We start from the raw sequence: 114226 nt of genomic DNA on the forward strand, positions 1-114226 counted from the left end.
GTCGTTTGTAGAGCCAGTTGTTCAGCTCTCCCGCCTGGGCATAGGTCTTGGTCTCCGGAGTAACGGAGTGGAGCATCAGGTATTCGGACAGCACCTCGAAGTACAGGTAGCCGAGGAACGGCACGTGGGCCACGGCGTCGGACAACTGGTCGATGAACTCGGGTGCCGGAGTGGCACGGCCGGCGGCGTTGCGCAGGGCGACGTCCAGGAACACGGCCGCGGCACGCAGCCCGGTCAGCACGGCGTGGTCGAGCTGGTCGTTCTCGGCCGGGGTGAGGAAGCTCTGGTAGCGCTCGTAGGTACGCAGATGGATGGCACCGAGATGCAGGTAGTCGACGCCCTTGGGCCGGATCGGGGCGTCCGGGATGACCTCGAAGACCATGGGCCTGGTGGAAGGCTTCGTCCGCATCAGGTAGGCGCCGAGGTTGTGTGGGCGCAGTCCCTCACGCTGATTGACGAGAGGCGAGCAGTACAGGGCCCCGACCAGGCATCCGGTGGAGACGTGCAACTGCCGGCTGATGCGGATGGCGTCGATGTCCTTGGTGGTGTGCAGCAGGTACATCGGCTTTCCGCTGACGAGCGCTTCGGTCATGGCGTTGTTCTGTATCAGCCAGCCGTTGGGGGTTGAGCATTCCAGGTAGTGGCGCCAGTCACTCTCGCTTTCGGCCAGCGAGGCAGGAAGGCGACGCTGCACGGGCATGGTGTAGTCCGTGTGAGCGTGTTCCCATTCGTCGCGCAAGAAAACTCCCGGGAATGGAGGACTGGCAGCGGGGCCGGGGACCATTTCGAGCTAAAGAGTCTCGATGTTCACTCCGGAAAGGCGGTTCCGGCAGTCGAGAACATAGGTTGCGCATTTCTCGATCATCGGGAGGTCGAATCGTGGGTGATCCATGAGAAGAACCACTGCATCAGCAGCGGCTACTTCGTCCGGGGTCGCATCGACCCGGGGCACGTTCAGCTTGGTGTCGTCGCCGTCCGGGATGTTGGGTTCGGCGCCGCGGACCTCGGCGCCGAGGTCGATGAGAAGTTCGGCGACACGTGCCGAAGGGGAATTGCGAAGGTCGGTGGCGTTGTACTTGTAGGTCAGGCCGAGCAGCAGAATCCGAGATCCCCTGACGGGCATGCCGCGCTTGTCGAGTGCTTCCACGAGACGCCGGACGACGTAGTCGGGCATGTGCCGGTTCACGTCGTCGGCGAGTTCCGCGAATCGGAAAGGGACGCCAAGCTCCTGCTGGACCTTCCACGAGAGGAACATCGGGTCAACGGGCAGGCAGTGCCCGCCGACACCCGGTCCGGGGGTGAACCGCGTGAATCCGAAGGGCTTGGTCGCGGCGGCGTCGATCGCCTCCCAGATGTTCACGCCGAGGGAAGCGGCCAGCATCGCCAGCTCGTTGACCATGGAGATGTTGACGAACCGGAAGGTGTTCTCGATCAGCTTGGCCAGCTCGGCGACCTTGGTCCCGGACACCGGAACCGTGGTCTGAAAGATGCCATCGTAGAAACCCTTGATCACATCGAGTGATTTGGCGTCGATTCCGGACACCAACTTCGGCGTCCCGTCGAACGACCACTTCTTGTTCCCCGGGGCGATGCGTTCGGGACTGAATCCGGCCAGGAAGTCCACCCCGCTTTTGAGGCCCGATACCTCTTCCAGGATCGGCAGCAGCAGCTCCTCGGTGGTGCCGGGATAGGACGTGGACTCCAGGACCACCGTCGCACCGGGGCGAAGGTGCTCGCCCAGCGTCCGGGCGCAGGACTCGATGTAAGTCAGGTCGGGCACGCCGTCCCGCAGCGGGGTCGGCACGGTGATCACCGCGACGTCGAAGCCGGCCAGCGCGGCAGCGTCGGCGGTCGCGGAGTAGACCCCGGAGCCCAGCACTGCGCGCAGCCGCGAGGAGTCCACGTCCGCCACGTAGGACTGGCCGGCGGCGAGCTGCTGAACGCGGTGCGGGTCCACGTCGTAGCCGACGACACGGTGACCCACCTCTGCGGCGCGTACGGCCAGCGGAAGCCCTACGTAGCCCTGACCAGCGACAACTATCTGCATGGCAGCTCCTACTCGATCGCGGTGCTTGAATGGACCGTCGTTCCTGGTCTGGCAAGGAGAAGCGCTGTGCCCCTGGTGTCTGTCGTGATGCCCGTGTACAACTCGGCAGCCACCCTCGGCGCAGCCGTCCGATCGGTGCTCACGCAGACCCACAGCGACCTGGAGCTGCTGGTCACCGACGATCAGTCCTCCGATGGCTCCATGGACCTGCTCCGCGAGTTCGCCGAGCAGGACGCGCGCGTCCTGCCGGAGTCGGCACCCGAACGGGGCGGTGCGGGCCGGGCCCGCAACCTCGCGATCGAGCGGGCCCGCGGGGACTACATCGCCTTTCTCGACAGCGACGACATGTGGCTTCCGGAGAAGACCGAGAAGCAGCTCGCCTTCGCCGCGGAGGGCACTGCGCCATTGACGTTCACCTCGTACTTCAAGATGGACGCCGACTACAACGGCGAGAGCACCGACTGGGTCCCGAACGGGCGGGTGATCCGTGCGCGGGACCACGTGGACTACCGCGCGATGCTGGTCCAGGACCACATCGGTGCTCTCACCGCCATGTACGACCGCGATGTCCTGGGCACGAGGCTGATGCCGGAGATGCGCAAGCGCCAGGACTACGCCCTCTGGCTGTCGATCATGCGGGACGGCGCTGACGCCCGGGGCCTGCCCGAGCCGCTTGCGGTGTACAGGGCCCACCAGGCGGGATCGCTGTCCTCCAACAAGCTGTCGCTCGTGCAGTACAACTGGGCCCTGTACCGCGAGCACGAGCATCTGTCGGTCCCGCGGGCGACGCGGGCGCTGGCCGGCGCTGTGTGGCAGTCGCTGCGCAACTCGCGCATCTGACTCCGTGCACAGGCCCGGGGAGTCCGGTGCACGACCGTTTCCGGGGGTGCCCGACCGGGCCCCGCCCCGTGGCCGTGCCGCGTGCTCGGGAGCTGGACCCGGGGACGGGACTCGGTGGGTCATGGTGCCGTCGGCCGACTACTCGGCCGAGCCGTCGCCGGTCCCCGCGCGCAGGAACAACTGGAGGAGCAGCCGCCGGTCGGAGACCGGGACGTTCTCCTGACCGCTGTGGAGCGCCTCCCGACCGTGCAGGAAGCGGCGCTGGTTCACGATGAGGTAGTCCCCGGGCTGGAGCATGAAGGAGACCTGCCCCCGGACCAGCTCCTCGGCGAGCTCCCTGGCGGCGTCGGCGTGCGCCTGACCAAGCTCGGACCTCGCCAGCATCTTGGCCGTGAACCGGACGAACCCCTCGCCCGGCTCGCCGTCCAGGATCGGGAACGGCTTGTACTCCTCGCCCACGCCGAACAGGTCGAAGAAGGTCCCGTAGTGGTAGGCCGACTCGGCCAGCAGGGCGCGGCAGTTCTCCGACAGCCGCGCCACCGCCGCGTGGGCGTCGGAGAGGATGCTGGGGCCGCCGCCGAGCGGGTCGGGTCGAACGCACAGGAGCGTGGTGTAGTCCGGGGGCAGGCCGGCGTTCACCAGGTCCATGTGGAAGGCGTTGTACCCGATGCCGCTGGACTTGCCGGGGTCCTTGTCGACCTTGACCCCGATGTCCTTCCACAGGGGCCACCGCGGGAAGGGCGAGAAGGGGACCGCCACCCCGGCCGCGAAGCCCGTCGCCAGCCGCAGGAACCGGTCGTCACTCCCCAGCGCCTTCGCGAGGTTCCCCAGGCGCAGCACGGCGTATCCGCCGCCCTTCCCGGTCAGCGCGTGGCGCAGCGTCGCAGTGGTCTCCTCGAACCGCGGGGTGGCCGCCAGCTCGATCCGGTACCGCTCCATGGTGGCCTTCGCCACGAACGAACCGTCCAGCTCCCACGTCGGGAGAGGAAGGCCGATCAGAGCGGCTTCGAGTTCGCTCGGGATGTCGATGAACACGTGGAACTTCCTTTCCATCTGCGATTCGGTACGGGAGATCTGCGATTCGGTGCGGGAGTCGGGCGCCTTGGGCCTGCGCGGGCCGGGGCGCGCGACACCTCACGGTGGCCTTGGCTAAGACGGAGGAGCCCGTCTGAGGTCACCTCCCGGCGCGGCGGGGTTGGGCGCGCCGGGAGGTGACCGGTCAGGGGCGGTGGGAAGGCGGTTCAGATGCGGGCGGGTGTCGATGCCAGCGTCAGGGTGACGACGCCGAGCGCGATGAGGACGACCAGGGCGATCACGGCCAGGCGTTCGCTCACGGGTGGCCCTTCCACAGTGGGCGGGCCCGGTCGAGGGTCTGCTCGGTGGTCTCGGGCACCACGCCGTTCTCGGGGGTGGTGGTGTGGTGTTGGCGGGGCGGCAGGCCCGGCGGGGGCAACCCACACCCGCCCCCGCCCCCGCACCCGCCCCCGCACCCGCCCCCGCACCCGCCCCCGCACCCGCCCCCGCACCCGCCCCCGCACCCGCTCCGGCTCTCCGGGGTGCGGCGCGGCCTCGGGCGGCGGTGAGAGCGCGCCCGGTTCGCGCCGAGGCGTCGGCAGCTTCGCGTGATTCATACCGGCACGTCCATCTGATGCAGGAGGTGGACGGTGCAGACGACGAGGTGGTGAAGGTGCGCGGCCGGCCTCGTCCAGGTCTGGTCGTCCAGGCAGTGACGGGCGCTGCTGATCGCCGTCGCGAAGAGGGACCACTCCTGACTGCCACGGTTGAGGCGGTCGGCGCGCTGCTCGGAGACAGGAAGCACGTCACCGCGCAGCGTCTCCTCGACCATGTGGATCAGCGTCTGCGCCTCGTCGTCCCACACCTGACCGCTCTTGCCGCGCACCCGGGCGAGGTGCACGGTACGGGCGGCCACGGAGAGGTCGACGCTCACGTCGGCGCTCACCGCACACCCTCCTGCGGGTCATCCGCGGTCGAGGTGCCGGCCTTGCTGTCGTCGGTGAGGTACTCGGTGCTCGCTCCTACCGATACGGCCCACGCGGCGAACTCCCCCTGCTCGCCGGGCGTCGCGGCGATGTGCGCGACGGACGGAGCCACGACCCCGTCGGCGCCGTCCTTGCGCAGGATCTCGGAGACCGTGAACCACCCCGGGCGCTGCCGACGGTGGCGGCCGACGGGGCCGACGTCGTGGATGGACCGGACGACGGTCCACAGCCGCGCCGTGGCGTACTCGCGCAACTCACCCATGACCGGCGGCGCCTGGTCGGCTTCGGCGACATTCGCGTAGAGGACGACCCGCTTGCGGCGTACCGTCTCCGGGGAGCGGTCCACCGCGGGCTCGCCAACGACGGGCGTTGGCGGCGCTACCACCGTGGCAGTCACGATCACATCGTTCCGGGTGACGTGCATGGAGGGCATGGCACATCTCCTGCTTCTATGGAATGGGCCTCGCGTTCGTGGGACGCAACAATCGCTGTCATAGAGGGTTCGCTCAACCGACGCTTCAGTTAGAACCGACGTTTGTGGCCTTCCAGTTGATGACCGCGTGCAAGAAACCGACGGAAAGCGTCGGTTGATGCGGTCGCCTGCTGTCCCATCCACCGGTGTGCGGCCATCATCGGCCTCAGGAGGTACTCGACGTGGCTGAAGAATTAGATGTACACAGCCCTTCTTGTGCTCGACGTATCCGCGAGCGAGGCATAGGTCAGGGATGCCCTGTGGTGCAGATCGCTGCGGATATTCACTCGTGCTGTGCCGTCAGCCGGTTGCGGGCCCATCGGCTCGCGCGGGGCCTGACGCTGAAGCGGGCTGGCGAGGATCTACGAAAACTTGGAGCACGCCACGACCCAGACCGCCTTCGTGCCGAAGCGAACCAGCTCAGGTTGTGGGAAAAGGGCACCCGGGTGCCACGCACTGCGATGGTCGCGCTTCTGTGCGAGTACTACATGTGCGCACCCAGCGACCTGGGCCTGGCAGAAGCCGGTGTGCCCCGCAGCGCGGCTTCAGTAGCCCGGCCGGACCATGCCCCGCCACTTCTTGACGACATCGCAGGAGTCGGCCACTCCTCCGACCAAGTCGATTCCGTGCGTCGCTGCGTGGACCGGACCCTGGCAGCCGGAAGCGTCAGTCACGGGCAGTTGGACCTCATGGAGGAGCGCCTCTTGCTGACTCGGCAGAAATATGTCCACTCGGCGCCCGCACCCATGCTCAAACAGTTGCTGTTCGATATCCAAGAAGTGGAGGACTTGGCTCAAGAACGGCAGCCGGCGTCGGTCCAAGTGCGTCTGGCAGCGATGACTGCCGTGCTGGCCACCCTCATTGCCGATTCTTTGATGAAACTCGGAGACCTAAGGCGTTCGCGCTCGTGGTACAGCACTGCCAAACATGCCTCAGATGAGAGCGGCAACCTTGATCTGCGGGCACGTGTACGTGCGCAGGCCGCGATGCTGCCGTACTACTACGGCCCTTTGGAATCGGCCATCACCCTCACCCGGGAAGCCCGCATAATGACCCGAAGCAAGCCGTCGCCCACCGCGGCCTTCGCTGCTATGGCGGAAGCACGCGCTCTCGCCCAGCAAGGGAATTCAGCTGTCGCCGACGCACGCATCCGAGACGCCTGTGCGCTCTTCGAAAAGCTCCCCGCCGACTCGGCGAACGACGCGTTCGCCTTCCCGCAACGGCGCTTCCTGCTCTATCTCAGCGGCACGTTCACAGCCATGGGCCGAAGCTCCCAAGCACGCAAGATCCAGGACGAGGCACTCGCGCTCTACCCCAAACACACGGGTATTGATCCGGCCCTGCTCCAACTGGAAGCCGCACTCTGCCTTGCCCACGATCGCAGCGCGACCGAAGCGTGCCAGCTCGCCGCCACGACGTACCTGTGCGTGCCTGAAGCACACCGCACACCCATCCTGGGAGCCCGAGCACGACGCGTCATCGAGGAACTTCCCGGCGCGAACAAGGCCACGCCTGCCGCGAAAGAATTACGCGAGATCCTGGAGCTGCCCCCGAGCTCACCGTGAACTCGGCTGCACGTCCGTAGCCTTGACAACATGACTGCACCCGCACCTACGCACGGTGGGTTCGAAATCGCCGAACTGCACCACGTCCTCAACCGCGCATGTTCCGCCGTTGAGCTGGACGCAACCGGCGCACAGCTTCTGCGCGGCCACACCAATGCTGTCGTACGCCTCGCAACTGCCCCCGTAGTGATCAAGGTTGCCCGCCGGGGCTCGAAGTTCGAGAACGTGCAGCGCACGGTCGCCTTCGTCCGGTGGATCATGGACCGCGGATTCCCCACCGTCCCCCTCCACCCAGTCACAGAACAGCCAGTGGAGATCTCCGGCACGCCGTGACCTACTGGACCTACCTGCCACAACCAGAGCGCAACGTTTCCGCTGCTCAGATCGCCAAACCGCTCTTCGCTCTCCACTCGCTGCCCACCCCGCCACTCGCCCTCCCCGCCCTGGACAACCTGGCAGCCATCCGAGCCTCGATCCGGCGCATCACGGCCCTGCCGGAGGCGACGAAGCACTTCCTCTCGGAACGGGCAGACCTCCTGGAGCAAGCACTCAGCACCGTCGATTACGTGCTACCTCGCGCAGTACTCCAGGGCGACCCGCAGCATCGGAACGCCCTGTTCAACGGTGACGACACCGTGCTCTGCGACTGGGACACCGTTGCCGTGGGTCAGCCCGAGTGGGACCTGGTGACACTCGAAATCCATTGTCGGCGCTTCGGATACAGCCATGCCCATTACAAGCAGTTTGCCGACACCTACGGCTTTGACGTCACCAGATGGTCTGGCTTTCCGGTATTGCGGGACATACGCGAACTACGCATGATCACCACGAACGCCCGGAAGATCAACCATGCACCGTCGAGCGCAGCAGAGATCGACCGACGGATTGCAGGACTTCACTGCGAGGATTCATCCCTCGCGTGGAACATCTTGTGAATGCTCAGCCGGATGCCAGGACAGTGGCCGACAGCCATTCGCCGAATCCCCGGCGTACGCCAAGATGGTGCGCTGGCTCCGCCGACCAGCGGTAATGTCTTGAGGCATAACGAAACGCCCCGCCGCCTGCCGAAGCAGGAGGCGGGGCGCAGTCGTACTGGCCGGATAGCCATCAGGCCAGGGGACAACCCCGCGTGCGCGGGGACCACGTCAGCGAGTACGGCCTGTTCGGCGGGGGCGTCGGACCATCCCCGCGTGCGCGGGGACCACCGTGCCTTCTCCAGGTCAATCCGCTTGCCGCCGGGACCATCCCCGCGTGCGCGGGGACCACGTAGTTCCACTGGCCGCCGATCTGCGCAGCGAGGGACCATCCCCGCGTGCGCGGGGACCACCCAGTGCAGTCGGCCAGGAAGTCGCGGATCTGGGGACCATCCCCGCGTGCGCGGGGACCACCCAGTGCAGTCGGCCAGGAAGTCGCGGATCTGGGGACCATCCCCGCGTGCGCGGGGACCACAAGGCGCGACCTGCGGTTTTACCGTGGGCCGACGCGATTTTTGAGCACTTTCACGGAATCCGGCCAACGGGACATAGGGGATACGTGCGTGCGCTCCTCCGCTCGCCCCGACCAGCAGAGTGGGTGCGGTCGAACCAACCGAATATCCATGCACTGACCCTATCCTCGTCCCTTCCAGAGCGACGTCCGTAGGAAGGCACCCGCCAACGACGCGTGCCATCGGCTGCCCAGGGGCGGCGGGGGTTCCAAACTCGGCTCTGCCAGCGGATCCATCCACCCGCCGTCGTCGACGAGAGTGCCAACGTCCCCAGCTGTCTCGTCCACCCGCGGTGTCACCGGCCGAGCCTCGGGAAGCTCTTGCATCTCCACCATCCCTATCAGGGTTCATCAGCCTTTACTTGGCGACCACGACCCACGCGGAGATCGCCGCCGCGAGAAGTCCCATCAGTACCGGCACGACCATCTGGTAGAGGCGGGCCTGCCGCTCGCGCTCGTGCCGGTCCCGATCCGCCAGCTGGTGCGCCTCGAACTCCCGCTCCAGGACACCGCGGGCATCCCGCTCCTTCTGCACCTCCTGACTCAGATCGCTGATCCGCTGATCGGTGTATGCAGACTGTCGGTATACGCAGACTGGAGGGAATAGACCTCGGTCGACACCATCTTGTCCAGCCGGGTGTTGATGCCCTGCCCCATCGCCTGAACCTCTTGGCGCAGCGTGACGACGGTGCGCCCGATCTCACCCACCGACAGCTCATCAGGCACAACCGCCTTCACTCGCAACGCTGTTCAGTTCGGCCCGAGGTCAGACGCCCTTGGCGGGGGATGCACTATGGCGCATGTCGGCGAGCCGGGCCACGAGGTCCTTGACGAGGGCCAGGGCCGCGCCAACACCGTCCGCCAGCGCGGCGTACACATGCTGCCGTCCAGGGATGTGGCGACCGCGATGCCGCCGATGAATGCCTGAAGGAAGGTGCTGAGGATCCGCTCGGCGAGGTCCCGGACGAACGTGCCCGGGGCCTTCAGGACGGTGTCGGCAGAAGGCAGAAGGCAGAAGGCAGACGGCAGGGAAAGGGGATCGCTCATGGGGTGTGCCCATCTCAAGAGGTGGCAGTGAAGCCATGCGCTGTGCCCAGACGCCCAGACGCCCAGACGCCCAGACGGGTCAGTGACGTCATGCCGGGGATGCTGTCGGCGTCGCGACCGCTGTAGCCGTACCGGCGCTGGAGCGCCGCGAAGGCGGCCACGGTCTTCGTGCCGAACGAGCCGTCGTCGGCCCCGCGCCTGCGGGGATGGTCCGTGACCAGTCGTCGTGTAGGCCACCACGCCAAAGTCGCCCCCGCCCCCGCGGGGACGGTCCGATGCTCGGCATGTCCGGGTCTCGGGCCCCGGAGTCGGCCCCGCGTCTACGGACGCTCCAGAGTCACCGTTCTGGAGTGATGGGCCATGGCGGCAGCGGGCGCGGCGGTTTTCGGTGTCCGGCGTGTGGGCAAGGGGCGGGCCGGGGCCGTGCGTTGTTGCCTGGTGGCGCAGCACGGCCCTGCCGGCCGATGAACCATGCGAGGGCGGGGAGCGCGGAGAGGACGGCGGTGAGGACAGTTCCGGGGAGGGTGCGGGGGATGCTTCGTACGGTCAAATGCAGGCCCCGGTAGCGGAGTTCGAGTTCGGGGGTGCTGGGTTCGTTTCCTTCGTTCTGCATGGGTTCATCGCAGCGTGGGGGAAGGGCGGCGGCAACGGGGCTCGGCGTGAACTTCGTGAATCCTGAGGGCTCTCTGTGAGAATCCGTGAATCAGGAGCTTTTCTGTCCGCTGTGCCTGCATCTCGATGTATGGGGACGCGCCCCTTGTTTCCGGGGTGGGGTGCCCCCTGCCCTCTTCCCGTTTTGTTTTCGGGCCGGGGGCCAACAGCCGCGCCGTTCGGCGCTGGGGCGCAGGTGCCGGGGTGCAGCCTTGTGCGGGATGCGGCTGCCGGGGGAGAGGTACGGGGAATCACTCTGTGGCGACGTGTGCGGGCTCTGCCCGTTCCCATAGCTCGTCAATGTGCTCGGCGAAACGGTCGAACATGCCCCCGGATTCGTGACGGTGGAGATGCAGGAGGGGGGAATCATGGCCGACCAGGCGCGCGAGATGAGGCGTGACGAGTGCGTTGTCATCGAAGCGGAAGACGGACAGACTTACGTGGTTCGCTGCATCCAACGGAGCGGAAAACCTTGTCTCCAGCCCTTGGAGCGGTCCGAGTCGGTCCAGGTTCTCAAGGGTGATCTTGATCCGAGTGGAGACCGAAAGTGCCACGTTCTCAACCGTTTCACGCTGGTGTGTGATCTCGCCGCTCGGGTCCCCCAGCAGAAACCGTACTCGGCATCCGCTCTCAACTTTTCGACGGAGAGTGTCGGCAAAATGTGGCACCTGGGACCAGAAGAAGTAGTTCGTGTATCCCGCGAGAAAAATGTCCGTGCCGGCTGATTCAATCAACTCGGCCCACACCGGAGACGGGCAAGCGGATCGGCAGGGGTAGCTGCGCACCAACTCGCGATCATTCCCGGTTTTTATGCGTCCCTGCACGGCTTTTGGCCACAACATCTCTTCGTCCACTCCCAGCGCACTCGCGGTCGTCGCGCGGTTCCCTGCGTGCGGTGTCAGGTCGGCGTCCTCAAGCCATCGTTGCACCTGCTTCATGGATACCCCCACCCGGTGTGCGAGCTGGCGGGGTGAGAGGCGCGCGTTCTTCATTGCAGACCGTAAGGCGGTGTTCAAGTCAACCCCCTGAGCTTGCCCTTTTGGACTTCTCCGACGCTACCGGCCGACGTCCCAACTGTCCGTTCCACGGCAGAGATACGTCCACCAGAGTGCGTCACGATCAGTTGCACGAAACGAGCGAGCGGCGGCAGGGGCGGCGGGCGACCGTCTGATCGGTTCAGCCCTCCCGTTCCGAAAGAAATCAGCCCTCCCGTTCCGAAAGAAAGGGGCATCGTCGGCCGTCGTAGCTCTGAGGGGGCACCCGCCGCCCGGCCCGGACCTGTGCAGCGTCTGCCGCGTGAAAGGGCGTCGGCAGTGACCGAGCGATCCCACCGCTTGACGGAGGTAACCCCATGCTGACGGAAGAGCCGCAGAGCAGAGACGACTGGCGGCAGGTCGCCAAGGAAGCCCAGGAGGCACGCGACGGCCTCGCCGCCGCACTCCGGGACGCCGGCATCACCCTGCCGTCCCTCAGCCCCGACATCGCGACCTGCGCCGGTGGGACGGTCGCGCTCGTGGACCTCGGCCGGTGCGACGTCGCGACAGCGCGCCGCCTGGCGAGCGCCTTGCGGGAGGTGTCCCGGCATGGCGCCCCCTAGAAATCCGGGATCCGACGGGGACAGTGCACGCGCCCCGGCGCGCGGTTCCATGACCGCGCCCCGACGGGCGACTTCCTACGCCTCCGTTTTCGGCAGAGCGGAGGACGTTCCCGTCCAGTCCATCGTCTACGACCAGGACTTCGGCGTACCCGCCGTCGCGGTCGCCGTGCGGGGTTCGGACGTTCTTCTTGAACGTCCCTCCGGGTGGCGGTGGCGCCGGAAGTACACGCGTCTCAGGCTGGCGACCGTCCGAGAGAAGCGGCAGTTCGTCGCGGTACGGAAGCTCCACAAGCAGGCAGGCGTGTACGGGAAGCCGCGCTGGCCCTTGGTCACTTCACGGCCGGTCGGTCGATCGGAATCCTGGCCGTGAGGTCCCCTTCCCCCGGGGGGGGGAGGGGGACGGGGAAAGGGAGGCCGTCCGGCTGGTGGTCCGAAAACCGTTCCGCCGGACGGCGGTCGCGGCGGCGATGACGGTCGCGCCGAAAAGAGAAGTGCACTTGTGGCTGACGGCCGGGCGCGTCAGATCGCCACCGGCGGCCGGCGGGCCAGCCAGACCGTCCGCTCGGTGCGGACGGTGAGGTCGTCGCGCCGCAGCACACTCTCCGGCCCGTCGTTGTCGATGAGCAGGTCGAGTACGGACAGGTCGTCGGTGCCCATCAGGCCGTCGAGACCGGCGCGCATGCGGCGCAGGACTGCCTGGGCGTAACGGCCGGCGGACTCGGGGAGCGGGGGTTCCAGCGCGATGGTGACGGGCCGTTCGGTCTCGACGGTGAAACCGGCGCGGGACAGGTGCGGCCCCCAGTCGGCGCCCAGCTGCGGAAGCGTCTCGGCGTGCCGGTGAGCCAGCGTGGCGCGGCAGCGTGCTTCCAGTCCCGGGCGCCCGAGACCGAGTTCGTCGGGCAGGAAACGCGGGAGGCCGTCCAGCTCGGTCACGGCCAGGAGTCCGCCGGGGCGCAGCGCGGTGAACACCCCGCGCAGTGCGCGATCGGGATCGGCCAGGTGGTGCAGGGACGCCGACGCCCACACCAGGTCCACGTCGTCGAGGGCCGGCCACGCCGCGTCCAGATCCGCTTCGACGGTGCGCACCCGGTCCGCCACGCCGAGCTCGCGGGCCCGGCCCCGCAGGTGGTGCAGCAACTGCGGGGAGGCGTCCACGGCGATCGCCTCGGCGTCCTCGAAGCGCCGGAGCAGGGTGAAGGTGCCGGCGCCGGTGCCACAGCCCAGGTCGAGGATCCGCCGCACGGGCACGCCCCCGGTCAGGTCCGCCAGCCAGGTGGCCACCTCGGACAGGTGCGCGTGCAGGACGTCCGCATCGAGGTCGAGCAGTGCGGCCATGTCCGGTCCGCCGGGGCCGGATGCGCTGTGGTGATGCCGGTGTGATCGATGTGCCATGCCTCGACCCTACGAGGCGCTTGCGCCCATCGCATAGCATCTTGCGTATGACGCAAGAAGACGGGGATCTCGACGCACTGGTACGCAAACGGATCAGGGGACTGCGGATGGCCATGGGCTGGTCACTCGACGAGCTGGCCACCCGCTGCCACCTCAGCCCGTCCACCCTGAGCCGCATCGAGACGGGCCACCGGCGGATCGGCCTGGACCAGCTGACCTCGATCGCCCGAGCCCTGGGCACCACACTGGACCAGCTGGTGGAGTCCGCCTCCGACGACGACGTGGTCATCCGGCCCCGGCACGATGCGGCGCGGGGGCTCACCATGTGGCGGCTCGGCCGCGAGCCCGGCGCCACCGTGGCCAAGATGCGCGTCACCGAGCCGGCGCCGACCGGTGGCGCGGGGCTGCGGGCCCATCCCGGCAAGGAATGGTTCACCGTCTTGTCCGGAACCCTCGTACTGCTGCTCGGCGACCGGAGAATTCTCGTCGAGGCCGGCCAGGCCGCGGAGTTCTCCACCATGATCCCGCACGCCATCGGCGCCCACGGCGGCCCGGCGGAGATCCTGGGCATCTTCGACCACGACGGACAGCGCACCCATCTCCGGTCGGCCCACTGAACCGCCCGGTCCGGCCCACCGAGCCGCCTGCCGCCAGCTGCCCGTTGCTCGCCGCCTGCCGCCTGCCGCCTGCCGCCTGCCGCCTGCCGCCTGCCGCTCGTCGCCCGTCGAGCTCCTCGCTCCGTGCTCCGGCCGGAGCGGCGGCGGGCAGGACCGGTCAGCAGGCCGCGCCGGGACGTGGCGGCCCGATCGCCCGGTCGGGGAACCCCGCCCCGCATCCCCCCGTCATGATCAACAGCAAGGACACGCGGCCACCGGGCCGCGCGCTGTGCCCTGAGGGGATCACATGTTCACGTTCAACCGGCGTACCGCAGCTTCCGTACTCACCGCCTGCGTGCTCGCCACGGCCGGCCTCGCGGCCACCACGACACCGGCCGCCGCCATCCACCGCGGACAGAACACCACCGTGGTGGACCACCCGTACGCCATGCTCATCGAGACACCGGAGGGCAAGCAGTACTGCGGCGGCACGCTCGTGGCTCCCACCAAGGTGCTCACCGCCGCGCACTGCATCAAGGACGCCGCCGCGCCCCTCGACCTGCTGGTCATAGGCGGGCGCACCGACGTGGGCAGCACCAAGGGGACGGTCCGGCACGTCGCCTCGGTCAAGGTCCATCCGAAGTTCGTCCAGCGCACGTTCACCTACGACGCGGCGGTCATCACCCTCTCCGCGCCGATGCCGTACGCCCCGCTGCCGGTGGCGGGCCCGAAGGACTCGGCCCTCTACACCTTCGGGAAGACCGCGAAGACCGTGGGCTGGGGCACGACCGCCCCGAACACCCCCGGAACGCGGCTGAAGTCGGCCGTGCTCACCCTGGCGCCGCTCAAGAGCTGTGAGCCCTTCACCGACCCCAGCGAGTCCGACGCGCAGAAGGTGTGCGGAGTCTCCGCCCCCGGTGCCCACGACAGCACCTGCCCCGGCGACTCCGGCGGTCCCCTGGTCGCCGGCGGAAAGGTGATCGGAGTCGTCTCCGCCGGCAACAAGTACTGCGACGACCAGTACCCGGTCTCCGTCTACACCCGGGCCAGCGTGGTCGCCGCGGGGCTGGGCCTCCCCGTCACGTAGCAGAGGCGGCCGGTCCCCGGTGACACGCCGGGCCGGCCACGGCCGGTACGCCGAGGGCTACCGCCCCTTGAAGCGGACATCCGGATGCTGGTACCGCCGACGAAGCGGACATCCGGGTGCTGGTGCTGCCGGCGCCGGTGGACCTGATGATCACGGCGGCGCTCGCGCCTCGCCGACGCAGCGCTCACTGACGGGCAGCCGGACGGGAACCGGCAGCCGGACGCCCCCGTCTCCACACCACGGAGACGGGGGCGTCCGCGTCCCGGATCTCCTGCGCCGTCCCTTCTGACGCACGCGACGCCCTACGGACCTGACCACCACCCCCGTGACCGCCGGCCCGTGACGGTGACGCAGCCGGGAGCTGCCGGCGGCCCGCTGCCGCTGCCGCGGCGGCCGGCCCGGCGAAGGCCCGGCATTGCCTCCCCATGGCCAGGGCATTCATACCGGCCCGAAACGCCGTACATATGGCTCGGCTTGCGGGCACGTCGCACCCGAGGTTTTTCGTTGCGTACTCACGCGCCGTGCGGCGACGCGGGCCTTGACGGACCGTATCGCCTGCCTCCGGGTATGTGAAAGATGTTTTACGGTCGAAGAGGAGTACCATCCGCAATGAATTAACTCGTTGCCGAGCGGGCGTGGCAGGAGGCCAGGCCGCTACGGGCTCCAGGAGGCCACGATGGCTAATACCACGCGGGTCATGACGCTGGGTATCAAGAAATTCTGGTGCCGGACCGGCCTCTCTCATGGCATTCGGATCCCGCGACTGCGGTGGCGCACCCCGTCTTTAACCGGCCTTTAGCAGACTTCCCGTACCGGTGAGTTCCGCGCGAAGCCTGCCGGTGGCCGGCACCGGCCCCACGGTGAGAGCCGGCAGCGGGTTCGTCCGCAGTGCCGACCGGTGAAGCCGGGCGATCCCGGGTGACACCGGAAAATTCACGGGAGCATCCAGGCAGGAATTCCCCACGCCATTGTCCTGCACATAACACGGAAGTTCGGCACAGCCGAGGTCCTGTTCCAGCGGAAAGAAAAGGCCGTTCCGCAGCGGTGCGTGGTGCTCCGTCCACGAAGAGCGGCGACCGGCCGCGCCGGTCAACCAGGTGAAAGGTCCGAGAACGATGTACTACAGCAGTGGCAACTACGAAGCGTTTGCGCGGCCGCGTAAACCCGAGGGCGTCGACGACAAGACCGCCTGGTTCGTCGGGTCGGGCCTGGCCGCACTGGCCGGCGCCGCTTTCCTGATCCGCGACGGACAGCTGCCGGGTAACAAGATCACGATCCTGGAGCGGCTGGAGATTCCGGGCGGCGCCCTGGACGGCATCGACGACCCCGAGAAGGGCTTCATCATCCGCGGCGGCCGGGAGATGGAGGACCACTTCGAATGCCTGTGGGACCTCTACCGGTCGATTCCCTCACTGGAGGTCGAGGGCGCGAGCGTGCTGGACGAGTTCTACTGGCTGGACAAGGACGACCCGAACTTCTCGCTCCAGCGCGCCACCGTCAAACGCGGCCAGGACGCACACACCGGCGGCCTGTTCGCCCTGAGCGAGAAGGCCCAGAAGGAAATCGTCAAAGTCTTCCTCGCCTCGCGGGAGGAGATGGAGGGCAAGCGCATCAACGAGGTGTTCGGAAAGGAATTCTTCGCGAGCAACTTCTGGATGTACTGGCGCACCATGTTCGCCTTCGAGGAGTGGCACTCCGCCCTGGAGATGAAGCTGTACCTGCACCGCTTCATCCACCACATCGGCGGCCTGCCCGACTTCTCCGCCCTCAAGTTCACCAAGTACAACCAGTACGAGTCCCTCGTGCTGCCGCTGCGCACGTGGCTGCTCGACCACGGCGTGGTGTTCCAGTTCTCGACCGAGGTCACCGACGTCGACTTCGACATCAGCACCGGCCGCAAGCAGGCCACCCGCATCCACTGGGAACGGGACGGCGTCAAAGGCGGCGTCGACCTCGGGCCGGACGACCTGCTGTTCGTCACCATCGGCTCGCTCACCGAGAACTCGCACAGCGGCAGCCACCGCACCCCCGCCGTGCTGGACGAGGGCCTGCCCCGGCCTGGGACCTGTGGCGGAGCATCGCGGCGAAGGACCCGTCGTTCGGTCACCCCGACGTGTTCGGCTCGCACATCCCCGAAACCAAATGGGAGTCGGCCACCGTCACGACACTCGACAAGCGCATTCCGGGATACATCCAGAAGATCTGCAAACGTGACCCGTTCAGCGGCAAGGTCGTCACCGGCGGCATCGTCACCGTCAAGGACTCCAGCTGGCTGATGAGCTGGACGGTCAACCGGCAGCCGCACTTCAAGCAGCAGCCCAAGGACCAGATCGTCGCCTGGGTCTACGCCCTGTTCGTCGAAAAGCCCGGCGACTACGTAAAGAAGCCCATGCAGGAATGCACCGGTGAGGAGATCACCCAGGAATGGCTCTACCACCTGGGCGTGCCGGTCAAGGAGATCCCGGAAATCGCCGCGACCGGCGCGAAGACGGTGCCGGTGATGATGCCCTACGTCACCTCGTTCTTCATGCCACGGAAGGCCGGTGACCGTCCCGACGTCGTACCCGCCGGATCGGTGAACTTCGCGTTCATCGGCCAGTTCGCCGAATCGGGCCGCGACTGCATCTTCACCACCGAATACTCGGTACGTACGCCCATGGAAGCGGTCTACACCCTGCTCGGCATCGAACGCGGCGTCCCGGAGGTGTTCAACTCCACCTACGACGTCCGCAAACTGCTGGCCGCGACCAGCCGCCTCCGCGACGGAGAAGAAATCCATCTGCCCGGACCGCCGCTGCTGCGCAAGCTGCTGCTGAAGAAGATCGACGACACCCAGATCGACGAGCTCTTCAGGGAGTACCAACTCCTCCAGTAACACCTCCGTGACCCGGTCCCGGTCCCGGCGCCGTGGCCGGCGGGCCGGTGCGACGCCCCGGGCGGACGGACCATCGCTGAGTGCTGCCGGCCGGGCGCCGGGCTGCCCGGCTCCGCGCACGGGGCCGGGCCCGCTCTGCCGCCCGTCGTGACGACGGGCGGCGCCGCTCGCCGCCGTGCGCGGTTCGCCGCCATCCGGCAGGCACTGGCATGATCGGGGGATGTCTGATCGCATCATCGCCGCCTGCGACGGCGCGTCCAAGGGGAACCCGGGCCGAGCCGGCTGGGCCTGGGTCGCCGCCGACGCCGAGGGACGTCCGCAGCGCTGGGAGGCGGGCCCGCTGGGTACGGCGACCAACAACGTCGCCGAGCTGACCGCCCTGGCCGAACTGCTGGCGGCCACCGACCCGGCGGCCCGCCTCGAAGTCCGGATGGACAGCCAGTACGCGATGAACGCGGTGACCAAGTGGATCGCCGGATGGAAACGCAACGGCTGGCTGACCGCGGCCAGAAAACCCGTCGCCAACCGCGAACTCGTGGTCCGTATCGACGCCCTGCTGGCGGGCCGCGAGGTGGAGTTCCGCTATGTGCCGGCGCACCGCGTGGACGGCGACCCGCTCAACGCGATCGCCGACCGGGCGGCCGGCGACGCCGCCGTGACCCAGCAGCCGGCAGGCACCTCCCACGGCACGCCGGCGATCCCCGAGCCGCGTCCCGAGTCGCAGGAGCGGTCCGCCGCCGGGAAGCGGAAGCCGGACAAGAAGCCGGTCCGCACGCGGCCGGGCGGCGCCACCATCAAGGCCAAGTTCCCCGGCCGGTGCGGTGGCTGCGGCAGCCCCTACGAGGCGGGAGTCCAGGTGGCCAAAGGCACGCAAGGGTGGGGCCACCCGGAGTGCCGCGAGCACTGACCCAGCACCCTCCCCGCCGGCCCCACCGCGGGCCGGCACCCGCCGCCGCCCGGCCAACGGAAGACCGCCGGCCCGCACGCCGCGCACCGGACCACCCGGCCACTACGGACGGACCTCAACCCCGCCACCTCCGCCTCCGGGAGTGCCAGGCGTCCAAAACCGTCCTCGACCGGGACAGCAACGCGGCGGTCAGCACCGCCGAGGCCGCCGCACCGGCGGTGCCGGCCTGTGGAGCGCAGGCAGGACCGGTACGCGTACCGGCACAGCGCGGTGCGGCAGGAACCCACCGGGACGGCCGGACGACCGTGGCAGAATCCCCGCTCCTTCAGAGCGGGGAGCGCAAGTCACACGAGCCACCAGGCGGCGGAGTCCGTGGGCTGCTTGCCGGCCGACGGCTCCGGGTCGGAGGACAGCAGCAGGACCGCCGCCTCGGGGACCGGGACGGGAGCCGGACCGCAGTTGACCGTGCACAGGAGACGCCCCCGGCGGAAGGACAGGACACCGTCCGCGGCGTCCGGCGCGCCGGTCCAGGTGAGGCCGGAGTCCCGCAGACCGGGGAGCGCCGAACGCAGCGCGAGGGCGGCCCGGTACAGGTGCAGCGTGGAGTCACCCCGGTGCTCCTGCCCGGCGGCCCCGTAGGCGGCGAACCAGTCCGGCTGGGGCAGCCAGGGGGCGGCGGCGGTGGTGAAGCCGTACGAAGGCTCGGCGCCGTGCCACGGGAGCGGGACGCGGCAGCCGTCACGGCCCCGCCGGGCGCCGCCCGAGCGGTGGAACATGGGGTCCTGGAGCGCACCGGCCGGCAGGTCGACCACCTCGGGCAGACCCAGCTCCTCACCCTGGTACAGATAGACGGAGCCGGGCAGCGCCAGCATCATCAGCAGGGCCGCGCGGGCACGGCGCTCGCCGAGGGCGGTGTCGCCGGGGCGGCCGCCGGGCTCACCCCCCGCGTAACGGGTCACCGCGCGCGGCATGTCGTGGTTGTTGAGGACCCAGCTCACCCCGGAGCCGGAGGCCGCGATCGCCGCCAGACCGCGGCCGATGACATCGCGGAAGGCCGCCGCGTCCCAGTCGGTGCGCAGGAACTCGAAGAAGAAGCTCTGATGGAGCTCGTCGGGACGCTGGTAGCGGGCGAGCTGACGCGGATCGAGGACACCGATCTCGCCGACCAGGACGCGGGCGCGCCCGTCCCGCCTCTCGTACGCATCGGTCAGGGCACGCCAGCGGCGCCACACGTCGTGGACCTCGGGGCGGTTCCAGGCGGCGGAGTTGACCGGGTCGCCGGTGGTCTCGTCGAGGGCCGCGTGCGGGTCGTCGGGCAGACCGTGCTGCTTGTGCAGACCGTGGGCGACGTCGATACGGAAGCCGTCGACACCCAGGTCCAGCCAGAACCGCAGGACCGAGTCGAAGTAGTCGCCGACGCGCGGGTCGGCCCAGTTGAAGTCGGCCTGCTCGGGCGCGAAGGAGTGCAGATACCACTGGCCGGGGGTGCCGTCGGCGGCCGTGGTGCGCGCCCAGGAGGAACCGCCGAAGATGGAGCGCCAGTTGTTGGGCGGCTCCGCGCCGTCGGGGCCGCGGCCGTCGGCGAAGTGGAAGAGGGCACGCTCACGGCTGCCCGGGGCGGCGGCGAGGGCCGCCGCGAACCAGGGGTGCTCGGTGGAGCAGTGGTTGGGGACGATGTCGACGACGATGCGCAGCCCCAGACCGTGGGCGCGGTCGATGACGCGGCGCATCAGGTCCAGATCGCCGAAGCGGGGGTCCACACCGTGGTAGTCGGCGACGTCGTAGCCGTGGTCGTGCTGGGGCGAAGGGTAGAACGGGCTCAGCCAGACGGCGTCCACACCGAGGCGGCGCAGATAGGGGAGGCGTTCGAGGACGCCGCCCAGATCACCGGTGCCGCTCCCGGTGGAGTCGCTGAAGCTGCGGACGTAGATCTGGTAGACCACCGCCGTACGCCACCAGGCAGCCCGGTCAACAGACACAGGCACAGGGGCAGGGGCGGTGGCAGCGACGGCGGCGTCGTCGGCCGCGGTGCGGGTCATACGGTGCGGGGACCTTCCGGGAAAGGGCGTTGCGGGACATCGGTACAAGGCGGGGTGACGGGACCGGAAGCCCCGCCACCCCGGCCGGGGCGCTCACTCCTTGAGCGCCCCCGCGTTGCCGCCCCGTACGAAGTGGCGCTGGAAGACGAAGAAGACGACGGCGACCGGGATGGTGGCCAGCAGCGCCGCGGTCAGCTTGAGCGGGTACTGCGTGCCCGCGCCCAGACCGCCGGCGACGAACTGCGCGAGACCGGTGGTCAAGGTGGCGTGGTCGGAGGACTGCGTGGTGACCACGAAATGAGTGAACTCGTTCCACGACCCCTGGAAGGACAGGATCGTCAGGGTGATCAGCGCCGGCTTCGCCATGGGCAGGACCACCGACCAGTAGGTCCGCAGCACCCCGGCGCCGTCGACCCGGGTCGCCTCCTCGATCTCCCGCGGCACCGACTCGAAGAACTGCTTCATGATGAAGATCCCGACCGCGTCCACCAGCAGCGGCACGATCATCGCCGTATAGGTGTCGTAGATACCGAGGTACTGGACCACCAGGAACTTGGGGATCATCAGCACCACGCCCGGCACGGACATCACCGAGATCAGCAGCACGGACAGCAGCCCCCGCCCCCGAAAACGCAGACGGGCCAGGGCATAGCCGGCCAGCGAGTCGAAGAAGACACGCCCCGCCGTGACCACCACGGCGACCAGGACGGAGTTGCCCAGCCATGTCGGGAACGGCACCCCCTCCTCGCCCCCGCCGAACAACTGGCGGTAGGTGGCCGACGAGAACGGGCTCGGCACCAGACCGAGCGGCGAGGCGGCGGCCTGCGCGTCGGTCTTGAACGTCGTCACCACCTGGAGGACGAACGGCATCAGATAGACCAGCGCCACCAGCGCCATCACCAGCGTCCCGGCCAGCCGCAGCCTCGCGTACCGCCCCCGCCGCACCGGGCGGACGGCGGCGCCCGCGTGCACCGGGTTCTTCACCGCGGGAGAAGTCATCGCGCCGACCTCCCCGGGCGCAGCCGCCGCCGGCCGTCACGCTCCCGCAGCACCAGGCGCTGGACGCCCGTCATCAGCAGGATGATCGCCAGCAGCACGAAGGAGATCGCCGCCCCCGTCCCGTACTGCGCGTCCTTGAAACTCAGGCTGTAGGAGAGGAACGCCGGGGTCAGGGTCGTGTTCGCGGGCTGCCCCTGGCTCATCACATACACCTGGTCGAAGACCTGCCAGGTGCCGATCAGCCCGAGCGTGAGCACCAGGAAGAGAACGGGCCGCAGCGCCGGGAGGATGACATGACGCAGCGTCTGCCAGCGGCCCGCACCATCGATCCGGGCCGACTCCAGCTGCGCCTCCGGAATGTCCTGGAGCGCGGCCAGGAACATCAGCATGAAGGTCCCGGACGTCGTCCACACCACCAGGAAGATGATCGTGCACATCGCGACGGAGGGACCCGAGAGCCACTCCCACCAGGAGAGCCCGAGCACACCGTGACCGGCCAGCGCGGCGGGCGGCGAACCCGGATCGACCAGGCCGACCCAGCCCAGCACCACCCACACCAGCCCCCGCGCGTCCGTGAACCAGCTCGGCCCCTGGATACCCACCCACTTCAGCAGGCTGTTGACCGCACCGCTGCTCTGGAAGAGAAAGAGGAAAACGGTCGAGACGGCGATGGAGCTGGTGACCGAAGGGAAGTAGAACGCCGTACGGAAGACGCCCTTGCCCCGCAGCCGGCGCCGGTTGACGGCCAGCGCCAGCCCCAGGGCCAGCGCGGTCTGGAGGGGGACGACCAGCAGCACGTAGTAGAGGTTGTTGCGCAGCGACGTCATGAACAGCGTCCGGGTCAGACCGCCGTCGGCGAACAGGTGCCGGTAGTTGTCCAGCCCGACGAAGTCCGCCGCGCCCGAGAACGGATTCGACTGGCCGTCCCAGTTCAGCAGGCTCACCCACAGCGCCATGCCGACCGGCAGCGCCAGGAACAGACCGAGCACCAGCACCATCGGGCTGACGAAGACCCAGCCCCACAGCCCCTGCTTGCCCGCGCGGCGCGCCCCCCGGCCCCGCCCCGCCCGGCCCGGACCGCGCCGCCCGGCGGCATCGCGGCCGGACCCGGACCCCGGCTCGGTCCCGGACCCGGATACGCTCCCGGGCCCGGACGTGGTCGTGGTGCTCATCGCCCGCTACCGCCCAGGACGCTCGCACCGTTCTTCTGGAGATCGGCCAGCAGCTTCGCCGGGTCGCTGCTCGCGAGCTGCGCCAGGGAGGTGTTGAACTGGGCCATCACCTGCCGCATACCGGGCGCGTTCACCGGCAGCTGGGCGGCCGTGGTGCCGTCCGCCCAGGCCGCCGAGTCCGGGTTCTGCTGCTTGTACGTGTCCAGCAGCGTCTTCTTCGACGGCATCACGCCGACCGTCTTGGCGAACTTCAGCTGGTTGCCGTCACTGGTCAGCTCGTTGACCAGGTCCACGGCGGCGGCCTGGTGCGTGCTCTTGGCGGCGATCCCCCAGCAGTTGGTGAAGGCCATCGTGCCCTTGCCGCCGGGGCCCGCGGGCAGCGGGACGACCTTGTACGCGGTGTCGGGGAAGTCCTTGCGCATCGCACCGGCCAGCCAGTTGCCCTCGATGGTCAGCGCGGCCCTGCCCTTGCCGAACGCCTCACCGCCCCACCCGGAATCCAGGTCCTTCGGGAACTTGAGCACGCCCTCCGTAAGGAGCTTCTTGACGTACGTCAGCGCCGCGACGTTGCCCTTGTCGTCTGCGGTCATCTTCTTCTGGTCGGGGCTGGTCAGCCAGGAGCCGGACTGCTTGAAGAAGGCGCCGAGCTGGTTGTAGTCGGCGTTGACGGACAGACCGGTGACCCCGTCCCTGGTGAGCTTCCTGGCCACCGCTTCGAGGTCGTCCCAGGTCTTGGGGTAGTCGGCGTCGGTGAGCCCGGCCTTCTTCCACAGCGCGGTGTTGACGGCCAGCCCCAGCGTCGACTGGTCCTTGGGCGCGCAGTACAGCTTGTCGTCGTAGGTGAAGGCCCGGGTCAGCGCGGGACTGTAGGCGTCGCGGTCCTTGAGCTTGCCGCCGTACGCGTACAGCGAGCCGCCCTTGGCGTACGTCGAGAACTGGTCGGCCGACGTGTAGAACACGTCCGGCGGGTTGCTGCCCGCGAAGGACTGGCCGAGCTGCTGGTCGATGTTCTGCGCGATGTCCACCGTGACGGAGTTGCCCGTCGCCTTCGCCCACGCGGCGGCCGCCGCCTTGACCGCGCTGGTCTCGGTGTTGCCGGAGGTGGCTATGAGCATCTTGAGCTGCTGCTTGCCCGAACTGTCCTGACCCGGGCCCGCGTTCTTGTCGAACCCCGACGAGCAGGCCGTGGCCAGCAGGCAGAGCGACAGTCCGCAGACGGCGAGGGGAAGTGTGGTGCGACGCATGATCGTTCCTTTGCGCTGGTGCGAGTGCGGTGTTGCGTGCGTGGGGGACCCCGGGCGTACCGGGCCCCAGCCGGTTCAGAGGCAGGGAAGTGCGGTCCAGAGGAGAGAAGGCGCGGTGCGGAAGAGAGAAGGTGCGAAAAGGACTGGTGCTGCTGGTGAGTTGGCAGGAGAGATCCCGTGAATGGGGGGAGGTGTCACGCGGTGCGTGCCGGGCGGGCGGCGGTCACCTCACCCCTGAGCGACGGCCCCCGGCGGCCGTGAGCTGTCCCGGGCCACCAGCCGGGGCGCCAGCAGCCGGTGCTGATAGGAGTGCCGGGGCTCGGTGATCCGGGCCAGAAGCATCCGCACGCACTCCTTGGCGGCCTGCTCCAGGGGCTGTTCCACGGAGGTCAGGGCCGGATCGAGGAGCGCCGCGATGGGCGAGTCGTCGAACCCGGTGACCGCCACATCGGCGCCGGGCCGCAGCCCGCGCTCGCGCAGCACGTCGTAGCAGCCGAGCGCCAGGGTGTCGCTCAGGGCCACGACCGCGGTCACCTCGCGGTCCAGCAGCACCCGGGCGGCCTGCCGCGCCTCCTCGGTGGAGTTCGCGGTGGCGGCGCGCAGCCCGCGCACCGGCAGACCGTGACGTTCCATCGTGCGGCGCCAGCCCTCGGCCCGGTCCTCACCGGTGCCGCTCCCGCGGGGCCAGCCCAGCAGACCGATCCGCCGGTGTCCCGCCGCGGCCAGATGCTCCGTCGCCGCCTCGGTGCCCGCCGCACCGTCCACGTCCACCCAGTCCCCGTAGCTCTGCTCGCCCCAGGAACGGCCGAAGGCGGCGAACGGCACGGACTTGCCGTGCAGCCAGCGGTGGCGGGGGTCGGCCTCACGGGTGTGGGCCAGGACGAACGCGTCGACGGCCTGCTCGCGCAGCAGCTGGTCGTAGCGCTCGATCTCCTGCTCATGGCTGTCGACGGGGAACACCAGCAGCCGGTGCCCGGCCGCGTCGGCGGCATCCGCCAGCGCGTGCAGAAAGCGGTCGTGCACCGCGTTGGAACGGCCGGCCGCACTGTGCTCCAGGGCGTGGCCGATGGTCCGCGACTCCCGGCGCCGCAAGGAGCGGGCGGCGGCGTGCGGCCGGTAGCCGAGCTCCTCGATGGCGGCCGTCACCCGGGCCAGGGTCTCCGGGCGGAGCAGCTCCGGACTGTTGAGCGCGTTGGAGACCGTCTGTCTGCCGACCTGGGCACGACGGGCGACATCAGCCATCGTCGCGGGCCGCGATCCGGGGTGGGAAACCCCGCCGGGGGGGACGTCTTCGTCCATGTCAACGCCATCCGATGTGTCGGGTACGGTGTCGATCCAAGGGGATTGGATCGATCCAATCGCTTATTGGATCGATCCAACCGCTCAATCGTCGCCGACTGTACACGCCGTCCCCGGAAACAAAGAAGGCCGAAGGTCCCGCCCCAGATGACGCAGCAGACGCAGACTTCTCAGCAGACGCAGACCTCGCCGCAGTCGCAGAACGTGCGGCAGACGCCCGACCGCCCGCACGACTGCCCGCCGCCCGATCCCGCCCCGGAGCCCGCCGGCCAGCCCTTCGTCCACGACGCCGTCCTCGCGATGTGGGCGCCGTCCTTCGTGGCCTCGCGCCCCGACGGTGACCTCGGCGCGGCGGTCGACGGCTTCTACCACGGCGACCGGCGTTGTCTGCGCGCCCTGCGGGTCACCGTCGACGGCGTGCGCCTCGCCGCGACGAACGCCGCCACCGAGTCCGCGAACCGCGCCGCGTTCGATGCCGTCCTGCGCGGTGTGGCACAGCGGACCCCCGACCCGGCGGTGACGCTGCGCCGGGAACGCACGGTCTTCCCGGGCCGTTTCACCGAGACCGTACGCCTGACCAACTACGGTTCCCTGCCCGCCCGGTTGACGGTCCGCATCGAGGCGGAGAGCGACTTCGCCGCCATGGAAACCGTCAAGGCGGGCGCCGTGGTGCCGCCCGTCGCGCCGGCCGCCGACGCGGGCCGCCTGGTGTGGACCTCGGGCACCGAACGGATGTCACTGTCGGCCCACACCACCGCCACCGATGCGGATGCGCACACGGCCGTCTCGGTGTCGGGCACCCGGGGCACGTTCGCCTACGACGTCCCGCTCGCCCCCGGCGAGAGCTGGCACTGCGAGCTGACCGGCCGCGCCGACGCCGACTCCGCCACGCCCTTCCTGCCGGTGACCGAGGACGCCCGGCCCTGGCGCGACCTCCAACTCTCCTGTGCCGACGCCGACTTCAGCCGCCTGCTGACCCGCTCCGAGCAGGACCTCGCCCGCCTGCTGCTCGCCGACCCGCAGGCCCCCGGCGACCTCTTCGCCGGTGCGGGCGCCCCGTGGTACCTCACCCTCTTCGGCCGCGACTCCCTGTGGGCCGCCCGGATGCTGCTGCCGCTGGGCACCGGCCTCGCGGCGGGCACCCTGCGCGCCCTGGCCCGCCGCCAGGGCCGCGCCACAGTACCCGCCACCGAGGAGCAGCCCGGCAAGATCCTGCACGAAGTACGCGCCGAGACACGTGAGCTGGCGGACGGCAAGCGGCTTCCGGCGCAGTACTACGGCACCATCGACGCCACGCCCCTGTGGATCTCACTGCTGCACGACGCGTGGCGCTGGGGCATGCCGCGCGAGGAGGTCGCCGAACTGCTGCCGAACCTCGAAGCGGCCCTCAACTGGCTGGTGGAGTACGGAGATCCGGACGGCGACGGCCTCCTGGAGTACGTCGACTCCACCGGCACGGGCCTGGCCAACCAGGGCTGGAAGGACTCCGGCGACTCGGTCCGCTTCCGCGACGGCTCCCTGGCCACCGCCCCGATCGCACTGTGCGAGGTGCAGGCGTACGCGTACGAGGCGGCGACGGCCGGAGCCGCGCTGCTCGACGCCTTCGGACGCCCGGGGGCCGACCGCTACCGGACCTGGGCCGCACGGGTGCGCGAGGCGTTCCGGCGCGGCTTCTGGGTGTCCGACGAGCGCGGCCCGTACACGGCCATCGCACTCGACGCCGACAAACGCCCCGTCGACGCCGTCACCTCGGGCATGGGCCATCTGCTGGGCACCGGCCTGCTCGACGCCGAGGAGGAACGGCTGCTCGCCGACCGGCTGCTCGCCCCCGAGATGGCCGACGCCTACGGGCTGCGCACCTACGCGTCCGACAACGGCGGCTACAACCCGGTCGGTTACCACGTCGGCAGCGTGTGGCCGCACGACACGGCCATCGCCGTACACGGCCTGGCCCGCGCCGGATACCCCGAGCACGCCCGCCGGCTCGCCGAGAACCTGATCGCGGCCGGGCCCGCGTTCGGCTCCCGCCTCCCCGAACTGTTCGCGGGCACCGCCCGCTCCGCCTCCTCCCGCCCCGCGCCCTACCCCGCCTCGTGCCGCCCGCAGGCATGGGCCGCCGCCGCGTCGGTGACCTTGCTCCAGGCACTGCTCGGCATCGAGGCGGACGTGCCCGCCGGACGCCTGACGGTCCGTCCGGCGGCTGGCGGGCTGCTGCCGCTGACCGTGTCGGGGCTGAGCGTGGCCGGACAGCCGCTGTCCCTCTCGGTTGACGCGGACGGCGCGGTGAGCACGCAAACGCCGGCGCCGCTGGAGGTCGTCACACAGACCCCGGGCGCTTCCGCCACCAGGGTCCCTGCCGCCGAGGCCCCCGCCCCCGGCGCCGCCTGAGCGACGGCCCCTCAGCAGGCACGAGGCACGCCGTCATCCACACCCCGCCAATCGGCGTGCCTCGTGCCGTATATCCGCCCGGTCCGCGCCGGTTCCGTCCCGCGGCCGGTCCCGTCCCGTCCCCGTCCCGCGCCACGGGACCGGGGCGGGGCGACGTCCTTGCGGCCGCCGCACCCGGCCCGGTACCCCCCCGGCACCCATCGTGGCGGCGCCGGTGACCACGGCCGGGGCCGGGGCCGGGACGGTCATGCCTCCCACCGCTCGCCCAGAAACCAACTCACCCTCTACGCACGCCACTTGGTGCCACGGAGCCGGTACCGACAGCGGCCGTCCATGCGGCTTTGGCGCGATTCCCGCCCGGAGCAACGGCGTACGCGCGCCGCACACGGAGAACGGGGGAGCGGCCCGGCGGTGCGTCCCGCGCCGCGAATCGAAGCCGCTTCGCCGCTGCGGCCGGCACGGCGCCGGCCGCGCCCGCCGACGGCGCCACGCACCTCACCCGGCCCGGAGACAACCGCTCGTGACTGTCCCACCAGGGCTGTTACACAACTGAGGGAATGCCCGTACGAGCCGGGCACGCGATGGAGATCAGCCGCGAGAACGCCGGGCCCAGGATGCGGGGCCGGAGGGGACGGCGGGGTGCCGCCCCCCGCACGAGCCCGCCGGGCCGCGCCCGGCGGCGGACGAAAGTGAGCGCCCTCTTGCGTGAGTCAACAAGCCGACGGACCATCGCCGCCCTCGCGAGCGCCGGTGCGTTCGCCATCGTGTTCACCACCGCGCCCGCCGCCTCGGCGATAGTGGGCGGAGCGCCGGTCGCGGACGGCGAGCGGCCCTACGTCGTGCAGATCGAACAACAGGAGGACGACGGGAAATGGTCGCACTACTGCGGCGCGGCGCTCATCGACAGTCGGGTCGTCGCCACGGCGGCGCACTGCTCCAAGTTCATCCAGCAGGGCAAGGTCAAGGCCCGGCTCGTCATCGGGCGGGCCGACTCGACCACCTCCGGCGGGACGGTGGTGACCGATGACCACTTCTCCGTCTACAGCCACCCCGAGTTCTCGACCCTGACCAACACGGACCTGGGTCTCCTCGTGCTCGACAGTCCCGTCGACCAGCCGAGCGCGGCCCTGCCCCCGCTGCGGACGGCGTTGCAGCCGGGACGTCTGCTGCGCGCCGACGGCTGGGGGCGTACCGACATCAACGACGAGAAGAAGCCCGCACGGCTGCAAGAAGCGACGCTTCCGGTCAACGCGTTCGACACCGAAGGCGGCACCTGGGACAAGGAGTTCATCTGCGCGGGCACCGCGGACAAGTACGCCGCGCCCGGCGACAGCGGAGGGCCGCTGTTCGATCCGGAAGCCTCGGACAAGGCTGTGGTGTACGGCCTGGTGACCGGCTCGACGAACACCTGCACGGGGCTCTTCACGAACCTGGCCGACCCGGCCATCTGGAAGCCGTTCCGCGAACCGCTCGCCTCCCACGGCCTCTCACACGTCATCCCGGCCGACGCCCCGGCCCCATCCCCGACCCCGCCGCAGCGGCCCGGAACTGCGCGCCATGCGCTCGCGGGGGCTACCGGGTGACCTGTTTCCGACAGAGCCGGTGAACGAGTGGGGCCGGTAGAGACGACAACGGTCCGGGTTGCCATGCGGCACCCCTTGCGGGGCTTGCGCGGCTCTCCGGCACCCCTGGTAGTGCCTCGGCGGCCCCGAGCGCGCCAACTACCGTGCGCAGGGGCCGCCATGAGGCCACCGTCCCACGCCGCACAGAGCGCCCCCGCCGGGAGAGATCCCAGCGGGGGCGCCTTCCTGCGTGGGTCAGGTCAGTTTCGTGTGCCACTTGCCGCGGGCGAGGACGGTGCGGCCGTCGGGTTTGATGAACACCCGGGCGCCACGTACCGGTAGTTCACCGGTGGCGAGCCAGTAGGACCGGACCTGGTCGAGCAGGTCCCACAGGCGCCGCGGGCCGCCCTGGTGCACAGTGGGCCGGTGGTCGCCGGCCGCTGCGGCGCGGGCCCATGATCCGTCGGCGTGCGCCATGAGCGCGATGCGCTTCTCGCCGTCCTCGTGGTACCGGTGCACGATGCCGGGCGCCGTGACGCTCAGCATCGAATCGAGGTCCCACGCCTGCCCGACGTCGACGACGGGATACGGGCCCGTTGTCACGTCCTCGCCGTCCTGGGTGCGTGCGGTGTCGAGCAGGGTGTCGAGGCCGGGCGGGTAGTCCTCGCCGTGCCGGGCCACCATGAATCCCGCGCGGTCCCATTCCACGCGGCCGGTCGCGCCCCCGTCCTGGTCTTTCTCCGCGGTGACGAGCAGGGAGGTGCCGGCGATGGTGGTGACCAGCCGGCCTCCGGTGCACAGGGCGTCGAGCCAGCTCTGCGGGACGGTGCGGACCGAGACCATGGCGACGACGCGGTCGACGGATCCGGGCTCGACGGGAAGGGGCCCGGTCGCGTCGACGGTCTCGACACGGGGGCGCAGGCCGATGTCGTCGAGGCGGTCGCGCGCGGCCGCTACGAGGTAGGGGTCGACGTCCACGCTGGTCACCTGTTCCGGGTGGGCCAGGTAGCGGGCGGCGAGGGCGGTGCCGTACCCCGATCCGGTTCCGACGTAGAGCAGCGAGTCGCCCTCGTCGATGAGGGCGTGCCGGTGCATGTCGATGACGAGACGCGGCAGGGTGGCGGAGGATGTCGGCCGGCCGGCCTGGCGGTTGCCGGGGGTGGCGTGGTCGGCGTGCAGTGCTCCGACCCGGGTCACGAGGGACCTGTCGCGGTAGGTGGCCTCGAACCACTCGGCGTCATCCTCGGGCCGGTGTAAGGCCCATCCGTCGTCGGTGGCTTCCCACCATTGCGGGATGAACAGGTGTCGCGGTGTGTGGGCGACGGGCCCATGCCATCGGGATGTCCGGTGGGTGACGTGGGCGGCGAGGGCGGCGGCATGCGGCTGCCAGGTCACGCGAGGGCCTCCAAAGAGGGGACGGGGGCGGGCAACAGCTGTTCGTGGGCGGGGAGGCAGGCGGGAGTCGATGCCGGGTCGCAGTCGTTGGAGTCGTGCGGCGTGCACGCTGCTCGGGGCATGGGCATGGGCATGGGCACGGTAGCGGTGATCTCTGCCCATCGGCCGCTGTTGAGGATGTCTGCGAGGCGCCGCTCGCGGACGTTTCCGGCGACCAGGTCCCGCGACAGGATGCACCCGGAGACGTTCCCGTCGGGGTCGATGGATACGCGGTGCCGGAAGCAGTGTCCGCACAACTCGGCCGTGGTCGGGCCGGTTCCGTTGGGTTCTGCTGCGCGGCCGATCTTGCGGGCGCGGTCGACCTGTACCCGCGTGACGCCGAGCCGGAGCAGTTCGGCCTTGCCTTCCTCGATCCGCTGGCCTTCGATCACCTCGACCATGCCGACGCGCAGCGGGATGCCGCGTTCGAGGGCATTGACGATGTTGGCGCGGGTGCGGGCGTGGCTGCCCCTGCCGTTGGTGATCTGCTCGTGCTGTGCGGCGTCGTCGGAGTAGTACGACGTGGCGAGGGCGATACCGGGGCGGCCGAGGGCGGCCCAGACGGCGGGGCGCACATGGGCCAGGTTGCTGTAGACCTCGACGGACAGGCCCGCGTCGGCGGCCTGCGCGATGTAGTGCGGGAGGTAGGGCGACAGAGTCGGCTCGCCGCCGATCAACTGGACGGCAGGGATGCCGAGTTCAGCCACGTCCGCGATGACGTGCTGCCAGTCGTCGCGAGTCATGGCACCGGGGCCGGCCTTCGGGCCCGAGTCGGTGCAGCAGTGCGTACAGGCGAGCTGGCAAGTGCCGGTGATCTCCAGCTCAACGGACCGGATGCCGGCCACGGGGGTAACTGTGCTCATGTACCTCTCCTGTGTTCAGCGGGTGCGACCCTGCCCTGCGGTCGCCTGGGTGGTGCACCGCCCCGCGCCGAACGTCCCACGGGCGCGGGGCGGGGGTCAGGGGGCGGCGCGCCGGTGGCGTCCCGCCCCCGCCGGGGAAGGGGAATGACACCCGACGGGGGCGGGATTCTGTGAGGGGTGGCCCATAGGCAGGGGGTGGGCCGTGATCGAGTACCGCGCGTCGTAGTCGGTGACGGCGAGCAGGAAGGCGTCGCCGGCGGCGAGGGCGCGTAGTGATCGCTCGTACTCGGTGGTGTCGCGGGCCCATGCGCGCAGGTCGTCGCCGGGGTGCGGGGCGGCGGCCGCGACCAGGAGCAGGGGCGCGTCTTGTAGAGCGGCCGGGTTCGGGTCGAGTAGGTCGGCGAGGTGCTCGGCCTGGCTCCACAGCCAGCGCACGGCGAGGCGTGGTGTGCTGGCCCGGTAGGTGGCGAGGACGACCTCGCGGGTGCTGTCGAGGGCCGTGGCGGTCGTCTCGCATCGGTAGGCCAGAGCGGGCTGCGTTGTGGTGCGAGTGGTGGCCGGTGGGGCGAAGCTCAGCATGCGCGGCCACCCGCGTGGGGCCGGGGGCGGTGCTGCGGCGCATTCAGCCGGCCGCGTGCGGGGGCGATCGTGCGCGTGACTTTGATCCGCGCCCCGTCGCCGAGGACGTACGCGTTGCCGTCGGCGAACTGGAGCCGGCGGCGGCCCCCGGCGAGGATCGCGCGCACGTCGACGACGCGGTGCAGGTTGCCGCCGACATCGATTAAGTCGTTGATGCGGACCTCACCGCCGAGGAGGGTGAGCGCGCGGGTGATCGTGTTCGTCATGCGGGTTTCTCCGAGGTTTCCGCACCGCTGCCAGGTGAAGTCGGGCCGGTGGGACGGAGCCTCGACGGTTCGACCGGGAAGGGGGTGGGGTCTATGGGTGGTAGCTGTGCAGTGCGACCAGACGTGACGTCACTTGAGAGCATCGCCGCGCAGTATCGCGAGGTGCTTGTCGATCTCTGCGGCCAACGCCTCTTGCCTACTGGCGAGGTCGTCCACTTTCGGCTGCTCGCTGGGGGTGGGCTGCTTGGGCGGTTCCTGCTGCGTCGGCATACGTACGCCCCTCTGTAGCCGATCCGACGTATCGCCAAGGCCGCCCGCAAGAAGCTGAGTTGCCACGCGCGGCGACCGCTATTTCAGAGTGCCCACCGAGTCCTTGCTGTGCAAGACTTCACAGCGGTGTTCTGCTGCAATACCTTCGAACTGGTGCCTTGCATTGCGTGACGGGTGCCTGATTGCTTTCATCGTGAATGACAGGTGTCCGTCATACTGGGCTGTAGAAGGGGTGGAGAATGGCAGAAGGGCCTACGGGATCAACCGTGCCGCGTCGCCAACTCGGGCGAAACTTACGGGACCTGCGTAACCGTGCACGGCTGACGGTTCGCGCCGCGGCGCGCAAGTTGGAGTGGTCCGAGGCGAAGATGTGGCGCATCGAGACGGGGCAGACTCCGTTGCGCAGCCTCGATGTTCAAGCCATGTGCACGGTCTACGGCGCACCCCCAGACCTCACTGAGGCGCTGATGGGGCTTGCGAAGGAGACCAAGGCACGCGGCTGGTGGCATGCCTACGGCGATGTGATTCCCGAGGGCTTCGATGTGTACGTCGGACTGGAAGAGGCCGCGGCGAGCCTGTCCTCGTACGAGAGTGACATTGTCCCGGGGTTGCTTCAGACCGAGGGTTACGCACGTGCGGTCACACGCACCCACATTCGTGGCATCGGTGACGAGGACCTCGACGGACGCGTGCGACTTCGCATTGAGCGTCAGACGCTCCTCACTCGGGCTGCCGATCCGCCTACGCTGCGCGTTGCGCTGAGTGAGGCGGTACTGCGGCGCCCCATTGGCGGGCGCGATGTGATGGTGGAGCAGCTTGGGCACCTCGTCTACGTGTCCGAGTTGCCGAACGTCGTGATTCGCGTCGTCCCCTTCGCCGCTGGTATGCACTCTGGTGTCGTCACCGGGCCGTTCGTGATCCTGCGATTCCCGCTCAACGTTGACGGGAACGAAACGGAGCCGCCGACGGTCTACGCGGACGGGTATACGGGGGGTTTGTACCTGGACAAGCCGAAAGAAGTGGAGCACTACGACGCGGCTTTTCAGGGAATCTGGGACACATCGCTCGATGAGCAGGCGTCTCGACGTCTGATCGCTGAGGTGGCAGGGAGCCATGAACAAGGTTGATCTACAAAACGCACAGTGGTTCAAGTCGAGCTACAGCAACGGTAACGGTAACTGTGTCGAGGTGGCCTACCTCGGTGGCCCAGTCGCTGTCCGGGACAGCAAGCGGCAGGCGGGCCCGGTGCTGACCAGTACCACCGAAAGGTGGCAGGCATTCATCGCGAGTGTGGTCAACGGCGAGTTCGGCGAGCTGTAAGACTGCCTGGTACGACCGATATCAACGGTCAAGGCGCCTCCGTGCCGGGGTTGTTCCTGGCGCACCAGGGCGCTCTTGCCTACTGCTTACGCGCTGAGTACGCAGAATGCGCCCTCGCCGCTGGCGCACAGCCGGTGGCGAGGGCGTGGCGTTCGACGGGCGGTAGTGGCGAGGGCGGTGAAGAGAGCAGGCTGATGACGGCCACGGAGCGGCGATGCACGGTAGCCAGTGCCCTCGGTGCGCGTACCCGCCCGCTATTTGCGAACCGGCGAAAGTTGCTGAAATCCATGGTCTGCGGCGATAAAGTCGCAGGTCACGTAGTCTGCTCCCCGCGCACGCGGGGATGATCCCTCGACGTTCGTGGTCATGCCGGGCAGCGTCTTCTGCTCCCCGCGCACGTGGGGATGATCCCTCCCGCTTGACGTTCTCGGCATCAGGCGAATACTGCTCCCCGCTGCTTGCGGCCGGGCCGGCCGACGCGGAACTGCGGGGCGTCTCCTGCGGCGGTGTACGGGACCGCCGTCCCTGTCCCCTTGATCAGGGTGGCCACGTAATAGCTCCCGACGGGGAGACGGGCGGACGCGGAGAGGCTGAACACCGCCATCTGTCCACCGGCGTTGTGTGTCTCGCGACGCCGCCGGCCTTGCCGCCGGGGGAGACCCCCTTTACCGCATGACACCCCCGCCGCCGAGGCCGCGGCATCCGCGCTGAACCTCGTCCGTCCTCATTCCACAGAGGTGAAAAGGGGCTGGCCGGAGCGGGAGCGTGCGGTGCCGCGGCAGAGCCCCCGCCGGCGGGTGGTGATCTCGCTTATCACCCCGCCGCCCGGGGCCCTGCCGATTCCGTGCGCCGTCGGCCTTGCCGTTCCCCACGCGCCGGTCGCAAACCGGCGGAGAGCTGGGGGGAAACGAGAGTGGCTGCCCGTGCGACCGGTCCAGCTGCTGGCGCAAGGACACCGGCCTCGTCGGCCCGCAAGGTCCGAACGGCGCCTACCCCGGGAGCTCCGTGCGCTCCCACCACTCGTAGACCGGCAAGTGGCCCTCGGCGGTTTCCCGGTGGCGTGTCGTGGCCCGGAAATGCTCGTACCCACCACGGAACGGGATCTTCACGTCGAGCCCTGGTGTGGTGACGGAAACGATCCGGTCAGGAAGATCTTCGGGGCCGCCCTCAAGAACTGCTCTCGTCTCCTTCGTCATGGCGAAAGTGTCCCGGGCGGTGATCACGCTCTTCACATGACGCGCCGAAGAGCCCACCGGTTCGACGGGCCGGCGGGCGCGACCCGCATCTGATTCGTCCCTCGCGGTCACGTCAGCCCCACCTGACGAACGCGGTCGCCTCTTCCGGCCCGCAGGCAAACCACCGACGCCCCGTCACCACGCCTCCGGGCACGCCGCGCCCCCGGCATCCGATCGCCCGGATGTCCAGGCGAATGCGCGACGTTCGAACACCCTCGAAACAGTTGTGGTCCGACGAGTCGGAGGAGAAGTATCACGGGAGAGGCGGGCACCCGGCCGTCAGCCCAAGTCCAAGACCTAGTCCAAGACCTAGTCCAAGACCATGGCCAAGACCATGGCCGTGCCTGACCGGGTGACAAGCGTCGTGCACGGCACGGATAGGGGGATTTCGGATGTATGTGTCAGTTCGTCACGGGTTATCGCTCGTCATGGGGTGGGCCGTCCTTGTGGCGGTCCTTCTCGGCTCGGCGGGCTCCGCGCGCGCCGCCGTGGCGGGGGCCGCGGCGGCGGACGTACCGGCCGGTGTGACCGCGGGGGTCGCGGTCTTCGACCGGCAGACCGGTACGTTCACCGAGCAGCTCCATCCGGACATGCGGTTCCGCTCGGCCTCGGTCGTCAAGCTGCTGATCGCGCTGGACCACCTGTGGGACCGCAGCCCTGGCGGTCTGCCGGCGGACGACCGCACCCGGCTCGACTCGATGCTGCGCAGCAGCGACGACGACGCGGCCTCCTTCTACTGGTCGCAGAACGGTGGCAGCGCGCTCGTCGACCGGATGGTCTCGCGCCTGGGCCTGGCCGACACCGCGGGACCGCCCGCGGGCTATCCGGGGTACTGGGGCTACACCGCGCTGTCGGCGGCCGACACCGTGCGGATCTACCGCTACCTCCTGGACAGCGCCCCGGCGGCCGTCCGCGACCTGGTCATGGGTGACCTGCGGGCCTCCACCCGCTGCGGCAAGGACGGCTTCGATCAGCGCTTCGGCATCCCCGCGACGTTCCAGCGGCCCTGGGCCGTCAAACAGGGCTGGTCCGGCTTCGGCAGCTCCGGCGACTGCACCAACACCACCACCGCGCCGGCGCAGCACGCGAGCCCGACCGGCGTGGACCTCGCGCAGAAGGCGCTGCACACCACCGGCACGGTCGGGGCCGGCGACCGCGCGATCGTCGCCGTCTTCACCCTCCAGTCGCAGAGCACCACCTTCGGCGCCGCGTACACCAATCTGGGCCGGCTGGTGCGGTCCCTGAACGTACCCGGTGCCACCCGCCCGCCCGGAGCCTGGTTCAGCACCTGGGGATCCGGCGTGCACGTCCGCGCGGACACGACCACTCACTCGGCCGCGCTGACCGCGCTGCCCGCCGGAGTGGAAGTCCAGGTCTCCTGCCAGAAGCAGGGCGAGACGGTGACCGACGGCCCCTACACCAACGACTGGTGGGCCTATCTGCCCCTGTACGGCGGCTACGTCACCAACATCTACATGAAGAGCCCGGACAACAAACTCCCGGGCGTGCCGACCTGCTGAGCCGTCAGCCGCAGTGACGGGAGTGGTTCCGGACAAGCACCTCATCAGCGAGACCGACTCGCTGCCCCGCCTGCGGAACCTCCTGGACGTGAGCGCGCCCGGGGCCCGTTGGCGCCACCGGCGGCTGACTGCTCTGGTTCCCGGCCCGCCGACCTGAGCGGCGGTGCCTTCCGGACCGACGCGGCGTTGCCGGGCGGCGACAGTTCCCGGCAACGCCCGTCCGCCGCACCCGCCCCGTCCCGTGAAGATCACGGCCGCACCACGGCCGCACCACGGCCATATCCACGACCGCACCCATGACCGCATCGTGCCGCTGTCGTACGACGGCAGCGGGCACCGGAACGAAAGGAAACGGCATGCGCCTTTCCCGAAAGCTCGCACCGTTCGCGGCCACCGCCCTGGCCGCCGCCGCACTGGCACTGCTGCCGCCCGCAGCTGCGCATGCGACGGCCCGCCCCGCCGCCGCGGAGGGGAACAACGCCGCGCCGGCCTGCTCGGACGCCGGGTTCACCAGGACCAGCCCGTACGGCAGGACCTTCGAGGTGTACTGGTGCGACAACGTCGCTCCGACCCCGGTGCACGCCGATGAGGGCGACGGTTCGACCATCGTGGGAACGCTGAAGACGAGCCACAGCTGGTTCGCCTGCCGGGTCGACGACGGCCCCGACAACGGGAGTTCGGCCCATCCGCACAGGTGGCTGATGACCGAGGCGGACGATACGCACGCCTGGGGAATGGTCCCCGACAAGCACATCTACAGCGAAACCGATCCCGTACCGAGCTGCTGACAGCAAGGACCGGCCGGCGGCAAGGGCGCCACCGCGGACCCCGCCACCCGCGGCCGGCGGCCGCCGGCTGGGCGGCTGGGCGGCCGGGCCGCTCCGGTCGCGGGGAGCAGGTCAGGGGATGAGGACGAGTTTCCCGCGGGTACCGGCTTCGAAGAGCCGGTGGTGGGCGGTGGGTGCGGCACCGGACGCCCGGTAAATCGAGGGCGCAAAACGCATGATTCGCGTACGGTCGCGGCAGAGGTGATAACTCTTCCCGGGTGTGTCGCTGACCTGTGCCGGCACGACCTCGAACCCGAGCGTGATCACCACCTTTTGGCCGTATCGAGCGGAAGGCGCCGCCTTGTTCTCCCCCGTGTTCACCGACCTCTGGCTCTCTCCCTACGCTCAGGGAGAGGTCCTCCACAGTGATGACGCGTTCGTCCTCACCGTGAACCCCGACCTGAGCGAGGACACCCCCGTCATGGTGCTGGAGACGCTCGACGGGAAGGTCTCCGTCGCCCTGACGCCCGAGATGGCCGCCGCGGCCGGTCTCAAACCGGGCGAGAGCCTGAGCGAGGCGTCGTTCCGCCGGCATCTTGAGCAAGCCGGGATCGCGCTGCACGGGGCCGACTACCTCTTCGCCTACCTGGACGAGGACAAGAGCGCACTGCTGCGGGAGACGACGGCTGACGGCGTCCGGCAGCTGACCGCGCAGGACGAGGAGGTCTTCGCCGCCTTCGAAGCTTCGGCGTCGGAACAGGACCGGGACGACGCGTCCGTGGAACTGGACCACTGGCTGGTGTTCGGAGCCTTCGAGGACGGGCGCCTCGTCTGCGCCGCGAGCATGTATCCGTGGGACGACTCGACCGTCGCGGACCTCGGTGTGCTGACCCTGCCGTCCTCCCGGGGGAAGGGGCACGCCCGCCGCGTCGTACGTGCCATCTGCCGCCATGCCGCCGGGCAAGGCTATGAGTCCCAGTACCGCTGCCAGCTCGACAACGACGCGTCCACGGCGCTGGCCAAGTCGGCCGGACTGACCTTGTTCGGGAAGTGGGACGTCGTCTCCACCGAGTCCGAGTCCGAGTCCGAGGACTGAGCCGGGCGGCCGTCCCGCACCGCGAACCGCCGAAAGCCTCCGGAAGGCCCACCTCCGCAGCCGGTCAGCCGGTCAGTCGGCCGGCCGGGCCGACAGCGGCCACCTGCCCTCCGGGCACGGTGGCCGCAGCGGTATCACCCGAGTATCACCCGAGCGGGCCTTCCCCTCCGACGCCGGCGGGCGGGAGAGCCCGCGCGGCGGCGTGGCCCGACGCGCCGATCGCCCCCGCCTCCGGACGCGTGGACAACGATCCGCGCGCCATCGGCCTCAAGCGCCCAGCACACGCGAACCTGCCCGATACCCCGATACCCCGATACCCCGATACCCCGATACCCCGATACCCCGATACCCCGATATCCCGGGACCCGGGACCTGGGACCTGGGACCTGGCCGGAGTTTCACCGAGCCAGCGCCCGCGAACCGAGCCATGGGTGTTCGGGGGCAGGGGCAGGGGCAGGGGCAGGGGCAGGGGCGGGGACTTGGGCGGGCACGCCGCCGGGGGAGTGGGGCACCGGCTTCCCGCGGTCGGCGCACCACAGGGGTCCGGCGGTGGGTGCCTGCCCAGGCCGGCGGAGGCGGCCGTCGGCGAGGGCGGGCCCGCCCCACCCTCGTCGTCCGGCGATACTTTCCGGCTACCGGCTACCGGCTACCGGCTACCGGCTACCGGCTACCGGCTCCCGTACCGCGGCCCCCGCCGTCGGCAGCTCAAGTGACCGCCGGCTAGAAGGTCTTGATCAGGCTGACCGAGCGCCGGACCGTGCGGAAGCCGAGGCGTTCGTAGAGGCCGACGGCTCCGGTGAGGCTCTCGGAGTCGACGTCGAGGAGCGCCTTGTCGAAGCCCGCGTCCCGGTATGCGCGCAGGACCCGGGTGAAGAGGGCGCGGGCGAGCCCCCGTCCTCGCCACTCGGGGCGCACGCCCACGGTATCCACGTAGCCGAAGGAGTATCCGTGCGCCTCCCAGTCCTCCTTGGGGACCGAGCTGGTGACGAGCGCGACGACCTGGTCGACCCCGTCCGCGTCGGGAGCGACCGCGACGAGCGAGAGGTCGGGCCGGAAGTTCTCCAGTGTTTCGCCCTCCGCCCACTCCCTGGCGGTGCTGGGCTGGGACCCCCAGTGGTCGCGGAACGCGGCGTTGCACGCCAGCCGTGCCGGCTCCGTCCACCGCTGCCCATAGCTCTCCAGCCGCACCGCGGGGTCGAGGGGAATCTCGGGAATCGGGTCGGCGAGGTCGCGTTCGAGCTCCAGCCACCACCGCGCCGTCTCGTATCCGTGGGCGTGCAGCAGGTGGATGGTCGCGGTGGTGCTCTCCTCGGCGCCGGAGACCAGCCAGCCGGGGAGCGTCTCTTCGCAAGCCGCGAGGTGTTGCAGCCCGCGGGCTTCCTGCCAGGCGAGGAGCGCCGTACCGATGCCCTCGCCGCGCCGCCCCGGATGCACGCAGCCGTCGAGCGAGACCTGCACCAGAGTCTCCCGCACCTCGTCCAGGGTCGCGGCACCGTAGGCGACGGCGCGACCGGACGGGTCGAGCGCGAGCAGCATGTCGCGATCCGGTGTGAAGTTCGGTGCGTTGAATGCCAGCTCGACCTCTTGGCGGGTGGTGCTGCTCGTGGGGTGATCGACCGCATCCGTGGCACACATCAGTTCATGGAGGATCGGGATGTCGGCGTGACCGGCCGTGCGCCAGTGCAGATCGGCGCCGGCCGTGGGAAGCGGGAGCTCGCGCGGCGCGCTGATCCGTTCGCTGAGCGGGGCGAGCTGAGCCGGCTCGGCCGCGGCCGAGCCGAAAACGGCCTCCGACATAGAGGGTCTCCTTTGAATAACGATCGATGTTGCAACGACCATAGTCGATCCAATAGGTCGGAGGCCGGGGAATTTCCGCGGCGACAGTCCCGCATCCGGCATGCGGCATCCCGCCGACGCCAAGGGCGCCAAGGGCGGCGCCGGTCAGGCCCGCAGCGATACGGAGGAAGAGGTGGCCGCGCATCCCGAACACGCGGCGGGCCGGTTCCCCGAACAGGCCGGACGCCCACCCGCCGAGCCGGCCGGAGGTACAGAGTGAACACCTGAGGCCGGGGCGAGTTGACCTGTGGCTCCGGGGTCGCCGCGTGCGTACTGGCGCTCGGCGCGTACCTGGCCGGCTACCGCGAACTGGCCGTGTACGACGGCTCGTGGACCGAGTGGGGCCTGCCCTCGGACCTGCCGGTGGCGACCGGCGAGGGCGGGGACACTTCGTCATGCCCCACGCGCTGACCGCCCCGTGACGGACCTTCACCGGCGGCCGGAACAACGAAGGGGCGGCGGGGACCGAGAAGGGGCGGCGGGAGCTGAGAAAAGGCGGCGGGAACGGCGAAGGTCCCCGCACTCGCTGAGTGCGGGGACCTTCTTCGTGGAGCGCCCGGCAGGCCTTGCACCTGCATTTCCCGCCGGCAGGCGGACGTCTTTCCTTGGACCACAGACGCGTGACTCCCGTGCTGTGCACCGAAGTTACACATGATCATACAGGACCCGAAGGGCGCCGGTGCCCACCCGCGGCCCCGGACGGACGGCCCTAGCTTCAGCCCCGGGCCCGGCCCGGTGAGGCGAGGCGCCGGAGCCCCGAGCGCGGCCGCTGCCGGATGCCGGTCGCGCGCAGCCAAATTGCTGGACTTCCGCAGCCTGCCCCTGATAGATCTGCTGGCCAAGTCGGTCCGCGGGTCCGCCGGTCCGCAGGGACCGGTTCGGACGCTTTTCCCCTCTCCGCACCCTCTCCGCACCCGCTCCGGGACGCTCCCGGACACCGACCGGCTCCGACCGCGCGACCACGCCGGTGAACGCCACACCGCCGGGCCGCGGATCACCGCCGTCGACGCGGCGGCCCGGCGCGCACCGGCCCCTGCCCCGTCCCACCGCCGCTATGAGGTACACCCGTGCAGGTCCTGACCACGATGCGCAGACGGATACCGGCCCTGACCGTTCTCCTGCTGCTGCTTTTCACCGGTATCGCGACCATGCTGCCGTTGCATACCGCCGAACCCCGGCCGGCCTCCGCCGCCACCGGCGACTTCTCGGCGGCCCGCGCGGTCGCCCGGCTCGGCGGTATCGCGAAGGTCCCGCACCCGGTGGGTTCGGCCGCACAGGCGGACGTACGGAAGTACCTCGTCGGTGAGCTGCGCAAGCTGGGGCTGCGGCCCGAGATCCAGAACCGGGTCGTCCCCTCCCGCACCGACGACAGCCCGGCCGTCCTCGGGTCCGTCTCCAACATCCACGCCACGATCCCCGGCGGGAATTCCACCGGCCGGGTCCTGCTCGTCGCCCACTACGACTCCGTGCCCATCGCCCCGGGCGCCGCCGACGACGGCTCCGGCGTCGCCACGATCCTCGAACTCGCCCGCGTCCTCAAGGCCGGACCGCAGCACCGCAACGACATCGAACTCCTCTTCACCGACGGCGAGGAGCAAGGGCTGCTCGGCACGAAGGCTTTCGTCGAGGCGGAGGCCGGTACGCACCGGGCCGCCGACCCCGAGCGGACCGTCGTGGTGAACCTGGAGAGCCGGGGCCCCTCCGGACCCGCCGTGATGTTCCAGATGACGGGCACCGGCCTCACCCCCGCCGTACGGGCCTCCGGCGCGCTCACCACGTCGTTCTCCGCCGCGTTCTACGAGCACCTGCCCAACGACACCGACCTGACCGCCCTCGGCGAGGCCGGTATGCGAGGCATCAACTTCGCCTTCATGGACGGCTCCGGGCACTACCACACCGGCCACGACAGCATCGCCCGGCTCGACGCCGCGAGCGTGCAGGACATGGGAGAAGCAGCACTCGGCGCGGTCCGCCGGCTCGGCGGGGCGGACCTCGCCGAGAGCGGCTCGGATGCCACGTACTTCTCCCTGTTCGGCACGGTCGTGTCGTACCCGGCATGGCTGAACCTGCCGCTCGCCGTGGTGGCCGCCCTGGGCGTGCCCCTGCTGCTGTGGCTCGGCCGGCGCCGCGGACTGTCCCCCGGCGGGGCCGGGCGGGCCGCCGCGACCTTCCCGCTCACGCTGCTCGGCGCGGCGGTGACCGGCCTGGCCGGATGGTGGGTACTGAGCCTGGCCCGGCCGGACTTCGAGCTCAGCGCGGGCAGCGTCTACCACCTCGACCGGTACGCGTGGGGCGAGGCGTTGCTGCTCCTGGTGCTCCTCGTCGCCTGGTACCGCTGGACCCGCCGCACGGCGTCACCGCTGGACATCGTGGTGGGGGTGCTCGGCTGGTTCGCGCTGCTCGCGGTGGTCTGCGCGGTGCTGCTGCCCGGGGGCGCCTACCTCTTCACCTGGCCGGCGCTGACCGGACTGGCGGTCGTCGCCGTGACACTGCGGCTCACGCCCGCCGACTCCCCGTGGCGGGCGGTGGCCGGAGCGGTGACCGCCGTACCGGCCGTGCCACTCCTCCTGCCGGTCGTCCTCCTGCTGCTGCCCGCCCTGGGACTGACACTCACCGCCGCCCCGCTGCTCCTCGCCGCGCTGCTCACCGCCGTACTGCTGAGCCTCCTGGAGCCGCTTCCCACGCGCCGGGCACTCACCGCCGGGATGCTCGCGGTGGCGCTGGCAGGGGCGGGCACCCTGGGCGTGGGGACAGCCCTCGACGACTACAGCGCCGACGAACCCCGGCCGGTCAGCCTCGGATACGCCCTGGAGACGGACACGGGCAAGGCCACCTGGCTCGGCGCCGGCGACACCTCCCAGCCCGCTGTCGGCAAGCTGCTCACCGGCGAGCCGGCACCCTACGACGACCGCATCCCTGACCTGGGCGGCGAAGCGCTCGCCAACGGACCGGCCAAGGCCACCCCCCTGGACGCCCCGCGCACCGAGAACACCTCGACCACCGAGGCCGACGGCGTACGCACCATCCGGGTCCGCATCAAGGCCCCCGCCGGCGCCCACACCCTCGCCGTCCACGCCGGCACCCACGCCCACCGGATCCTCGACGCCACCGTCGAAGGCGCCAAGCTCACCGGCGGCCCCCGGGACCCGCAGGACAACTGGGGCTGGAGCTTCAGCTACGCCGCCCCGCCCGCCGACGGCCTCGACCTCGTCATCCGCGCCCGCGGCAAGGGCCCCCTGCCGCTCCGCGTGGTCTCCACCGCGGCCGGCCTGCCGGACGGCGTCGGCGCACCCACCCTGGCCGCGGACCAGAGCTGGGCGAGCTGGCCCTCGGTCGCCGGACAGACCTTCGTCGTCCGGACCTTCCGGCTCTGACCGCACCATACGAAAGCTCCGCCACAAGGGCGGGTGCACCCAGTGGACGTCCTGCGGGACGCTCTGGAGCAGCATGTGTGATGGCCTCTGCAAGTGACGGCCGCCCGCGGCCCGGCACGCACCGCCCTCCTCCCACGCAGCGCTGTGTGCCGCACCCCACGCCGGCCCGGGTGCGGCACCGGACGCATTCCGGGCCCGGGCCGGCGCCCGCGGATCCGGGTTCTCCGTGGCGGTCTCTCTCCGCGGGCGGAGTGACCGTTTCGGCCGGGCATTCGAGAATATGCGGGACGCCGTCGGTGCAGAGAAAGGCGGAATTTAGGCGGCCCTTTTCGCCGGGGCCGCGGGTATCCTCCTGCGGGAACCGCCGAATAGCAGACTGGGGGCGGAGTCCTGATGATTACCCATGTCCGGAGTGTGGCGCTCGGCGTGCCCGACATCGGTGCCGCGCGTGAATTCTTCGAGAAACACTGGCAATTGGACCTCGTCGGCGCCGACTCGGACCGGGTGTTCCTGGGAGCGGGGTGCCAGGACAGTCATGTGCTGCGCCTGCGGGCCACCGCCGAGCCCCGGGTGGACCTGCTGTGCCTGGCCGCGGCCACCGACGCCGATGTGGACGAGATCGCCGGACGGGTGGCGGCACACCCTCACGGCCGCCTCCTCAGCGAGCCCGCCACCTGCACCGATGTCGGTGGCGGCTACCGTTTCCGGTTCCTCGACTGCGAGGGGCGCACCGTCGAGGTGTCCTCCGGGGTGACGGCGCGGGCGTTCCGGGTCGTCGAACCGGGCGAGAGCAGACCGACCGGTATCAGCCACGTGGTGCTCAACACCGCGGACCTGCCGGCCGCATTGGCGTTCTACCGATCGGTTTTCGGCTTCAAGGTGAGTGACTGGGTGGAGGACATCATGGTGTTCCTCCGCGCCGGGACGGCGCATCACCTGCTCGCCTTCACCCGCGCACCGCACGTTTCGCTGAACCATGTCGCCTTCGAATTACGCGGAATCGATGAATTCATGCGGGCGACCGGCGACATGGTACGGAAGGGGTACGCGCCACTGTGGGGACCCGGCCGGCACGGGGTCGGCGCGAACACCTTCACCTACTTCCAGGAACCGGCATCCAGATTCGTCGCCGAATACACCACAGGAATGCTGCGGATCGATCCCGACCACGAGTGGACCCCCCGCATCTATCCGGGCAACGCGCAGACCAGTGACACCTGGGGGGTGGCGTCGCCGCGCGACGACGCGGTGTCGGCGAACCTGCGGGGCTGCCCGGACACGGGCCTGTGGCAGCCGCCGCCGGTGTGAGCGGAAGGGACCGGCCGATGGAGCGAGCAGTGGCGGGAGAGAGCGGTATGGCGGTCGGCGGTGACCGGCGGGCGGCACGGGAACCGGTCGCCGTGGTGACGGGCGGCGCCTCCGGGATCGGCCGCGCCGTCGTGGCCGACCTGGCGGCGCACGGCTACCGCATCGCGGTCCTCGACCGCGACATTCCCGAGGACCGCGACATCCCCGAGGACCGCGACGGCGACCGGGTGCGGTGGGTGGCCGGCGATGTCCGCGACCCCGACGCGCACGACGAGGTGGTGGACCTCGCACGCTCCCGCTTCGGAGGGCTGGACCTGTTCGTCGGCAACGCCGGGGTGCACGACGGCGGGATCGGGGTGCGCGACCTCGACGGCGCCGCGCTGGCCGAGGTGGCCCGGCACGTCCTCGACGTGGACGTCGTCGGCTATCTGCTCGGCGCACGGGCCGCCGCCGGGCCGCTCACCGACAGCGGGGGATCGATGGTCTTCACCCTGTCCGACGCGTCCTACCTCGTACGCGGCAACGGCGCGGGCATCGCGTACGCCGCGGCCAAGCACGCCGCGCTGGGGGTGGTGCGCCACCTGGCCGCCGACCTCGCGCCCGCGGTCCGGGTCAACGCCGTCGCCCCGGGCGGTGTCGTGACCGGGCTGCGCACCGTGGACGGCCACCACGTGTTCGCCGGCGCCGACGAGATCACCGCGGCGGTACGGGAGCTCAACCCCCTGGGCGTGGTGCTGCGCCCCGATCAGATCGCCCCGCTCTACCGGTTCCTGGCGTCCCCCGCGGCGGCCGGCATGACCGGCGAGGTGCTGCGGCCCGACGGCGGCCTGAGCGTGCGGTAGGGCCCGGCTCACCCGTCCACCACCACCTCCAGCACATACGGGCCCGAGGCGGTGAGCGCGGTACGCAGCGCGGGTACCAGCGCGGCCGGTTCGGCCACCCGGCCGCCCGCGCATCCCTGGGCGGTGGCGAGCGCGGCGAAGTCCAGCCCGTCGAGCGCCGTGCCCACCGGTTTCGCCATGCCGAACCGCTCGGCGAAGGCGTCCACCGTGGCGTAGCGGCGGTTGTTCACCACGATGACGGTGACCGGCAGGCGCAGCCGGGCGGCCGACCACAGGGCCTGGATGGCGTACATGGCGGAGCCGTCCCCCACGACGGCCACCACCCGCGTCCCCGGCCTGCCCAGCGCGATACCGACCGCCGCGGGAACTCCGTGGCCCAGCGCGCCGCTTGCGGTGGTGTAGAAGGACTCGGGCCCCAGGTTGGGCAGGTGCTCGCACATCACCGGCCGGGTGCCGGGCGCCTCCTCCACCAGGACGCACCCCGCGGGGCGTTCCCCGGCCAGGGCGTGCACCAGATGCGCCTGGGTGATCCCGTTCGCGGCGGGCGTGGGCGGCCCGGGGCGGCGGCGGGGCGGCGGCGGGGTGCGCGGACCGCGGGGCGGATGGGCGCCGAGCATCCGCAGCGCGGGCGCCAGGCTGGTGATGACGGCGGTTCCGCTCGGGCACCAGGACGCCTGCTCGGGATCGTCGGTGAGCAGGTAGAGGTCGGTCCCGGGCGGGAGGTGCGGGCCGCTGCCCGGGACGTGGTAGGTGAACACCGGCGCGCCCACCGACAGCACTAGATCGTGCCCCGTCAGCGTGCGCACGATGTCCTCGCGCACCGGCGGCAGGAACCCGGCGAACAGCGGGTGCAGTTCGGGGAAGGCGCAGCGGTGCGACATCGGCTCCGCCCAGACCGGCGCACGGTGCGCCTCGGCCAGCGCCACCAGATCGGGCACGGCGCCCTCGCGGTCGACCCCGGACCCCGCGATCAGCACGGGCGACCCGGCGCGCGCCAGCGCCTCGCCGGCGCGGGCGAGCAGGGCGGGGTCCGCGGCGACGGTGGTGCTCGCCCGCCGGAGCGCGACGGGTGCGGCCGGGCGGTCCCAGTCGTCGCTCGGGACGGAGACGAGCACGGGCCCGGCGGGCGGCGCGGTCGCCAGGTGCCGGGCGCGGGCGATGGCCGCCGGTACGTCCTCGGCGCGGGCCGGCTCGCGGCTGAGCTTGACGTACGGGCGGGGCAGCACGGTCGCGTCCTCCGACAGGAGGTAGGGGTGGCCCTCCAGCAGGGAACGCGCCTGCTGGCCCGCGACGACCACCAGCGGGGTGCGGTTGCGGCGCGCGGTGAACAGCGCGCCCATCGCGTGCCCCACCCCGGCCGCCGAGTGCAGGTTGACCAGCACGGGGCGGTGGGTGGCCTGCGCGTACCCGTCCGCCATCGCCACCACCACCGATTCCTGGAGGCCCAGCACATACCGGAAGTCGTCGGGGAAGTCGCGCAGCATGGCCAGCTCCAGCGAGCCGGGGTTGCCGAAGACGGTGGTCATGCCCTCCGCGCGCAGCAGGCCGAACACCGCCTCGCGCACCGTTTCCGCCTCGTTCGACCGGGTCATCGGATACCGCCTTCCGCCGTGATGCCCGCCGCCCGCAGCGCCGCGCGCACGCGCGACGGGGTGAGCGGGAGCGAGGTGAGGGTGTGTGCGATCTCGGGAACCGCGGCGGCGACCGCGCAGGCGACCGCCGCGGGCGGCAGGATGGCGCCGCCCTCGCCGAGTCCCTTGAAACCGCCGGGAATGACCGTGCTGGGGGTGCATTGGTGCTCGACGACGAGGTCCTCGGGGATGTCCTGGGCCGCGGGGATGGTGTACTCGCGGAACGACCGGGTCACGGGGATGCCCGCACCGTCCACCCTGGCCTCCTCGGTGAGCGCCTGTCCCAGCCCCTGGGCGATCCCCCCGACGATCTGCCCGTGCGCGATCAGTGGGTTGACCAGCACACCGCTGTCGTGCACGGCCCAGTAGCCCGCCACCTCGACGCGGCCGGTCCCGAGATCGACCGCGACCTCGGCGGCGTGCGCGCCGTGCGCGAAGGTGAGCTGCGGCGGGTCGAAGTCCACCGACTCCTCCAGCCGGACCCGGTCGGTGCGCTGCGCCCTTCCCCATCCCCGGTAGCCGCGGTGGGCGGTCTCGCGCCAGGTGATCCGCGCACCGCCGGCGCCGTGGAAGGCCGCCTCCGGGGACGACGGGCCCGCGGTGGCGGCGACGCGCAGGGCCACCTGCTCGGGTCCGGTGCCCAGGAACCCGGCGGCCAGCGCCCGCATCCGGCCGGCGAGCCGCCCCGCGGCGATGACCAGCGCGCCGCCCGCGAGCGTCAGCGCCCGGCTGGCCTGCGCGGACAGGTCGGAGTGCGGGGCGGTGTCGGTGTCCCCGAGTTCGACCCGCACCCAGTCCAGGGGCACGCCCAGTCCCTCCGCCGCGATCTGCGCCAGGCTGGTCTCGATGCCCTGGCCGACCGCGATCACCCCGGAGTACACGGTGACGGTCCCGTCGTGGTTGATCCGCAGCCGCACCCCCTCCCAGCCGCTCCACGCGATCCCGAACGCCTCCAGCAGCGCCGAGGGCGCGAACGCGCTGATCTCCACCGCGGCCACCACGGCGGTGGCCCGGCGCACCCACGGCGGGTCGTCCGGCGGGGGCGGGCGTTCGGCCAGCGCGGCGGCCCGGCGCAGTACGGTGCCGTAGTCACCGCTGTCATAGGTCAGCCCGGTGTGCGTGGTGTGCGGCAACTCCTGCGGCCGGATCAGATTGCGCAGCCGCAACTCCACGGGGGACAGTCCGAGTTCGCGGGCGGCCTCGTCGATGAGCCGTTCACGGATGAACGCCGCCTCCTGCATGCCGTACCCGCGGTAGGCGCCGGTGGGGACCCGGGTCGTGTACACCCCGCGGACGGTGGCCGCGGCGGCGTCCACGTGGTACGGGCCCTGGAGGGTCAGGGCGGTCACCTGGTGCGGCCCGCTGCCCGCCTGGGTCGCGTACGCGCCCAGATCCGCGAGGAGATGCGCGTCGAGGGCGAGGAACCGGCCCTCGCCGCTGACGGCGAGGCGGGCCGTGGCCTGCTGGGCCCGGCCCTGGTAGGCGCCGGTGAAGTTCTCCGCGCGGGACTCCACCCAGCGCACCGCGCCGCCCAGCGCGACCGCGGCCGCGCACACCATCGCCTCGTCCGGATAGAGCAGGACCTTGCTGCCGAACGAACCGCCCACATCGGGCGCGACGACCCGCACCCGGTCCGCCCGCAACCCCAGTACGGCGCAGAGGTCCTGGCGCATCGCGTGCGGGGACTGGCTGCTGGCGTGCACGGTCAGCAGCCCGGTGCCCGGGTCGTACGCGGCCAGCACACCCCGCCCCTCCAGCGGGGAGTGGTGCACCCGCGGCAGGGTGAACTCGCGTGCCACGACCACCGCCGCGCGCGAGCAGGCCGAGGTGATCTCCCCGGCGGGGGAGCCGAAGCGGATGCGGCCGGCCTCGTTGCCCGCCGCGCCCGGCACGACGGGCGGCGCGCCCTCGGCCAGCGCGTCGGCGACCGTGGGCACCGGCGGCAGCGGATGGAGGTCGAGCCGCACGGCTTCGGCCAGGTCCAGGGCCGCGGTGGGCGTGTGCGCGACGACGATGCCCAGCGGCTGCCCGGCGTAGCGGGCGGTGCGCACGGCGACGGGGATGCTCTCCTCCGGCTGGCCGGGCAACCGCCAGACGGTGGGGATCGCCGCCGTACGCCCGGCGAGGTCGTCGGGACCCAGCACCAGGGCACAGCGCGGATCGCGCCGGGCGGCGGTGGCGTCGAAGCCGGTAACGGTGGCGTGCGCGAGCGGACTGCGCACGAGCGCCGCGTGCAGCACGCCCGCCGCCCGCAGGTCGGCGAGGAAGCGGCCGTCCCCGCGCACCAGCCGCTCGTGGTGGCGGGGCGGCACGGGCCTGCCGATGTGACGGTGCCCCCCGGTCACCGGCCGGCCCCCGCGTCACCGGCACCGCGGCGCACCGCGGCGCGGATACCGCCGTAGCCGGTGCACCGGCACAAGTGCCCGGCCAGCACGCCCTCTTCGCCGCCGCCGTGGCCGGCGGCGTGCGCCATCCGCACCAGCAGACCGGGGGTGCAGAACCCGCACTGGAGCCCGTGTTCCTCGATGAGGGCGCGCTGCTCCCGCGTCAGGCCGCCGCCGCCCGCCAGGCCCTCGACCGTGGTGACCTCCCGGCCGTCGGCCTGCACCGCGAGCACGAGGCAGGAGCAGACCGGCTCACCGTCGAGCAGCACCACACAGGCGCCGCAGTCACCGCTGCCGCAGCCGACGTGCGTACCGGTCAACCGCAGCGCGGTACGCAGGTGTTCGGCCAGGGTGGTGTGGTGCTCGGCCTCCTCGGTCCGGACGGCCCCGTTGACCCGCACCGTCACCGTCCGCGCGCTCATCGTCCCTCCCGGCCGGCCCGCGCCGCCAGCGCCCGCACCAGCAGCACCCCGGCCACCTCGGCCCGGTACTCCCGGTCCTCGGGCCCCGGTCCCCGGGCCGCCTCCGCGACGACCGAGGCGACCAGCCCCGGATGCCCGCCGGCGACGGCCCGGCCCACCAGCGCCGCCTCCACGCCCGGCAGGCGGACGGGGACGGGGCCGCACCCGGCCACCACCACCCGCGCGGCCCGGACGAGACCGCCGCCGGCCCGCAGCCCCAGGCACACGCCGGCGACGGGGTAGCCGGTGCTGCCGCGCGTGCACAGCTCGCTGAACTCGTAGGTGAACGCGCCGGTGCGGGGGAAGACGACCTCGGTCACCACCTCGTCCGGCGCGCGGACGGTGGTCCCCGCACCGGTGGCGAACCGGGCCGCGGGGACCGACCGCACACCGCGCGCCGAGCGCAGCACCACGTCCGCGCCGAGCACGAGCGCGACCGCCGGCAGCTCGGCGGCCGGGGCCGCATGGCACAACGAACCGCCCAGCGTGGACCGCACCCGGATATGCGGGTGGGCCACCGCGGCCGCGGCGGACACCAGCACCGGCAGCGCGGCGGCCAGCCCCCGGTGCTGTTCCACCTCGCGCAGTCTGGTCATCGCGCCGACCCTGACCCGGTCGGCACCGATGTCGATCCCCGCGAGGCCGGCGACCCCGTTCAGGTCCACGACCACATCCGGACGCACCTGACGGCTGGTCAGCAGCGGCACCAGACTCTGACCGCCCGCCAGCAGCGCCACCGTCCGCCCGGGGGCGTCCAGCGCGCCCAGGGCGCCGTCGAGAGTGGTGGGCGCGGTGTAGTCGAACGCCACCGCGCTCATGGGCCCGCCCCCTGCACGGCGGCGCGCACCAGGGCGGTGGCCGCCGACGGGGTCAGGGCGCACAACGCGTCCAGGACCGTGGCGTCGAGCAGCGCACGGTGCCCCGTGCGCTCGGACACCAGCAGCAGCCGCAGGCCGTTGCCGGTCGGGTGCAGCAGGACGGCGACCGACGCCGACTCGCACGAGACCCTGCACAACAGGACGTCCTCCCGGTGCCCGGCTTCAGAAGATGACGGAGAGCTGTTCATGGGTGGCGACCTCCACATCGAGCAGGACACGCCGGCGCAGCAGCACCCAGCGCCCGTGGCGCTCGCGGAGCAGGTCGTGGCGCGCGGCGCTGACGAGCACGGTATGCCCGGCCCCCCGGTTACCGGTGACCAACACGTTGGCGTCGGCACGCACCACCCCGGCGGCGGGCGCGTCGAACACCCGCACCGAGCCGAGGAAGTGACGCGTCGTGGTGCCGGGCCGGTCCGACCACGCCTGGAGCAGACCGGCCCGGCCGAACTTCAGCTCCAGCACCCGCTTGGTGGCCTCGAACAGCACGGCGGTGCGGCTGTGCCGTTCCAGTGCGGGGTCCTCCCGCAGCAGCGGCACCGGGATCTCGTAGCGGAACGCGGGATCGAGCAGGTCCAGCCAGCGCCGGTGCTCGCCCTCGTCCAGCGCGGCGCCCTCCTCCGTGAGCACGGCGGTGATCTCCGGGTCGAGGCGGGCCAGCCGGGCACCGCGGTCGGGAAACGGGCCGTCGGCCAGGTCCTGCGGGGACGTGGCAGGCCGCGCCGGGGCGCGCGGATCCCTCCGGTCGATCACGGCAGCTCACCCACCAGTGCGGACCAACGCCGGTAGAACGCCCGCTGGTTGTGCTCGCTGAGGGTGGCGACCTCGGCCCGCCCGGGACCCGGGAAATCCCGCGCCGGGGTTCCCAGACCGGCGCCGAGGGTCAGGTCCACGGGCCCGCCCCGGCCCGGCGCCGAGCGGGCCAGGGCGTCATCGATCCGGGCGAAGTTCTCGAAGTCGTCCATCTCGAACAGGATGCCGCCCGCCGACTGGGTCCGGGCCTGGAAGCGGTAGGAGCGCCGCCGCCACTGCGGGTCCATCGCGGTGGGCACGAGCGTCCAGTACAGGCACTCGGTCTCCCGGGCGCTGACCGGCACATGGGAGCGGACCACCAGATAGCGGGTCAGCGGATCGCTCTCCTCGCCCACCGCGCGGTCGTGCGCGACGCTGAGGAAGGCGGTGTTGGGGAACACCACCCCGTGCGCGACCTCGCAGTGCGAGGTGAACCGCACCTGCTCCGGGGTCTGCGCCGCGGCCAGTTCGGCCCACCGCTCGGGCGGGTAGCCGGGGAACTGCGGCGCGGCGGGATCCCTGTCCTCCAGGGAGTGCCCGCTGTCGATGACGTAGCCCGCGCGCACGCTGTGCCCCGCCGGGGTGGCGATGTTGACCGCGGTGAGGTCGGTGCCCGCGCGCCCCCGGGTGCCGTCGGCCAGCGTGTCACCGTAGATCCCCTGATCGAGCGCGATCTGGTGGGTGGTCCGCATGTGGTAGCCGTCGCCCGCGAAGTTGTCCGTGGGGATCTTCCAGTTCCCCTTGGCGCGCACCCGCTGCGGCGGACCGCAGACCTCCCATTCCCCGCCCCCGCAGTCGAGGAGGGCGTCGAGGTACCAGGCGATCTCACCGAGGTACTCCGCCAGGTCGGGAGCGTGCGGGTCCCAGGTGGCGAACAGGAACCCCCGCCGGCTCGTCACGCGCGCGGCGGGCAGGTCGTGCCCGGCGTGGTCGAAGTCCGGCGGGTAGCCCGACCGGAGCGCGGGCACCCCCGCCAGCCTGCCGTCGTTGGCGAAGGTCCACCCGTGGTAACTGCACCGCAGATGCGCGGTGTTGCCCAGGCTCGCCCGGCACAGGCGGGTGCCCCGGTGGGTGCACGAATTGTGCAGCGCGCGCACCTCACCGTCCTCCCCGCGTATGACGACGACCTCGTCCCGGCCGAGCATCCGCACGACGTAATCGCCTGGTTCACGCACCTCGCCGGCAAACCCGAGAAATTGCCAGGACGGATGAAAAACACGATCGAACTCGATATCGAGAACACTGTTGTCGATAAATGCGCGACGGTCGATCGTGTGCACTGAACTATCGACTCCGAATGGCAAAGATCCCTCCTTGAGGGCAGTTTCACGGCAGAGCGAACCGCGCCATGCATTCTGGGGCCACCAGCACCGGAAGCCGCGGAGCGCGACAGCATGTGAGGACACAGCAGACACGCGGGCCCCGCCGGGCAACCACGTAGGGAAAAACCACTGCCGGACGAGGAAACCAGGTCCCGCCAGACCATGAAGTCCGCTCGTCGGTGGACCAGCCCCGGTGTACGCCGTGACAGTGGCACACACCGATGATCGAGGCTGGCAGCAATACCACGCTACGCACGGCGACTTCGGCGCGCAAGGCCCGCAGCACACGTCGCGGACGCTCCCGGCCGGCCGCCCGCCACGCACCCGCGCCCCTCGCCGCGGCCGGGCAGCCGGCCCGTTCCACCAGGTCAGCAGAGATCCTCGCCAAGACCCCACGCGTGCGGGGACGCGCACCGGCCGCATCCGGCCGATCGGCGTACACGAAACGGCAACAACCTGTAATTCAGCCAGAAAAACAAGCCCTTCGGTGGCAATATCCAGCCCCCGTTCACCACGGCCGGCACCCCGCCGCGAATTTCCGGCAGCGCGCCCGGCAGCGTCCCCGGCATCACTGCCAGGCACCTCCACACCCCGTTCACGACGTACGAGGCCGCGTCCGAAAGCCCGCCGAACCTGGCCGAAAAAAATGGCCGCATCGGTATCCACATTCCCGCCCGGAACCCAAAATGGAAAACTGATGCAGCCTTGAGATCTTGAGGTGCCGCCGAAAGCCACCTTACGATGACACCGAGAGAGCCACGGATTCTCACTCCGACAACATCGGCTGTCCCAGCACCTCCCAACGACTTCTCGGGAGCCCCTGCCATGTCACTTGAGCTCGTCTCCGTCGAAGACTTCTCCCACAATCAGTTCCAGTACATCGAGGACCCGTTCTCCTTCTACGCACTGATGCGCGAACGCAGCCCGGCCCACCTGTCCGGAAAGATCTACGGCGGCACCTGGCTGATGTTCCGCTACGCCGACTGCGCACGCCTGATGCGCGACGAGCGGCTGTCCAACGCGCGCTCGGCGGTCCCGCTGCGCTTCCTCCCCGCCGAGCAGCGCGAGGAGTTCGCGGACATGCTCGACATCTACGCCCGCTGGCTGGCGTTCCACGACGGCAGGGAACACACCCGCAACCGCCGCCAGGCCAACAAGGGCTACGTACCGTTTACCGACGAGTACCTCGAACCCCGCATCCAGGGCCTCGTCGACAAACTGCTCGACCAGGTCGACCCCACCGGCTTCGACCTCATGTCGGATTTCGCCTTCCCGCTCCCCGCGATGGTGATCGCCGACGTACTCGGTGTCCCGGTCGAAGCACACGCCGAACTCAACCGCTGGACCGACGACATCGCGCACCTCTTCGGCTCGACCTCCGTCTCGGTGGAGCACCTGCGCCGCACCAGGGAGAGCACCCGGCAACTCGCCGAATTCCTCGCCTCCGAGGACAACGCGCGCCGCTCGCGCGCCGAGGGCGGACTGCTGCACCGGCTGCGGGAGACCGAGGTACGCGGCCGCCGCTTCTCCGAGCGCGACGTGGTCGCGCAGTCGGCACTGCTGCTGTTCGCCGGCGTGGCCTCCATCCGGTACCTCATCGGCAACAGCGTGCGCGCCCTCACCGCCGTCCCCACCACCGAACGGGACCTGCTGCTGCACCCCGCCACGGCGGGCCCCGCCGTCGAAGAACTCCTGCGCCTGTGTACACCGGTCTCGTTCGTCGGACGCGTCGCGGGCGAGGACTTCGAGTACACCGCCTCCGACGGCACCGCCGTCCCGCTGCGCAAGGGACAGCCCCTGCTGCTGTACGTGGCCTCGGCCAACCGCGACCCCGCCGTCTTCGACCGCCCGGACGAACTGGTCCTGGACCGGCCCCTGCCCAACCGGCACCTCACCTTCGGCACCGGCCGGCACCTGTGCTTCGGCGACCCGCTCGTACGCCAGACCACCCGCATCGCGCTGAGCAGCCTGTACCGCAGATGGCCGGCGCTGCACGTGCCGCCGCAGGAAACCAACTGGAACAACAACCTCGGCTTCCACGGCATCACGTCGCTCCGGGTCACCGGCGACGCCTGACCACCCGGCCCAGACACAAGGGGAACACCACCGTGACAGCACCCACTGTTCGCAACGTCATCAACGGCGAGCGCGTCGAGTCCGCCCCCGGCACCGAGCACCTCGAAATCCTCGACCCGTGTACCGGCGAAGCCCATCTGAGCGTGCCCTGTACCGGGGCCGAGGACGTCGACCGCGCCATGAGCGCGGCAACCTCGGCCTTCGACGGGTGGTCCCGCACCACCCCCGGCGAACGCCAGGCCGCGCTGCTGGAGCTGACCGACGCCGTCGCCGGGCAGGCCGCCGCATTCGGCGAGGCCGAACTCCGCGACACCGGAAGCCGGGACGCCGCGGGCGAGATCGCCGGAGTCGTCGACGAACTGCGCTTCTTCGCCGGCGCCGCGCGGCTGCTCGACGGCGTGGCCGGCGGCGAGTACGCACCGGAACACACCTCCTACACCCGGCGCGAACCCGTGGGAGTCTGCGCACAGATCGCCCCGTGGAACTTCCCGCTGCTGATGGCGGTACTCAAGTCCGCCCCGGCCATCGCCGCCGGCAACACCGTCGTCCTCAAACCCGCGCAGACCACCCCCTCCTCGGCGCTCCTGCTGGCCGACCTCGCCGCACAGGTCCTGCCGCCCGGCGTGCTCAACGTGGTCTGCGGCGGCCCCGCCACCGGACGGCTCATGGTCGAACACCCGGCGCCCGCCGCGGTCTCACTGACCGGCTCGGTCGCCGCCGGGGTGGACGTGGCCACCCGCGCCGCCGCCACCCTCAAGCGCACCCACCTCGAACTGGGCGGCAAGACCCCGGTCCTCGTCTGCGCCGACGCCGACCTCGCCGACGCCGCGCGGACCATCGTCACCGGAGCACTCGCCAACGCCGGGCAGGACTGCACGGCCGCCAGCCGGGTCCTGGTGGCCGACACGGTGCACGACGCACTGCTGGCGGCACTCGTGACCGAGGCATCGGCACGACGCCCCGGCCCGCCCTCGGAACCCGGCACCGCCTACGGGCCGCTGAACAACCCCGAACACCTGGCACGCGTGCAGGCGAGCGTCGGCGCGCTCCCGCCGCACGCACAGGTGGTCACGGGCGGCCACCAAGTGGGCGAACGGGGGTTCTTCTACGCCCCCACCGTCATCGCCGGCGTGCGCGAGGACGACGCCATCACCCGCACGGAGATCTTCGGACCCGTGATCACCGTCGAGCGGTGCGCCGACGAGGCCGACGCCCTGCGCCGGGCCAACTCCTCACCGTACGGCCTCGCTTCAGCCGTGTGGACCACCGACCACCGCAGGGCGATGCGGCTTTCGAGGGACCTGGACTTCGGTACCGTATGGGTGAACACCCACCTGCAGTTCCCCTCGGAACTGCCGCACGGCGGCTTCCGCCAGTCCGGCGGCGGCAAAGACCTCTCACGATACGGTTTCGAGGCGTACACACGGATCAAGCACGTGACGCACCGCCTGTAGCGTGCCGCCGCACAGGAACACCAAGGACTACGAGAGCGGCCGGCGCGGCACCGGACCGGGTGCGGACTCCGGCCGGCCGCAGAGCTTCACGGGTTGGAGATCATGGAGCGTTCCCCCGGCGTTTTCGCGCCGCAGTGGCGGCTCACCAGCATCGGCATCGCCGTCGCCATCAGCCTTTTCGCGTTCGAGGGGATCGCGGTCGCGACCGCGATGCCCTCGGTGGTGCGCGATCTCGACGGGCTCGCCTTCTTCGGCTGGCCCTACAGCGCCTTCCTGGTGATGAACCTGGTGGGCCTCGGCGTGGCGGGCCAGTGGTGCGACCGCGTCGGGCAGCGCACACCGCTGCTCACCGGCATCGGCGTGTTCACCATCGGCCTGCTGACGGCGGGATCCGCCGGGCACATGGCGGTGTTCGTCCTGGGCCGGGGCGCGCAGGGCATCGGCGTCGGGCTGGCCTCGGTCGCGGTGTTCCAGCTCGTGGCCACCGCCTACCCCTCCCACCTGCGCCCCAAGGCGCTGGCCATCATCTCCGCGGCCTACGTCCTGCCGGCCCTGGTCGGGCCGGTCGTCTCGGGCACCATCACCGCGCACCTCGGATGGCGCTGGGTGTTCCTCGGCCTGGTGCCGCTGGTCCTGGCCGGCGGACTGACGCTGCTCCCCGTCCTGCGCACCTCGACCGCACCGGGCCGCACGAGCGCGGGCGGCTCCCGCAAGCCCCTGTTCGCACTGCTCGCCGGAATCGGCGTCGTCGTGCTCCAGTCGGGGGGCAACGCCGTGGTCGCCGGGCGGACGACGCTGGCCGTACTCCTGCTGGGGGCGGGGCTGCTGGCGCTGGTGGCCGGACTGCGCGAACTGCTGCCCCGGGGCTCGACGCGACTGCGCCGGGGCGTGCCCTCCGTGGTCGCGGTGCGCGGCCTGCTGGCGGGGTCGTTCTACGCCGTGGAGTCCGTCGTACCGCTGACCCTCGTCACGCTCCACGGTTTCGGGACCGCGGCCTCGGGCCTGCCCCTGCTGGCGGGCGCCCTCGGCTGGTGGGCGGGGGCGCAGGCGCAGGGCAGGATCACCACGGTGGCCAGGCCGTCGCTGCTGCGGTGGGGGCTCGCCGCCCTGGCGTGCTGCTTCGTGGGCATGGCGGCCCTGTGCCTGCCGGGGGCGCCGGGGTGGCCGGTGTACCTGCTGTGGATCGTGGGCGGACTGGGCATGGGCGTGTGCGTCCCCACCACCGGCGTCCTCGTCCTCGACCAGTCCGCCGAGGACGAGACGGGAACGAACTCGTCGGCGTTGCAGATCAGCGATGTGACCGCGGCCGGACTGGGCACGAGCGGCGCCGGGGTACTCGTGGGTGCCACCGCCGCCGGGAACCTGGCGTTCGGCGCCGGGATGGCGGTACTGGGCCTGCTGGCCATGGCCGTCTGCGCCGCCGCGGCGGTGGGCGCCTCACGCACGGCCCCGGTGGAGGAGTGCGCCGCCGTGAGCTGACCCGGCCCCGTGCACACGGCGCACTGCCTGCTCCGTCCCGCACGCGGGTCGCCAGGAGACCCGCAGGTCAACTCCGCGAGTCTCCTGGCGACTTCACCGCGGTCAGGGGACAGGTCCGCCGTCAGGAAATCACGGAGCGCCTCCATTGATGACCGTACGGAACGTCGAACGGAACGTCGAGGTGCGGGCCGGCGCGCGTCTGCCGCCGCCGGACGTCACCTGCCACCTCGCCCCCGGTGACCGGGCCGCCCTCGTCCGGCGCGACGGGGCAGCAACACCACACCCCAGCGCACGACGGCCGGCGAACTGCGCCCCGCCGGCGGGAGCACCAGCGCAACGGGACCGGCCGGACACCTCGCACCGGACCCGCGCGGAGCCGGCCAGGACCGGACCGTCACCGACCGGGTCCTGGCCGCCCGCGGCCTCGGCAGCGTCACCACCGGCCCTCCCCGGCCCTCCTGGACCGGCCCTACGCTCAACAAGGGAGCACCATGCCCGACCTGACAGGCCGCACCGCACTGGTCACCGGTTCCTCACGCGGGATCGGCCGCGGCATCGCCGAGCGGCTGGCGGCGGACGGCGCGCGCGTGGCCGTCCACTACGGACACGACGAGCAGGCCGCCACGCAGACCGTGGCGCACATCCGCGCACACGGCGGAGCGGCGTTCGCCGTCGGCGCCGACCTCTCGACGGTCGCCGGGGTGGACGCACTCATCGCCGAGGCGGGCTCCCGGTTCGCCGACGGCGGCAGGGACCGGCTCGACGTGCTGGTCAACAACGCGGGCTTCAGCACGACGTTCTTCGAGGCCACCACGCCAGAGATCTTCGACAGGCTCTTCGCGGTGAACGCCCGCGCCCCCTTCTTCCTGGTACAGCGCGCCCTGCCGCTGCTCGCCGACGGCGGCAGGGTGGTGTCGGTCTCCTCCGCGGCGGTCCGGGTCGCGGTGGCGGACGTCGCCTACACGATGGCCAAGGCCGCGGTGGAGGCGATGAACCGGACGCTGGCGCACCTGCTGGGCGAGCGCGGCATCACGGTGAACACGGTGGCCCCCGGCGCCGTGGACACCGATCTGACCGCCGCGCAGCGGCGGGAGCAGCCGGAGGCCAGGCAGGTCATGATCGACATGACCGCGCTCGGCCGGATCGGCACCCCCGCCGATGTCGCCGACGTCGTGGCGTTCCTCGCCTCGGAGGACGCGAGGTGGGTCACCGGGCAGCTCGTCGAGGTCAGCGGTGGCCTGTTCCTGGGGCTTCCCCCGGGGCTCGCGCACTGACCCCGCCCACCAGCGAACAAGCGGAGGGCCTGTGGTCCTAGTGGGACTCGCCGAGCCAGCTCGCGTCCGACGGCGCGTCACAGCCGACGAAGGTGTTCACGAACGCCGCGACGGCCTGCTCGTCGGCGGCGGTCCGGGCCAGATCGTCGAGAAAACCGGCCCCGAAAGGGCGCAACTCGGCCTGTTCGCAGGTGTAGGCGAAGGTCCCGAGCCGCTGCGCGTCGCGGGTCGCGGCGTAGCCCGCCAGTGCCTCGTCGAGCCCGGCGGAGCCCGAGAGGGCGGCGTCGAGGGCGTCGGCGAGCACAGCGGCGTCGGCGAAGGCGTCGGAAATCCCCTGCGCCGAGACGGGATCCTTGTGGTGGCCGGCGTCCCCGGCCAGGACCCACCCCGGGCCATGAGCCTGCCGGCGGGCGTTGCGGACGGCCGCGGCCTGCGGCTGCGAGACCAGGTCCGCGCCCGCCAGGGCCCGTTCGACCTCCGGCACCTGGCGCAGCGAGGACACGTAGAACTCCGCCAGTGCCGACCGCCCCGGGCCGGGGGCCTCCTCGGGCGGGAAGACCAGCGACACCACGGTGAGACCGTCGTTCGTCGGCCACAGGGAGATGCCGCGCCTGCCGCGGAACACCACCCGCACCCCCCGTTCCGCGACCCCCGACCAGTAGCCGTAGAGGCTGCGCGCGAGGACCCCCCGGTCCTCCACCACCGGGGACTTCACCAGGCGGGCGACCGTCGAATTGCGGCCGTCGGCCCCGACGACCACCCGCGCGCGCAGGCCGGCGGGCCCGTCCGGTCCGGTTCCGCGCACCCCCGTGACCCTGCCGTCGGCGACGAGCAGACCGGTGACCGCGAAGCGTTCCCGCAGCCGCGCCCCCTTGGCGCGGGCCTCGGCCACCAGCAGCGCGTCCAGCGCGGTCCGCCGGGGTGCGTAGGTCGCGGCCTCCGTCCCCGCGGCCATCGGTCCGCCCGCCAGCACATGGCCCTCGAAATCGAGCGAGGCGCTGACGATAGGCGGGCACCCCGTTTTCTCCAGCGCCGGGAGAAGACCCCATGCGCGGAGCTGCTGAACACCCGGCCATCTAATCCAATGAGTGGATACCGTGTCGCTTCCCGCAGCGTTTCGGTCAACCATTTCCACCGCATAGCCACGCTGAGCCAACAGCATTCCCAGTGAAGCACCGGCGCACCGTGCGCCCACGATTACCACGTCGTAAAGATCATTTCCCGTGCCCATTTCGCCGGGGTTCACAAAACACATCCACTTCTCTGCGACGACAGCCCACACCTCGGCATTTGAGCAGCTCACAGGCGGTCGAGAGGCGCGGAGCAAGCACATCGCAGGAGCCTAGATCCGGATTATCGGCCGGTTTCGTCATGCGGCTGAATCACGGCGGCTGAATCACGCCCATGAAACAAGCCATTGTTCGATCATAGTTACCCGCCTGCCTGCACATTACGCGCATCACATCGATTCTTGTCAAAGCCGTTGAACCCCTTCAACAGGCGTTGACACCCTTCGACGGACCGCCCTAGCATCAAATCATGATCAGTGATTCGATCCCCTTAATCGCTTCGCGATGTCATCAGGCGGGGGACCCCGTACATTTGCTCTGCTATTTCGCGCCCGAGGCCGATCAGGAGTTCACCTCCGCGGGACTCGAGCCGGGGCACATGGGGTACTTCGCCGGCCGCGTCGCCGCCCTGGGCCGCACCTCGTCCGCCGCGGTGGCAGCCCTGCTCTACAACTTCAACCCCGCCCTCATCGCCCGTTACCTGCCCGCGGCATGGGACCTGGCCGCACCGGAGCGCGTGACCGAGGCCCGGCTGACCGCCGTGGACCGCGCGCTGCGCCGCGTCCTCGGCGACGAGGTGGTCAAGAGCCCGGAGGTCGCCGAGGCGGCCCAGCTCGCCAGAGCCGCCGCCGAGGCATGCTCCCCCGAGGGCCGGCCCCTGTACGCCGCGCACGCCGAACTGCCGTGGCCCCAGGAACCGCACCTGGCGCTCTGGCACGCCCTCACACTGCTGCGCGAGCACCGGGGCGACGGCCACATCGCCGCGCTGGTCGGCCACGGCGTCGGCGCCATAGCGGCGCTGGTCACCGACGCCGCCACCGGGAAAAGCCTCTTCAGCGCCCGGCAGGTCCGCGAGCACCGCGACTGGTCCGCAGCGGACTGGGACGCCGAGGTGACCGCCCTCACCGCATCGGGCCTGCTGGACGCCGCCGGACGGCTGACCGAGGCGGGCACCCGGCTGCGCTCCCGCATCGAGGACGCGACCGACGCCGCCGCGGCCCCTCCCTACCGCTTTCTGGGCACCGAACGCGCGGAACGGCTCATCGCCCTGTGCGAGCCGCTGCGCGACGCCGTCGTCGCCTCCGGAGAACTGCCGCACAACGACACGGCGGACCAGCCCGCCCAGGGGTGAGCCGCGCACCCACCACCGCCCCCCCCGCACCGGTGGATCCCGCCGGCCCCGGTGCCGACCGGAAGGAGAAACCCCCGCCGCCCGCCAGGCGCCCCTCCACACCTCCCGCTCGCCGCCGACGAGCCCGGGGACCGCGCGGTGAGCGCCCGCCCGTACGGGCGCCCGCCCGCGTCCCCGTCCCGCCGCAGGCGCCGTGTCCGGACCGCCATCCGGACACGCGCCGACCCCACGCGGGACGAGCCGCCGGACCCCGTCCCGACCGCCGTGCACAAGCCGAAGACCGCAGCAGACTCCACTCCGCGACCGCACCGCGGAGCACCTCGTCGATCCCTCCTCCGCCGGGCGCGCGACCAGTGAACGCCCGCGCGCGGCCCGCCCGCACCGCCCCGCCGCGGCGCGGGCGAGCGGAGCCGCTCCGGCGGCCGGCGGACCAGGGCGCGCCGCCACCGCCGGCGCGCCCACCCGCGCTCCCGCACCTCGCCATACGACTACCCCAGTGGAAGTGACCCATGGACGTCACGGCACTCATCGATGCGGTCTCACGGATCAAAAGCCAGGCCGACGAGCTCACCCGTCAAGAGACCATCGGTCAGCTCTCCGGCGCGCTCGCGGAGTTCACCACCTCGACGCAGAACCAGCACTTCGCCGAGGAGTACCACCCGAGCGGGAACTACACGCGGCTGCTGCTGAACTCCCCCCAGGACGCCTACCAGGTCGTCCTCGTGTTCTGGGGACCAGGGCAGGGGAGCCCCATACATGACCACGACGACACGATCGGCGCGGTCAGCGCGCTCACCGGCGAGACGCGGGAGATCAAGTACGTCGTCACCCGGCACGAGGGGGAGTGCGTCCAGCTCACCGAGGCCGGCGAGTTCACCATCGCACCCGGCCGGATCACCCCGATCCTGCCCGAGGACGACAAACAACTGCACCTGATGGTCAACGAGAAGGCGCACTGGGCGGCCACCGTCCACGTCTACCTCACCGCGATCCACCGCTACCGGCAGTACGAGGCAGCGCCGGGCGGCGCCTTCCGCACGGCCGAAACCCGGCTGTGGTTCGACGAATGGGGCGTCGGACGCAGGATGCCCACGAGCGCCCGTTCCTGATCCCGCCGGCACGCCCCGGCCACCGGAGCACGCCACGCCCCCGTGCGCGCCCGGTCCCACAGAAAAGGGTAGCGATGCACCTGCTGAACGCCGTGGCCCGCCAAGTGCGCCGGGCACCGGACACCGTGGCGCTGACCGACCACCGGGGCACCCGGCTGACCTACGCCGAACTCGACTCCCGCGCCCGCGCGGCGGCGGGCGCCCTGACCGCCCTCGGCGTCGGACCCCGGGACCGCGTCGGGCTGGTACTGCCCCGCACCACGGACCTGTTCGTGCTCGAACTCGCCGTACTGCTCGCGGGCGCCTGCTTCACACCGCTGGACACCGCCCAGCCACCGGACCGGCTCCGCCTGCTGCTGACCCGCGCCTCGGTGGCGCTGCTGATCACCGACGACACAGAACTGGCCGAGGCCGCCGGCGTCCCCGCCCTCCGCCCCGAGGCACTGCCCGCCCGCGGCGGCCCGCCCCCGCGCGACCCGGGCGCCCGGCCGGACGACCCCGCCTACTGCCTGTTCACCTCCGGATCGACGGGCACCCCGGTGGGCACCCTCATCAGCCGCGCCGCGATGGACGTCTACGTGGCCGCCTACGCCCGGCTGGTCGGCGCCTCACCACGAGAGCGCGGAGCGCAGCTCGGCTCGCCCGGCTTCGACGTCACCATCGACGAGCTCTGGCCCTTCCTGAGCACCGGCGCATCCGTCCACATCGCCTCCGACACCGACCGCGCCGCACCCCGCGCACTCGCCGACTGGCTGCGCGCCCACCGGATTACCCAGACCTACATCCCCCCGCTGCTGCTGGAGTCGATATTCCACCTCGACGGCGCGGACCTGGGCGACGTACGGCTCATCCGCACCGGCGGCGAACGCCTCGCCGCCTACCCGCCGCCGGACTTCCCCAGCCGCGTCCTCAACGAGTACGGGCCCACCGAGACCGTCGCCGGCGCGGTCTTCTGCGACGTCTCCGCCTGGCCCGACCGCGGCATCCTGCCGCCGATCGGGAAACCGCTGCCGCACGTCAGGGCGAGCGTGCGCGACCCGGAGGGAGCGCCGGTCACCCCGGGCACCCCGGGCGAGCTCTACCTGGGCGGCCCGACCGTCGGCATCGGCTACCTCGGCGACGACGCACGCACCGCCCGCAAATTCGTCGAGGTGCACGGCGAACGCTGCTTCCGCACCGGCGACCTGGTCCGCGAACTGCCCTCCGGCGACCTGGAGTTCCTGCGCCGCATCGACGACCAGGTGCAACTCCTGGGAAAACGCGTCGAGCTGGGCGAGGTGGAGAGCGCCGCCGCCGCCCACCCCGCGGTCCGGCGAGCGGCGGTGACCGCCCCGACGGACGACGCGGGCCGCGCGGAGCGCCTGGTGTGCTTCGTGGAGTGGCACCCGCAGCACACCGACGCCCACGCCGCCGCCCTCCGCACCCACCTGAGCGCACTGCTGCCCGCCTACATGGTCCCCACCGAGATCCACACCGCCGACCGGCTCCCCACCACCCCCTCCGGCAAGATCGACCGCAGGGCGCTCCTGCGAACGCGGCACCGTCCACCGCACCCGGCACCGACCCCGCAGACACTGCTACAGGTGTGGGAACACGTACTGGGCGTCACCGGCCTGACCGTCCACTCCGACTTCTTCCTGCACGGCGGCGACTCGACGCGCGCGGTGACCGCGGTCACCGAGATCGGCCGGCGGCTGGGCCTGCGGGTCACCGCACGCGAGGTGTTCGTCCACCCCACCCCCGCCGAACTGGCCAAGCGGCTGACGGAGGAGACCCGGTGAGCACAAGCCCCGTCCTCGACATGGTCACCACCACCGCGACCGCCCACCCCGAAGCGACGGCCATCGCCCAGGGCGAACGGTCCCTGACCTACCGCGAACTGGCCGCGGCCGTACCCCGGTTCGCCGACGCGCTCGCCGCCGCCGGCGCACCCCCCGGCGCACACGTCCTGCTCGTACTGGACAACCGCCCCGAGTTCGCCGTCGCCTACTTCGCCACCGCCGAAGCGGGCTGCACGGTCGAGGCCATCGACCCGGACCAGCCACCACAGGCACTGCGGCGCACACTGGCCGACAGTCGCCCGGCAGTGGTCGTCACCACTGCGGGACACCCCGTGACCACGCTCACCGACCGCCCCGTCCTCACCGTGGACACCCCCCGCACCCCGCCCCCGGCAGGCACCCCACGCCGGCCGGCCCACGCGCACGGACCCTGGGTGACCGCACTCTCCTCCGGCAGCACCGGCGAACCCAAACGCATCATCCGCACCCAGGCCCACCAGGTCGCCGAGGCCGACAACATCACCACCACGGCAGGCATCACCGCCGCCGACGTCCTGCTCTGCCCGGTGCCGCTGCACCACGCACTCGGACAGTTCTGCTGCCTGCTGGCCGCGGTGCGCTCCGGCGCCACCCTGGTACTGCCCGACCTCAGCGCGGGCACCTCCTCCGTCGACGCCGTCCGCCACGCACTGGCCCGCCACCCCGTCACCCTGCTGATCGCCGTACCCCAGCTCTTCGACGCCCTGGCCGACCTGCCCCCCGGCACACCGGCCGAACTGGACACGGTCCGCCTGTGCCTGTCCGGAAGCAACTTCCTCGACCCGGCCGTGGCACGGCGCTTCACCACCCGCCACGGCCTCCCCGTACGCCAGACCTACGGCAGCACGGAAGCCGGCAGCGTCTGCTGGGACGTCGGCCCAAAGCCCTCACCCGGGACCGTCGGCACACCACTGACAGGCACCCACGTCCAGATCACCGACGAACACGGCACCCCCCTGCCACCGGGCGCGACCGGTGAGATCGTGGTGTCCGGCCCCGCCGTCGTCAACGACCCGGGAAGGGGCCACCACAGAACCGGCGACCTGGGCACCCTCGACACACAGGGCAGGCTCACCGTCGTCGGACGCTCCCGCGTACTGATCGACACCGGCGGACACAAAGTCAACCCCGTCGAAGTCGAACGGATACTGACCGACCACCCACTGGTCGCCGACGCCGGGGTCACCGGCATCCCCCTGCCCGGCCGAGGCGCACTCCTGGTCGCCGCGGTACGACTGCGCGACGGCGCCCAGGCGGAACCGGCCGACCTCCTCACCCACTGCGCACGCCGCCTGCCCTCCCACGCCGTACCCCAGCGGGTCCGCCTGGTGGCCGAAGTACCCCGCACCCCCCTGGGCAAAGTCCGCCGCGCCGAACTCGCCACCCAACTCGCCGACGAACACAGCGAGAAAGAAACCGGGATACGCAAGCGGCTCACCGCCCTCCCCCCGGACCAACGCCACACCGAAGTCAGCGCACACCTGCGCCGCAAGGTCGCCGAAGTGGTGGGCACGACACCCGCGGCGGTCGACCCCGACGCCCCGCCCCGCGCGGCCGGCGTGGACTCCCTGGCCGCACTGCGCCTGCGCATGACCCTCCACAGCGAACTGGGAGTCAGGCTCCCCCTGCCCACCGTCCTGGGCCCCCGCACACTGGCACAACTGGCCGGCGAACTCACCGCACGGCTCGACGGACCCCAGGACGACACCGACCCCCCTCCCCACGGACCGGCCGAGGGACAATTCCCCCTCGCACCCAACCAGATGTCCCTGTGGCACGCCGAACACCTCGACCTGAGCGGATCGGCCTACGTGGTCGCCTTCGCCGCAGTCCTGACCGACGGCTGCGACCCCGCCGCACTGCGACGGGCCTGGACGACCCTCGCCCACCGCCACCCGGCGCTGCGCACCACCTTCCCCGTGCACGACGGCACCCCCGTACAACAGGTGGCCGCCGAGGCACAGCTGGACTTCGCGACCGTACCCGTACCACCGGCCTGGGACCGCACCCACCGCCAGGACCTGGTCCGCTCCGCATTCGAACCCTTCGACCTGACCACCCGGCCACCGCTGCGCGTCCGCCTCTACACCGGACCCCCCGGCGGCCCGGTCCTGGTGGTCTCCCAGCACCACCTCATCACCGACTACTGGTCCATGATCATCATGCTGCGGGAACTGGCCCTGCTCTACGCCGCCGAGAGCACCGGCACCGAGGCGTACCTCCCCGCACCCGCACACGGCTACGCCGACTACGCGGCATGGTCCCTCGCACGGACCCGCACCCCCCTGGCCGCCGCCGAACTCGACCACTGGGTACGGCACCTGACACCCCCGCCCCCACCCGCGGACCTCCCCACCGACCTGCCCCGCCCGGCAGTGCGCCGACAGCGCGGCGCGACCCTGCGCACCGACCTGTCACCGACCCGGGCCGCCGCCGTCCGCGCCCACGCCCACGCCACCGGAACCACCCCGTTCGCCGTCCTGCTCACCGTCCTGCACGTACTGCTGCACACCTGGACCGCACGCGCGGACAGCGCCGTCGGGGTGAACACCGCCAACCGCGAACGCCCCGAATTCGCCGACGTACTCGGCTACTTCACCAACCCCGTCGTCCACCGCGTCCACCTCTCACCACACCAGACGTTCGCCGCCCTGCTCGGCACGGTCACCGAAACCCTGCTGACCGGGCTCGAACACAGCGGCGTCACCTTCGAGAACCTCCTGGGACCCGTGGGCGTCCCCCGCGACCGCGGCCGCGCCCCACTGGTGGAGGTCGGCTTCGGACAGAACACCGCACACGACCCCGCCCTGAGCACCGTGGGCGAGCTGCTCTCCGCCGACCACGACGGAGTACGCGTCCCCCTGGGGCCACTGACCCTCGAAACGGTCGCCCTGCACCGCACCGGGGCCGTCTACGACCTGGCCGGCGCGGTCTTCGAAGGCGACGACTCGATCTCGGTCATCTGGGAGTACGACGCGGACCTGTTCACCAGGGACACGGTGAACCGGTGGGCGACCCGCTTCGACGACCTGACGGACACCCTGCTCGCCGCACCCGACACCGAACTGCGGACCCTGTCCGCCCCGGCCCCACCCACGACCGGGCCCACCGGAACACGCCCGGACGAACCGGTCACCGACCGCGTACGCCAACAGGCCGCAGCACACCCCACAGCGCCGGCGATCGTCGACGGCACCGACACGGCGACCTACGGCGACCTCGACCGGGCCGCGGACCGAGCGGCGGCCGCACTCCTCGCACACCCCGGCCTCGACCCCGCGGCCGTCGTAGCCGTACGGGCCGAGCGGCCCACCGACCTGGCCGCCGCCTGCCTGGGCGTACTGCGCGCCGGCCTGCTCTGCGCCCCCCTCACCACAGCGGACGACGCCGTACCCGCCGAACTGTCCGAACTGCAAGCAGCCGCCCTGCTGGACATGACAGGGTCCGCGGACCCCCCGGACACCCCCGTCGTGCGCATCGACACCGCATCAGCACCCCCCGCAACGCGCCCCACCGACCCCCGGGCACCCGCCCTGGTGGTACGCACCAGCGGCACCACCGGGACCCGGCGCCCGATGGTGCTCACACACCGGACACTCGCACGCGCCGTACGCGACGACGAACCGGGCGAGGTGCTGATCGCCCACGGCACGGCCGACCGGCTCGCCCTCGACCTGCTCACCACCCTCGCCGCGGGCAACACCGCGGTGCCCCTGCCCCCCGCCACCCGGCTGGAACAACTGGCACTCGGGCGCCCGGCCGCCGCCGCCACACTCACCCCCACCGAACTGGCCGCCCTCCTCTCCCGCCTGGACGAGAACGGCACCACCCCCGCGGTACGGACCCTGGTGGTCGGCGGCGAGACCCTCGGCCCCGACCTCGTCCACCGATGGCACTCCCACGCACCCGGCAGCCGCCTCGTGCACACCTACGGCGGCATCGAATGGGGCCTGGCCGCAGCCGAGGCGGACGTACCCGCCGCCCCCACCGAACAGAGCGCACCACCGGCCACCGGCACCGTGCCCGTGGGCAGCCCCCCGGCCGGCTCACTGCTGTGCGTGGTGGACCCGTGGGGCCGCGCCTGCCCGACGGGCGTACCCGGGGAGATCTGCGTCGGCACCACGGAAGCAGCCACCCCGCTCGGCACCCCGCCGCAACACCCCGCACTCGCACACCCGCAGGCGGCCGACGCCCAGGTCCGCCGGACGGGAGACGCGGGCATGCTCCTTCCGGACGGGAGACTCGTCGTCCTCGGCCGCCTCGCGGAGATCCACTCCGAACACGGCTACCACCACGCCCCCGCACGCATCGAACACCTGCTGCGCGCCCACCCCGCCGTACGGGCAGCCGCGGCCCCCGGCGGCGGCGCGGGCGCACCCACCGCGCTGGTGGAGACGGACGGCACCGTCTCCGAGCACGAACTGATGGACAGGCTGCGCCGCGAGCTGCCCGCCCACCTGCTCCCCGCACACCTGCGGTGCGAGACCAGGCTGCCGAGGACACCGGACGGCAAGACCTCACGGATCCCCTCCACCCCGGCCACCACCCCCGCCGCCCCCGAGACGCCCGCACCCGCCCAGGACATGACCGAGACCGAGGCCGCACTGGCCGGCATCTGGCGCGAACTCCTCGGCGTCGCACACATCGGCCTGGACGACGACTACTACGCGCTGGGCGGCGACTCCGTACAGGCCGTACGCATCGCCACCAAGGCCGCCGAAAAAGGCTTGCAGGTCACCCGGCGGAACCTGTTCACCCACCCGACCATCCGGTCCCTGGCCCGCGTCACCACCTCCTCCGCCAGAACGGCCAAGGTGAGCGAGAGCTTCGCCCGGCGCAGGGCCATCCCGCTCACCCCCGTCCAACGCTGGTTCTTCGAGCAGCACTTGCCCGACCCCGGCCACTGGAACCAGTCGACCGCACTGCGGGTACCGCACACACTGCCCTCCGAGACACTGCTGGCCGCCGTCCACGCCGTGGCCGACCACCACGCCGTACTGCGCCACCGCTTCCGCAGGCGCGGAACCGACTGGGAACAGGTCAGCGACCCGACCGCACAGACCGTGGCCACCGAGGAGGTGACCGCCCACGGCGACGACGCCCTCGCCGCCGCGACCGGCCACGCCAGACGAGGCGTCGACCTCGCCGCGGGCCCACTGCTGCGCGCCACACTGATCCACGACGGGGCGGACCGGCGCCTGCTGATCCTGAGCGCACACCACCTCGTGATGGACGTGCTGTCGTGGGGCGTGCTGCTGGACGACCTGCGCACCGCCTGCGCCCACCGCGCCGCCGGAGACCCCGTCCGGCTGCCCCCGGTGCCCGTCGCCTACCACCAGTGGGCGCGGTCCCTGCGCGAGCACGCCGACGACCTCGCCCGGCGCACCCCCCTCCCCGCACCCGACGACACCCCCGCCGCCGCCCTTTCCGGCCCGCCGCCCACGACCTACGAGGGCAGTACCCGCGTCGACGAGCGCACGCTCGGCCCGGCGCACACCCACGCCCTCCTCACCGGACTGCGGGGGAGGGGCGCACACCCGGCCGACGCCGTACTGGCGGCCGCGGCCGGCGCGGCCGCCACCGCCCTCGGCCGCCCTGCGGTCCGCGTCGTGATGGAACTGCACGGCCGCGAGGAGGAGCTGGCCGACGGCGCGGACCTGTCGCGGACCGTGGGCTGGTTCACCGCGCCGGCCCCCGTACTGGTCGACGCCGCACCCGACACCGCACCGTACGAGATGCTCCAGGCCGCGCGGGCGGCCCGCTCGCGCGCCGGCCTCGCACCCGGCCTGCTGCGCTACGGCACCTCGGACACCACCGTCCGCGCCCGGCACGCACCAGCGGACCACCCCTGGGTGAGCGTCAACTACCTCGGCAGGCTCGGATCGGTGTTCACCGGCACGGCGGAGCGCAGCGACGACCACCTCACCGAAGTCCCGCTGCCGGACCGGGGCGACCGGGGCCCGGACAACCCCCGGCCGTTCCACTGGGAGTTCAGCGCCCACACGAAGGGGGACGAGCTGACACTGCGACTGGCGCACGCGGATGACCCAGGCCAGGCGGCACGCCTGCTGGATGCCGCCTGCCACTACCTCCGTGCCCTCGCCGCCGACCTGGACACAGCACAGCGTAAGGAGTCGCGGTGAGCGCGCACTGGCTGGTGGACCTCGTACCCGCCGAGCGGCCGAAACGGGTGGCGTACCTCTTCCCGCACGCGGGCGCGGGCGTCAGCGCGGTACTGGCACTGGGCCGGGCACTGGCACCCGATCCCCACCCGGTGGCGATCCGGCTGCCCGGAAGGGAGGCCCTGCTCGACGAGCCCCCGCTCGCCGATCTCCCGGCACTGGCCCGGCAGTTGGCCGACGCCGTCCGCACACACGCGGACGGGGCACAGATCATCCTCTACGGCCACTCCTCGGGGTCGGTACTGGCCTACGAGACGGCCCGCGCACTGGAGCCGCGGACCGCCGTCCTCCTCGCGGCCTCGGCACAACAGGCACCGGGCACCTCCGTCCGCACGGCCGCCGGGTGCTGGGACCGCCCCGACGACGAGTTCTTCGCCCAGGTCGTCGCGGACGGCTACCTGCCCGCCGACCTGCTCGACGCCCCCGACGTCCTGGAGATGGTGGCCCCGGCGCTGCGCGCGGACTACCGGGCAACCCACGAACACCTCACCGGAGCGGCACGCTGGACCCCCGTGGCATCCCCGATCCTCACCATCCGCGCCACCCAGGACCACACCGTCGCCGAGGAGGACATCGCGGCCTGGTCGGCGCTGACCACGCGCGGCCACACGACCGCGCAGATCGCCGCCGGGCACAACCTGCTGCGCGACCGCCCGGCGGAACTGGCCGACGCACTGCGCCACGCGCTGCCCTGACCACCGGCCCGGCGGCGGGCGGTCAGGGCCTGCGGTGCACCGAGACGGCGTACTCCCCACCGGCGAAAGGGGCCCGGGACCACGTCGCGTACCGGGCTTCCAGGGCGAGCCCCGCCGCCCGGCAGTGCGCGTCGTAGTCGGCCAGTGGGTAACCGCGGTCCAGGGAGAACCCCGCGACGAGGCGGCCGCCCGGCCGGACGTGGCCCGCCACCCCGGCCACCAGGGCCGCCTCCGTACCCGGCGCGGTGAACAGCGGAACGTTGCCCGCCATCACCACGACGTCGAACAGCAGTCCCAGGTCGAGACCGGCCAGATCGTGCCGGTGCCAGCGGATCTCCGGCGCCCGGCGCCGGGCGGTGGCGAGCATCGCCTCGTCGACGTCCACGCCCACCACGGCGATCTTGTGGCGGGCCAGCTCGATGGCCACCCGACCGGTGCCGCAGCCCGCGTCGAGGACGGTGGCGGGCGCGAAGGAGCGCACCAGCGCGGCCTCACCGTGGACATCCCCTCCTTCGGCGGCGATGCGGTCGAACCGGGCCTGGTACTCGTCACCGTTCCACGTCATGCGATCACCGTGACACACGCGCCGCTCCGGCGGCAGGCCGGTGTCCGGTACCCGGTCTCCGGTACCCGCGAACTCCCCCTGCCACGGGGCCGCCGGCCGGCCGCCGGCGCGGCCGCCCCGAGCGGAGAGCCGCCGGAAGAACACGGCGACACCGGCCCCGGAGCGGCCCGGTGACCCGCCTCCGTCCCACCGGCCCGACCACGGCCTGAGACCTGGCCAGTTGCCCCCGGCGGAGCACACAACGGCGCCACAGCCGCACCCGCGTGCCGTTCCCGTCCCTCGCCGCCGGACGTCCGGCGACCGGACAGAACCGCCGGGCCGGCCGGCACAGGACCGCTTTCCCGGACCAAGGCCCACCACGAGGCGAGTTCAAGTGCCAGGGCGGCCACCGTGGCGGATGACTCCTCACCTACATTGGCGACCGGTCACACCGCACACGAAGCACCAAAGGAAGGAAGACCGCCATGCCCACCAAGACGCTCCAGATTCCCACCACGGACGGCCAGGCCGACGCTTTCGCCGCCTTCCCCGACGGCGGCGGGCGGCACCCGGGAGTGCTGCTGTACCCGGACGCCTTCGGCATCCGGCCCGTACTGAAGGAGATGGCCCGCGAACTGGCCGAGCACGGGTACTACGTACTCGTCCCCAACATCTTCTACCGGCACGGCCCGGCACCGGTGATCGAACTTCCCGAGCACATCGGAGAAGAGGCCCGGCCCACGGTCTTCGCCCAGCTGATGCCCCTGATCCAGGAGCACACCGCCGAACGCGCCCTGCGCGACGCCGACGCCTACCTCACGTTCCTCACCGCCCAGCCCGAGGTCAGCGCCGGACCGGTCGCCGCGATCGGCTACTGCATGGGCGCCGTCTCGGCGATGCGCACCGCAACGGCCCACCCCGGCCAGGTGGCCGCCGTCGCCGGCTTCCACCCCGGCCCCCTGGTCACCGACGCGCCCGACAGCCCGCACCGCCGCGTCCCCGAACTCACCGCCGAGGTCCACCTCGGCCTCGCCGAAGGCGACATGTCACCCGAGGCCCTCACCGAACTCAACCAGGCCCTGGACGCCGCAGGCGTCGACCACACCACCGAGATCTACCCCGGCACCGTCCACGGCTTCACCATGTCCGACACCGAAGCCTTCAACCCCGCCGCCCTGCAACACCACTGGGACCGCCTGCTCCCCCTCCTCGACCGCACCCTGACCAACCGCTGAGGCTTCGGCCGGCACACCCACCTGGAGCACACGGCCCCGGAGCCCCCGGCCCGCCCGCCGGCCGCAGAGCGGCGGCCGGGGCCCGGTGACCGTGGCCATGCGCGCTCTGCCGCCGCAGCCCGTCCGTCGTGCTCGCGCGGCATCCGCATCCGCACCGCATTCGCATCACAGTTGCGGGGGAGGGGCGCTTTGCGTGGGCGCCGCTCACTTTGCGGCCTCGATCGCGTCGGGGTCCGTCGTCCACTCCACGCCACCGGCCACGGGCGCAAGCCACGCCACGGGGGGCGTGTCGGGAATCCCGATGACGAGGCCGGGGGCGTTGGCCCCCGCATCGGGGGCAACAGCACGGAGGATGCCGATGCGGTCGTCGTGGGCGTGGTCGATCACCCGGTGGCCGAGCAACGGGTGGCTCAAGTGGCCGAGCCCGAGGGGCTGTATGGGCGTGCGCGCGGTCATGGGGAGGTCCTCACGCTGTCGATGAACTGTCACCCGCACACGCGCCGGGGGAAGGACGCGGAGGCAGGGCCGGACGAGGTGGTACGTGGAGAACGGAACGACTCAGCACGAGGCATCCGCCGCGCACCGCTTTGACCTCGCCGACCTTGGAGCGGTGCGTGTCGACGACGGCCGCACCGACACGGAACGGCTCGCGTGCCGCCGGGTCCCGGGCGGGTGCCGGGGTTTGTGAGGGACCTCGCGTGGTGGGCAGGGAACAGCTCCTCGTCGCATCGCCGTTCTGGGACAACGTGCGTCAAGAATTGCCCTGTCGCGCTGAGAGAACAAGGACTTACAGAGGGCTTTCACGTGCAGCAAAGAGGACTTTATTGCCACCAGAAGGGTGAAGACTGGTCACGACAAGGACTCTGGGGTGAGACTGTCTCCGAACCCACGACGGAGGTGCGCGTGCCACGGCCCGCAGGAAACACCCAGCTCAAATCGGCCCGCATGGCGGCCGGTTACCGATCACAGCAGACGTTCGCCGATGCACTCGGTGTAGGGGTGAGGCAAGTACGTCGCTGGGAATCGGACGACCCGCCATGGCCTCACCCTGACCTACAGCAGCGCCTCACGAACCTCCTGGGCCAGGACATGGAAGCTCTTGGCTTCGCCCTTCCCCCTGGACGGGACCGCCCTGCCGCACAGCGACGCACTGCTTTTGCCGCGCCTGGGTCCGCTGCCGGCAGCCTGGTCGCTGTCCCCTCGCAGCCAACTGCGGTGATGCAACCCGCATCTGTGGCTGCCGACTACAAGGCCATCACGCAATCTCATCGGCACCTGTACTGGTCCGTCGCACCTGCCACCCTCCATCCGGCCGTCCTCGCGCATGCCGCGCTCGGCTGCGCACTGCTTTCCGAGAGTGCCGGCCGGACGCGCCGCACCGTAGCCGCTGCTCTCGCTGAGACGTGGCTCCTCGCCGGGCGCATCGAGTTCTTCGACCTCCGCGAGCCTGAACGCGCCGGCGCAACCTTGCTCAGAGCCCTACAGGCCGCCGGCGAAGCAGACGATGCTCTGCTCGGGGCTGCGATTCTCGCGCACACAGCCTTCATCCCTGGCTGGGCCGGGGACCGTGACGCCGCAGCAGAGCGCATGGTAGCCGCCCGCACATACGCCCGCCGTGGCCCTGCCTCAGCTGAGTTCTGGGCGTGGCTCGACGCCGTCGAGGCGGAATGCGAGACCCGATGCGGGAACACGCGCACCGCCCTCCACCTGATCGGACACGCCGAGGATGTCCTCGTAGCCGGGTCCGAGCACCCCACACCTGCGTGGGTGGACTGGTTCAGCCCGGTCCGACTGGCCTCGTTCAAAGGCAACACGCAGTTGAAGGCCGGCCATCTGCCGCAGGCCCGCGAGACGCTGCTCGGAGTTCTTGACGAGTTGCCGACCACGGAGGACAAACAGCGCACGGTCATCTACGGCGACCTGGCCGCAGTCGAGGCCGCCGCCGGTCAGCCCGAGCAGGCGTGCCAGTACGCGCTCCTCGCCCTCGACCAACTGGAAATCACCTGGTACGCCACCGGCATGGAACGGATCCGGGACGTGCGGCGAGCACTTGCCCCACATCAGCAGAAGCAATGTGTGCAGGACCTCGATGAGCGCCTGTACGGATGGGCAACGACCGTCAGCGCTCTTGCCCGTTGAACTTCCTTATACCCGACGGCAGTTCCGCAAGCGACTCGACACGAAACGTCGGCAGATCTCGCGCGTCGGCAGTCCGCCACTGAATCGTCGCCCACGGACCTCGGTGCACCAGAGCCGTCCGCATGCCCGCCGCCACGGCCGGCCGAAGGTCGTTGTCGACGCGGTCACCGACATACAAGATCTCCTGGATATCGAAGGGCACTGCAGCGGCAACCCGTTGGAAGAAGAGGGGGTCCGGCTTACTGACGCCCCAGTCGTCGGATGTGCCGATCAAGTCGACATCGTCCGCGAACAAACTGCGCAGAATCCTGCCGGCGCGAACGGTCTGGTTCCCCGCAATACCGAGCCACAACCCCTCGCTACGCAGCTCCGCGAGCGCCGGCCGGACGTCCGGGTACAGGTCCGACTCATCGAAGTGCTCAGGCTTCCCCGCCTGGGCACGTGCCGCACGCTGCGCGTACAGGTCGAAACCCGGCTGGAACTCCTGGAACACCTCTCGATAGTCCCGCCCCTGCGCGATCACCGCCCCGAACATCGCCGCGAACGTGTGCCGCGGAACACCGAGCCAGTCGGCCCACGTTCCGTACTCCCGAGTCTCATCGACCAGACACTCACCGACATCGAAGATCACCGCGCGAATCATGCAGAGACCCTACTGATCAGCGCGCATCGCCGCGCCGCGCGTGCCCACCCGCACAGCACGGGTGGGCAACCCCGCACCGTTCCGGGCAGAGCCACCAAGCCCGCCCGCCACGGGGGACACCGACGGCCGGGCCCCGGCCTCCTTCGCCGGCGGATGCGACCCGCGGCCCGACAGCAGCCAGGAACGAACGACGGAGAGCGCCCGCAGCGATCCGGCCGGTCCACGCGCCCGCCGGGGAGCCGTCACCGTTCGCAGGAGTCTTCTCGTCCGCACCCGCGCATGGCCGGATCTCACCGGCGTGGACGGCGCACTGGGCACGCCGCGCAGTGACCGTTCGGCCTCCGCGCGCCCTACCGGCGGCCATGGGCAGCGGCAAGGATGAGCGGACCGCAAGTGATCCAGACGACTCCGCACACCTGCCCCATGGCCAGGTGGACATGCGGTGGAAGAGGTCCACGTTGTTGCTTCTCATCTCCCCGGACAGCGTCGAGGAAGCCCTCGACTGCGCGAAAGCGGCGGAACACCTCGACATCATCGATGTCAAGAAGCCCGACGAAGGCTCACTCGGCGCGAACTTCCCGTGGGTCATCAGAGAGATCCGTGACGCGGTCCCGGCGGACAAACCGGTGTCCGCCACCGTGGGAGACGTACCGTACAAGCCCGGCACGGTGGCCCAGGCGGCACTCGGCGCAGCCGTCTCCGGAGCCACCTACATCAAGGTCGGCCTCTACGGATGCACGACGCCCCAACAGGCCATCGACGTCATGCGAGGGGTCGTCCGGGCGGTGAAGGACTATCGGCCGGACGCGTTCGTCGTCGCCTCGGGCTACGCCGACGCCCACCGGATCGGCTGCGTCAACCCGCTCGCACTGCCCGGCATCGCGCTCCGCTCCGGCTCCGACGCGGCCATGCTCGACACCGCGGTCAAGGACGGGACACGACTGTTCGACCACGTTCCGCCCGACGTCTGCGCGGAGTTCGTCCGGCTGACGCACGAGGCCGACCTGCTCGCCGCCCTCGCGGGCAGCGTCAAGGTGGCAGACCTCGGCGCGCTGACCCGCATCGGCACCGACATCGTGGGAGTGCGCGGCGCGGTCTGCGAGGGCGGCGACCGCACCACCGGAAGGATTCAGCCGCAGCTGGTGGCCGCCTTCCGGGCAGAGATGGACCGCCATGCCCGGGAATACGCGGCTGCCGCCGCCGCGAGCTGACCGCCGGCATGCCGGCACCTCGGCCCCCTCGCGCCCCCGGGAGCTGCGGCGCGCGCTTCGCCGTCCTCGATCCGGCGACCGGCGAGGCATTCGACGAGGCCCCCGACCAGCAGCCACACGAGTTGGACGCCGTCGTCGACCGGGCCCACCAGGCATGGCGCAGCTGGCGGGCCGACCCCGCCGCCCGTACCACCGCGTTGCGCGCGGCCGCCGACGCCGTGACGGCGGCCGGGGCCGACCTCGCCCCGCTGCTCACCCGTGAACAGGGCAAACCCCTGGCCGAGTCGTACGCGGAGATCGCCCGCACGGCGGCCCGCCTGCGCTACTACGCCGAGCTGGACCCCGCGCCCCGGCCGATCACGGACGGCCGGCCGGTACGCAGCGAGATCCGCTGGCGAGCGCTCGGGCCCGTCGCCGCGATCGTCCCGTGGAACTTTCCCCTCCAGCTCGCGTCGGCGAAGTTCGCGCCCGCGCTCGCCGCGGGCAACACGATGGTGCTCAAGCCCTCCCCGTTCACCCCCCTCGCCACCCGGCTGCTGGGGACCGTCCTGTCCACCGCCCTCCCCAAGGACGTACTGACGATCGTCACCGGCCGCGAACCCCTCGGCGCCCGCCTCGCCTCTCATCCCGGCATCCGCCACGTGACCTTCACCGGTTCGATTCCCACCGGACGGGCCGTCGCCGAGGCCGCGGCGGCCTCGCTCGCCCGGGTCACCCTGGAACTGGGCGGCAACGACGCCGCCATCCTGCTGGACGACGTGGACGTGGAGCGCATCGCGGACCGGCTGTTCTGGGCGGCGTTCCGCAACTGCGGTCAGGTCTGCATGGCGGTCAAACGCGTCTACGCCCCGGCCCGGCTCCACTCCCACGTGGTCGAGGCCCTCGCGCAGCGCGCGAAGACCGTCGTCGTCGGCGCCGGACTCGACCCGGGCTCGCAGCTGGGGCCGGTCAGCAACGCCCCCCAACTGGCCCGGGTCGAGCGCTGCACGGCCCAGGCCCTGGCGGACGGCGCCCGCGCCGCGGCCGGTGGCCACCGGCTGGACGGGCCGGGCTACTTCTTCGCCCCGACGATCCTGGCCGATGTCCCGCCCGACAGCCCGGTGGTGACGGAGGAGCAATTCGGCCCGGTCCTGCCGGTCCTGCCCTACAAAAGCGTCGACGAGGCCATCGAGGCGGCCAACGGCACCGGCTTCGGGCTGGGCGGCTCGGTATGGGGGACCGACCTCGACCGGGCCGAGGCGGTGGCCGACCGGCTGGAGTGCGGGACGGCGTGGATCAACCACCACGCCGAACTGTCCCTCGCCCAGCCCTTCGCGGGCATCAAGGAGAGCGGCGTCGGCGTCGCGGGCGGGCCATGGGGGCTCTACCAGAACCTCAGGCCGTTCGTCGTGCACCGTCCGCAGGAGGCGTGACGATGAGGTTCGGCGCGGCGGTACTGCGCTCGTACGAGAGCCGGTTCGCCATCGAGGAGGTGACCTTGAACGCGGGGCCGGCCGACGGCGAGGTCCTGGTCGAGATCGCGGGCTGCGGGATGTGCCGGACCGATCTCGCGGTCCGGCGTTCGGCGGGACGCTCACCGCTGCCGGCGGTACTCGGCCACGAGGGGGCCGGCGTCGTGGTGGAGACGGGCGGTCCGGACACCGGCCTGCGCGCCGGCGACCATGTCGTGCTGAGCTTCGACTCCTGCGGACACTGCCGCAACTGCATGGGCGCGGCCCCCGCCCACTGCGACTCCTTCGCCGCGCTCAACCTCTTCGGCGGGCGCAAGGAGAACGCGGCGCGGTTCACCGATGCGGCCGGGGGCGAACTGGCTCCCCGGTGGTTCGGCCAGTCCTCGTTCGCCCAGTACGCGATGGTCTTGGCCCGCAACGCCGTCCGGGTCGATGCCGCACTCCCCGTCGAACTGCTCGGACCGCTCGGCTGCGGCTTCCTCACCGGCGCCGGCGCGGTCTTCCACTCCTTCGGCGTCGGCCCCGGCGACACCCTCGCGGTCTTCGGCGCGGGAGCGGTGGGCCTGGCCGCGGTGATGGCGGCCACCGCCGCCGGGGCGGTGACCGTGGCCGTCGACCGCCACCCCGAACGGCTGGCCCTCGCCGAGCGGTTCCACGCGATCCCGCTGCACGCCGCATCGCCCGGCCTGCCCGAGCGCATCCGGCGACTGACCGACGGCGGCGCGCAGTACGCGCTGGACACCACCGGCTCCGCCCAGCTGATCAACGACGCGCTGCGGGCCCTGCGCCCGGCCGGCCACCTCGGCCTGGTGGCGCGGCTCCACACCGCGCTGCCGATCGAGGTGGGGGCACTGGACCGGGGCCGGCGGATCTCCCACATCTGCGAGGGGGACGCGGTGCCGGGACTGCTGATTCCGCGGCTGACCGGGCTGTGGCAGGCCGGACGGTTCCCCTTCGACCAGCTGATCCGTACGTACCCGCTCGCCGGCATCAACGAGGCCGAACGCGACTGCGACGCGGGCCGCGTGGTCAAACCCGTCCTGGTGCCGGAGGGGAGGATCCGTTGAACGAGGCGTTCCACGCCGCCGCCTGTCCGACCGACTCCGACCGGCTCCGACCGCCTCCGATCGCCGCCGCCCGGCCGTCATCCGCCGCCCGGCCGTCATCCGGCGGCCGGCCACGAACACCGCACCGCCGTGGCCGGCCCGCGCGGCGAACCCACCCACGCCGAGCCGGCCGGACCGGTGAACCGGAGCGGCCGCGGGGCCGCCGCGCCGCGTGCCATCGGAGACGCCCCGGGAACGGGCTGCTGCCCGGAGCCCTGTCGTCGCGCGTTCACTTCACCGCGGATCCATGCGGATCCATGCGGATCCGTCATTCGTATTCCTCGCTGCTCGTAGTCTCTGCCCGCGTCGCGCCAAGGGAGGACACATGGTCGGTACAGCGCATCGGAACACCGGTGTGGAAGGTGTGGAAGGGGGTGTCGGCCTGACCGCTCTCCTGGTCGCCGCGGCACGGGCGATCGAGACCCACCGCCACGACAGCCTGGCCCGGGACGTCTACGCAGAGCACTTCGTGCGCGCCGCACCGGCGTCCGCGGGCTGGCCGGTGCGCATGCAACAGGTCCCGGACGGGGACGCGAGCCCGCTGTGGGGGCGATTCGCGCGGTACTTCGGTCTGCGGACGAGGGTCCTCGACGACTTTCTCCTCCGGTCGGCGCACGCGGGGGGCGCCCGCCAAGTGGTCCTGCTCGGGGCGGGGCTGGATGCGCGGGCGTTCCGCCTCGACTGGCCTCCCGGCTGCGTGATCTTCGAGATCGACAGGGAAGAAGTGCTGGCGTTCAAGCACAAGGTGCTCGGCGGGCTGCCGGCCACGCCGAAGGCGGCGCGCGTACCGATCCCGGTCGATCTGCGCGCCGACTGGGTCACCGCGCTGACCGACGCCGGCTTCGATACGGCCGCACCGAGCGTCTGGCTGGCCGAGGGGCTGCTGTTCTACCTGCCCCACGCCGCCGAGACGTACCTCATCGACACGGTGGACCGGTTGAGCGCGGGGGGAAGCGCTCTGGCATTCGAGGTCAAGCTCGACAAGGACCTGAGGCAATGCCGCGACAGCCCCCTCTACACCTCGACGAAACAGCAGATCGGCATCGACCTGCTCGCCCTGTTCGACGGCGAGCCGCGCCCCGACTCCGCGGGCCGTCTGGCGGGCAAGGGCTGGTCCACATCGGTCCACACCCCCTTCGACTTCACCCGCCGGCACGGCCGCGGCCCGCTGCCCGAACAGAACGACGCGCTGGCGGGCAACCGGTGGGTATTCGCGGACAAGCCCCGGCCGTAAGGCCGCCGTTGGGCGCGCCGGCTGCCGCCCGCGCGGCGGACCTGCCCGACGGTGCCAGGGCCGGAGCCGACCCCAGGGGGCAACCACCACAGGGGCGGCGCGCGGGGGCCGGCTCCACGGTGCGGAACTGCCAGGCCGGCACTTCCTCCTTGCCCGGCCTGACCGCGGGGCCGTGCTTCGGCGAACGACTTGCCCCGATCGTCAAGCGAGTTGGGCTGTCACGCTGAGGGGAGTGCGGACAGGAAGCGGTCGATGGCCGCCGTCACTTCCTCGGGGTGTGTGGCGCAGCTGGCGTGTGGCGCACCGTCGATCACCACGGGCGGGCTTGCGTGCGGCAGTGCCGACGCCCACTGGCGTGTCTGGGCCACGCTGATGCCGGCGTCTCCGCTCCCGTGCACCACCAAGGCCGGTGCCGTGATCTCGGGCAGGCGGGGCGAGAGATCATCTCGTTCGGCCACGGCGCGGAACGGGTGCGCACACTGTGCCGGAGTCTGCTTCATCCATTTCTCTGTCCACGGTTCGAGCCGGCCGCCGCCGAACATCCCCTGGCCGAACAGCTGGCAGAGTTCGCGCGTCGGCCCGGTCGTCTGCCAGGCGTCGGCGAAAGCCTGCTGTTTGCCGGCGGAGTACTGTTCCTGGCCGTACGGCGTGGTGTTGATGAGGACCAGCCCGGCGATCCGCCGGGGTGCCAGCAGGGCTGCCGACAGTGCGACGAACCCGCCCATACTGTGGCCACCGATGACGGCCCGGTCGATGCCGAGCGCGTCGAGGAGCGCGATGAGATCCCGGGCGTTGTCCCACAACGAGAACGGACGTCCGTCGTACTCGGTGGCCCCGTGCCCGCGCGCGTGCCAGGTGATCACGCGGTACCGGTCGGACAGCGAGCCGGCCTGCCCGGAGAAGATCGAGGAATCGAGCAGGAAGCCATGCCCGAGTACCAGGGGAAGACCCTGCCCGACATCGTCGTAGGCGATCGTGGGTCCGGTGGAAAGCGTGGCGAACTGCGTCATCTCTGATCTCCGGCCAGGTCGGCACCGCATAGCTGCACGAGCGCGGGGCGCGTCACGGTATGCCCGGTACACACGCGGCAGCTACACAACGCTCCAATGCGTGACACAAGAGTACAGGGTATATTGATGCATGTGTCAAAGGATGAGTTCCACCCACCCGCACCGGCGCCCCCCGACCTCGTCCAGGCGGCCCTGCGCGCGGCCCGGACGCGCAACGCGGCCGTCGCCGACGTGTCCATGCAGGCCATCGCCAAGGAAGCCGGCATCTCCCGCAGCACCCTGCTGCGCCGCCTCGGCGGATCCCGGCAGGCCCTCGATGAAGCGGTGCGAGCCGCCGGCGTCGATCCCGGCGGCCGGAAACCCGTACGCGAACGCGCCATCGAGGCCGGCGCCGCACTGATCAGCAGCGACGGCCTGGCCGCACTCTCGCTCGAACGCATCGCCGCGGCGGCCGACTGCTCGGTGCACAGCCTCTACGCCGCCTTCGACGGCCGGGACGGGGTACTCCAGGCCATCTTCGAGCGGTACAGCCCGATCGTCGACGCCGAAGCAGTCCTGGCCGCCCACCCCACCGACCTCAAGGCCACGGTCCGCGAGATCTACGCACACATGGCGGCCGCGCTCACACGCGAACCCCGCGTCATGCCCGCCCTCTTCGCCGAGCTCCTGGCCCGGCCCCAAGACACCTCCCTGCAACCCCTCATGCACTACGCCTTCCCCCGCCTCCTCTCAGGCATCGGCACCTGGCTCGCTTCCGAGATACAGGCCGGCCGCATCCGCGACATGCCGCTGCTGCTGCTCATCCAGCAGCTGTCGAGCCCATTGATCATGCATCTCCTGCTCAGGCCGGCCACCGAACACGCCGCCGATGCGCCGGTCCCTCCCGTCGCAGAGGTCTGCAACACCTTCGCCGACGCCTTCGTCCGCGCCGTCGCCGTCCCCCACCCCTAGCCGCCGAAGGCCGGCCGTCTGCCGTCGCCGGCGCGGCACCGACGGCGGCCTGCGGAGCGCACGCGCTCCCTCACCCTCCCCGCGCGCGATGGCTCCTGCGGTAGTCCCGGGGCGTCGTGCCCGTGCGGGCCCGGAAGTGGTGGCGCAGGGACGCCGGAGACGCGAAGCCCGTGTCCGCCGCCACCTGCTCCACGGGGATGTCCGTCTCCTCCAGCAGGCGCTGGGCCTCCTGGAGACGGGCGCGCAGGAGGTACCGGCGCGGACTCAGGCCGGTATGCGCGCGAAAGCGGCGGGAGAGGCTGCTGGGGCTGGTACGGGCGTGGGCGGCGAGGTCCGCGAGGGTGAGCGGGGCCTGGAGACGGGACCGCATCCAGACGAGGGTGGGCTCCAGCCCCGCGCTCTGGGTGAGCTCCCGCGCGATCGTGTCCTGCACATCGTCCGCGTACGGATGCAGCGGCGCGATGAGCTCCCGGGACGTCTCCCCGGCCACCCTTCGGCCATGGTCCCGGGCGAGGAGATGCAGGCAGACGTCCATGCCCCCGAAAACGCCCGCCGCCGTGAGGAAGGGCCCGTCCTCGACCACCGTGCCGAGCGGGTCGACGCTGACACGGGGGTGGCGCGCCGCCAGCTCCTCCATCCCTCTTTTCGGAGGGAATCCCTGCCTTCAGGCGGGGAGGGAATCCGATCCTGGGCCCGGAGGCGCGGGGCGCCGGAGTTCTCTGCCTCTTTGTCGTGACGGTCAGGTGGGCCGCTTCTGGTTCTCGATGTAGTCCTTCACCATCTGAAGTGGTGCGCCGCCGCATGATCCGGCGAAGTAGGAGCCGGACCAGAAGCGGCCGTGCACGGTTGCGCGGTTGACGCGGCCGGTGAACTCGGCGCGCAGGTACCGCGAGCTGACGCCCTTGAGGCTGTTGACCAGGCTGGAGAGGGCGACTTTCGGCGGGTAGTGCACGAGCAGGTGGACGTGGTCCTCTTCACCGTTGAACTCGATCAGGTCCGCTCCGAAGTCGGTGCACACGGCCCGCATGATCTCTTCGCAGCGCGTCAGCATCTCGTCGTTGAAGACGTTGCGTCGGTATCTGGTGACGAACACCAAGTGTGCGTGAAGGTCGTAAACTACGTGACGGCCGCGCCGCACATCGGGGTTTGGTTCCCAGCGTGGTGACATGTACCAAGGCTAGTGCGGTCGACGGAACCGACGCGAAGGAGGTGGGCCAAGGTGATGCGGGCGTACAAGTTCCTCATGCGGCCCACCGTCCGCCAGGAGCAAGCGCTCGGCGAGATGCTGAGCGATCACTGCTCGCTGTACAACGGGGCGTTGCAGGAACGCCGCGACGCCTACCGGCACCCGTCGAAGACGAACATCACGTACGGGATGCAGTCCGCGCAGCTCAAGGAGATCCGGGGGTTCGACCCGGAGCGTCAGGGGCGCTGGTCCTTCTCCTCGCAGCAAGCGACGCTGCGCCGTCTCGACAAGGCGTTCGCGGCGTTCTTCCGGCGGGTCAAGTGCGGCCAGACGCCCGGCTACCCGCGCTTTCGCGGAGTCAACTGGTTCGACACGGTGGACTTTCCCAAGGACGGCGACGGCTGCCGCTGGGACTCCACTCCGCACGACCCCGTCACCCGCGTCCGATTTCAGGGCGTCGGGCACGTCAAGGTGCACCAGCACCGGGCAGTTGCCGGCAACGTCAAGACCGTGTCCGTCAAGCGCGAGGGCCGTAAGTGGTTCGTCGTGCTGACCGCCGAGCAGGCCCAGCCCGAACCGCTTGCGCCGACCGGCTCGGTGGTCGGCATCGATCTGGGGATCGCCAACTTCCTCGCCGACTCGGGCGGCTCCTTCGTCGCCGGCCCGCGCTACGGCCGGAAGGCCGCCGAGAAGCTCGAAGCCGCTCAACAGGCGCTGTCACGGTTCCCGCGTCGCAAGGCCCACGATCGGACGGCCAACCACCAGCGTGCCGTGGAGAAGGTCGCCAAGCTGTACGGCAAGGTCCGGCGCCAGCGCCTGGACCACGCGCACAAGACCGCCCTCGACCTGGTCCGTGAGCACGACTTCATCGCGTACGAAGACCTCAAGATCCGCAACATGAGCAAGACCCCTGCGCCGAAGCCCGACCCCGATCAGCCAGGCAACTTCCTGCCCAACGGGGCCGGATCGAAGGCGGGGCTGAACCGCTCGATCGCCGATGCCGGATGGGGGGTGTTCCTCGCGATCCTGAACGCCAAGGCTGAAAGCGCCGGGCGGGAAGTGATGGCCGTGGACCCCCGCAACACCTCCCGGCGGTGCCCCGCATGCGGGCACACCGCCAAGGAGAACCGGCCCACACAGGAAAAGTTCTCCTGCATCTCGTGCGGCCACAACGCGCACGCGGACACAGTGGGAGCGATCAACGTTCTACGGGCCGGGCTGGTCCGTCGCGAAGCCCAACCGGCATAGCGAGAAACCCCCCTCAGGGGGTGGAGGAGTCACGAAGGGGTAGCGCTCGGTCGAGTCCTGCCCCCTGACGATGGCCCCGGCACTGCCGGTCATCGCCGTGGCGCCGAGGAAGGCCGTCACACCGGCCGTCGCGAGAGCGCTCATGAGCAGGCGCCGCCGGCGGCGGGGCAGGGAATCGGCGGGGTGGTACGGGTGGGGCATGGAGCGGCCTTTCACAGTGAACCGGAGCGGCCGGAATCTTGCCTCCGGCCCTGATCACCGCCATCCTCCGTGGCCGGCCAAGACCGAAACAGCGGCCCGGATGTCACCCTCGGCTAAATTCTGGACATGCCAGCGATCGCCGTCCTGGCCCTCGACGGGGTCCCCGGGCACCAGCTCACCGCCCCGCTGTCCGCGTTCGCCACCGCGGCACGCCACCACCCTCCGGTCGCCTACGACGTGCGCGTCTGCGCCGCCCCGGGGTTCACAAGGACGGGCGGACCCGGCGCGTTCCGCCTCCGGACCCCCTGGGGCCTGGAGGGGCTCGACGGTGCCGACACCGTGCTCCTGCCGGGGCACGACGCGTTCCGGGACGCGCCGCCGCACGACCTCGTCGAGGCCCTCCACGCCGCCGTCGCGCGCGGCGCCCGCGTCGGCACCGTCGGCACCGGCACGTTCACCCTCGCGGCCACCGGACTCCTCGACGGCCGCCGCGCCGCCACCAGCCGCCGGCACACGGAGGAACTCGCCCGCCGCCACCCCCGTATCGCCGTCGACCCCGAGGGCGCCGTCGTCGCGGACGGCCCCTTCCACAGCGCCGCCGGTGTACTCGGCGGCGTCGACCTCTGCCTCCGTCTGATCACCCTGGACCACGGCGTGCCGGTGGCGATCGAGACGGAACGGCAGCTGTTCCTGCGACTCCACGACCAGACCGGCAACCCCGCACCGACGACCGGGCCCGACGCCCGCGACCCGGCGTCCGGCCACTCACCCCACCCCGCCCCCGGCACGGCGAACACCGCGCAGGCCGACGCCGCGTACAACGCCGTCACCCCGCCCGGCGGCAGCCTCGAACCCCTCACCCGGTGGATGCAGGCCCACCTGCACGAACCACTGACCCTCGCCGACCTCGCCGCGCAGACCGGGCTCGGCGTGCGCAGCCTCACCCGGCGCTTCCGCACCGAGACCGGCCTCACCCCGCTCCAGTACCTTCTGCGCGCCCGTATGCAACGAGCCCAGCGACTCCTCGAACGCACCGACGACCCCGTCGAGCGCATCGCGCTCCGAACCGGCCTCGGCACACCCGCCAACCTGCGCCACCACTTCCAGCGCCTGACGGGTACCAGCCCCACCACGTACCGCGCGGCGTTCCGGGCCCTCGTCTCCGGCGTCACCTGGCCGGAGCGCGAGGACACCGGGGGAGCGGAAACCGAGCACGAAGAGCACAACCACCCGCACACGGAACGCAGTTGACGCCTCCGGCCTTATGCGGCCGGGCCCGCCGACGCCGCGTACGCCCCCGCTCCCAGCGGCTCCGAGTTCCCCGATTCCGCTACGACGCCCGCCCGCCCGGAACGCCACTCCGCCTGCCGCACCACCGAACCGGTCCCTCTCCCGGCACGACAGTCTCGTCCCACCGCCCCTACCCCCCCCGTTGAGCACCTACCTGGACGGAGGGGCCCACCAGAGCGCCACCGTCACACCGGCCATCGACCGCCAGTCACACCGTCCATCGACCGCGACCGCGACCGCGACCGCGACCGCCACTCGACGCTCGACGCCGTCCGCATCGCCGACACGCTCCGCGACAGCCCGCCTGGGCGGTGCGGCGGTCCCCGCAGACCGCGAAGGCGCCCACCCCGACCCCCGCGCCCGCGAAGGAGGCGGGCGGAAAGGGGCCGGGCCGGACACGCACGGCGTGAGACCCCCGCGCCCGCGAAGAAGACGGTCCGCGACAGACGGTCCGCGACGTCCCGGACATCACGGCGCGCTCCCCGTGGACCGTCCCCAGCGGAACGCCGACGACCCGGAGGACGAGGACGTCCGTGCCGCCTTCACCGGGCAGCCCTCCGTCGTCCACGCGATCAACCCGCTCACCTGGAACCTGTCCGCCCTGGGCATCGTCTGCACCGGTCGGCCACCCGTGACAACGCCCGTCCCCGGCATGGCAACGATGCATGGCAACGATCCTGTCGGCGCATTCGCGGGGGCGTTACTGATCGACATGTGTGCTTCCGTCCGGCATGCGAGGCTGGGCGAAGCCCAATCTCTCCGATCTCTCCCTGAGGAGTGACCTCCCATGGGCATGAAGGACAAAGCGCAGCAGGCACGTGAACAGGCCGATTCGAAGCTGCGCGAGGAGAGGAAGAAAGCCTCGCAGCGCTCGGGCCGCACCGGCAGCAAGAGCGAGGCCAACGACAAGGCGTGGCAGGAGAAGCTGCGCCAGCAACAGGCCGAGCAGGACCGGCGGGACACCTTCGACGAGAACTTCGAAGTCTGAGCGTGTCCGTCGAAAGGGTCGCGCTCTGCGGTGCGGCCCTTCCTGGCGCTGTCCGGAGCCGCCTGCGCCTACCGCGGCTGCGGTTCCTGCCCGCGGTCTCGGTCGCCGAGCCGGCCCGGATGAAGCGGAACCGGACCGCCGCCCACGCGGCACGCGGCGACGGCCTCACCCTGGCCGTCAACACCGTCAACACCGTCAACACCTGGCTCGACAAGTACCCGGACACGGTGTCCGCCCCCGCGCGTTCCTCGTACTGGCCGACCCCACCAGGCCCGACAGCGCTTCGCCCGAACTGATCACCCTGCCCAAGACCCCACCGCCATCCGCGATTTCCTTTGACTTCCCGATTCCGCTCCCGGCGGCGTGCCGGCTGCGGGATGGTCGTGGTGTGTCCGCACCCACGGGTGTGCGGGGCGGTCAGCGGCAGAGCGAAGGGGCGCGGAAGATGCGGAAAGAGTCGTGGGAGATGGACGAGTTCGGGAAGTCGCACGAGGGCCGGGTCGGTGTGCTGCTGGAGGACCGGAGCGTCCCTAAGCCGGTCTATTTCGACTCCAACTCGTCGGGATTCGGGCAGACGAGCGCGTACTGGGCCGTGTACGACGGGCAGCCCTTCTCCGGTCCGCGCGCGCACCTGTTGCGGGCGGTGTGCGCGTGCGGCTGGACTGGCACGGAATATTCGCTCGACTGGGAGCGGATCGGTGACACCCCCCTGGACGAGGACGAGGCGACCCGCAGGGACGCGGACGAATGCCTGAATGACTGGGAAAGGCACATCACGGAAGTGGAGGAGTCGACCGTCGAGATTCCCGGGGAGACCGACGAACTGCTGGAGAGGACGGAGGCTGCCCTCGACCAGCTCACGAGCGAGTCGCCCGCCGCGGCCCTCAAAGCCGCCCGACGCCTGGAGATCCTTGCGAAGGACACCGGCTACTACGCCGCCCGCCACGTCTACCGGTCGATGGAGCCGGAAGAGCTCGGCGCAGCCCTCGGTATCACCGCCGACCAGGCGACGGATCTCCTCGCCCGCTACAGGCGGCGCTAGTACCGCTGTTTTCGTCGCACCGCAGCGGCACCCGCCGCCATGGACAACACGAAGTCCCGGGCGGGCCGGACGCCCTCCCAGGCCGGGCGGGGCCGGCGCCCGGCCGGTGGCCGGTCGCGGGCGACGAAGGGGGAGCTGATGGCAGGGAAGCGCAAGACCACCCGGCGGGGCGGGGTCGTCGAATGACCCGCGCGGCGATGTGCTGCGCGTGCTCGGAGTGTGGAAGGCAGCCACGGCCGATCAGATCCAGCGGATCGCTTCTCCGCACCTGAGCAACGGCACACGGCGAAGAAGACGCCGTCCGTTGCGGAAGACGGCCCGCACCGCTTTCGTACACCGGTCCCGGCACGGTGGCCCAGACCTTCACCACCGTCCCCGGCGCGAACTACACCGTCACCTACACCCTGGCCGGCAACCCCGGAGGCGCGCCGACCCTCAAGACCGGCGGCGCCCTCATCAACGGGCAGGACTTCCAGGAATTCTCCTTCAACACCACCGGCGAGTCGTTCACGAACATGGGATACGCCGACCGGCAGTTCACCTTCCGGGCCACCAACTCCACGACCACCAGCGGCTTCGCCAGCACAACAGCGAACCGCGCATACGGCCCGGTCCTCGACGCCGTCCGGATTGAGCGCTGCGCACCCTGCCCGACCTGCGCCAACGAATGACAGGCCCGTCACGCGGGCAGGGCGAGACCAAGGGGCCCTGACCGCCTGACGTTCGCCCCGCCGGTTCGTGCAGCGGCCGCAGCCGGTCTCAGGGCCCGCGTGGGGCCGCTCGTGGCCGGCCCAGCCACGGATGTCCGATGTCGCGATGTCGCGATGTCGGTGGCCGACCGGCCATGGGCGCGCCGACTACGGCACGAACTCCACCGACGACCGGCGGAAGGCAGCCCACCTGGCCGACCGGGACGCACCACGGGCCACCCACCCCCATCTGTGCGACGACTGCAAGCGCCGGGCGGCCACTGCCACACGCCAGGCCGAGCAGGACGAGCGGGCCGAGTGGGACGAGTGGGTCAGTGCCGGCGCCGGCTTCCGGATCAGCGTGCCGCTGCCGGGACGAACAGGACGCCACGGCCGCACCGGACGCCGCCAGTGACGCCGCTGCCGCCGCCGCGATGCCCCACCGCGCCACCGTCACCCCCTCTCCGACTGCGGGAGGGGCCTTCGGCCGTGGAAGAGGGGACCTTTGGACAAGGAGAGGCGTAGACGGGGCGAGGAGCATGGAAACGCGCCACCCACCCCGGACGGAGTACCACCACGTGCCCCCTGCACAGACCGCCGCCGTGATCCGGCGGATCGAACCCGTCGGCGCCTACCACCGGCTCACCCTCGACGCCCCCGCCGCAGCCACCGCCGACGTCCGCCCCGGCCACTTCGGAGCCCTCGCCATCGGCGGCCCCACCTCCGCCACCCTGCTACGCCGCGCCTTCTCCATCCACCGGGCGGACCCCACCGCGGGCACGATCGAGTTCGTCTTCGCCGAGCACGGCGCCGGCACCCGCGCCCTCGCCCGGCACCACCCGGGCGACACCGTCGACCTCATCGCCCCGCTCGGCACGCCCTTCCCGCTGGACGGCGGACCACAGCGGGCCGTCCTGGTCGGCGGCGGATACGGCAGCGCCCCCATGGCCACCCTCGCCGAAGCCATCCTCGCCCGCGGCGGACAGGTCGCCTTCGTCCTCGGCGCCGCCACCGCCGACCGGCTGTTCGGCGTCGCCGAGGCCCGCGCCCTGTCCCCGCACGTCCACGTGGTCACCGACGACGGCTCCGCGGGGGAGCGCGGCCGGGTCACCGGGCCGCTGCCCGCCGCGATGGCCGCGATCGGCGCCACCGACGTGCACTCCTGCGGCCCCATGCCGATGCTGAAAGCCGTCACCGCCCTCGCCGCCGCCGCGGGCGCCCGCAGCCACACCGCCGTCGAGGAGGCCATGGCCTGCGGTATCGGCCTCTGCATGAGCTGCGTTCTGCCGGTCACCGGCGCCGACGGCGTGCCCCGCTTCCTGCGCTCCTGCACCTCCGGGCCGGTGTTCGACGGCACCACCGTCCGCTGGGACGACACGGGAAGCCTGCCCGCCGGTCTCGAAGGCGCCGCCGCGATGACCCCGTACACCCCGAAGGAGACAGGCCCGGCATGAGTCCCCGGCACCCGACCGCACACAGGGATCCCATCGACCCGGCCGACATCGACATGTCGGCACCGCTCGGCGCCCGGCGCACCCTCCCCAACCCCGTCCTCGCCGCCTCCGGCTGCGCCGGGTACGGCCGCGAGCTGCACCACTTCACCCCGCTCCACGAACTGGGCGCCCTCACCACCAAGACCGTGATGCCGTACGCCCGCTCCGGCCGGGCCACCCCGCGGATGACCGAGACCCCGAGCGGCATGCTCAACTCCATCGGCCTCCAGGGCTCAGGCGTCGACCACCTCGTCGCCGACGAACTGCCCTGGCTCGCCGAGCGCGGCGCCCGGGTACTGGTCTCGGTCGCGGGGGAACGCACGGAAGAGTTCGCCGAGACAGCCGCCCGGCTGGCCGGCCAGCCGGGCGTGGTCGGCATCGAGGCCAACATCTCCTGCCCCAACGTCGCCGACCGCGGCCTCGTCTTCGCCTGCGACCCGGACGCCTCCTTCGCCGCGGTCCGCGCCGTCAAAGCGGCGGCCGGGCCGGACCTGCCGGTCTACGCCAAGCTCACCCCGGACGTGACCCGGATCACCGACATCGCGGCCGCCTGCACCGAGGCCGGGGCGGACGGACTCTCGATGATCAACACCGTGCTCGGCATGGCGATCGACACGCACACCTTCCGCCCGTCGCTCGCCGGCGTCACCGGCGGCCTCTCCGGGCCCGCGATCCGCCCGGTCGCGGTCCGCTGCGTGTACCAGGTGTACGCAGCGATGCGGAGCGGCGCGCTCCGGCAGGTCCCGTTGCTCGGCATGGGCGGCATCGCCTCCGCACGGGACGCGCTGGAATTCATCCTGGCCGGCGCCTCCGGAGTCGCCCTCGGAACCGCCCTGTTCAATGACCCCTCGCTGCCGCTGAAGGTCCGTGACGGCCTGCGACGAGCACTCGCCCGGCACGCGATCCACTCGTTCGCCGAAGCGGTGGGGCTCGCCCATCACCCACCCGAAGACGGCGCCCGGCTGCGCCGGACCCCGGCATGACGCTGCCCGCACCGCCGGGGGCCTGTTGAGCCGACGCGGAGCGCGGCGCCGGTGTTACCACCGGTCCGCCGCTCCGTTTGCAGCGCACCAGGGCATCCACGTGACGGGCACGCCCGCGTCATGGCCACCGACGCCCAGCACCACGCGCGGCAACTGCCCGAGGACAACCCCGCCGCGCCCTCGCCGGCACCGTCCGCGAGGAAGCCGAACGACGGCCGGCCGTCCCACTCGAGGACACACGGCCTGCGCCCAGGACCGCGCCCGGCGGTCCGCGGCCGACGCCGGGCATGGCACGGACCACCCGCCGACCGCTGAGTCGCCGATGTGAGAAATCCTGAGATCGCCACTACTTGAGAGCCACTCTGGGGTGTGTAAGGAATCAGGCTCTGTTCCGTAGTCGGTGGTGATGGTACGTGATGGGTATCGTTGGCATCACATGCGAGATGTGAACTCCCTTGTGGGGACAGTGTTTTCGGGGCTTTCGGTGCTGGTCGTCGAGGACGTGGCGGACTATGGCGAGGTGATCCGGGTCGTGGCCCGGACCCGGGATGTCCCGGTGCCCTGCCCGGTGTGCGGGGTGCCGACGCAGAAGGTGCACGGGTATCACGGCCGGACGGTGGCGGACGTGCCGGTGGACGGCCGCCGAGTCGTGGTGCGCGTCCGGGTCCGGCGCCTGGTCTGTCCCGTCCTGGGCTGTCGGCGACAGACCTTCCGCGAGCAGGTCCCCGGGCTGCTGGAGCGCCATCAACGCCGCACCGCGCGTCTGACCGGCCAGGTTTCGGGGGTGGTCAAGGAGTTATGCGGCCGGGCGGCCGCCCGGCTCACCCGCGTCCTGGCCGCGCCGCTGTCCTACGCCACCGCCCTGCGTCTGCTGCGGCGCATCCCCACGCCGGCCGTGCGGATCCCGCGGGTGATCGGGGTCGACGACTTCGCCCTGCGCCGTCGGCAGCGCTACGCCACAATCATCATCGACGCCGAGACCGGCCAGCGCGTCGACGTGCTCCCCGACCGTGAGGCCGCCACCCTGGAAGCCTGGCTGCGCCAGAAGCACGGGATCGAAGTCGTCTGCCGGGACGGCTCGGCCGCCTATGCCGAAGCAATCCACCGGGCACTGCCCGACGCGGTGCAGGTCAGCGACCGCTGGCATCTGTGGCGCAACCTGTGCGACAAAGTCCTGGCCGAGGTCCGCGCCCACGCCCCGTGCTGGGCGACCGCCACCCCGCCCCGCCCCGGCGGGGTCCGCGAGCAGACCACCCGCGAACGCTGGCACAAGATCCACCAACTCCTCAGCCAAGGCGTCGGCCTGCTCGACTGCTCCCGCCGCCTCGGCCTGGCCCTGAACACCGTCAAGCGCTACGCCCGCATCCCCGAACCGTCGGCCCAGCGGATCGCCCCGGCCTACCGGCCCACCCTGGTCGACCCCTATCGCGACCACCTGCGCACACGGCGCGCAGCCGACCCCGGTGTGGCCGTCACCCAGCTCTTGCGCGAGATCAAGGAGCAGGGCTACACCGGTAGCGCGAACCTCCTGGTCCGCTACCTCAACCAGGGACGCGCCGAAGGTGACCGGCCCGTGACCACCCCGCGCCGCGCCACCCGGCTCCTACTCACCCACCCCGAACACCTGCGCACCAAGGAGACCGCCCTCCTGGCCGCTCTCACCGCCGCCTGCCCCGAAATGGCCGAACTCGCCACGCGCGTGCGCGAGTTCGCCGAACTGCTCACCCCGGCCACGGGCAACGACGCGAAGCTCACCGAGTGGATCACCGCAGTCCGGGCCGCCGACCTGCCCCACCTGCAGACCTTCTGCAACGGCCTCGAACTCGACCGCGCAGCCGTCAACGCCGGCCTCACCCTGCCCTACCACAACGGACGCACCGAGGGCGTCAACAGCCGCACCAAGAGAATCATGAGGCAGATGCACGGCCGAGCCGGATTCGACCTCCTCCGCCACCGCATCCTCCTCCCATGAGCAGAACGCAGCGTCACCACCGACTACGGAACAGAGCCGGATTCCTGATAGACCTCCACTCTGACCAGCAGGGATTGTGGGAGCCTCGGGACTTCCGGCGTCTCATCGTAGGGCGTTTGAGCTGCATGTTTGTTAGATGTTCGCTGTAGATAAAGCTCTGGCCTGGAGTTTAGATGTGGGTCTGGAAAGTAGTAGAGATCGTGGGATTCTCATTACTGCAGCGGTGTTGTGGCGGGTTTGAGGTGCTGATGTCGGCGGCTTGATGCGCGAGTCGTGAGGAACCTCAGCGGGCTGCTCAGCATGCCTCACAGTCCCGGCGAGCTGTTGGCAGCGGTAGCTCGATGGAGTTCTCGGGCGGATTGTTTCTGGCTGCGGTGTCCAGGAGCGTCGACAGCGAGCAGGCATCTGAGTCGCAGCTGAAGCTGGGCGGCATCTCTGAGGTCACGCCCCCACGGGTCGGCTCGTGACTACGCCGGGATCTTCGGGCGGCTTGTCGATGATGCCCGGTCCATCGGTGATGCCCACATGATCGAACGCGGCCATACGCCGGACGTCGGCACGGGGCTGTTCGGAGCGGACTCCAGTCGCCGCAATCGCCAGGCACGCCCGCCGGCAACGGCGCCGGCGATGGACACTGGATCGCCCTCAATGAGTCCGGCTACAACGGCGATCAGCTGCACGGCGGTGACCGATACATGATCCTCGGCTCAGCGACATCGACGACACGAGGCCGCCGGCATCGTCGACATGCTGCGTCGCGGGGGCCGGGATCCAGAAAACGGCGCAAGAGGTGAAGCTCCAGAAGACGTCCGCCGGCGACGGTGCCGGACCGCGCCGCCGACTCCTTAACCGCTATGCACCGGCGGGCCGTTGAGCGACCGTGCCTCGGTCTACGTGATCAACAAGCACTACTTCGTCGCCTCCAAGCTCGTCGACCTGCTACTGGGAGAGCGATTCCACAACCTGGGCCACGACATCGTCCGCAACGGCGTGGCTCGGTAGATAGCCCTGGACCTGGCCAACGAGGAGGTCCGAGTACTGGGACTCGACCGCTTTGACCGGCTCGTCGCCACCGCCGTTGTCTTCTTCTCCAAGAGGAACCGCAAGGGCGACCACACACTGCCGAGGGCCTCTACTCGGTCATTCGGGAGTCCTGCGCCTACGCTCGCCGTCGCAAGACTCCACAGGCCAAGAAGGCCGCATCAGGTTCTGGAAAAGCTGCGCGCAGCTCGCCCGGAGGCGGAAGCGTTCGCTGGACAACGCCTACCCGAGGCCACACCGGCTGGCCCGGACGGCCCTCTGGACGACAGCCTGGATCCCCTCGTCACCGCCGTGCCCGCTCTCATCCTCCATGCAGCCAACCGCCAGGAACGATCCGAAGGTCACCCCTGCCCCGGACCTGGTCAACAAGGCAACGGCCGAACGAATGAACCTGAAACCCCGTCAACCCCTCCCGACCAGCTGATCAGCGCCTCCCGCACACCGGGGGAACCTCAACCCGCCCACAAGGCCAAAGGCCGAGAGTGGCCGAGCGTGAAGATCGCCGAGGACTTTCAACCACCCCGCGACAGCAACCAGCGCGACGACGCAGGCTCCCCCTACCCCAACCGATCGACGACGGCGAAGCCCGCCTCGCCTACGTCGCCGTGACCCGCACCCGCACCCGCACCCGCCTCGACCTCGGCGGCCTCTCCTGGATCAACGACCACCCCGACGGAAACCCGCTCACTGCTGACCAAGACCCAACCCACCACGCTGACCCGACCTGAACAGCCAGGCATAAGCGTTGACGACCGCAGCACCACCATGGACACGACGACACCCGCGCAGAACTCGTCGACACACGGTGTCTGAGGACTGTGAGGGCACACTTGCCACATCGGCACTGAACCCGCTGCGGGACCGCAGCGAACACATCGGCAACGAACGCGCTCGGCTGCCGCCTGCTGGTGTAGACCTCTTTGGCTGATCCCCGGAGTCCAGTGCCGGAGCCCCATCCCAGGCGGGGCACTGTGCCGACCAGACCGTCGGGCCGCAGCGCGGCCCTTCCGGCACGGTCAGATGCAGGCTCCGTCTCGCGCACCCGTAGCCGAAACGATGGTAGGGCGCGCTCTCGGCGGCGAAGAGTACGGACAGCGCTCGCCGCCGCGGACCGCCCCGTCCGTGGCCGCGGCCAGTGCGCTCGTATACAGGTCGGCAAGGTGGCGCCGGAGCGTTGTGGTGAAGGTCCCCGGCGACGGTGGGTAAGGAGGGCGCCGACCCTGATGACGCCCGCTACGGGTATGGCGATGCCGCCGGGTGTGGTCATGGTGAGCGAGCACGCGCACAGGGATCCGGCCAGCGGCTCTGGCCCCGGCCCCGACGACGAGCGACCATTCCGGTTCGAACGGTTCCCGGGTGAAAAATCGCTTCGTGGGAAACGTGGTGTCGAACGCGTAGCGGCAGAGGCGGAGTGCCCCGCCGCCGAAGCCAGAACGCTGACTCGCGGTGTGGCGCTGGCGTACGGGAGCCGTCAATTGCACATCCAACGCACAGCGGCACGCCGCGTTATTTGAGCTTGGCGTAGGCCTCCCGGACATCGGCCGCTACGCGGCCACGGTCGTTGACATGGTAGCCGTTCCGCTTTGCCCAGCTCCTGATTGCCGCGGTGTCATCGCTGCCGGCAGAACCATTGCGAACGGCTTTTCTTGCTTTCCCTGCCTTCCGGCCCACCTTCGTGAAGGGTGCGACGGCTTCCAAGAGCTGGTCGTAGCTGTCTGGCCCCAAGTCCAGTTCGTACGTCACACCGTCAAGTGAGAGGGTGTGACTGGCAGCCTCAGAGGTCTCTTCGCCTGTGAGGTCATCGATATAGATGGTGACAATTTTCTGAGCCATGAGTGGATTGTAGGGCCATCCGAGTGCTACATGCCGCGATGTAAACATCGCCGGTCCAACTGGAAGAATCTGTGTCGCAGCTACTGTGCGAGCCGCTGGCTGTCGACCGACGACGATATGGTCTTTCTCAGGTGCGAGAAGGTATGGACCAGCTGCTACCTGTACCGCGGAAACAAGCCCCCTTGCCCTGGGGCAGCGGGACCACGACAGCAACGGCCGTCTGAGAATACCTGTGGAGAGCCGGACGCTTGGAGCGCGCACGTTCTTGTCGAAGCCGGGATGGCGCGGCGACCGGGAGAGATCAGCCGGACCGGTCCGAGCAGGGTGCTCCCGTAGACGGTGGCGGCCTGGTGGATAGCGGCCGAGGTGGTGTAGCCCGCATCCACCAGGTGCTCTGCCGGAAGGAGATCGCGTTCGGCCAGTGCGTGGTGGATCTCCTCGACCATCGAGATGTCCTGTTCGGGGGCCGTCTGGATGGCCACGTGGACGATCACCTTCGGTCCGGCGTCGCACGTCTCGGTCTGGTGATCTTTGTAGCCGACCCAGGCCGTCTTGCCCGGACGGTGGACGAAGCGAGCCTCGCTGTCATGTGGGGTGACGATCTCCATACTGGACCAGGGCACCCTGGCCGATCCCTACATCGAGAAGAAAGGAACAACGAAGAAGCGACCTCCAGGCATGCCTACCTTGAGTGACAAGATCGTCGGGGAGGTGGTGCGCCTGTTGCTTGAGGCGTACGACGAGCCGATCTTTTCTGATCACTCCCACGGGTTCCGACCCGGCCGGGGATGCCACACCGCGCTTGATGAGGTGGTGCGGGCATGGACGGGTAGCCATTGGTTTGTCGAGGGAGATATCTCCGACTGTTTTGGCAGCCTGGACCATCAGGTCCTAATTTCCACCCGAGGCTCTGCGCTCAGTGGGCATGAAAACCGCAGTTCTGGTGACCAGGGTGACAAGAGCGGAGTGACGGGAGACTGTCACGCTCCGATTCTGTGGGAACCCGGAGGTGCGATTCCTCCGGGCCACCCGACCATCAGCATACGGGCCTTGACCGCGGATCGTGCCGCGTTGTATAGAGCCCGGATCCTGGTGACGGCATCACCCTTGGGGCGGGGCGTCCTTGCTTTTCCGTCGATGGATTCGGGTTGTGGCGTGGGTAGTGGGTGGTTGTTCTTGGAGGGTGTGCAGGGGTGGTGGGGGTTTGCGGGTTGGTGGTGTGCTTTGGGTTGGAGTGTCTGGGGGAGTGGGGTGGGGTGGTGGGTCTGTGGGTTTTGTTTGTGGTCTGGTGCTGATCTGGTGTTGCTGTTGTGGGGTTGTTGGGTGGGGGTGGCTCTCGGTGGTTGCTTGGAGGTGGTCGCGCCTGTGGAGGCGTTGGTTGTTGCCGGCCGTCGGCAGCGATTTTGCTTCCGTTGCCTGCTCACCTTCGGCTGGGGACCCTGTACTCCTCGCTGAGTGTGGCTGAAGTGGGTGTTTTCTGGCTGGGTTTAGCTTGCTTAGCCTTCTGTTGTGGGGGTGTCTACTTTCGGGGCTCTGGTGTGGGTTCTTGTGTGAGGGAGGGGGTTGGTGACGCCCCCGGTTGGCAGGCTGGAGCCTGCCGGGCCGTGATCTGGCTGGTGTTGGTGGCAGTGGTTCTGCCCGGCTTGTGCCTGTCGTGTGTGAGTTCATGGGGTTGAGGGGCGTCACGTTGAACTGGGCTTTTCTCCGTGTCATGGAGAGGTGGCCTGTCTGTTTACTCGCTGTTCTGGAGAACGGGACCTATCTGTCATGAGTTCCACGATTTTGACTCGCAAGCGCCGTCTCGCTGCGGCCTGTGCCTTCACGGTTATGACTGCTGTGGGTGTTGTCGAGGCCGCCCCTGTCTTGGCTGCGGATAAGGCTCCTGTCGCCGCTGTGCAGGAGGCCGGCGGGAAGCAGGCTGTGACCTCGGAGTCCGGCAAGAAGGACGACAAGCCGGCGCAGCCTCAGCCGAAGCCGTCGCCCGCCGGCCAGCCCAACACCACCGCCACGAGCTCGCCTGGCGCTGACACTCGTGAAGGCGCTCGCGAATTTGAGGAAGACGTCAGGCTCAGCCAGGAGTCTGTACCGGAGGTCGCTGCCGGTGAGACCACTTCCGTGGGAGTTACCATGCAGAACCCTGGCCCCTATCTAGATTTCAAAATCACCTACAAGGCTCCGGAGCACACTACGTTTGCGGAAGCCATGACTTATTGGAACGGCGGTGCCAACAGCAGCGTTCCTTGTTCCCTCAATGGTGACAAGACGGAAATGACGTGTGGCCCATTTCAGCTGGGCGCTGCTGGGCAGGGTGTGCACTCCTTCAAGCTCAAGGTCGATGATGACGCCCCCACTGGAAAGCTCACGGGAGGAAGCCTCCAGCTCGTCAGCAACGCCAACCCGGACATCAAGAGCTCGAAGCTTCCTATCAGTGTGAATGTTCCGATCACGAAGGCTCCGGTGATTGAGTCGCCGGCGGAGGGTGCGACGGTGGGGCAGCGGCCGACGTTCACCGGCACGGGTGTGCCGGGGGCGACGGTGTGGCTGAACAAGGCGTCATCCGGGACCCGGCTGGGTGAGGTGAAGGTCGGGGCGGGCGGCAAGTGGTCGATCTCTGTGAAGGAGGATCTGCCGGAGGGCGACCTTGCGGTGCAGGTCCGTCACGCCGAGTCCCCCGGTGCTCCTTCGGAGACGACCTACTGGTCTGCCAAGCGGAACGTGAAGGTCGAGGCCCTGTCTGCCCCGAAGATCATCAAGCCGGAGGCGGATTCGACGCAGCCTTCCAAGGTGAAGTTCGAGGGCACCGCTGACCGTCTGAAGGGTGTCACCAAGGTCAAGCTGGCCGACAAGGCTTCCGGTAAGGAGATCGGTACTTACAGTGTCGGCTCCACCGGTGATGTCACCGGCAAGTGGTGGATTTCCAACTCGGCGCTGCCGGAATTCAAGCCGGGTAAGCACACGGTGACTGCTACCGGTATCACCGCCGATGGTGAGACCGCGGCGAGCGAGGTGACCTTCAAGGTCCTGGCTGACGCTCCGGCTCCGGTCATCACCAAGCCCACCGCGGGCAGCACGGTGACCGGTCCCCTGGTGAAGTTCGAGGGCACCGCCGACAGTGAGAAGGGCATCCGTAAGGTCAGGCTGGCCGACAAGGCCACTGGTAAGGAGATCGGCACCTACACCGTCGGCTCGACCGGTGACATTGTCGGCAAGTGGTGGATTTCCAACTCGGTGCTGCCGGAATTCAAGCCGGGTCAGCATACGGTGACTGCTACCGGTATCACCGCCGATGGTGAGACCGCGGCGAGCGAGGTGACCTTCACCGTCAAGTAATCTCCCTGCCTCATCGCTGGTGCTCTCGTGGTTTCCTTCCGCGGGAGCACCAGCCGTTGGAGCACCGCCGCCCCGCGGCCACAAAGCACCGTGTTTTTTCCACATGAACGGCTGTGCATGCTGTCCTGGCAGCGGGCCACCGCGAAGTTCTATGACCGCACCGAGGGCCACGGCCGCAGGGAGACCAGGGTGGTGAAGGCACTGACCATTGATGGTCCCGGCTTCCCACACGCGGCCCAGGCCGCGCGGATCACCCGGCACCGCACTGCCGACAAGACAGGGAAACAGACCCGTGAGACGGTCTACGTGATCACGGACCTGACCAGCCGGCAAGGCGTCACCGCAGAAAATCGCTAACTGGCATGGTCACAGTGGGTGATCGAGAACCGGTTGCACTGCGTCCGCGACGTCATCTTCGACGAAGACCTCTCCCCACTGGACACGGCCCGGAGAACATGGCCACGCTGCGCAACCTCGCCGTCGACATACTCCGGCAAGCCGGCCACACCAACGTCGTCGCCGGACTCCGCGAGATGTCCTCCCCCCTTCACCCGCCCACTCGACCTGCTGGACATGTACTGACAAGCAACTACGCCCACAGCAAAGGACCTTGCAACAGACCTGCCCTTGGGGCACTGGTGGCTCGACTGGAAACGACCGCACGAGCGGCGGCGTAGGCGTCGATGGGAGCAGACCTGCCGATACTGCGGCGCTCGGCCTTGTCCGACCGGTTGACCTCGATCATGGTCAGACCGGCCTGTCGGGCCGAGTGTGCGAACCCCGAGCCGTAGGAGGACGTGCCTTCCACCCCGATGGCGGCAATGATGCAATGAGTGGCCAGAAAGGCGATAGCAGCCTTGTATCCAGCGGCCGTTGTGGGAAAATCGGCGTCGGCGAGTTGCCCGCCGCAGTCGGTCACCATGGCGATGTGGACGGTGTCGGCATGGGAGTCCACCCCGTCTATCGCCACGTGTTCGATGACGGCTTCGGAATCCGTTCCTGTCATGCTGGAGATGCCTTCCTGACCGGAGGCGGTTCCAGCCGGCCCGGTGCTGCAACGACCACATCGGGCCGCCCGCGACGGGCAGGTCGTGTGGCTGATGGCGCGATGGATTCATGACAGCAGGAGCACGGAGTCCCAGTGTGGGCCGCCCGTTGGCTGAGCCGGCAGTAGGGACAGGAGGGCCGCGGCGATTCCGGCGGTGCCCTGGAGAATGCCTGTGATGGCGGATGCGGGCGGTACTTCGGCATCGGCGCATGCCACGATCCGTACACCGGCTTCGGCAGCCCGGTCGCGCAGTTCGGCTTCCGCCGCAAGCCCGCCCAGCCGCCACATTGCCTGGAGCAGCCCGGCATCTCCATGGCAGACGATCGCGTCGTCGCCCTGCTGGTGGGCGGCATGAGGACTGCGGGGCAGCGCGTGGACGGCGTCGAGGGCGAGCCGCTGCCAGGCCGGGGTGCCGGTGACCGCGCCCGCCCGCCAGAGGGCGGTGGCGATCCCGGGGGCCCCGTAACACCAGCTCGCACGTGGGAGGGCGGGGCCGGCCGGAGGCCGTAGGCGCGACCAGCCCACCTCGTCATCGAACGCGATGCGTCCGGGCCAGTAGGGGCCCGCGTCGTCGGCCCGTACCCGGTCGGATAGCCAGCCGCCGATCCGATGCAGGGCGTCACCTTGGCCGGGGACGATAATGCCGTGCTCCGAGCACAGGGTGAGCAGGGACAGCGGGCCGGTGATTCCGTGCGCCATGCCGAGGTTGAAGTCGCCACGCGGAAAGGCGGCTTGGGCCGTCTCCGTCACCTGCCGGTGACCGGGCACCCACCAGCCCGGCACCCGATGGCCGTGGAACGCGACGGGCAGGGAGATCTCGACGAGGCGATCGAGGGTGGCGCGCAGCGCGGGTTCGGCCTGTGCGCGCTCGTCGGGGCCGCCTGCCGTGGCTGCGGTCAGCAAGGCCCGGCCCGTACCGGAGAGACCGGTGATGGCATCGTAGGAGGCCCAGCTCACGCCGTGCTCGTGCGCCCTGCCCGCGCGCTCGGCGCCGATGCGCCGGAGCTGCTCCCGTGCCACATGGTCGACGAGTCGCCGACGCAGACGCGGATAGTGGCCGCCCAGCGGGGCGCACGCCTGGACTGCGGCCAGGACGGCGGCGGGTCCCAGATGCAGCCCTGCGGACGGGGTGCCCTTCGCCAGGGTCCGCGCCGCCGCGGCGATGTGGGTGTGGACGGCGCGGAGCCAGACGCGGTCGTGCCGGGCGAGTTCGGCGAAGAACAGCGCCACTCCGGTGTTGCCATCCAGGGACACCGCGGCGGCGGCCGAAAGGGGGCTGATGTTTGGGGCGATGCGCTGCGGATCGGCGAGTGTATTGGCCAGCCGCTCCACGGCCGCTTCCGCAGCGTGCGCAAGGTCCGTCACCGCTGGTGCCGCCGACGGTCGGCGTGGGCGATCACGCAGGCGCGGGCCACTGCGTGCGCCCGGCGCTCGCTCTCACGGTTGGTGCCCAGCAGGCGGTTGCACGTTATGTGTGTCAGGCTCGGGACGATCCGCGTGAGATTCGTGTCCAGCGCTACCAACTGCTCGGCGTAATCGCGCAGAGCCGACGCGCGTTCCTCGAACGCGGCCAGCAGAGCGCGGCCCCCGGCGTCGCGCGGCACCCCGGGCCATCCGCCCGCCGGATCGATCAAGCGCAGCCAAGCGGGACGCCGGGACCGGAAGCTCTCCGGCAGGTGGTGTACTGAGGCGAACTTCGACAGCCAGGCGGCAGCCGGTTCCTCGTACCGGCCCACGGGGCCGTGCCCGAAGCTGTCGACGAGGGAGGCGATCGCCATCGCGGCGAGCGCGGTGGCATCCCAGCCGTGGACACGCTGCCGGGCAAGGGACAGGCTGACGAGCGCCGCCTCGCTGTCGGCATGGAAGAAGCGTTCGGCGGCCGGCTGTGCCTGCGGTCCGCCGTAGCGCTCCAGCTCGGGATCGTAGGTGTCGAGCACGCAGCGGGCGATAGCCCCGTCGTCCGTCCACCGCTGGATCGCGTCCCTCAGGACGGGGAAGACATCGCGCCACAGGGCGTCGGCCGGGCCATGGAAACGCAGCCGCAAATGATCGGCCTCGTCGCGGTACCGCACGAAGAACCACCGGTCGACCGTGCCACGCGCCTTTGGCGAAAGGCTGTGGAGGAACGGGGACAGACGCTCGCGCAGAAAGGCGTTGATGTGCCGCTCCGGCAGATACAGCTTGGCGTAGAGCCACTCACCGCCGGGCGTGTGCAGACGGCCTCGTATGGGAGGGAGGGTGTGCACGAGGGGCGGCGCGTCCGCAGGGGCATCGGCGCGGTGGAAGGGGACGACCAGTTCCGCCAGATGGGGCGTACCGGAGTTGTCCGTCAGCCAGGAGCCGGGCTCCGGCTGTATGCCGGGGGGTTCTTCGACGACCACATCGGCGGCCTCCTTGGCGGCCATGTCGCGCAGCGTCTCCAGATGCCAGTGGCACTCCAGGTCCAGCAGTAGCCGGTGGTCATAGCGGCCGATCACCACGTGCCGGGGCACCCCCCAGCGGTGGCGCCATGCCGCGACGGCTTCGGCCCAGGCCCGGTCGTCGGCTGCGGCGGTGTGTCCGCCGAGCTCGTCCAGCTGCCACCGCGCCGGGCACAGAATCGTTCTGCCGTAGCGGACCCGGGGCAGATACGGCAGGTCCTGGACCGGGCCCCAGTCCCACGGGCGTGGGAAGTGCTGATCGTACCGGCTGATCTCCAGCAGCAGCCGTGCCGCGTTGGGTGCCTGCCCGTGGGCATCGAGCGCGTGGTGGGCGCGGGGCAGCACTCGGCGGCCGGAGGGGAGGTGCACCGCGTGCAGCCGGTCGTGGTCCGCTGTGACGGCGATGTCCTCAAGACGCAGCTCGGTGGCGGCATCGGATTCGGGCGGGATGCCCAGAGAGAGGCGGTAGGGCGTGGTGCGCGGGGCGTTGGAGACGTTACGGGCGCGACTGGTACGCGGCTGATACGCGATGGTGAGGTCCAGCGCGTCGCTGTGACCGGGCGGGGCGGCAGCGGCCACCTCCCAGGCGAGCGAGCCGAGCAGCCCGGCGAACCGGCCCAGCGTCGCCCCTGCCTCCAGCGGCCCTGGCCAGGGTGCGGCCGTCAGCAGGAAGTCTCCTCGCGTCAGCGACTTTGGGTCCGAGGCCGCCGTGAGGTGGAAGTGGTACTCGCAAGAGCGGGGAAGACGATGCCCGGTCGGCGGGGTGGGTGCGAGCCGTTCCGCCGCAGCATCGTCCAGCACAACCTCGTGCCGGCCCTCCTTGATCGCCTCTGCGGCCATGCGGCTCAGGAGGCGGTCCCGGGGTGCGTCAGCAGGAGGATGCTGTGCGCCGACGGCGGTGCGTGTGCCGTGCTGCGGCCAGCGATAGCCCGCAGGGACGCCGAGGCCGACGGTGTCGTCGGTCAGTTCGGTGAGAGGGACGGCCCGGTCGGTGCCATAGCGCTCCAGGAACGCCTCGTGATAGGCGCGTAGGTTCGCCGTCCCTGGCACCGGCGGCGACAGTCGCCACAGCACGCCGACTGCAGTGGCCGCCTCGTCGAACACTGCGGACGGCAATTGGACGTCCGCGCCTAGGCACAGATCGACGTGCAGGAGGCGTTCGGCGTCCCTGAGGTCGCGCATGCGGCATTCGAGGATGGCAAGGGGCTCGCGGCGTTGCCCCAGGGGAGCCGCGTCGTATGCGTCGCGTGCGACGGCGATCGCGCGCAGGGCGGCCAGCAGCGGGCAGGCCGGTACCGACACGTCCTCCAGGCGCGCCAGCACACCGATGACATGCTCCAGCGCGTCCGTCCCATCCAGTGCGGGACGGAGTTCTGTCAGCAGGATCTCCTGCCTGACCAGCGCACCGATCATCCGGTCCGCTGCGCCCGCAGGGGCGTCAGGAAAGCGTCGTTGCAGCTCGCGAACGATGTCGGCGGTGCGTGCCCCGCCGGCGGCCAGCTCAAGCGCCGCTTCCACCGCGGGGGTCAAGCGCACCGACACCTCGTCCTGCTGTCTTCCCCCCTCTGCAGTGGAGTGGTCGGAGGGTGTGATGGCGACGAGGCGGTCTCTTCTCCTCAACAGGCCTGCATGGCTGCGCAGCGCAAGCTGGCCAAGGAGCGCCGGATCGCTTTCCCATTCCCGGATGAGTCCGGACAGCCAGTCGAGGTCCACCTGGGTGCGGGTCGTCTCCGGTTCGCTCCATTGCACCTTCGCCGTATCTCCCGCGCGTACGGGGGCTACCCCTGCGAACAGGCCGAAGGGGGTGGCCCGGGTCCGTATGCGTGCTTCGTAGCGGACGGCCGACACAGCCGCTTTGCGCAACTGTGCCTGCGGTTTTGTGTCGAACTGACCGGAGGTGAGGAAACGCGCCAGCGAGGGGCTGGCGATCCGCAGCGCGTCCATGAACACCGCGTCCGACGCAGCCCCTCGCAGCAGCTCCGCACAGGAGCGGGTCATGAGCCAGGCTGACGGCTCATGACCGCGCAACGGGGAGCGCAGCACAGCGGCGTATGCGGGCTGAAATGGTCCGTACACAGGCATCGGCCTCCCTCGCGCTCCGCTCCCGGCTCCTGAGCGGCTCAATTACCCGCAGTTGCTCTGCCAGGTGCACGAAGTGGACGGGCTGGTCAGATATGCGTCTGCGCCGGTCTCGACAGAGCTCAGCTCAATCTCCACGTCGAGGTCGAATACGTCCTCTGTGGCCAGGCCCTCGGCTGCGAGTGCAACGAATGAAGACATGCAGCAACACTCCTTCAGATGCGTGAATGGTCTTGATAATCTTCCGGGCTGTCCGCTGAAGCTCATCACGAGGGCTGTTGGCCTGCCAGTATCCGATAGTGCCCTTGGAGCCGCAGAAAGTTGACAGGCGGCGCTGTACGCCACGGCCGTTGGACGGGTTTCCCTGAAGTTTGCCCGTCATCTTGGGCACTCGATCTTCATGCCGTGAGGGCGTGCTGTTGCCGCCGGCTGGTCTCGGCTGGGGGTGAGGTAGCCGAAGTCTCGGTGTTCGCGCAGGCAGCGGCGGTTGAGAGGGTCTCGACGAAGGCGAAGACCTCGGCGCCAACCGTGGCGCGGTCGGGCCGGATCCGGGTGCCGATCTCTCCTTTGAGCAGGGCACAGAAACTCTCCGCCGCGGCGTTATCGAAGCACTATCCGGTGCGCCCGCAGCTTTACCGAAGGCTCAACTAGCCCATCACGCACCGGAATTCAGCGGATGTGTATTCGCTGCCGCGATCCGAGGTGCGATGCATCCGGACTGAGGGCTGCCCAGCCGTGGGCCACCTTCAGCACGTCGGCGACCAGGGAGGCCCGGTGGTGGTCGGGCATGGCGTAGCCGACGACCTCGCGGGTGGCCAGGTCCAGCCAGCAGGCGAGGTAGAGCCAGCCCTCGGCGGTGGGCAGACATGTGATGTCCCCGACGAGTATGGTGCCGGGCTGTTCGGCGTGGAAGCCGCGGCTGATCAGGTCCGGGGCTGGCCGGGCCTTCTCGTCCGGCCGTGTCAGGGAGCGGCGTCTGCGGCGATGGGCGCGCTGGGGGCTGTGCTCGCGCATGAGACGGGCGACCCGCCTGCGGTTCACCACTCCTCCCGGGCACCGCAGTTGGGCATGGATGCGTGGACGCCTTAGGTGCCCCGGGAGGCGAGATGGATGACGGTGACCTCGTGGGCCAAGGCGTCGTTGGCGGCCTTTGCGGTCCGCCCGGGTCTTTGCCTTGGCGAGCCAGGCATAGAAGGAGGAGCGGGCCACCTTGAGCAGTCGGCATAGGAATGCGCGACACCGTGGGTAGTCTTCTCTGCCTCGACGCACGTACACCTCGTTCACCGATCGCTCTCCTTCGCGAAGAAGACCGCGGTTTTTCGCAGTACCTCGATCGTCTTGGCCTGCTCGGCGGCGGAGCTTGCACAGCCGTTTGAGTTCCTCCCGCTCGGCCGTGGTGAGCTTGCCCAAGCGGCCGTCGCCGCGATCTGTCTTGGCCTGGCGGTACCAGCCGCGCAGGGACTCCGGGCCGACGCTGAGATCCCGGGCGACCTCGGGCATCGTCCGGCCCGCGGAGTCCACCAGCGCAATCGCGTCCCGTTTGAACTCGCATGTGTACCGCTTCGTGTACTTGCTTCCCACCTAGAACTATTTCCTCTGGAACCTCAGTCCCAGTCTTCAGGCGCCCGCGGTCAAGGGGAAGCTCCAACGAGATCCCGGCCCAGCCGGGAGACGTATTCCAGGTGGGTGTCGTACTGCATGGCGTCCCACCGTTCCGCGGAGGGGGCGGACGTGCCGTCGTGTTCCAAGGGGTCCTATGCCCTACTGGGCAGTGCGGTGAGCAGCCCGCCCGATGCGATGCCGTGCTCACCGATGCTGGAGCAGTGACAACGTGGCCCGGACAACGGTCCCGCCGGTCTCGGCGGCCGTCGCGGAGAACGACCCGCCGTACGCCTCGCTCCGCCAGCGCATCGCCTGCATCCCATAGCCCGACCCCGCCGGCCCGGAGTTCTGCTGCATCCCGCACCCGTCGTCGGCGACCGTAAGACTGACGCAGTCGCAGCGGTATGTCAGGCGGACGTTCACATGCTGCGCGTCCGCGTGCTTGACGACATTGGTGAGAGCTTCCTGAACTACACGGTAGGCGACCGGGCTTGCGCCGTGGTCCGCTGCGAAACCGTACTTCCCCGGCCATCCTCGCCTTCGACGACGACCTCTACCAGCAGCCCGTTCTCGGCAGCCACCCGCCCTGCCAGAGAGCGGACCGCCTCGGTCAGGCCCAACTGTCGCAGCGCCACCGGATGCAGCGTGGCGATGATGCTGCGCAGTACCGAGGCCTGATCGTCGAGTCGGTGGGCCGCATTTTGCGCCACCTCGCGCAGCGCACCGGGGTCTGCATCTGCGCTGGCCGCGTCGAGCTGGAGGACCTCGTCGTGCAACTCGCCCGCGATCAGTGCCGCGTAGTGCTCCTGACGGGCGATGAGAGCCCGGCTCCTGCTCTGGCCCACCAGCTCTGACCTCGGGCCAGGCCGGCACGGCGTACACGGCCGCCGCCAGCAGCAGCCCGCAGGCCACGTAGCCCGCCGTGCGGACCTCCAGCAGCCGGGCCACCTCGAGAGCCGTGGACCCGCTCGCCATCAGCACCAGCAGCCACCGGACCCGCGGCGTTCCGCCGGCCATGACCGCCAGAGCAGTGGTGGCCGCGGCCACGACCAGAGCCGCTACCGGCCCGATCGGCAGCGGATCCGGTACGAGGAGGTCGGCCGCGTACGCCACCGCACCAACCAGGATCAACGCCAGGCACAGATCGCGGACCAGCCCCACGGCGTAGGGGCGGCGGTGCATCATCGGCCGCCTGCTGGGCCGTTCACCGATTGCCTTGCGCACGGACGGACCCGTTGCGCCGGGCGTAGGCGACGAGGTCGGCCCTGCTGACGAGCCCCAGCCGGTTGCGCAGGGCGGCCCGGATGCTCTCGACCGTTCGGACGCTGACCGCAAGGTGCGCCGCGACCTCCCGGTTGGTGTGCCCGTCGGTCAGCAGGTCCAGGATCTGCCGTTCCCGTGGTGACAGCTCCCGTGCGTACTCCGGCACATCCGCCAGATCGGCCCCGAGCCGGGGTTGCACATACCGTCCGCCACTGGCCACGGTCCTCGCCGCCAGGACCAACTCGGGAACCGAGGTGTTCTTCGACAGATAGCCCGAGGCGCCTGCGGCCAGTGCCCCACGGACCAGTGCCGGGTCCTCGTGCGCGCTGTGCACCAGGATCCCCATGCCCGGCGCGGCCTTGAGCAGCCCGGCGATGGCCGCCAGGACCGGCCCAGTGTGCAGCACCATGTCCAGCATCAGCAGATCGGGCCGCTGCTGCGCCACGATGACTGCTGCCTCACGTTCGCAGGCGGTCTCACCCACCACAGCGAAGCCCTCTGGTTCCAGCAGTGCCCGGGTTCCGGCCCGCACCGTCAGATGGTCGTCCACCAGAACCACTCGCACAGGATCGCCCATCGCCGCCCTTGACCTTCCGGAGTCGCACGGAAATACACCTGCGTGCGGCCCAATGTGAGTGTTTCTCTTGCCCAGGATTCCAGCATGCAATAGGTGGGATTTGCACTCACCTTCCGATCCGCGGCACCACTTGTCAACCATCAGGAACGGAAAGCGATCTCGGCATTACGTCGTGAACTCCTCTTCGTCCTCTTCGAGTTCGCTTCGGGTGCCCTGGACTCGTTGCGGAGAATCCGCAGGAATTTTGCGGGCTGGCACGGATGGCACGTTCGCAGGCGCCAGAGACGATTGGGATGTCGGTTCTCACGCCAACGAGAAGGAGGTGAGTCGTCCGTGCTGCAGTTCCCTGTCCTCTGGATCCCCGGAATCCTGACACTGTTCGTCGCGGTCTAGCGAGGTCAGGAGGAGATCTCCTACTCGCGCGGAAGGGAGGTGACCCATCATGCTAAACTTCAGCCTTTTTAATTTCACCGTCGGGCTGACGATGTTCAACCTCGGGGGGTTCCACATCGGAGGCTGAGCCCCCAGTGCCCAGAGTCAGACCATCCACGGCAGAACAGGAGTGACGACGTGTTCCCGTCCCTCATCAGTATCACGTTCCGACTCATCCCTTTCAGTTTCGGATCCGGGTGAGCCGTCAGGTCACCGTATGCCTGGGCCTGCCGGTCGTCAGCGATTACGACCGGCAGGCCCAGGCGTGTGAGCCCTTGAGGCTTTTCCAATCTCAGGTTGAGGTGCAGCGAAGGACGACGACAGCCTTCACGATGTCGGTGATCGGGTTGGTGCTGCAACGGAGCTTCCGCAGGAGGCGCCAGCCCTTGAGAGTGGCCATGGTCTGCTCGCAGAGGCAGCGGGTCTTGGCGTGCGCGCTGTTGTGCCGCCGCTGCCACCGCTTGAGTCGACGACCGCGAAGCGGGACCCCGGATCGATCTGCCGACGTCTTGCTCGCCCAGCACCTGACGTCGGCGGCGAGTGTGTCGGTGATCCCGCGAGTCCGCACGGAGGTCAGATCGTGAGTCGAGCCGGGCAGCGCAGGCGAGGCCCACAGCAGGCGTCCGAACGGATCGGTGAGGACTTACACGTTCATGCCGTGGCGCTTGTGCTTCCCGGATGTCGGCGGCGAAGCTGGAGGGGGCCAGGCCGAGGACCCTGCACAGCCGCTTCACGCCGAAACGGCACTGGTGGTCGGCGACGAACTGAAAGTGGCTCTCACCAGCGCGTCTCCCCAGCGAAATACTTCGCGGCCCTCCGCGGGATCTCCCGCTCTTGCCTCAGCTCAGCGACCTCTTTCCGCAGGGGCCGTGTTCTCTGCCGCCAGCGCCGAGAGCGGCTGGGTGTCTGCTGCTTCCCCTCGGCGGCCACGCGGGCGGGAGGCGCCTTCGGTCCGCGTGGCCAGTTCCTGAGCGTCTCCGGGGTGTCTCCAGGCCAGCGGCAAGTTCCTTGATCGTCGCCTGCGGGCGGGACTGGTACAGCTCGACCGCGTCCTTCTTGAACTCGGCCGGATAGTGCTTCATGGCCACGACATGTCCGTTCTCAGATCCTTAAGATCCACTGTCTCGAGTGTCCAGGATCCGGAGCGAAGGCCCTCGAATCCGTACACGACTTCCTGCACGCAACCCCTCCGCCCGGCTCGCCGGCGCGTCGGCGGGCTGCGGGTTCTGATACGTGACAGATGGTGCTTCCGGAACGAGTTCTCTGTCACGACTGGGGCTTGACAACACCATTAGGGGACTACTGGTGAATCGATAGTGGACTCGGCACCATCCCCATCCTTCCAGGGCCAAAGACCTCAATCACGTCCACTTAAGGATAGATTCCCTGAAGCGGCTTTATATCAGCTGGCAACTCTGGCAACCTTGCCCGAACGAGGCCGACTCATGGCAGGCCGCGCAGCAGACTTGGAAGAATGAATACCCATAGCCCAACCTGCAAGGGATGAATTTGACGTATGTCGAAATTCACGAACCACGTAAACTCCCGACGCATCTCCGGGAAAAGGTCTCAGTCGACCTTCTTTGCTGCGGCAGCTGTTGTGGCAACTCTTGCGGCAGTCAGTGGATGCATCCATGCGTCGAATCCGCTAAGGGTAGAAGGTGGGGCGGCAATGAATCAACTCCCTTCCGGTAAAGCAGGTAAGGTCTCCACTCACATTCTGGACACCAGTTCAGGGAAGCCTGCCAGCGGTGTATCGGTGACCATATCGACACGTCAGGATGGGCGGGGGGAATGGAAAGAACTGGGGAGGTCGAATACCGGAGATGATGGTCGAATCAACGATTTCCCTGCCCTTCCGGACCGGGCCACTCAGGCTCGCCTGACATTCGATACCGAAAAGTACCTTTCTTCTCGGGCGGCCCGAGATGGTCAGGAGGGCGAGAAGGTATTCTTCCCTGAAGTACCGGTTATATTCGCCGTCGAGCCGGGAAAGGAATACCACATACCTCTCATTCTCAACCCGTATGGGTACTCTACATATCGGGGTAGTTAAAGGTTGTCCCGAAAGGGATTTGGGAACCGTTGTGGGGATGGTTGGGTTGCTCGTCCGCCGGCTGTCGGTCTAGTAGGGCTTGGTCATGTTGGTGCGGGGTCTGGCATGTCGCGGTGACAGGTGGGGCAGGCGCCGGTCCAGATCACGAGGAGTATCTGTAGCTCGCGGACGACTCGGTAGAGGCTCAGGCCGACGCCGTCTCTTTTGGGGATCGGCTCAGTCGTTGAAGGGTGCAGAAGGCGTGGGCGACCGAGACGAGGGTGACGTGGTGGTGCCAGCCTGGCCAGGTTCGGCCTTCGAAGTGGGCCAGGCCCAGGGCCTGTTTCATCTCGCGGTAGTCGTTCTCGATGCGCCAGCGGAGCTTCGCGGTGCGCACGAGGACGGGCAATGGAGTGGTCCCGGGCAGGTTGGAGAGCCAGAACTGCACGGGCTCGTCCTGGTCGGCGGGCCATTCGGCCAGCAGCCAGCGGACCGGAAGCTCGGTGGCGGCCGTGGCCTTGCGGATCTCGCGTCCGGCGGGCCGGATCCGCAGGGCCACGAAGCGCGAGTACATGCGCTTGTGCCCGCTTCGGCCACTGCCCGGCCGTGATCCCTCCCTCCACTGCACCGGCCGCGCGGAGGATTTGCCGGCCGCGATGACCAGACTCTTCACCCTCTGTGCCGGCTCGGGGTAGGCAGGAACCGGCCGCCGGCCCCGGCCGGGGTAGGCCGGGGTGCACGGCCGAGCGTCCTCGGGTTGCGCGGTAGTCGTGGTCGAGATGCCCACCACGTAGTCGAGACCGCGTTCTTCCAGGCCAAGCCGGAAGGCGGCGGTGTCCCCGTAGCCGCCGTCGGCGATGACCTGGGGCACCTCGATGCCCCAGGACCGCGTCTCATCGATCATGTCGAGGGCCAGCTGCCACTTCTCGACATGGCTCACCTGGACGGGGATGGCGCACTTGTCACGTCGGGCCACCTTGACGGGATCGGCCTTCGGTGAGGCGGGATCCCAGCTTCCGGGCAGGAACAGGCGCCAGTTCACCGCCGCCGAAGCGCCGTTGGAAGCCAGGTGCAGCGAAACCCCGGCCTGGCAGTTGGTGACCTTGCCCGCGGTGCCGGTGTACTGCCGGGTCACGCACGCGGACGCGTCCCCGTCCTTGAGGAACCCGGTGTCATCGATGATCAACGCGGTGGGTTTGACGACCGGCTGCATACGCCAGGCCAGACGGGCCCGCACGTGCGCAGCATCCCAGGGGCTGGAAGTGACGAAGTGGGCCAGCGCCTGCCGGTTCCCGTCTTCGCCCAGACGGGCGGCCATCGGCTCCACCGACTTGCGCCCGCTGTCCAGCAGCAGGCCCCGCAGATAGACCCCACCCCACCGCCGCTGATCCGCCCGCGCGAACGGCTCGAACATCTCCGCCGCGAAGTCCTCCAGATCACACCGGACCGCAGCCAACTCCTCACCCAGCACACCCGATCAACGACACGACCGATCAACAAGACACGCCATCACGGACTGCACATGACCAAGCCCTACTAGGCGGTGAGGTGTTGGAGGCGGGCGGTGCCCACCACGCCTTCGGCGATCTCCGTGTCGGCGACGTTGAAGTGCCTGGTCAGTGCGTGCAGGGCGGCGCGCAGCCGGGCGGGGTGCAGGCCTCCGGGCGGGACAGACTCGTGAAGTACTCGGCCCGGGGTCCAACACGTATGCCTCACCATTGAGGGCCTGGGAGGGCCAGGCGGGAGCAGGCCCTGGCACTGTACCTCCCCGGCGCGCGGGGCACCTAGGCTGACGCCGGGGGGCCTCTATGTCTTTCGTCGAGCGAGGTGAGGGGTTCGGTTTTCGTGGAAGGTGCTGTCACGGAGCTTGGCGAACGGCACGCTGATGCGGTGCCGTGCGAGGCGGAGGAGTGCTTGTGTGTGGGTCTTTCCGCGGGCCCGGCACTTGTCGTAGTAGGTGCGGGAGGTGGGGTCGTGCAGGGCGGCGAACGCGGACAGGAA

At 70.5% G+C, this 114226-nt stretch carries 98 protein-coding genes, 6 pseudogenes and 1 CRISPR repeat array (2 of these 105 cut by a window edge); of the genes and pseudogenes, 54 read left to right on the plus strand and 50 right to left on the minus strand.

The window, feature by feature from the left end; translation table 11 throughout:
* Together ACLJWH_RS28785 and ACLJWH_RS28790 are read right to left on the minus strand one after the other, a co-directional pair.
* A protein-coding gene (locus ACLJWH_RS28785) for a hypothetical protein (protein WP_411144696.1) crosses the window boundary here: on the minus strand, positions 1-700 show its 5' portion. It extends 650 nt beyond the left edge of the window; only the first 700 of its 1350 coding nucleotides appear in the window; its start codon is at positions 698-700; its stop codon lies off the left edge, out of view.
* A 90-nt stretch (positions 701-790) separates the two neighbouring features.
* Positions 791-2047 carry a nucleotide sugar dehydrogenase gene (locus tag ACLJWH_RS28790; protein WP_411144697.1) on the minus strand — a complete coding sequence of 419 codons (1257 nt, stop codon included), beginning with the start codon at positions 2045-2047 and terminating at the stop codon, positions 791-793.
* Between the two features lie 66 nt (positions 2048-2113).
* On the opposite strand from ACLJWH_RS28790, the gene ACLJWH_RS28795 reads away from it, so the two are divergent.
* Positions 2114-2887, plus strand: a complete 774-nt coding sequence (locus tag ACLJWH_RS28795; protein ID WP_411144698.1) for a glycosyltransferase family 2 protein — start codon at positions 2114-2116, stop codon at positions 2885-2887.
* Between the two features lie 138 nt (positions 2888-3025).
* Here ACLJWH_RS28795 and ACLJWH_RS28800 read toward each other — a convergent pair whose 3' ends face one another.
* The 4 genes from ACLJWH_RS28800 to ACLJWH_RS28815 form a co-directional block, all read right to left on the minus strand.
* Entirely contained in the window at positions 3026-3940 is a 915-nt protein-coding gene (locus ACLJWH_RS28800) for a TauD/TfdA family dioxygenase (protein ID WP_411144699.1), read from the minus strand.
* Positions 3941-4217: 277 nt separating this feature from the next.
* Positions 4218-4340 (minus strand): hypothetical protein, encoded by a 123-nt coding sequence (locus ACLJWH_RS28805; protein WP_411144700.1) that lies wholly within the window; start codon positions 4338-4340, stop codon positions 4218-4220.
* A gap of 174 nt (positions 4341-4514) precedes the next feature.
* The gene (locus ACLJWH_RS28810) at positions 4515-4847 is read right to left on the minus strand and encodes a hypothetical protein (protein ID WP_411144701.1); all 333 of its coding nucleotides are present in this window, start codon (positions 4845-4847) and stop codon (positions 4515-4517) included.
* Entirely contained in the window at positions 4844-5320 is a 477-nt protein-coding gene (locus ACLJWH_RS28815) for a hypothetical protein (RefSeq protein ID WP_411144702.1), read from the minus strand. Before ACLJWH_RS28815 ends, ACLJWH_RS28810 begins: the two co-directional genes overlap by 4 nt.
* A gap of 299 nt (positions 5321-5619) precedes the next feature.
* On the opposite strand from ACLJWH_RS28815, the gene ACLJWH_RS28820 reads away from it, so the two are divergent.
* The 3 genes from ACLJWH_RS28820 to ACLJWH_RS28830 are packed head-to-tail and all read left to right on the plus strand — an operon-like array spanning position 5620 to position 7859.
* Complete coding sequence (locus ACLJWH_RS28820) at positions 5620-6924, plus strand: XRE family transcriptional regulator (protein ID WP_411144703.1); 1305 nt, start codon at positions 5620-5622, stop codon at positions 6922-6924.
* A gap of 30 nt (positions 6925-6954) precedes the next feature.
* The gene (locus tag ACLJWH_RS28825) at positions 6955-7257 is read left to right on the plus strand and encodes a hypothetical protein (protein ID WP_411144704.1); all 303 of its coding nucleotides are present in this window, start codon (positions 6955-6957) and stop codon (positions 7255-7257) included.
* Positions 7254-7859: a phosphotransferase family protein gene (locus ACLJWH_RS28830; RefSeq protein ID WP_411144705.1), complete on the plus strand. Its 606-nt coding sequence runs from the start codon at positions 7254-7256 to the stop codon at positions 7857-7859. The genes ACLJWH_RS28825 and ACLJWH_RS28830 overlap by 4 nt, the downstream gene beginning before the upstream one ends.
* A 181-nt stretch (positions 7860-8040) precedes the next feature.
* Positions 8041-8373: direct repeats of the CRISPR family, unit length 28 nt; unit sequence GGACCATCCCCGCGTGCGCGGGGACCAC.
* Positions 8374-8767: 394 nt separating this feature from the next.
* Here the strand turns inward: ACLJWH_RS28830 and ACLJWH_RS28835 are convergent.
* Both ACLJWH_RS28835 and ACLJWH_RS28840 read right to left on the minus strand, forming a co-directional pair.
* Positions 8768-8944 carry a hypothetical protein gene (locus ACLJWH_RS28835; protein WP_411144706.1) on the minus strand — a complete coding sequence of 59 codons (177 nt, stop codon included), beginning with the start codon at positions 8942-8944 and terminating at the stop codon, positions 8768-8770.
* Positions 8945-8952: 8 nt separating this feature from the next.
* On the minus strand, positions 8953-9135 hold the full coding sequence (locus tag ACLJWH_RS28840; RefSeq protein WP_411144707.1) for a hypothetical protein: 183 nt from the start codon (positions 9133-9135) through the stop codon (positions 8953-8955).
* Positions 9136-9202: 67 nt separating this feature from the next.
* On the opposite strand from ACLJWH_RS28840, the gene ACLJWH_RS28845 reads away from it, so the two are divergent.
* A complete protein-coding gene (locus tag ACLJWH_RS28845) occupies positions 9203-9337 on the plus strand; it encodes a hypothetical protein (protein ID WP_411144708.1) in 135 nt (44 codons plus the stop codon).
* A gap of 1021 nt (positions 9338-10358) precedes the next feature.
* Here the strand turns inward: ACLJWH_RS28845 and ACLJWH_RS28850 are convergent.
* Positions 10359-10949, minus strand: coding sequence for an XRE family transcriptional regulator (locus ACLJWH_RS28850; RefSeq protein ID WP_411144797.1), 591 nt, complete (start codon positions 10947-10949; stop codon positions 10359-10361).
* A 509-nt stretch (positions 10950-11458) separates the two neighbouring features.
* Here ACLJWH_RS28850 and ACLJWH_RS28855 point away from each other — a divergent pair.
* On the plus strand, positions 11459-11704 hold the full coding sequence (locus ACLJWH_RS28855) for a hypothetical protein (protein ID WP_411144709.1): 246 nt from the start codon (positions 11459-11461) through the stop codon (positions 11702-11704).
* Positions 11705-12223: 519 nt separating this feature from the next.
* Here the strand turns inward: ACLJWH_RS28855 and ACLJWH_RS28860 are convergent.
* A complete protein-coding gene (locus tag ACLJWH_RS28860; protein WP_411144710.1) occupies positions 12224-13096 on the minus strand; it encodes a class I SAM-dependent methyltransferase in 873 nt (290 codons plus the stop codon).
* A 47-nt stretch (positions 13097-13143) separates the two neighbouring features.
* Here ACLJWH_RS28860 and ACLJWH_RS28865 point away from each other — a divergent pair, with 47 nt between their 5' ends.
* The 4 genes and pseudogenes from ACLJWH_RS28865 to ACLJWH_RS28880 all read left to right on the plus strand — a co-directional run bounded on the left by ACLJWH_RS28865 (position 13144) and on the right by ACLJWH_RS28880 (position 18561).
* A complete protein-coding gene (locus tag ACLJWH_RS28865) occupies positions 13144-13713 on the plus strand; it encodes a helix-turn-helix domain-containing protein (RefSeq protein ID WP_411144711.1) in 570 nt (189 codons plus the stop codon).
* Between the two features lie 286 nt (positions 13714-13999).
* Positions 14000-14779 (plus strand): S1 family peptidase, encoded by a 780-nt coding sequence (locus tag ACLJWH_RS28870; RefSeq protein ID WP_411144712.1) that lies wholly within the window; start codon positions 14000-14002, stop codon positions 14777-14779.
* 1115 nt (positions 14780-15894) lie between these two features.
* Positions 15895-17654, plus strand: a pseudogene (locus ACLJWH_RS28875) (oleate hydratase).
* A 220-nt stretch (positions 17655-17874) separates the two neighbouring features.
* Positions 17875-18561 carry a ribonuclease H gene (locus ACLJWH_RS28880; protein ID WP_411144713.1) on the plus strand — a complete coding sequence of 229 codons (687 nt, stop codon included), beginning with the start codon at positions 17875-17877 and terminating at the stop codon, positions 18559-18561.
* Positions 18562-18905: 344 nt separating this feature from the next.
* Here the strand turns inward: ACLJWH_RS28880 and ACLJWH_RS28885 are convergent, their stop codons facing one another.
* From ACLJWH_RS28885 to ACLJWH_RS28905, 5 genes are all read right to left on the minus strand, one after another.
* On the minus strand, positions 18906-20600 hold the full coding sequence (locus tag ACLJWH_RS28885) for a glycoside hydrolase family 13 protein (protein ID WP_411144714.1): 1695 nt from the start codon (positions 20598-20600) through the stop codon (positions 18906-18908).
* 93 nt (positions 20601-20693) lie between these two features.
* Positions 20694-21599, minus strand: coding sequence for a carbohydrate ABC transporter permease (locus ACLJWH_RS28890; RefSeq protein WP_411144715.1), 906 nt, complete (start codon positions 21597-21599; stop codon positions 20694-20696).
* Entirely contained in the window at positions 21596-22771 is a 1176-nt protein-coding gene (locus tag ACLJWH_RS28895) for a carbohydrate ABC transporter permease (RefSeq protein WP_411144716.1), read from the minus strand. The genes ACLJWH_RS28890 and ACLJWH_RS28895 overlap by 4 nt, the downstream gene beginning before the upstream one ends.
* Positions 22768-24015: an extracellular solute-binding protein gene (locus ACLJWH_RS28900; protein WP_411144717.1), complete on the minus strand. Its 1248-nt coding sequence runs from the start codon at positions 24013-24015 to the stop codon at positions 22768-22770. The genes ACLJWH_RS28895 and ACLJWH_RS28900 overlap by 4 nt, the downstream gene beginning before the upstream one ends.
* Before the next feature lie 228 nt (positions 24016-24243).
* Positions 24244-25314: a LacI family DNA-binding transcriptional regulator gene (locus tag ACLJWH_RS28905; RefSeq protein ID WP_411144718.1), complete on the minus strand. Its 1071-nt coding sequence runs from the start codon at positions 25312-25314 to the stop codon at positions 24244-24246.
* A gap of 147 nt (positions 25315-25461) precedes the next feature.
* Between ACLJWH_RS28905 and ACLJWH_RS28910 the strand changes: the two genes are divergently transcribed.
* Together ACLJWH_RS28910 and ACLJWH_RS28915 are read left to right on the plus strand one after the other, a co-directional pair.
* Entirely contained in the window at positions 25462-27702 is a 2241-nt protein-coding gene (locus tag ACLJWH_RS28910; protein WP_411144719.1) for a glycogen debranching N-terminal domain-containing protein, read from the plus strand.
* A gap of 701 nt (positions 27703-28403) precedes the next feature.
* Positions 28404-29285 carry a S1 family peptidase gene (locus ACLJWH_RS28915; protein WP_411144720.1) on the plus strand — a complete coding sequence of 294 codons (882 nt, stop codon included), beginning with the start codon at positions 28404-28406 and terminating at the stop codon, positions 29283-29285.
* Between the two features lie 234 nt (positions 29286-29519).
* On the opposite strand, the gene ACLJWH_RS28920 is transcribed toward ACLJWH_RS28915, so the two are convergent.
* From ACLJWH_RS28920 to ACLJWH_RS28940, 5 genes are all read right to left on the minus strand, one after another.
* Positions 29520-30659, minus strand: a complete 1140-nt coding sequence (locus ACLJWH_RS28920; protein ID WP_411144721.1) for a methyltransferase domain-containing protein — start codon at positions 30657-30659, stop codon at positions 29520-29522.
* Positions 30656-31561: a radical SAM/SPASM domain-containing protein gene (locus ACLJWH_RS28925; RefSeq protein ID WP_411144722.1), complete on the minus strand. Its 906-nt coding sequence runs from the start codon at positions 31559-31561 to the stop codon at positions 30656-30658. The genes ACLJWH_RS28920 and ACLJWH_RS28925 overlap by 4 nt, the downstream gene beginning before the upstream one ends.
* Before the next feature lie 96 nt (positions 31562-31657).
* A complete protein-coding gene (locus tag ACLJWH_RS28930; RefSeq protein ID WP_411144723.1) occupies positions 31658-32140 on the minus strand; it encodes a hypothetical protein in 483 nt (160 codons plus the stop codon).
* Positions 32134-32406 carry a hypothetical protein gene (locus tag ACLJWH_RS28935; protein ID WP_411144724.1) on the minus strand — a complete coding sequence of 91 codons (273 nt, stop codon included), beginning with the start codon at positions 32404-32406 and terminating at the stop codon, positions 32134-32136. Before ACLJWH_RS28935 ends, ACLJWH_RS28930 begins: the two co-directional genes overlap by 7 nt.
* A gap of 129 nt (positions 32407-32535) precedes the next feature.
* Entirely contained in the window at positions 32536-32676 is a 141-nt protein-coding gene (locus ACLJWH_RS28940) for a hypothetical protein (protein WP_411144725.1), read from the minus strand.
* Between the two features lie 239 nt (positions 32677-32915).
* On the opposite strand from ACLJWH_RS28940, the gene ACLJWH_RS28945 reads away from it, so the two are divergent.
* Together ACLJWH_RS28945 and ACLJWH_RS28950 are read left to right on the plus strand one after the other, a co-directional pair.
* On the plus strand, positions 32916-33803 hold the full coding sequence (locus ACLJWH_RS28945) for a helix-turn-helix domain-containing protein (RefSeq protein ID WP_411144726.1): 888 nt from the start codon (positions 32916-32918) through the stop codon (positions 33801-33803).
* The gene (locus tag ACLJWH_RS28950) at positions 33790-33996 is read left to right on the plus strand and encodes a DUF397 domain-containing protein (RefSeq protein ID WP_411144727.1); all 207 of its coding nucleotides are present in this window, start codon (positions 33790-33792) and stop codon (positions 33994-33996) included. Before ACLJWH_RS28945 ends, ACLJWH_RS28950 begins: the two co-directional genes overlap by 14 nt.
* Positions 33997-34429: 433 nt before the next feature.
* On the opposite strand, the gene ACLJWH_RS28955 is transcribed toward ACLJWH_RS28950, so the two are convergent.
* On the minus strand, positions 34430-34600 hold the full coding sequence (locus ACLJWH_RS28955; protein WP_411144728.1) for a hypothetical protein: 171 nt from the start codon (positions 34598-34600) through the stop codon (positions 34430-34432).
* A gap of 385 nt (positions 34601-34985) precedes the next feature.
* Positions 34986-35192: a DUF5988 family protein gene (locus ACLJWH_RS28960; protein WP_411144729.1), complete on the minus strand. Its 207-nt coding sequence runs from the start codon at positions 35190-35192 to the stop codon at positions 34986-34988.
* A 431-nt stretch (positions 35193-35623) separates the two neighbouring features.
* On the opposite strand from ACLJWH_RS28960, the gene ACLJWH_RS28965 reads away from it, so the two are divergent.
* From ACLJWH_RS28965 to ACLJWH_RS28975, 3 genes are all read left to right on the plus strand, one after another.
* Complete coding sequence (locus ACLJWH_RS28965; RefSeq protein WP_411144730.1) at positions 35624-36751, plus strand: hypothetical protein; 1128 nt, start codon at positions 35624-35626, stop codon at positions 36749-36751.
* A 356-nt stretch (positions 36752-37107) separates the two neighbouring features.
* Positions 37108-37539 (plus strand): hypothetical protein, encoded by a 432-nt coding sequence (locus ACLJWH_RS28970; protein WP_411144731.1) that lies wholly within the window; start codon positions 37108-37110, stop codon positions 37537-37539.
* A gap of 340 nt (positions 37540-37879) precedes the next feature.
* On the plus strand, positions 37880-38614 hold the full coding sequence (locus ACLJWH_RS28975; RefSeq protein ID WP_411144732.1) for a GNAT family N-acetyltransferase: 735 nt from the start codon (positions 37880-37882) through the stop codon (positions 38612-38614).
* Positions 38615-39334: 720 nt separating this feature from the next.
* Here ACLJWH_RS28975 and ACLJWH_RS28980 read toward each other — a convergent pair.
* A complete protein-coding gene (locus ACLJWH_RS28980) occupies positions 39335-40411 on the minus strand; it encodes a GNAT family N-acetyltransferase (RefSeq protein ID WP_411144733.1) in 1077 nt (358 codons plus the stop codon).
* Positions 40412-40511: 100 nt separating this feature from the next.
* Between ACLJWH_RS28980 and ACLJWH_RS28985 the strand changes: the two genes are divergently transcribed.
* The 5 genes and pseudogenes from ACLJWH_RS28985 to ACLJWH_RS29005 all read left to right on the plus strand — a co-directional run bounded on the left by ACLJWH_RS28985 (position 40512) and on the right by ACLJWH_RS29005 (position 45974).
* On the plus strand, positions 40512-40670 hold the full coding sequence (locus ACLJWH_RS28985; RefSeq protein WP_411144734.1) for a hypothetical protein: 159 nt from the start codon (positions 40512-40514) through the stop codon (positions 40668-40670).
* Between the two features lie 23 nt (positions 40671-40693).
* Positions 40694-40861: pseudogene (locus tag ACLJWH_RS28990) on the plus strand (sulfurtransferase); the annotation flags it as partial.
* Positions 40862-41517: 656 nt separating this feature from the next.
* Positions 41518-43824: a M20/M25/M40 family metallo-hydrolase gene (locus ACLJWH_RS28995; protein WP_411144735.1), complete on the plus strand. Its 2307-nt coding sequence runs from the start codon at positions 41518-41520 to the stop codon at positions 43822-43824.
* A 393-nt stretch (positions 43825-44217) separates the two neighbouring features.
* The gene (locus ACLJWH_RS29000) at positions 44218-45132 is read left to right on the plus strand and encodes a VOC family protein (protein ID WP_411144736.1); all 915 of its coding nucleotides are present in this window, start codon (positions 44218-44220) and stop codon (positions 45130-45132) included.
* 17 nt (positions 45133-45149) lie between these two features.
* Entirely contained in the window at positions 45150-45974 is an 825-nt protein-coding gene (locus tag ACLJWH_RS29005) for an SDR family oxidoreductase (protein ID WP_411144737.1), read from the plus strand.
* A gap of 8 nt (positions 45975-45982) precedes the next feature.
* Here ACLJWH_RS29005 and mdlC read toward each other — a convergent pair whose 3' ends face one another.
* Genes mdlC through ACLJWH_RS29040 form a run of 7 tightly spaced genes read right to left on the minus strand, consistent with a single transcriptional unit; the run spans position 45983 to position 53862 of the window.
* Entirely contained in the window at positions 45983-47566 is a 1584-nt protein-coding gene (gene mdlC, locus ACLJWH_RS29010; RefSeq protein ID WP_411144738.1) for a benzoylformate decarboxylase, read from the minus strand.
* On the minus strand, positions 47563-49917 hold the full coding sequence (locus tag ACLJWH_RS29015) for a xanthine dehydrogenase family protein molybdopterin-binding subunit (protein WP_411144739.1): 2355 nt from the start codon (positions 49915-49917) through the stop codon (positions 47563-47565). The genes mdlC and ACLJWH_RS29015 overlap by 4 nt, the downstream gene beginning before the upstream one ends.
* 29 nt (positions 49918-49946) lie before the next feature.
* Positions 49947-50411, minus strand: a complete 465-nt coding sequence (locus ACLJWH_RS29020) for a (2Fe-2S)-binding protein (RefSeq protein WP_411144740.1) — start codon at positions 50409-50411, stop codon at positions 49947-49949.
* Complete coding sequence (locus ACLJWH_RS29025; RefSeq protein WP_411144741.1) at positions 50408-51268, minus strand: FAD binding domain-containing protein; 861 nt, start codon at positions 51266-51268, stop codon at positions 50408-50410. The genes ACLJWH_RS29020 and ACLJWH_RS29025 overlap by 4 nt, the downstream gene beginning before the upstream one ends.
* The gene (locus ACLJWH_RS29030; RefSeq protein ID WP_411144742.1) at positions 51265-51465 is read right to left on the minus strand and encodes a hypothetical protein; all 201 of its coding nucleotides are present in this window, start codon (positions 51463-51465) and stop codon (positions 51265-51267) included. The genes ACLJWH_RS29025 and ACLJWH_RS29030 overlap by 4 nt, the downstream gene beginning before the upstream one ends.
* Before the next feature lie 25 nt (positions 51466-51490).
* A complete protein-coding gene (locus ACLJWH_RS29035; RefSeq protein WP_411144743.1) occupies positions 51491-52078 on the minus strand; it encodes an aromatic-ring-hydroxylating dioxygenase subunit beta in 588 nt (195 codons plus the stop codon).
* Complete coding sequence (locus ACLJWH_RS29040; RefSeq protein ID WP_411144798.1) at positions 52075-53862, minus strand: aromatic ring-hydroxylating oxygenase subunit alpha; 1788 nt, start codon at positions 53860-53862, stop codon at positions 52075-52077. The genes ACLJWH_RS29035 and ACLJWH_RS29040 overlap by 4 nt, the downstream gene beginning before the upstream one ends.
* A gap of 402 nt (positions 53863-54264) precedes the next feature.
* Here ACLJWH_RS29040 and ACLJWH_RS29045 point away from each other — a divergent pair, with 402 nt between their 5' ends.
* The 4 genes from ACLJWH_RS29045 (at position 54265) to ACLJWH_RS29060 (ending at position 59722) form a co-directional block, all read left to right on the plus strand.
* Positions 54265-55515, plus strand: coding sequence for a cytochrome P450 (locus tag ACLJWH_RS29045; RefSeq protein ID WP_411144744.1), 1251 nt, complete (start codon positions 54265-54267; stop codon positions 55513-55515).
* Between the two features lie 32 nt (positions 55516-55547).
* Entirely contained in the window at positions 55548-56969 is a 1422-nt protein-coding gene (locus ACLJWH_RS29050) for an aldehyde dehydrogenase family protein (protein ID WP_411144745.1), read from the plus strand.
* Between the two features lie 102 nt (positions 56970-57071).
* Positions 57072-58448, plus strand: coding sequence for an MFS transporter (locus ACLJWH_RS29055; RefSeq protein ID WP_411144746.1), 1377 nt, complete (start codon positions 57072-57074; stop codon positions 58446-58448).
* 491 nt (positions 58449-58939) lie between these two features.
* The gene (locus ACLJWH_RS29060) at positions 58940-59722 is read left to right on the plus strand and encodes an SDR family oxidoreductase (protein ID WP_411144747.1); all 783 of its coding nucleotides are present in this window, start codon (positions 58940-58942) and stop codon (positions 59720-59722) included.
* Positions 59723-59759: 37 nt separating this feature from the next.
* Here the strand turns inward: ACLJWH_RS29060 and ACLJWH_RS29065 are convergent, their stop codons facing one another.
* Entirely contained in the window at positions 59760-61055 is a 1296-nt protein-coding gene (locus ACLJWH_RS29065; RefSeq protein ID WP_411144748.1) for an NAD(P)/FAD-dependent oxidoreductase, read from the minus strand.
* Between the two features lie 206 nt (positions 61056-61261).
* Here ACLJWH_RS29065 and ACLJWH_RS29070 point away from each other — a divergent pair, with 206 nt between their 5' ends.
* The 5 genes from ACLJWH_RS29070 to ACLJWH_RS29090 all read left to right on the plus strand — a co-directional run bounded on the left by ACLJWH_RS29070 (position 61262) and on the right by ACLJWH_RS29090 (position 71949).
* Positions 61262-62143 (plus strand): SCO6745 family protein, encoded by an 882-nt coding sequence (locus ACLJWH_RS29070; RefSeq protein WP_411144749.1) that lies wholly within the window; start codon positions 61262-61264, stop codon positions 62141-62143.
* Between the two features lie 509 nt (positions 62144-62652).
* Complete coding sequence (locus ACLJWH_RS29075) at positions 62653-63252, plus strand: cysteine dioxygenase (protein WP_411144750.1); 600 nt, start codon at positions 62653-62655, stop codon at positions 63250-63252.
* A gap of 74 nt (positions 63253-63326) precedes the next feature.
* On the plus strand, positions 63327-65033 hold the full coding sequence (locus ACLJWH_RS29080) for a non-ribosomal peptide synthetase (protein ID WP_411144751.1): 1707 nt from the start codon (positions 63327-63329) through the stop codon (positions 65031-65033).
* Positions 65030-71215: a condensation domain-containing protein gene (locus ACLJWH_RS29085; RefSeq protein WP_411144752.1), complete on the plus strand. Its 6186-nt coding sequence runs from the start codon at positions 65030-65032 to the stop codon at positions 71213-71215. Before ACLJWH_RS29080 ends, ACLJWH_RS29085 begins: the two co-directional genes overlap by 4 nt.
* Positions 71212-71949, plus strand: coding sequence for a thioesterase II family protein (locus ACLJWH_RS29090; protein WP_411144753.1), 738 nt, complete (start codon positions 71212-71214; stop codon positions 71947-71949). Before ACLJWH_RS29085 ends, ACLJWH_RS29090 begins: the two co-directional genes overlap by 4 nt.
* A 22-nt stretch (positions 71950-71971) precedes the next feature.
* On the opposite strand, the gene ACLJWH_RS29095 is transcribed toward ACLJWH_RS29090, so the two are convergent.
* Complete coding sequence (locus tag ACLJWH_RS29095; RefSeq protein WP_411144754.1) at positions 71972-72514, minus strand: class I SAM-dependent DNA methyltransferase; 543 nt, start codon at positions 72512-72514, stop codon at positions 71972-71974.
* A 464-nt stretch (positions 72515-72978) separates the two neighbouring features.
* On the opposite strand from ACLJWH_RS29095, the gene ACLJWH_RS29100 reads away from it, so the two are divergent.
* Positions 72979-73728, plus strand: coding sequence for a dienelactone hydrolase family protein (locus ACLJWH_RS29100; RefSeq protein ID WP_411144755.1), 750 nt, complete (start codon positions 72979-72981; stop codon positions 73726-73728).
* A 204-nt stretch (positions 73729-73932) separates the two neighbouring features.
* Here ACLJWH_RS29100 and ACLJWH_RS29105 read toward each other — a convergent pair whose 3' ends face one another.
* Positions 73933-74184, minus strand: a complete 252-nt coding sequence (locus ACLJWH_RS29105; RefSeq protein ID WP_411144756.1) for a hypothetical protein — start codon at positions 74182-74184, stop codon at positions 73933-73935.
* Positions 74185-74631: 447 nt separating this feature from the next.
* On the opposite strand from ACLJWH_RS29105, the gene ACLJWH_RS29110 reads away from it, so the two are divergent.
* On the plus strand, positions 74632-75867 hold the full coding sequence (locus tag ACLJWH_RS29110; protein WP_411144757.1) for a helix-turn-helix domain-containing protein: 1236 nt from the start codon (positions 74632-74634) through the stop codon (positions 75865-75867).
* Here ACLJWH_RS29110 and ACLJWH_RS29115 read toward each other — a convergent pair.
* Positions 75848-76510, minus strand: a complete 663-nt coding sequence (locus ACLJWH_RS29115) for an HAD family hydrolase (protein ID WP_411144758.1) — start codon at positions 76508-76510, stop codon at positions 75848-75850. The two genes, ACLJWH_RS29110 and ACLJWH_RS29115, sit on opposite strands and share 20 nt — an antisense overlap.
* 437 nt (positions 76511-76947) lie before the next feature.
* On the opposite strand from ACLJWH_RS29115, the gene ACLJWH_RS29120 reads away from it, so the two are divergent.
* From ACLJWH_RS29120 to ACLJWH_RS29135, 4 genes are all read left to right on the plus strand, one after another.
* Positions 76948-77721, plus strand: a complete 774-nt coding sequence (locus ACLJWH_RS29120; RefSeq protein WP_411144759.1) for a (5-formylfuran-3-yl)methyl phosphate synthase — start codon at positions 76948-76950, stop codon at positions 77719-77721.
* Positions 77722-77729: 8 nt separating this feature from the next.
* Positions 77730-79133, plus strand: coding sequence for an aldehyde dehydrogenase family protein (locus tag ACLJWH_RS29125; RefSeq protein WP_411144760.1), 1404 nt, complete (start codon positions 77730-77732; stop codon positions 79131-79133).
* 2 nt (positions 79134-79135) lie between these two features.
* Positions 79136-80239, plus strand: coding sequence for an NAD(P)-dependent alcohol dehydrogenase (locus ACLJWH_RS29130; protein WP_411144799.1), 1104 nt, complete (start codon positions 79136-79138; stop codon positions 80237-80239).
* Positions 80240-80603: 364 nt separating this feature from the next.
* Positions 80604-81512: a class I SAM-dependent methyltransferase gene (locus tag ACLJWH_RS29135; protein WP_411144761.1), complete on the plus strand. Its 909-nt coding sequence runs from the start codon at positions 80604-80606 to the stop codon at positions 81510-81512.
* A gap of 218 nt (positions 81513-81730) precedes the next feature.
* Here the strand turns inward: ACLJWH_RS29135 and ACLJWH_RS29140 are convergent, their stop codons facing one another.
* Positions 81731-82522, minus strand: coding sequence for an alpha/beta fold hydrolase (locus ACLJWH_RS29140; protein ID WP_411144762.1), 792 nt, complete (start codon positions 82520-82522; stop codon positions 81731-81733).
* 132 nt (positions 82523-82654) lie between these two features.
* Between ACLJWH_RS29140 and ACLJWH_RS29145 the strand changes: the two genes are divergently transcribed.
* Positions 82655-83473 carry a TetR/AcrR family transcriptional regulator gene (locus ACLJWH_RS29145; protein ID WP_411144763.1) on the plus strand — a complete coding sequence of 273 codons (819 nt, stop codon included), beginning with the start codon at positions 82655-82657 and terminating at the stop codon, positions 83471-83473.
* Positions 83474-83543: 70 nt separating this feature from the next.
* Here the strand turns inward: ACLJWH_RS29145 and ACLJWH_RS29150 are convergent, their stop codons facing one another.
* Together ACLJWH_RS29150 and tnpA are read right to left on the minus strand one after the other, a co-directional pair.
* Positions 83544-84110 (minus strand): GlxA family transcriptional regulator, encoded by a 567-nt coding sequence (locus ACLJWH_RS29150; RefSeq protein WP_411144764.1) that lies wholly within the window; start codon positions 84108-84110, stop codon positions 83544-83546.
* Between the two features lie 102 nt (positions 84111-84212).
* On the minus strand, positions 84213-84641 hold the full coding sequence (gene tnpA / locus ACLJWH_RS29155; protein ID WP_411144765.1) for an IS200/IS605 family transposase: 429 nt from the start codon (positions 84639-84641) through the stop codon (positions 84213-84215).
* A gap of 51 nt (positions 84642-84692) precedes the next feature.
* Between tnpA and ACLJWH_RS29160 the strand changes: the two genes are divergently transcribed.
* From ACLJWH_RS29160 to ACLJWH_RS29215, 12 genes and pseudogenes are all read left to right on the plus strand, one after another.
* The gene (locus ACLJWH_RS29160; RefSeq protein WP_411144766.1) at positions 84693-85907 is read left to right on the plus strand and encodes an RNA-guided endonuclease InsQ/TnpB family protein; all 1215 of its coding nucleotides are present in this window, start codon (positions 84693-84695) and stop codon (positions 85905-85907) included.
* 327 nt (positions 85908-86234) lie between these two features.
* The gene (locus tag ACLJWH_RS29165; protein ID WP_411144767.1) at positions 86235-87359 is read left to right on the plus strand and encodes a GlxA family transcriptional regulator; all 1125 of its coding nucleotides are present in this window, start codon (positions 86235-86237) and stop codon (positions 87357-87359) included.
* Positions 87360-88185: 826 nt separating this feature from the next.
* Positions 88186-88386 carry a hypothetical protein gene (locus ACLJWH_RS29170; protein WP_411144768.1) on the plus strand — a complete coding sequence of 67 codons (201 nt, stop codon included), beginning with the start codon at positions 88186-88188 and terminating at the stop codon, positions 88384-88386.
* Between the two features lie 2 nt (positions 88387-88388).
* Entirely contained in the window at positions 88389-88682 is a 294-nt protein-coding gene (locus tag ACLJWH_RS29175) for a hypothetical protein (protein WP_411144769.1), read from the plus strand.
* Positions 88683-88831: 149 nt separating this feature from the next.
* Positions 88832-89428, plus strand: a complete 597-nt coding sequence (locus ACLJWH_RS29180; RefSeq protein ID WP_411144770.1) for a hypothetical protein — start codon at positions 88832-88834, stop codon at positions 89426-89428.
* A 350-nt stretch (positions 89429-89778) separates the two neighbouring features.
* Positions 89779-90099, plus strand: a complete 321-nt coding sequence (locus ACLJWH_RS29185) for a DUF642 domain-containing protein (protein ID WP_411144771.1) — start codon at positions 89779-89781, stop codon at positions 90097-90099.
* Between the two features lie 145 nt (positions 90100-90244).
* Positions 90245-90532 (plus strand): hypothetical protein, encoded by a 288-nt coding sequence (locus ACLJWH_RS29190; RefSeq protein ID WP_411144772.1) that lies wholly within the window; start codon positions 90245-90247, stop codon positions 90530-90532.
* A 163-nt stretch (positions 90533-90695) separates the two neighbouring features.
* Positions 90696-91571, plus strand: coding sequence for a dihydroorotate dehydrogenase electron transfer subunit (locus tag ACLJWH_RS29195; protein WP_411144773.1), 876 nt, complete (start codon positions 90696-90698; stop codon positions 91569-91571).
* Complete coding sequence (locus tag ACLJWH_RS29200; RefSeq protein WP_411144774.1) at positions 91568-92593, plus strand: dihydroorotate dehydrogenase; 1026 nt, start codon at positions 91568-91570, stop codon at positions 92591-92593. Before ACLJWH_RS29195 ends, ACLJWH_RS29200 begins: the two co-directional genes overlap by 4 nt.
* Positions 92594-93059: 466 nt before the next feature.
* Positions 93060-94565 carry an ISL3 family transposase gene (locus ACLJWH_RS29205; protein WP_411144800.1) on the plus strand — a complete coding sequence of 502 codons (1506 nt, stop codon included), beginning with the start codon at positions 93060-93062 and terminating at the stop codon, positions 94563-94565.
* Between the two features lie 870 nt (positions 94566-95435).
* Positions 95436-95567 carry a hypothetical protein gene (locus ACLJWH_RS29210; protein ID WP_411144775.1) on the plus strand — a complete coding sequence of 44 codons (132 nt, stop codon included), beginning with the start codon at positions 95436-95438 and terminating at the stop codon, positions 95565-95567.
* Between the two features lie 498 nt (positions 95568-96065).
* Positions 96066-96334 (plus strand): annotated as a pseudogene (locus ACLJWH_RS29215) (DNA helicase); the annotation flags it as partial.
* Between the two features lie 778 nt (positions 96335-97112).
* Here the strand turns inward: ACLJWH_RS29215 and ACLJWH_RS29220 are convergent.
* Positions 97113-97439 (minus strand): histone-like nucleoid-structuring protein Lsr2, encoded by a 327-nt coding sequence (locus ACLJWH_RS29220; protein ID WP_411144776.1) that lies wholly within the window; start codon positions 97437-97439, stop codon positions 97113-97115.
* 155 nt (positions 97440-97594) lie between these two features.
* Positions 97595-98047, minus strand: a complete 453-nt coding sequence (locus ACLJWH_RS29225; protein WP_411144777.1) for a hypothetical protein — start codon at positions 98045-98047, stop codon at positions 97595-97597.
* Positions 98048-98075: 28 nt separating this feature from the next.
* Here ACLJWH_RS29225 and ACLJWH_RS29230 point away from each other — a divergent pair.
* The 3 genes and pseudogenes from ACLJWH_RS29230 to ACLJWH_RS29240 form a co-directional block, all read left to right on the plus strand.
* Positions 98076-98375 (plus strand): annotated as a pseudogene (locus ACLJWH_RS29230) (reverse transcriptase/maturase family protein); the annotation flags it as partial.
* A gap of 831 nt (positions 98376-99206) precedes the next feature.
* On the plus strand, positions 99207-100769 hold the full coding sequence (locus ACLJWH_RS29235) for an Ig-like domain-containing protein (protein ID WP_411144778.1): 1563 nt from the start codon (positions 99207-99209) through the stop codon (positions 100767-100769).
* A gap of 117 nt (positions 100770-100886) precedes the next feature.
* Positions 100887-101126, plus strand: coding sequence for a hypothetical protein (locus tag ACLJWH_RS29240; RefSeq protein WP_411144779.1), 240 nt, complete (start codon positions 100887-100889; stop codon positions 101124-101126).
* A 232-nt stretch (positions 101127-101358) separates the two neighbouring features.
* On the opposite strand, the gene ACLJWH_RS29245 is transcribed toward ACLJWH_RS29240, so the two are convergent.
* The 9 genes and pseudogenes from ACLJWH_RS29245 to ACLJWH_RS29285 all read right to left on the minus strand — a co-directional run.
* Positions 101359-101775, minus strand: coding sequence for a hypothetical protein (locus ACLJWH_RS29245; protein ID WP_411144780.1), 417 nt, complete (start codon positions 101773-101775; stop codon positions 101359-101361).
* A gap of 108 nt (positions 101776-101883) precedes the next feature.
* On the minus strand, positions 101884-103182 hold the full coding sequence (locus tag ACLJWH_RS29250) for a lanthionine synthetase C family protein (protein ID WP_411144781.1): 1299 nt from the start codon (positions 103180-103182) through the stop codon (positions 101884-101886).
* Positions 103179-106235, minus strand: a complete 3057-nt coding sequence (locus tag ACLJWH_RS29255) for a lantibiotic dehydratase (protein WP_411144782.1) — start codon at positions 106233-106235, stop codon at positions 103179-103181. Before ACLJWH_RS29255 ends, ACLJWH_RS29250 begins: the two co-directional genes overlap by 4 nt.
* A 126-nt stretch (positions 106236-106361) precedes the next feature.
* Positions 106362-106517, minus strand: a complete 156-nt coding sequence (locus tag ACLJWH_RS29260) for an FDLD family class I lanthipeptide (RefSeq protein WP_411144783.1) — start codon at positions 106515-106517, stop codon at positions 106362-106364.
* A 468-nt stretch (positions 106518-106985) separates the two neighbouring features.
* Positions 106986-107897, minus strand: a complete 912-nt coding sequence (locus tag ACLJWH_RS29265) for an IS3 family transposase (RefSeq protein WP_411144784.1) — start codon at positions 107895-107897, stop codon at positions 106986-106988.
* A gap of 225 nt (positions 107898-108122) precedes the next feature.
* Entirely contained in the window at positions 108123-108341 is a 219-nt protein-coding gene (locus tag ACLJWH_RS29270) for an ATP-binding protein (protein WP_411144785.1), read from the minus strand.
* A 47-nt stretch (positions 108342-108388) separates the two neighbouring features.
* Positions 108389-108763: a hypothetical protein gene (locus ACLJWH_RS29275; protein WP_411144786.1), complete on the minus strand. Its 375-nt coding sequence runs from the start codon at positions 108761-108763 to the stop codon at positions 108389-108391.
* Between the two features lie 359 nt (positions 108764-109122).
* Entirely contained in the window at positions 109123-109740 is a 618-nt protein-coding gene (locus tag ACLJWH_RS29280; protein WP_411144787.1) for a response regulator, read from the minus strand.
* Positions 109741-110482: 742 nt separating this feature from the next.
* Positions 110483-110878 (minus strand): annotated as a pseudogene (locus tag ACLJWH_RS29285) (transposase family protein); the annotation flags it as partial.
* 984 nt (positions 110879-111862) lie between these two features.
* On the opposite strand from ACLJWH_RS29285, the gene uraH reads away from it, so the two are divergent.
* Positions 111863-112246: a hydroxyisourate hydrolase gene (uraH, locus tag ACLJWH_RS29290; RefSeq protein WP_411144788.1), complete on the plus strand. Its 384-nt coding sequence runs from the start codon at positions 111863-111865 to the stop codon at positions 112244-112246.
* Between the two features lie 184 nt (positions 112247-112430).
* On the opposite strand, the gene ACLJWH_RS29295 is transcribed toward uraH, so the two are convergent.
* Together ACLJWH_RS29295 and ACLJWH_RS29300 are read right to left on the minus strand one after the other, a co-directional pair.
* The gene (locus ACLJWH_RS29295) at positions 112431-113696 is read right to left on the minus strand and encodes an IS701 family transposase (RefSeq protein WP_411144789.1); all 1266 of its coding nucleotides are present in this window, start codon (positions 113694-113696) and stop codon (positions 112431-112433) included.
* A 335-nt stretch (positions 113697-114031) separates the two neighbouring features.
* Positions 114032-114226, minus strand: a pseudogene (locus tag ACLJWH_RS29300) (IS110 family transposase); it runs 1015 nt beyond the window's last position.

The sequence above is a fragment of the Streptomyces sp. x-80 genome (assembly GCF_046549095.1).
GTDB classification, from domain to species: domain Bacteria; phylum Actinomycetota; class Actinomycetes; order Streptomycetales; family Streptomycetaceae; genus Streptomyces; species Streptomyces celluloflavus.

Bases quoted from the DNA above. Each gene is read 5' to 3' on its own strand.
- ACLJWH_RS28965 (WP_411144730.1), top strand. From the start codon at position 35,624: ATGTATGTGTCAGTTCGTCACGGGTTATCGCTCGTCATGGGGTGGGCC.
- ACLJWH_RS29220 (WP_411144776.1), bottom strand. From the start codon at position 97,439: ATGGCTCAGAAAATTGTCACCATCTATATCGATGACCTCACAGGCGAA.
- ACLJWH_RS29100 (WP_411144755.1), top strand. From the start codon at position 72,979: ATGCCCACCAAGACGCTCCAGATTCCCACCACGGACGGCCAGGCCGAC.
- ACLJWH_RS29135 (WP_411144761.1), top strand. From the start codon at position 80,604: ATGGTCGGTACAGCGCATCGGAACACCGGTGTGGAAGGTGTGGAAGGG.
- tnpA (WP_411144765.1), bottom strand. From the start codon at position 84,641: ATGTCACCACGCTGGGAACCAAACCCCGATGTGCGGCGCGGCCGTCAC.
- ACLJWH_RS29075 (WP_411144750.1), top strand. From the start codon at position 62,653: ATGGACGTCACGGCACTCATCGATGCGGTCTCACGGATCAAAAGCCAG.
- ACLJWH_RS29095 (WP_411144754.1), bottom strand. From the start codon at position 72,514: ATGACGTGGAACGGTGACGAGTACCAGGCCCGGTTCGACCGCATCGCC.
- ACLJWH_RS28800 (WP_411144699.1), bottom strand. From the start codon at position 3,940: ATGGAAAGGAAGTTCCACGTGTTCATCGACATCCCGAGCGAACTCGAA.
- ACLJWH_RS28980 (WP_411144733.1), bottom strand. From the start codon at position 40,411: ATGTCGGAGGCCGTTTTCGGCTCGGCCGCGGCCGAGCCGGCTCAGCTC.
- ACLJWH_RS29115 (WP_411144758.1), bottom strand. From the start codon at position 76,510: ATGATTCGCGCGGTGATCTTCGATGTCGGTGAGTGTCTGGTCGATGAG.
- ACLJWH_RS29045 (WP_411144744.1), top strand. From the start codon at position 54,265: ATGTCACTTGAGCTCGTCTCCGTCGAAGACTTCTCCCACAATCAGTTC.
- ACLJWH_RS29165 (WP_411144767.1), top strand. From the start codon at position 86,235: ATGCCAGCGATCGCCGTCCTGGCCCTCGACGGGGTCCCCGGGCACCAG.
- ACLJWH_RS29040 (WP_411144798.1), bottom strand. From the start codon at position 53,862: ATGCGGCCGGTGCGCGTCCCCGCACGCGTGGGGTCTTGGCGAGGATCT.
- ACLJWH_RS28895 (WP_411144716.1), bottom strand. From the start codon at position 22,771: ATGAGCACCACGACCACGTCCGGGCCCGGGAGCGTATCCGGGTCCGGG.
- ACLJWH_RS29020 (WP_411144740.1), bottom strand. From the start codon at position 50,411: ATGAGCGCGCGGACGGTGACGGTGCGGGTCAACGGGGCCGTCCGGACC.
- ACLJWH_RS28925 (WP_411144722.1), bottom strand. From the start codon at position 31,561: ATGAGCACAGTTACCCCCGTGGCCGGCATCCGGTCCGTTGAGCTGGAG.
- ACLJWH_RS29170 (WP_411144768.1), top strand. From the start codon at position 88,186: ATGGGCATGAAGGACAAAGCGCAGCAGGCACGTGAACAGGCCGATTCG.
- ACLJWH_RS28870 (WP_411144712.1), top strand. From the start codon at position 14,000: ATGTTCACGTTCAACCGGCGTACCGCAGCTTCCGTACTCACCGCCTGC.
- ACLJWH_RS28970 (WP_411144731.1), top strand. From the start codon at position 37,108: ATGCGCCTTTCCCGAAAGCTCGCACCGTTCGCGGCCACCGCCCTGGCC.
- ACLJWH_RS29180 (WP_411144770.1), top strand. From the start codon at position 88,832: ATGCGGAAAGAGTCGTGGGAGATGGACGAGTTCGGGAAGTCGCACGAG.
- ACLJWH_RS28845 (WP_411144708.1), top strand. From the start codon at position 9,203: ATGGCGCATGTCGGCGAGCCGGGCCACGAGGTCCTTGACGAGGGCCAG.
- ACLJWH_RS29255 (WP_411144782.1), bottom strand. From the start codon at position 106,235: ATGACCCGCTCCTGTGCGGAGCTGCTGCGAGGGGCTGCGTCGGACGCG.
- ACLJWH_RS28935 (WP_411144724.1), bottom strand. From the start codon at position 32,406: ATGACGAACACGATCACCCGCGCGCTCACCCTCCTCGGCGGTGAGGTC.
- ACLJWH_RS29060 (WP_411144747.1), top strand. From the start codon at position 58,940: ATGCCCGACCTGACAGGCCGCACCGCACTGGTCACCGGTTCCTCACGC.
- ACLJWH_RS29130 (WP_411144799.1), top strand. From the start codon at position 79,136: ATGAGGTTCGGCGCGGCGGTACTGCGCTCGTACGAGAGCCGGTTCGCC.
- ACLJWH_RS28955 (WP_411144728.1), bottom strand. From the start codon at position 34,600: ATGGCGGTGTTCAGCCTCTCCGCGTCCGCCCGTCTCCCCGTCGGGAGC.
- ACLJWH_RS28855 (WP_411144709.1), top strand. From the start codon at position 11,459: ATGCTGACGGAAGAGCCGCAGAGCAGAGACGACTGGCGGCAGGTCGCC.
- ACLJWH_RS28850 (WP_411144797.1), bottom strand. From the start codon at position 10,949: ATGTTGTGGCCAAAAGCCGTGCAGGGACGCATAAAAACCGGGAATGAT.
- ACLJWH_RS28860 (WP_411144710.1), bottom strand. From the start codon at position 13,096: ATGGCACATCGATCACACCGGCATCACCACAGCGCATCCGGCCCCGGC.
- ACLJWH_RS29055 (WP_411144746.1), top strand. From the start codon at position 57,072: ATGGAGCGTTCCCCCGGCGTTTTCGCGCCGCAGTGGCGGCTCACCAGC.
- ACLJWH_RS29235 (WP_411144778.1), top strand. From the start codon at position 99,207: ATGAGTTCCACGATTTTGACTCGCAAGCGCCGTCTCGCTGCGGCCTGT.
- ACLJWH_RS29190 (WP_411144772.1), top strand. From the start codon at position 90,245: ATGTCGCGATGTCGGTGGCCGACCGGCCATGGGCGCGCCGACTACGGC.
- mdlC (WP_411144738.1), bottom strand. From the start codon at position 47,566: ATGACCCGGTCGAACGAGGCGGAAACGGTGCGCGAGGCGGTGTTCGGC.
- ACLJWH_RS29025 (WP_411144741.1), bottom strand. From the start codon at position 51,268: ATGAGCGCGGTGGCGTTCGACTACACCGCGCCCACCACTCTCGACGGC.
- ACLJWH_RS28985 (WP_411144734.1), top strand. From the start codon at position 40,512: ATGCGGCATCCCGCCGACGCCAAGGGCGCCAAGGGCGGCGCCGGTCAG.
- ACLJWH_RS28960 (WP_411144729.1), bottom strand. From the start codon at position 35,192: ATGACGAAGGAGACGAGAGCAGTTCTTGAGGGCGGCCCCGAAGATCTT.
- ACLJWH_RS28950 (WP_411144727.1), top strand. From the start codon at position 33,790: ATGAACAAGGTTGATCTACAAAACGCACAGTGGTTCAAGTCGAGCTAC.
- ACLJWH_RS28880 (WP_411144713.1), top strand. From the start codon at position 17,875: ATGTCTGATCGCATCATCGCCGCCTGCGACGGCGCGTCCAAGGGGAAC.
- ACLJWH_RS29105 (WP_411144756.1), bottom strand. From the start codon at position 74,184: ATGACCGCGCGCACGCCCATACAGCCCCTCGGGCTCGGCCACTTGAGC.
- ACLJWH_RS28815 (WP_411144702.1), bottom strand. From the start codon at position 5,320: ATGCCCTCCATGCACGTCACCCGGAACGATGTGATCGTGACTGCCACG.
- ACLJWH_RS28790 (WP_411144697.1), bottom strand. From the start codon at position 2,047: ATGCAGATAGTTGTCGCTGGTCAGGGCTACGTAGGGCTTCCGCTGGCC.
- ACLJWH_RS28910 (WP_411144719.1), top strand. From the start codon at position 25,462: ATGACGCAGCAGACGCAGACTTCTCAGCAGACGCAGACCTCGCCGCAG.
- ACLJWH_RS29080 (WP_411144751.1), top strand. From the start codon at position 63,327: ATGCACCTGCTGAACGCCGTGGCCCGCCAAGTGCGCCGGGCACCGGAC.
- ACLJWH_RS29150 (WP_411144764.1), bottom strand. From the start codon at position 84,110: ATGGAGGAGCTGGCGGCGCGCCACCCCCGTGTCAGCGTCGACCCGCTC.
- ACLJWH_RS28930 (WP_411144723.1), bottom strand. From the start codon at position 32,140: ATGCTGAGCTTCGCCCCACCGGCCACCACTCGCACCACAACGCAGCCC.
- ACLJWH_RS29070 (WP_411144749.1), top strand. From the start codon at position 61,262: ATGATCAGTGATTCGATCCCCTTAATCGCTTCGCGATGTCATCAGGCG.
- ACLJWH_RS28825 (WP_411144704.1), top strand. From the start codon at position 6,955: ATGACTGCACCCGCACCTACGCACGGTGGGTTCGAAATCGCCGAACTG.
- ACLJWH_RS28885 (WP_411144714.1), bottom strand. From the start codon at position 20,600: ATGACCCGCACCGCGGCCGACGACGCCGCCGTCGCTGCCACCGCCCCT.
- ACLJWH_RS28945 (WP_411144726.1), top strand. From the start codon at position 32,916: ATGGCAGAAGGGCCTACGGGATCAACCGTGCCGCGTCGCCAACTCGGG.
- ACLJWH_RS29065 (WP_411144748.1), bottom strand. From the start codon at position 61,055: ATGTGCTTGCTCCGCGCCTCTCGACCGCCTGTGAGCTGCTCAAATGCC.
- ACLJWH_RS29260 (WP_411144783.1), bottom strand. From the start codon at position 106,517: ATGTCTTCATTCGTTGCACTCGCAGCCGAGGGCCTGGCCACAGAGGAC.
- ACLJWH_RS29240 (WP_411144779.1), top strand. From the start codon at position 100,887: ATGCTGTCCTGGCAGCGGGCCACCGCGAAGTTCTATGACCGCACCGAG.
- ACLJWH_RS28905 (WP_411144718.1), bottom strand. From the start codon at position 25,314: ATGGACGAAGACGTCCCCCCCGGCGGGGTTTCCCACCCCGGATCGCGG.
- ACLJWH_RS29225 (WP_411144777.1), bottom strand. From the start codon at position 98,047: ATGGAGATCGTCACCCCACATGACAGCGAGGCTCGCTTCGTCCACCGT.
- ACLJWH_RS29120 (WP_411144759.1), top strand. From the start codon at position 76,948: ATGCGGTGGAAGAGGTCCACGTTGTTGCTTCTCATCTCCCCGGACAGC.
- ACLJWH_RS29140 (WP_411144762.1), bottom strand. From the start codon at position 82,522: ATGACGCAGTTCGCCACGCTTTCCACCGGACCCACGATCGCCTACGAC.
- ACLJWH_RS28865 (WP_411144711.1), top strand. From the start codon at position 13,144: ATGACGCAAGAAGACGGGGATCTCGACGCACTGGTACGCAAACGGATC.
- ACLJWH_RS29245 (WP_411144780.1), bottom strand. From the start codon at position 101,775: ATGACAGGAACGGATTCCGAAGCCGTCATCGAACACGTGGCGATAGAC.
- ACLJWH_RS28940 (WP_411144725.1), bottom strand. From the start codon at position 32,676: ATGCCGACGCAGCAGGAACCGCCCAAGCAGCCCACCCCCAGCGAGCAG.
- ACLJWH_RS29000 (WP_411144736.1), top strand. From the start codon at position 44,218: ATGATTACCCATGTCCGGAGTGTGGCGCTCGGCGTGCCCGACATCGGT.
- ACLJWH_RS28900 (WP_411144717.1), bottom strand. From the start codon at position 24,015: ATGCGTCGCACCACACTTCCCCTCGCCGTCTGCGGACTGTCGCTCTGC.
- ACLJWH_RS29200 (WP_411144774.1), top strand. From the start codon at position 91,568: ATGAGTCCCCGGCACCCGACCGCACACAGGGATCCCATCGACCCGGCC.
- uraH (WP_411144788.1), top strand. From the start codon at position 111,863: ATGAATCAACTCCCTTCCGGTAAAGCAGGTAAGGTCTCCACTCACATT.
- ACLJWH_RS28890 (WP_411144715.1), bottom strand. From the start codon at position 21,599: ATGACTTCTCCCGCGGTGAAGAACCCGGTGCACGCGGGCGCCGCCGTC.
- ACLJWH_RS29005 (WP_411144737.1), top strand. From the start codon at position 45,150: ATGGAGCGAGCAGTGGCGGGAGAGAGCGGTATGGCGGTCGGCGGTGAC.
- ACLJWH_RS29125 (WP_411144760.1), top strand. From the start codon at position 77,730: ATGCCGGCACCTCGGCCCCCTCGCGCCCCCGGGAGCTGCGGCGCGCGC.